The 115343-nt window shown below is 34.9% G+C and carries 110 protein-coding genes, 2 tRNA genes and 1 pseudogene (1 of these 113 running past the window's edge); 51 read left to right on the top strand and 62 right to left on the bottom strand.

Going from position 1 to position 115343, the window contains the following annotated elements; genetic code table 11:
- The 4 genes in view from O5640_RS00565 to O5640_RS00550 are tightly spaced (at most 55 nt apart) and all read right to left on the bottom strand, a layout consistent with a single transcriptional unit that may run on beyond the window.
- On the bottom strand, window positions 1–760 hold the 5' portion of the coding sequence (locus tag O5640_RS00565) for a S41 family peptidase (RefSeq protein WP_269612611.1). It extends 545 nt beyond the left edge of the window; 760 of the gene's 1305 nt are visible here — the first part of the coding sequence; its start codon is at window positions 758–760; its stop codon lies off the left edge, out of view.
- A 55-nt stretch (window positions 761–815) separates the two neighbouring features.
- Window positions 816–2039 carry a (E)-4-hydroxy-3-methylbut-2-enyl-diphosphate synthase gene (gene ispG, locus O5640_RS00560; RefSeq protein WP_269612610.1) on the bottom strand — a complete coding sequence of 408 codons (1224 nt, stop codon included), beginning with the start codon at window positions 2037–2039 and terminating at the stop codon, window positions 816–818.
- 52 nt (window positions 2040–2091) lie between these two features.
- Window positions 2092–2655 (bottom strand): uracil-DNA glycosylase, encoded by a 564-nt coding sequence (locus O5640_RS00555; protein WP_420063691.1) that lies wholly within the window; start codon window positions 2653–2655, stop codon window positions 2092–2094.
- Window positions 2652–3056: a VOC family protein gene (locus O5640_RS00550; RefSeq protein ID WP_269612609.1), complete on the bottom strand. Its 405-nt coding sequence runs from the start codon at window positions 3054–3056 to the stop codon at window positions 2652–2654. Before O5640_RS00550 ends, O5640_RS00555 begins: the two co-directional genes overlap by 4 nt.
- 100 nt (window positions 3057–3156) lie before the next feature.
- Here O5640_RS00550 and O5640_RS00545 point away from each other — a divergent pair, with 100 nt between their 5' ends.
- Genes O5640_RS00545 through O5640_RS00525 form a run of 5 tightly spaced genes read left to right on the top strand, consistent with a single transcriptional unit; the run spans window position 3157 to window position 8218 of the window.
- A complete protein-coding gene (locus O5640_RS00545; protein WP_269612608.1) occupies window positions 3157–4335 on the top strand; it encodes a pyridoxal phosphate-dependent aminotransferase in 1179 nt (392 codons plus the stop codon).
- Between the two features lie 11 nt (window positions 4336–4346).
- Window positions 4347–5258 (top strand): putative selenate ABC transporter substrate-binding protein, encoded by a 912-nt coding sequence (locus O5640_RS00540; protein ID WP_269612607.1) that lies wholly within the window; start codon window positions 4347–4349, stop codon window positions 5256–5258.
- Entirely contained in the window at window positions 5255–5989 is a 735-nt protein-coding gene (locus O5640_RS00535) for an ATP-binding cassette domain-containing protein (protein WP_269612606.1), read from the top strand. The genes O5640_RS00540 and O5640_RS00535 overlap by 4 nt, the downstream gene beginning before the upstream one ends.
- 6 nt (window positions 5990–5995) lie before the next feature.
- Window positions 5996–7546 carry a PhnE/PtxC family ABC transporter permease gene (locus O5640_RS00530; protein ID WP_269612605.1) on the top strand — a complete coding sequence of 517 codons (1551 nt, stop codon included), beginning with the start codon at window positions 5996–5998 and terminating at the stop codon, window positions 7544–7546.
- Window positions 7547–7570: 24 nt separating this feature from the next.
- Window positions 7571–8218 (top strand): GDSL-type esterase/lipase family protein, encoded by a 648-nt coding sequence (locus O5640_RS00525; protein WP_269612604.1) that lies wholly within the window; start codon window positions 7571–7573, stop codon window positions 8216–8218.
- Window positions 8219–8223: 5 nt separating this feature from the next.
- On the opposite strand, the gene O5640_RS00520 is transcribed toward O5640_RS00525, so the two are convergent.
- The 3 genes from O5640_RS00520 to O5640_RS00510 all read right to left on the bottom strand — a co-directional run bounded on the left by O5640_RS00520 (window position 8224) and on the right by O5640_RS00510 (window position 10251).
- Window positions 8224–8967, bottom strand: a complete 744-nt coding sequence (locus O5640_RS00520; protein WP_269612603.1) for a TIGR00297 family protein — start codon at window positions 8965–8967, stop codon at window positions 8224–8226.
- Between the two features lie 63 nt (window positions 8968–9030).
- A complete protein-coding gene (locus tag O5640_RS00515) occupies window positions 9031–9795 on the bottom strand; it encodes a 16S rRNA (uracil(1498)-N(3))-methyltransferase (RefSeq protein WP_269612602.1) in 765 nt (254 codons plus the stop codon).
- Window positions 9796–9801: 6 nt separating this feature from the next.
- Window positions 9802–10251: a DUF3531 family protein gene (locus O5640_RS00510; RefSeq protein ID WP_269612601.1), complete on the bottom strand. Its 450-nt coding sequence runs from the start codon at window positions 10249–10251 to the stop codon at window positions 9802–9804.
- A gap of 115 nt (window positions 10252–10366) precedes the next feature.
- Here O5640_RS00510 and O5640_RS00505 point away from each other — a divergent pair, with 115 nt between their 5' ends.
- Together O5640_RS00505 and hslO are read left to right on the top strand one after the other, a co-directional pair.
- Window positions 10367–10993 carry an ABC transporter ATP-binding protein gene (locus O5640_RS00505; protein ID WP_269612600.1) on the top strand — a complete coding sequence of 209 codons (627 nt, stop codon included), beginning with the start codon at window positions 10367–10369 and terminating at the stop codon, window positions 10991–10993.
- Window positions 10994–11009: 16 nt separating this feature from the next.
- Window positions 11010–11909 (top strand): Hsp33 family molecular chaperone HslO, encoded by a 900-nt coding sequence (gene hslO, locus O5640_RS00500; RefSeq protein ID WP_269612598.1) that lies wholly within the window; start codon window positions 11010–11012, stop codon window positions 11907–11909.
- A 4-nt stretch (window positions 11910–11913) separates the two neighbouring features.
- Here the strand turns inward: hslO and O5640_RS00495 are convergent, their stop codons facing one another.
- From O5640_RS00495 to O5640_RS00485, 3 genes are read right to left on the bottom strand one after another with little or no spacing between them, the layout of a single operon-like run.
- Complete coding sequence (locus tag O5640_RS00495) at window positions 11914–12603, bottom strand: CPP1-like family protein (protein ID WP_269612597.1); 690 nt, start codon at window positions 12601–12603, stop codon at window positions 11914–11916.
- A gap of 55 nt (window positions 12604–12658) precedes the next feature.
- Window positions 12659–14326: a peptide chain release factor 3 gene (locus O5640_RS00490; protein ID WP_269612595.1), complete on the bottom strand. Its 1668-nt coding sequence runs from the start codon at window positions 14324–14326 to the stop codon at window positions 12659–12661.
- Between the two features lie 36 nt (window positions 14327–14362).
- Window positions 14363–15046: a class I SAM-dependent methyltransferase gene (locus O5640_RS00485; protein WP_269612594.1), complete on the bottom strand. Its 684-nt coding sequence runs from the start codon at window positions 15044–15046 to the stop codon at window positions 14363–14365.
- Between the two features lie 113 nt (window positions 15047–15159).
- On the opposite strand from O5640_RS00485, the gene nrdJ reads away from it, so the two are divergent.
- Both nrdJ and O5640_RS00475 read left to right on the top strand, forming a co-directional pair.
- Window positions 15160–17496 carry a ribonucleoside-triphosphate reductase, adenosylcobalamin-dependent gene (gene nrdJ, locus O5640_RS00480; RefSeq protein ID WP_269612592.1) on the top strand — a complete coding sequence of 779 codons (2337 nt, stop codon included), beginning with the start codon at window positions 15160–15162 and terminating at the stop codon, window positions 17494–17496.
- Between the two features lie 163 nt (window positions 17497–17659).
- Window positions 17660–17923 (top strand): RNA recognition motif-containing protein, encoded by a 264-nt coding sequence (locus tag O5640_RS00475; RefSeq protein ID WP_269612591.1) that lies wholly within the window; start codon window positions 17660–17662, stop codon window positions 17921–17923.
- 50 nt (window positions 17924–17973) lie between these two features.
- Here O5640_RS00475 and O5640_RS00470 read toward each other — a convergent pair whose 3' ends face one another.
- Window positions 17974–18168, bottom strand: coding sequence for a hypothetical protein (locus tag O5640_RS00470; protein WP_011293625.1), 195 nt, complete (start codon window positions 18166–18168; stop codon window positions 17974–17976).
- 199 nt (window positions 18169–18367) lie between these two features.
- Here O5640_RS00470 and O5640_RS00465 point away from each other — a divergent pair.
- Both O5640_RS00465 and O5640_RS00460 read left to right on the top strand, forming a co-directional pair.
- Window positions 18368–18454, top strand: a tRNA-Ser gene (locus O5640_RS00465).
- 336 nt (window positions 18455–18790) lie between these two features.
- Window positions 18791–18961, top strand: coding sequence for a hypothetical protein (locus O5640_RS00460; RefSeq protein ID WP_269612590.1), 171 nt, complete (start codon window positions 18791–18793; stop codon window positions 18959–18961).
- Window positions 18962–18998: 37 nt separating this feature from the next.
- Here the strand turns inward: O5640_RS00460 and O5640_RS00455 are convergent, their stop codons facing one another.
- On the bottom strand, window positions 18999–21110 hold the full coding sequence (locus O5640_RS00455) for a hypothetical protein (protein WP_269612589.1): 2112 nt from the start codon (window positions 21108–21110) through the stop codon (window positions 18999–19001).
- Window positions 21104–21574 (bottom strand): pentapeptide repeat-containing protein, encoded by a 471-nt coding sequence (locus O5640_RS00450; RefSeq protein WP_269612587.1) that lies wholly within the window; start codon window positions 21572–21574, stop codon window positions 21104–21106. Before O5640_RS00450 ends, O5640_RS00455 begins: the two co-directional genes overlap by 7 nt.
- Before the next feature lie 386 nt (window positions 21575–21960).
- Between O5640_RS00450 and O5640_RS00445 the strand changes: the two genes are divergently transcribed.
- Window positions 21961–23604, top strand: coding sequence for a GMC oxidoreductase (locus tag O5640_RS00445; protein ID WP_269612585.1), 1644 nt, complete (start codon window positions 21961–21963; stop codon window positions 23602–23604).
- Here O5640_RS00445 and O5640_RS00440 read toward each other — a convergent pair.
- Together O5640_RS00440 and O5640_RS00435 are read right to left on the bottom strand one after the other, a co-directional pair.
- Window positions 23594–23863, bottom strand: a complete 270-nt coding sequence (locus tag O5640_RS00440) for a DUF2811 domain-containing protein (RefSeq protein WP_269612583.1) — start codon at window positions 23861–23863, stop codon at window positions 23594–23596. The two genes, O5640_RS00445 and O5640_RS00440, sit on opposite strands and share 11 nt — an antisense overlap.
- A 387-nt stretch (window positions 23864–24250) precedes the next feature.
- A complete protein-coding gene (locus O5640_RS00435) occupies window positions 24251–25264 on the bottom strand; it encodes a sirohydrochlorin chelatase (protein ID WP_269612582.1) in 1014 nt (337 codons plus the stop codon).
- Window positions 25265–25412: 148 nt separating this feature from the next.
- Here O5640_RS00435 and O5640_RS00430 point away from each other — a divergent pair, with 148 nt between their 5' ends.
- Complete coding sequence (locus O5640_RS00430; RefSeq protein WP_269612581.1) at window positions 25413–26618, top strand: FAD-binding protein; 1206 nt, start codon at window positions 25413–25415, stop codon at window positions 26616–26618.
- Window positions 26619–26655: 37 nt separating this feature from the next.
- On the opposite strand, the gene O5640_RS00425 is transcribed toward O5640_RS00430, so the two are convergent.
- Genes O5640_RS00425 through O5640_RS00405 form a run of 5 tightly spaced genes read right to left on the bottom strand, consistent with a single transcriptional unit; the run spans window position 26656 to window position 32425 of the window.
- On the bottom strand, window positions 26656–27549 hold the full coding sequence (locus O5640_RS00425) for a homoserine O-succinyltransferase (RefSeq protein WP_269612580.1): 894 nt from the start codon (window positions 27547–27549) through the stop codon (window positions 26656–26658).
- 31 nt (window positions 27550–27580) lie between these two features.
- Window positions 27581–28906: an O-acetylhomoserine aminocarboxypropyltransferase/cysteine synthase family protein gene (locus O5640_RS00420; RefSeq protein WP_269613859.1), complete on the bottom strand. Its 1326-nt coding sequence runs from the start codon at window positions 28904–28906 to the stop codon at window positions 27581–27583.
- A gap of 53 nt (window positions 28907–28959) precedes the next feature.
- Window positions 28960–29655, bottom strand: coding sequence for a hypothetical protein (locus tag O5640_RS00415; protein WP_269612579.1), 696 nt, complete (start codon window positions 29653–29655; stop codon window positions 28960–28962).
- 55 nt (window positions 29656–29710) lie between these two features.
- Window positions 29711–30874 carry an aminoglycoside phosphotransferase family protein gene (locus O5640_RS00410; protein ID WP_269612577.1) on the bottom strand — a complete coding sequence of 388 codons (1164 nt, stop codon included), beginning with the start codon at window positions 30872–30874 and terminating at the stop codon, window positions 29711–29713.
- A 9-nt stretch (window positions 30875–30883) separates the two neighbouring features.
- Window positions 30884–32425: a hypothetical protein gene (locus O5640_RS00405; protein ID WP_269612576.1), complete on the bottom strand. Its 1542-nt coding sequence runs from the start codon at window positions 32423–32425 to the stop codon at window positions 30884–30886.
- 168 nt (window positions 32426–32593) lie between these two features.
- Between O5640_RS00405 and stpA the strand changes: the two genes are divergently transcribed.
- Together stpA and arsS are read left to right on the top strand one after the other, a co-directional pair.
- A complete protein-coding gene (stpA, locus tag O5640_RS00400; RefSeq protein WP_269612574.1) occupies window positions 32594–33787 on the top strand; it encodes a glucosylglycerol 3-phosphatase in 1194 nt (397 codons plus the stop codon).
- An 88-nt stretch (window positions 33788–33875) separates the two neighbouring features.
- Entirely contained in the window at window positions 33876–34820 is a 945-nt protein-coding gene (arsS, locus tag O5640_RS00395; protein WP_269612572.1) for an arsenosugar biosynthesis radical SAM (seleno)protein ArsS, read from the top strand.
- A gap of 6 nt (window positions 34821–34826) precedes the next feature.
- On the opposite strand, the gene O5640_RS00390 is transcribed toward arsS, so the two are convergent.
- On the bottom strand, window positions 34827–35285 hold the full coding sequence (locus O5640_RS00390) for a Fur family transcriptional regulator (protein ID WP_269612571.1): 459 nt from the start codon (window positions 35283–35285) through the stop codon (window positions 34827–34829).
- Window positions 35286–35424: 139 nt separating this feature from the next.
- Here O5640_RS00390 and O5640_RS00385 point away from each other — a divergent pair, with 139 nt between their 5' ends.
- Window positions 35425–36024, top strand: coding sequence for an isochorismatase family protein (locus O5640_RS00385; protein ID WP_269612570.1), 600 nt, complete (start codon window positions 35425–35427; stop codon window positions 36022–36024).
- A 65-nt stretch (window positions 36025–36089) separates the two neighbouring features.
- On the top strand, window positions 36090–37106 hold the full coding sequence (locus tag O5640_RS00380) for a mechanosensitive ion channel family protein (protein ID WP_269612569.1): 1017 nt from the start codon (window positions 36090–36092) through the stop codon (window positions 37104–37106).
- Window positions 37107–37113: 7 nt separating this feature from the next.
- Here the strand turns inward: O5640_RS00380 and O5640_RS00375 are convergent, their stop codons facing one another.
- Window positions 37114–38136 carry an SDR family NAD(P)-dependent oxidoreductase gene (locus O5640_RS00375; protein WP_269612568.1) on the bottom strand — a complete coding sequence of 341 codons (1023 nt, stop codon included), beginning with the start codon at window positions 38134–38136 and terminating at the stop codon, window positions 37114–37116.
- Between the two features lie 293 nt (window positions 38137–38429).
- On the opposite strand from O5640_RS00375, the gene crtL reads away from it, so the two are divergent.
- Window positions 38430–39716 carry a lycopene beta cyclase gene (crtL, locus tag O5640_RS00370; protein ID WP_269612567.1) on the top strand — a complete coding sequence of 429 codons (1287 nt, stop codon included), beginning with the start codon at window positions 38430–38432 and terminating at the stop codon, window positions 39714–39716.
- Window positions 39713–40426: an SDR family NAD(P)-dependent oxidoreductase gene (locus O5640_RS00365; RefSeq protein ID WP_269612565.1), complete on the top strand. Its 714-nt coding sequence runs from the start codon at window positions 39713–39715 to the stop codon at window positions 40424–40426. The genes crtL and O5640_RS00365 overlap by 4 nt, the downstream gene beginning before the upstream one ends.
- A 19-nt stretch (window positions 40427–40445) precedes the next feature.
- Here O5640_RS00365 and O5640_RS00360 read toward each other — a convergent pair whose 3' ends face one another.
- Complete coding sequence (locus tag O5640_RS00360; protein ID WP_269612564.1) at window positions 40446–40700, bottom strand: hypothetical protein; 255 nt, start codon at window positions 40698–40700, stop codon at window positions 40446–40448.
- 104 nt (window positions 40701–40804) lie between these two features.
- Window positions 40805–41365: a GIY-YIG nuclease family protein gene (locus O5640_RS00355; RefSeq protein WP_269612563.1), complete on the bottom strand. Its 561-nt coding sequence runs from the start codon at window positions 41363–41365 to the stop codon at window positions 40805–40807.
- 186 nt (window positions 41366–41551) lie between these two features.
- Between O5640_RS00355 and O5640_RS00350 the strand changes: the two genes are divergently transcribed.
- Window positions 41552–42217, top strand: coding sequence for a glutathione S-transferase (locus tag O5640_RS00350; RefSeq protein ID WP_269612562.1), 666 nt, complete (start codon window positions 41552–41554; stop codon window positions 42215–42217).
- Window positions 42218–42226: 9 nt separating this feature from the next.
- Here the strand turns inward: O5640_RS00350 and O5640_RS00345 are convergent, their stop codons facing one another.
- The 10 genes from O5640_RS00345 to O5640_RS00300 form a co-directional block, all read right to left on the bottom strand.
- Entirely contained in the window at window positions 42227–42484 is a 258-nt protein-coding gene (locus O5640_RS00345) for a hypothetical protein (protein ID WP_269612561.1), read from the bottom strand.
- 71 nt (window positions 42485–42555) lie between these two features.
- The gene (locus O5640_RS00340) at window positions 42556–43941 is read right to left on the bottom strand and encodes a sodium/glutamate symporter (RefSeq protein WP_269612560.1); all 1386 of its coding nucleotides are present in this window, start codon (window positions 43939–43941) and stop codon (window positions 42556–42558) included.
- Window positions 43942–44242: 301 nt separating this feature from the next.
- Window positions 44243–45295, bottom strand: a complete 1053-nt coding sequence (locus tag O5640_RS00335; protein ID WP_269612559.1) for a chlorophyll a/b binding light-harvesting protein — start codon at window positions 45293–45295, stop codon at window positions 44243–44245.
- 590 nt (window positions 45296–45885) lie between these two features.
- Entirely contained in the window at window positions 45886–46128 is a 243-nt protein-coding gene (locus O5640_RS00330) for a hypothetical protein (RefSeq protein WP_269612558.1), read from the bottom strand.
- Window positions 46129–46251: 123 nt separating this feature from the next.
- Complete coding sequence (locus tag O5640_RS00325) at window positions 46252–46593, bottom strand: TIGR02450 family Trp-rich protein (protein WP_269612557.1); 342 nt, start codon at window positions 46591–46593, stop codon at window positions 46252–46254.
- 78 nt (window positions 46594–46671) lie between these two features.
- Window positions 46672–46899 carry a hypothetical protein gene (locus O5640_RS00320; RefSeq protein ID WP_269612556.1) on the bottom strand — a complete coding sequence of 76 codons (228 nt, stop codon included), beginning with the start codon at window positions 46897–46899 and terminating at the stop codon, window positions 46672–46674.
- Between the two features lie 71 nt (window positions 46900–46970).
- Window positions 46971–48374 carry a nucleotide sugar dehydrogenase gene (locus O5640_RS00315; RefSeq protein WP_269612555.1) on the bottom strand — a complete coding sequence of 468 codons (1404 nt, stop codon included), beginning with the start codon at window positions 48372–48374 and terminating at the stop codon, window positions 46971–46973.
- 21 nt (window positions 48375–48395) lie between these two features.
- Window positions 48396–49667, bottom strand: a complete 1272-nt coding sequence (gene hisS, locus O5640_RS00310) for a histidine--tRNA ligase (RefSeq protein ID WP_269612554.1) — start codon at window positions 49665–49667, stop codon at window positions 48396–48398.
- Between the two features lie 127 nt (window positions 49668–49794).
- A complete protein-coding gene (locus O5640_RS00305) occupies window positions 49795–50082 on the bottom strand; it encodes a hypothetical protein (protein ID WP_269612553.1) in 288 nt (95 codons plus the stop codon).
- A gap of 95 nt (window positions 50083–50177) precedes the next feature.
- Entirely contained in the window at window positions 50178–51023 is an 846-nt protein-coding gene (locus O5640_RS00300) for a 3'-5' exonuclease (protein ID WP_420063690.1), read from the bottom strand.
- A 140-nt stretch (window positions 51024–51163) separates the two neighbouring features.
- On the opposite strand from O5640_RS00300, the gene O5640_RS00295 reads away from it, so the two are divergent.
- The gene (locus O5640_RS00295; RefSeq protein WP_269612552.1) at window positions 51164–51898 is read left to right on the top strand and encodes a DUF1350 family protein; all 735 of its coding nucleotides are present in this window, start codon (window positions 51164–51166) and stop codon (window positions 51896–51898) included.
- Here the strand turns inward: O5640_RS00295 and acs are convergent.
- On the bottom strand, window positions 51887–53863 hold the full coding sequence (gene acs, locus O5640_RS00290; RefSeq protein ID WP_269612551.1) for an acetate--CoA ligase: 1977 nt from the start codon (window positions 53861–53863) through the stop codon (window positions 51887–51889). The two genes, O5640_RS00295 and acs, sit on opposite strands and share 12 nt — an antisense overlap.
- A gap of 93 nt (window positions 53864–53956) precedes the next feature.
- Between acs and O5640_RS00285 the strand changes: the two genes are divergently transcribed.
- Entirely contained in the window at window positions 53957–54637 is a 681-nt protein-coding gene (locus O5640_RS00285) for an HAD family hydrolase (RefSeq protein WP_269612550.1), read from the top strand.
- Window position 54638: 1 nt separating this feature from the next.
- Here the strand turns inward: O5640_RS00285 and sds are convergent, their stop codons facing one another.
- Genes sds through O5640_RS00260 form a run of 5 tightly spaced genes read right to left on the bottom strand, consistent with a single transcriptional unit; the run spans window position 54639 to window position 59099 of the window.
- A complete protein-coding gene (gene sds, locus O5640_RS00280; protein WP_269612549.1) occupies window positions 54639–55610 on the bottom strand; it encodes a solanesyl diphosphate synthase in 972 nt (323 codons plus the stop codon).
- Between the two features lie 22 nt (window positions 55611–55632).
- Window positions 55633–56430 carry a glutamate racemase gene (murI, locus tag O5640_RS00275; protein WP_269612547.1) on the bottom strand — a complete coding sequence of 266 codons (798 nt, stop codon included), beginning with the start codon at window positions 56428–56430 and terminating at the stop codon, window positions 55633–55635.
- 2 nt (window positions 56431–56432) lie between these two features.
- Window positions 56433–57518: an N-acetylmuramoyl-L-alanine amidase gene (locus tag O5640_RS00270; RefSeq protein WP_269612546.1), complete on the bottom strand. Its 1086-nt coding sequence runs from the start codon at window positions 57516–57518 to the stop codon at window positions 56433–56435.
- Window positions 57518–58342 (bottom strand): carbon-nitrogen hydrolase family protein, encoded by an 825-nt coding sequence (locus O5640_RS00265; RefSeq protein WP_269612545.1) that lies wholly within the window; start codon window positions 58340–58342, stop codon window positions 57518–57520. The genes O5640_RS00270 and O5640_RS00265 overlap by 1 nt, the downstream gene beginning before the upstream one ends.
- Before the next feature lie 28 nt (window positions 58343–58370).
- Entirely contained in the window at window positions 58371–59099 is a 729-nt protein-coding gene (locus O5640_RS00260; protein ID WP_269612544.1) for a 2-phosphosulfolactate phosphatase family protein, read from the bottom strand.
- A 64-nt stretch (window positions 59100–59163) separates the two neighbouring features.
- Between O5640_RS00260 and O5640_RS00255 the strand changes: the two genes are divergently transcribed.
- The 4 genes from O5640_RS00255 to glmU are packed head-to-tail and all read left to right on the top strand — an operon-like array spanning window position 59164 to window position 64404.
- Window positions 59164–60729, top strand: a complete 1566-nt coding sequence (locus O5640_RS00255) for a UbiD family decarboxylase (RefSeq protein WP_269612543.1) — start codon at window positions 59164–59166, stop codon at window positions 60727–60729.
- Window positions 60730–60782: 53 nt separating this feature from the next.
- Complete coding sequence (gene aroA, locus O5640_RS00250) at window positions 60783–62117, top strand: 3-phosphoshikimate 1-carboxyvinyltransferase (RefSeq protein WP_269612542.1); 1335 nt, start codon at window positions 60783–60785, stop codon at window positions 62115–62117.
- 12 nt (window positions 62118–62129) lie between these two features.
- Complete coding sequence (locus tag O5640_RS00245; RefSeq protein WP_269612541.1) at window positions 62130–63026, top strand: MnmC family methyltransferase; 897 nt, start codon at window positions 62130–62132, stop codon at window positions 63024–63026.
- A 37-nt stretch (window positions 63027–63063) separates the two neighbouring features.
- Window positions 63064–64404, top strand: a complete 1341-nt coding sequence (gene glmU, locus O5640_RS00240; protein WP_269612540.1) for a bifunctional UDP-N-acetylglucosamine diphosphorylase/glucosamine-1-phosphate N-acetyltransferase GlmU — start codon at window positions 63064–63066, stop codon at window positions 64402–64404.
- Between the two features lie 17 nt (window positions 64405–64421).
- Here glmU and O5640_RS00235 read toward each other — a convergent pair whose 3' ends face one another.
- From O5640_RS00235 to menD, 4 genes are read right to left on the bottom strand one after another with little or no spacing between them, the layout of a single operon-like run.
- On the bottom strand, window positions 64422–65816 hold the full coding sequence (locus tag O5640_RS00235) for a UDP-N-acetylmuramoyl-tripeptide--D-alanyl-D-alanine ligase (RefSeq protein ID WP_269612539.1): 1395 nt from the start codon (window positions 65814–65816) through the stop codon (window positions 64422–64424).
- A gap of 54 nt (window positions 65817–65870) precedes the next feature.
- Window positions 65871–67325: a glycogen synthase GlgA gene (gene glgA / locus O5640_RS00230; protein WP_269612538.1), complete on the bottom strand. Its 1455-nt coding sequence runs from the start codon at window positions 67323–67325 to the stop codon at window positions 65871–65873.
- Window positions 67326–67373: 48 nt separating this feature from the next.
- Window positions 67374–68267 (bottom strand): 1,4-dihydroxy-2-naphthoyl-CoA synthase, encoded by an 894-nt coding sequence (menB, locus tag O5640_RS00225; protein WP_269612537.1) that lies wholly within the window; start codon window positions 68265–68267, stop codon window positions 67374–67376.
- Window positions 68268–68281: 14 nt separating this feature from the next.
- Window positions 68282–70078 carry a 2-succinyl-5-enolpyruvyl-6-hydroxy-3-cyclohexene-1-carboxylic-acid synthase gene (menD, locus tag O5640_RS00220; RefSeq protein WP_269612536.1) on the bottom strand — a complete coding sequence of 599 codons (1797 nt, stop codon included), beginning with the start codon at window positions 70076–70078 and terminating at the stop codon, window positions 68282–68284.
- A 63-nt stretch (window positions 70079–70141) separates the two neighbouring features.
- Here menD and lepB point away from each other — a divergent pair, with 63 nt between their 5' ends.
- Window positions 70142–70708, top strand: coding sequence for a signal peptidase I (gene lepB / locus O5640_RS00215; protein ID WP_269612535.1), 567 nt, complete (start codon window positions 70142–70144; stop codon window positions 70706–70708).
- Window positions 70709–70770: 62 nt separating this feature from the next.
- Complete coding sequence (locus O5640_RS00210; RefSeq protein ID WP_269612534.1) at window positions 70771–71115, top strand: DUF760 domain-containing protein; 345 nt, start codon at window positions 70771–70773, stop codon at window positions 71113–71115.
- Here the strand turns inward: O5640_RS00210 and O5640_RS00205 are convergent.
- The 5 genes from O5640_RS00205 to O5640_RS00185 all read right to left on the bottom strand — a co-directional run bounded on the left by O5640_RS00205 (window position 71112) and on the right by O5640_RS00185 (window position 76360).
- A complete protein-coding gene (locus tag O5640_RS00205; protein ID WP_269612533.1) occupies window positions 71112–72290 on the bottom strand; it encodes a DUF4336 domain-containing protein in 1179 nt (392 codons plus the stop codon). The genes O5640_RS00210 and O5640_RS00205 overlap by 4 nt on opposite strands.
- Before the next feature lie 12 nt (window positions 72291–72302).
- A complete protein-coding gene (locus tag O5640_RS00200; RefSeq protein WP_269612532.1) occupies window positions 72303–73175 on the bottom strand; it encodes a metal ABC transporter permease in 873 nt (290 codons plus the stop codon).
- Window positions 73168–73965, bottom strand: a complete 798-nt coding sequence (locus tag O5640_RS00195; protein WP_269612531.1) for a metal ABC transporter ATP-binding protein — start codon at window positions 73963–73965, stop codon at window positions 73168–73170. Before O5640_RS00195 ends, O5640_RS00200 begins: the two co-directional genes overlap by 8 nt.
- Window positions 73965–74930, bottom strand: coding sequence for a metal ABC transporter substrate-binding protein (locus O5640_RS00190; protein ID WP_269612530.1), 966 nt, complete (start codon window positions 74928–74930; stop codon window positions 73965–73967). Before O5640_RS00190 ends, O5640_RS00195 begins: the two co-directional genes overlap by 1 nt.
- A gap of 74 nt (window positions 74931–75004) precedes the next feature.
- Window positions 75005–76360 (bottom strand): YcjF family protein, encoded by a 1356-nt coding sequence (locus tag O5640_RS00185; protein WP_269612529.1) that lies wholly within the window; start codon window positions 76358–76360, stop codon window positions 75005–75007.
- Between the two features lie 229 nt (window positions 76361–76589).
- Here O5640_RS00185 and O5640_RS00180 point away from each other — a divergent pair, with 229 nt between their 5' ends.
- Genes O5640_RS00180 through O5640_RS00150 form a run of 7 tightly spaced genes read left to right on the top strand, consistent with a single transcriptional unit; the run spans window position 76590 to window position 85830 of the window.
- Window positions 76590–77120: a hypothetical protein gene (locus O5640_RS00180; protein WP_269613856.1), complete on the top strand. Its 531-nt coding sequence runs from the start codon at window positions 76590–76592 to the stop codon at window positions 77118–77120.
- Window positions 77121–78134: a tryptophan--tRNA ligase gene (gene trpS / locus O5640_RS00175; protein ID WP_269612528.1), complete on the top strand. Its 1014-nt coding sequence runs from the start codon at window positions 77121–77123 to the stop codon at window positions 78132–78134.
- A 6-nt stretch (window positions 78135–78140) separates the two neighbouring features.
- The gene (gene thrS / locus O5640_RS00170) at window positions 78141–80066 is read left to right on the top strand and encodes a threonine--tRNA ligase (RefSeq protein WP_269612526.1); all 1926 of its coding nucleotides are present in this window, start codon (window positions 78141–78143) and stop codon (window positions 80064–80066) included.
- A 22-nt stretch (window positions 80067–80088) separates the two neighbouring features.
- Window positions 80089–81132 (top strand): glucokinase, encoded by a 1044-nt coding sequence (locus tag O5640_RS00165; protein ID WP_269612525.1) that lies wholly within the window; start codon window positions 80089–80091, stop codon window positions 81130–81132.
- Between the two features lie 11 nt (window positions 81133–81143).
- Complete coding sequence (gene thrB / locus O5640_RS00160; protein ID WP_269612524.1) at window positions 81144–82091, top strand: homoserine kinase; 948 nt, start codon at window positions 81144–81146, stop codon at window positions 82089–82091.
- Between the two features lie 57 nt (window positions 82092–82148).
- Window positions 82149–83702: an NAD(P)H-quinone oxidoreductase subunit 4 gene (locus O5640_RS00155; RefSeq protein ID WP_420063708.1), complete on the top strand. Its 1554-nt coding sequence runs from the start codon at window positions 82149–82151 to the stop codon at window positions 83700–83702.
- Between the two features lie 16 nt (window positions 83703–83718).
- Window positions 83719–85830: a M3 family metallopeptidase gene (locus tag O5640_RS00150; RefSeq protein WP_269612521.1), complete on the top strand. Its 2112-nt coding sequence runs from the start codon at window positions 83719–83721 to the stop codon at window positions 85828–85830.
- Here O5640_RS00150 and O5640_RS00145 read toward each other — a convergent pair.
- The 4 genes from O5640_RS00145 to O5640_RS00130 all read right to left on the bottom strand — a co-directional run bounded on the left by O5640_RS00145 (window position 85827) and on the right by O5640_RS00130 (window position 92237).
- Window positions 85827–86327 carry an esterase/lipase family protein gene (locus tag O5640_RS00145; protein ID WP_269612519.1) on the bottom strand — a complete coding sequence of 167 codons (501 nt, stop codon included), beginning with the start codon at window positions 86325–86327 and terminating at the stop codon, window positions 85827–85829. The genes O5640_RS00150 and O5640_RS00145 overlap by 4 nt on opposite strands.
- Before the next feature lie 101 nt (window positions 86328–86428).
- Complete coding sequence (locus O5640_RS00140) at window positions 86429–86818, bottom strand: dihydroneopterin aldolase (RefSeq protein ID WP_269612518.1); 390 nt, start codon at window positions 86816–86818, stop codon at window positions 86429–86431.
- Window positions 86815–88131, bottom strand: coding sequence for a glutamate-5-semialdehyde dehydrogenase (locus O5640_RS00135; RefSeq protein ID WP_269612516.1), 1317 nt, complete (start codon window positions 88129–88131; stop codon window positions 86815–86817). Before O5640_RS00135 ends, O5640_RS00140 begins: the two co-directional genes overlap by 4 nt.
- 146 nt (window positions 88132–88277) lie before the next feature.
- Entirely contained in the window at window positions 88278–92237 is a 3960-nt protein-coding gene (locus O5640_RS00130; RefSeq protein WP_269612514.1) for a translocation/assembly module TamB domain-containing protein, read from the bottom strand.
- A gap of 67 nt (window positions 92238–92304) precedes the next feature.
- Between O5640_RS00130 and O5640_RS00125 the strand changes: the two genes are divergently transcribed.
- The 9 genes from O5640_RS00125 (at window position 92305) to clpB (ending at window position 103067) form a co-directional block, all read left to right on the top strand.
- Window positions 92305–92844: a Ycf51 family protein gene (locus tag O5640_RS00125; protein ID WP_269612513.1), complete on the top strand. Its 540-nt coding sequence runs from the start codon at window positions 92305–92307 to the stop codon at window positions 92842–92844.
- Window positions 92837–93253: a DUF4332 domain-containing protein gene (locus tag O5640_RS00120; RefSeq protein WP_269612512.1), complete on the top strand. Its 417-nt coding sequence runs from the start codon at window positions 92837–92839 to the stop codon at window positions 93251–93253. Before O5640_RS00125 ends, O5640_RS00120 begins: the two co-directional genes overlap by 8 nt.
- A 46-nt stretch (window positions 93254–93299) precedes the next feature.
- The gene (locus tag O5640_RS00115) at window positions 93300–93569 is read left to right on the top strand and encodes a hypothetical protein (RefSeq protein WP_269612511.1); all 270 of its coding nucleotides are present in this window, start codon (window positions 93300–93302) and stop codon (window positions 93567–93569) included.
- 7 nt (window positions 93570–93576) lie between these two features.
- Window positions 93577–95154: a CocE/NonD family hydrolase gene (locus O5640_RS00110; protein ID WP_269612509.1), complete on the top strand. Its 1578-nt coding sequence runs from the start codon at window positions 93577–93579 to the stop codon at window positions 95152–95154.
- Between the two features lie 56 nt (window positions 95155–95210).
- Window positions 95211–97478, top strand: a complete 2268-nt coding sequence (gene glgB, locus O5640_RS00105; protein ID WP_269612508.1) for a 1,4-alpha-glucan branching protein GlgB — start codon at window positions 95211–95213, stop codon at window positions 97476–97478.
- 161 nt (window positions 97479–97639) lie between these two features.
- Window positions 97640–98698: a uroporphyrinogen decarboxylase gene (gene hemE / locus O5640_RS00100; protein ID WP_269612507.1), complete on the top strand. Its 1059-nt coding sequence runs from the start codon at window positions 97640–97642 to the stop codon at window positions 98696–98698.
- Window positions 98695–99681 (top strand): NAD-dependent epimerase/dehydratase family protein, encoded by a 987-nt coding sequence (locus O5640_RS00095; protein WP_269612506.1) that lies wholly within the window; start codon window positions 98695–98697, stop codon window positions 99679–99681. Before hemE ends, O5640_RS00095 begins: the two co-directional genes overlap by 4 nt.
- Before the next feature lie 54 nt (window positions 99682–99735).
- On the top strand, window positions 99736–100086 hold the full coding sequence (gene petE, locus O5640_RS00090; protein ID WP_269605036.1) for a plastocyanin: 351 nt from the start codon (window positions 99736–99738) through the stop codon (window positions 100084–100086).
- A gap of 389 nt (window positions 100087–100475) precedes the next feature.
- Window positions 100476–103067, top strand: a complete 2592-nt coding sequence (gene clpB, locus O5640_RS00085; RefSeq protein WP_269612505.1) for an ATP-dependent chaperone ClpB — start codon at window positions 100476–100478, stop codon at window positions 103065–103067.
- 45 nt (window positions 103068–103112) lie between these two features.
- Here clpB and O5640_RS00080 read toward each other — a convergent pair whose 3' ends face one another.
- The gene (locus O5640_RS00080; RefSeq protein WP_269612504.1) at window positions 103113–103583 is read right to left on the bottom strand and encodes a 6-carboxytetrahydropterin synthase; all 471 of its coding nucleotides are present in this window, start codon (window positions 103581–103583) and stop codon (window positions 103113–103115) included.
- A 77-nt stretch (window positions 103584–103660) separates the two neighbouring features.
- On the opposite strand from O5640_RS00080, the gene hisIE reads away from it, so the two are divergent.
- The 5 genes from hisIE to O5640_RS00055 all read left to right on the top strand — a co-directional run bounded on the left by hisIE (window position 103661) and on the right by O5640_RS00055 (window position 106749).
- Entirely contained in the window at window positions 103661–104305 is a 645-nt protein-coding gene (hisIE, locus tag O5640_RS00075; protein WP_269612503.1) for a bifunctional phosphoribosyl-AMP cyclohydrolase/phosphoribosyl-ATP diphosphatase HisIE, read from the top strand.
- Between the two features lie 459 nt (window positions 104306–104764).
- A complete protein-coding gene (locus tag O5640_RS00070) occupies window positions 104765–105688 on the top strand; it encodes a sigma-70 family RNA polymerase sigma factor (RefSeq protein WP_269612502.1) in 924 nt (307 codons plus the stop codon).
- Window positions 105689–105690: 2 nt separating this feature from the next.
- On the top strand, window positions 105691–106056 hold the full coding sequence (locus tag O5640_RS00065) for a YkvA family protein (RefSeq protein WP_269612501.1): 366 nt from the start codon (window positions 105691–105693) through the stop codon (window positions 106054–106056).
- Window positions 106053–106385: a hypothetical protein gene (locus O5640_RS00060; protein WP_269612500.1), complete on the top strand. Its 333-nt coding sequence runs from the start codon at window positions 106053–106055 to the stop codon at window positions 106383–106385. The genes O5640_RS00065 and O5640_RS00060 overlap by 4 nt, the downstream gene beginning before the upstream one ends.
- A gap of 13 nt (window positions 106386–106398) precedes the next feature.
- Entirely contained in the window at window positions 106399–106749 is a 351-nt protein-coding gene (locus O5640_RS00055) for a c-type cytochrome (RefSeq protein WP_269612499.1), read from the top strand.
- Here O5640_RS00055 and O5640_RS00050 read toward each other — a convergent pair.
- The 6 genes from O5640_RS00050 to pyrC all read right to left on the bottom strand — a co-directional run bounded on the left by O5640_RS00050 (window position 106725) and on the right by pyrC (window position 109870).
- Window positions 106725–106994 (bottom strand): YciI family protein, encoded by a 270-nt coding sequence (locus tag O5640_RS00050; RefSeq protein WP_269613854.1) that lies wholly within the window; start codon window positions 106992–106994, stop codon window positions 106725–106727. The genes O5640_RS00055 and O5640_RS00050 overlap by 25 nt on opposite strands.
- A 92-nt stretch (window positions 106995–107086) precedes the next feature.
- On the bottom strand, window positions 107087–107887 hold the full coding sequence (trpA, locus tag O5640_RS00045) for a tryptophan synthase subunit alpha (RefSeq protein WP_269612498.1): 801 nt from the start codon (window positions 107885–107887) through the stop codon (window positions 107087–107089).
- Between the two features lie 83 nt (window positions 107888–107970).
- On the bottom strand, window positions 107971–108303 hold the full coding sequence (locus tag O5640_RS00040; protein ID WP_269612497.1) for a DUF3007 family protein: 333 nt from the start codon (window positions 108301–108303) through the stop codon (window positions 107971–107973).
- Between the two features lie 3 nt (window positions 108304–108306).
- Entirely contained in the window at window positions 108307–108534 is a 228-nt protein-coding gene (gene ndhL / locus O5640_RS00035; protein WP_269612496.1) for an NAD(P)H-quinone oxidoreductase subunit L, read from the bottom strand.
- A 44-nt stretch (window positions 108535–108578) separates the two neighbouring features.
- Window positions 108579–108665 (bottom strand) — tRNA-Leu (locus tag O5640_RS00030).
- 125 nt (window positions 108666–108790) lie between these two features.
- The gene (pyrC, locus tag O5640_RS00025; protein WP_269612495.1) at window positions 108791–109870 is read right to left on the bottom strand and encodes a dihydroorotase; all 1080 of its coding nucleotides are present in this window, start codon (window positions 109868–109870) and stop codon (window positions 108791–108793) included.
- A gap of 147 nt (window positions 109871–110017) precedes the next feature.
- Here pyrC and O5640_RS00020 point away from each other — a divergent pair.
- A pseudogene (locus tag O5640_RS00020) lies at window positions 110018–111111 on the top strand (calcium/sodium antiporter).
- Window positions 111112–111125: 14 nt separating this feature from the next.
- Here the strand turns inward: O5640_RS00020 and gorA are convergent.
- Window positions 111126–112487 carry a glutathione-disulfide reductase gene (gene gorA / locus O5640_RS00015; RefSeq protein ID WP_269612494.1) on the bottom strand — a complete coding sequence of 454 codons (1362 nt, stop codon included), beginning with the start codon at window positions 112485–112487 and terminating at the stop codon, window positions 111126–111128.
- Window positions 112488–112528: 41 nt separating this feature from the next.
- Here gorA and O5640_RS00010 point away from each other — a divergent pair, with 41 nt between their 5' ends.
- Window positions 112529–113776: a glutathione S-transferase family protein gene (locus tag O5640_RS00010; protein WP_269612493.1), complete on the top strand. Its 1248-nt coding sequence runs from the start codon at window positions 112529–112531 to the stop codon at window positions 113774–113776.
- A gap of 27 nt (window positions 113777–113803) precedes the next feature.
- On the opposite strand, the gene dnaA is transcribed toward O5640_RS00010, so the two are convergent.
- A complete protein-coding gene (gene dnaA / locus O5640_RS00005; protein WP_269612492.1) occupies window positions 113804–115204 on the bottom strand; it encodes a chromosomal replication initiator protein DnaA in 1401 nt (466 codons plus the stop codon).
- Window positions 115205–115343: the final 139 nt, after the last annotated feature.

Below are 115343 nucleotides of genomic sequence, written 5' to 3'. Positions count from 1 at the left end.
TAAGGTCTAATACATAACCAAAAGGTTGTTGTTTTTCTAATTTATTAATCGATAAACTCATTTCTTTTGGAGATTTTGCATTGAATTGTTTCAACCTTAGATAACCAATTTTCGCACCTAGAACTGTATTATTTATTCGACTATCTACTACATTAATTTCAATTCTATCCCGTATTAATGAAACATTTAATAACTTATCGCCTCTAACAATACCTAGTTCAACCTTCGTTCCTTTTTTTCCTCGAATAAGTTTAACGGTACTATCTATACTCAGACCTTCAATAGGTTTACCATCTATGGATACAATTATATCTTTAGGTTTTATTCCTGCTAGAGAAGCTGGAGTTCCTTCTATTGGTGACACAACAACAATTTGATTAGTAACTTCATCTAGAGAAATTTGAATACCTACTCCCATTAATTCACCCGTTGTATCTATTCTCATCTCATTAAATTCTTTAGGGTCTAAAAATCTTGTATAAGGATCATCTAATCCTTTCAACATATCTTTTATGGCAATATATGCATCGCTAGTATCAAAATATTTGGTTGATAGTATTTCCTTTCTTAATTTAATCCAATTTTCTGCCTTATATTTTCCTGAATAATCCAAAAAGTCACGATATATAATTTGCCAGACCTGATCAATAATTTCCTTTGGATTATTGGTAATTAAAGTAGAAGAATTAGCCTGGAAGGAAAGAGATGGCGAAGGGAAAACAGCGATTAATAAAAATATTTTTAACAATCTTTTCAACATAATTATCAAATAATTTTCCTAATAATAAAACAATAAAATTTTGATTCTGTTTTTTTTAAGGGTCTACCCATTTACCATCATCTTTAATTAAATCAACTAAGGCCTGAACACCTTCTTCCTCAGGTACCCTCTTAATTTCATCTCTATTTCTATAAAGAGCAATGGTTCCAACACCTTTACCTACATAACCATAGTCTGCATCTGCCATTTCTCCTGGGCCATTAACGATGCAACCCATTACGGCTATATCTAGACCAGTTAAATGTTGAGTAGCCTCTCTAACTTTCGCTACTACTTCCTCTAAATTAAATAATGTTCTACCACAGCTAGGACAACTTATGTATTCAACCATAGTCTTTCTCAAACCAACAGCTTGTAAAATCGAATATGCGACTGGTATTTCCTTTTCAGGTGCCTCGGTTAAAGAAACTCTTATTGTATCTCCAATACCTTCGGATAATAAAGTACCTATACCGACCGTACTTTTAATTCTTCCATAATCCCCATCACCTGCTTCCGTTACTCCCAAATGCAAAGGATAATTAAATCCCTCTTTGTCCATTTTGTCAGCCATCATTCTATAAGCAGCAAGCATCACTGGAGCTCGAGAAGCCTTCATCGAAATTATAATATTGTGAAAATCTAATGAATGACATATTCGAATAAATTCCATAGCCGATTCAACCATTCCAAAAGGAGTATCTCCATAAGCAAATAACATTCTTTCTGACAAAGAGCCATGATTAACGCCTATTCTTAGAGCCTTATTTTGCTCTTTTAAAGTATTAACAATTGGTTCAAATTTTTGTATTATTTTCTGTTTAATTACATCAATTTCATCTTGAGTAAATTCAGTTCTATTTGGATCAGGTTTTTCAAAAACGAATAAACCAGGGTTTATTCGAACTTTATCTACATGCTTAGCAACTTCTAAAGCTATTTTCATCCCATTATGGTGAACATCCGCAACTAAAGGAACTGGCTTATAAGTGCTAGCTAAAAGTTTCTTAATTTCCCCCACAGCTTTTGCACTTGCAAGAGTTGGAACAGTTAATCTGACAATCTCACATCCAACTTCATGCAATCTCCTTATTGCGGCCGTTGAGCCCTCAATATCCATCGTATCCTCATTAATCATTGACTGGACACGCACTGGGTTATCACCACCGATGCCAATATCACCAACCATTACGGCTCTAGTATTTCTACGAATAATTCTGGTGCTATATCGCTGAGAGAGATTATTTCCTTCCATATTCTTTTCCAGGGTCGCAATCATGGGTTAACAATTGAGCCTCTTTAATAAATAAGAATGACATATTTAAGGGCTATTATAAAAAATCAATTTTTTCTTTAATTTTTAAAAAATCCGATTTAGTCAGGCTCAAGGGTTTTCCTTCCTCTTTAGATGGATTCCTAAGTAAATAAGATGGGTGGAAAACAGGCATCACAAGTTTGCCCTCCCAATCAATCCATTTGCCCCTGTAGATACTAATACGAGACTTGATTTTCAAAATTGCTTCTAATGCTGTTGCTCCAACTAAGACTATTACTCTAGGATTTAAAAGTTTTATTTGTTGAAATAACCATGGAAGATGTTCTTGTATTTCAGTCTTAGTTGGGCGTCTATTTTGCGGTGGTCTACATTTGACCACGTTGCAAAAATAAACATCCTGGTTGATATCAATCCCAGCATTTTGAAGTAATTTATCAAGTAATTTTCCAGACCTTCCTACAAAAGGCTCTCCTAACTCCTCCTCCTTTGCTCCTGGAGCTTCTCCAATAATCATCAATTTAGCGAAAGGTTTCCCCCTTGATACAACGATTTTGTTTATGGGATTGATTGAATCACAAACTTCAGAAACGTCATTATAAGGGGGGAGATCTTTGATCACATTAGAGCTTCCATATCTGATCCTTTATAAAGATAGGGCACCAAAATTAAGAATTTATTGCCTTCTGGATCAAGCACCCATTGCTCAGATCCAAACTCAGCCCGTTTTGGTAGCCCAATAGCCCTACCTCCAATTTCCAAAATTTCAGATATCCACCTTTCAAGAAACTTTGATGGATTTTCAGACGGCTCTGATTGAAAACACAATGATGTTGAGTTTCCTTTCCTTTGCCATTCATGATTTTCATTAGGTCGATAAAAATGTATTTTGGATTGATTACTTAATGAAATAAAATAATGAGTTGTATTAAAACCTTTATTTGCCTTGTCAGAGTTGATCTTTGCATAAAATTCTGACAATTCTTTAGGGTTTTCAGAAGCAATCACAAAGTTTATTTTCATCAAAGGCATGCAACTATCTGATTAAGTAGTAAGTTTGTAATTAGATCAATTCACTTTAAAAGTGAATCTTAGAAAAACATTTTGAAGTTATGCTTCGAAGATGACTGACAATTCACAGATATCTATAAGAGCTCTCTCCATAAAACCGTCTCTAACTCTTGAGATCAGTGCAAAAGCTAAAGCTTTAAAAGCCGAAGGAAAAAACATTTGTAGTTTAAGCGCTGGAGAACCTGATTTCGATACTCCAGAATTTATTATCGATGCCACTCTAAGAGCATTAAAAAATGGAAAAACTCGTTATGGACCTGCTGCTGGAGATCCAGAATTAAGAGAAGCCATTGCCCAAAAACAATCAATTATTAATAAAGTTCCCACAAAAACAGACAATGTTTTGGTAACAAATGGAGGAAAACAAGCAATATACAATTTATTTCAAGTGGTTTTAAATCCTGGAGATGAAGTCCTCATACCTGCACCATATTGGCTTAGTTATCCAGAGATAACCCTTTTAGCTGGTGCCAAGCCAATTAAAATTAAATCTTCAACTAAAGATAATTTCAAAATAGATATCAATTCTCTAGAAGAAAACGTAACTGAAAAAACAAGGTTACTAATTATCAACTCTCCAAGTAATCCAACAGGCTGCGTTTTAACCGAGCAAGAAATAAATACTATTTCTGAGTTTTTAAGAAGACATCCAAGAATTTTTTTAATGAGTGATGAAATTTATGAATTTCTTATTTCTCCAAATCAAGTTCATCACAGTTTCGCAAAAATAGCACCAGATTTAAAAAATAGAATCTTCACAGTCAACGGTTTTGCCAAAGCTTGGGCAATGACTGGCTGGAGGATTGGATACCTAACAGGAAATACAGAGGTAATAAAGAAAGCCATTGCTTTACAAAGTCAAAGTACAAGCAATGTATGTAGTTTTGCTCAAAAAGGAGCTATTGCCGCACTTCAGGGCTCAAAAGATTGTGTTCATGAAATGGCAGAAATTTATAACAAACGGAGGTTATTGATAACGGAAAGACTAAAAAAAATAAAAAATATTTCTTTTGTCCCTCCTACTGGAGCTTTCTATGTTTTCCCAGAAATTAATCTAGAGGATATCGATTCAATAAGTTTCTGTAAATTGGCACTAGAAAAGGTTGGCCTAGCAATAGTTCCAGGGATTGCTTTCGGAGATGACAAATGCATAAGAATCTCATATTCATCTTCAAATGAAATGATCAACGATGGAATTGATAGATTAGAAAGACTATTAAATGATTTTTAAATTAAAAAAGAATGAATCAACGGCCAAGACCAATCAAATTGACGAAAATTGCTATTGCTCTTTTATCAATATTTAATTTATCTAATATTGGTTCATTAAAAGCAGAGGAAATACTTCACATTGGGGCGATACCAGATCAAAACCCAGAGCACCTGAATCGTCTATATAAAGTATTATCCTCTGAATTAAGCGAGCAGCTCAATGTTCAAGTCCGTTATAAGCCAGTTACTAATTATGCTGCAGCCGTAACAGCTTTTAGGACCGGGAGTTTAGATTTAGTATGGTTCGGTGCGTTAACAGGTGTACAAGCAAGACTTCAAAGCAAAGGATCCAAGGTAATAGCACAAAGAGATATTGATGAAAAATTCCATAGTGTTTTTATTGCAAACAAGAAAAGTTCAATCCAAAAAATAAATAACATAAATGACTTAAAAATACTAAAAGGAAAGCGTTTTACTTTTGGCTCTGAAAGTTCAACATCAGGAAGATTGATGCCACAATATTTTTTAACCGAAGCAGGTGTTCAATTTAAAGATTTCAAAGGTGCAAGCCCAGGCTTTAGTGGTAGCCACGATTCAACATTAATGCTTGTGCAAAGTGGTTCATATGAGGCAGGTGCTCTTAGCGAAGAAGTATGGAAGAGAAATCTTGAGAGAGGACGAGTGGACCGCTCAAAAGTCTTTGTAATTTGGAAGACTCCTTCTTATCATAATTATCATTGGCTTGCTCAAGGAAACCTAGATAAAAAGTTCAAAAAAGGTTTTACGAAAGAGCTTACAAATGTATTTTTACGTTTCAATGAAGGTCAAAAAAAACAAAAACAAATTCTCGAATTATTTAGCGCAAATAAATTTATAATATCAAAAAACGAGAATTATAATAAAATAGAAAAGATAGGTAGAAAAATTGGAAAGATTAAGTGACTAAATTACTAGAATTAAAGAATATAAGCCATAGCAGCAAAGAAAGTATTAGAGTGAAAGATATTAATTTAACAATTAATAAAGGTGAGAAGATAGCGCTTATTGGCAAGAGTGGCTCTGGCAAAAGTACATTAATCTCGATCGCGAATGGATCACTAATCCCAAGCGAAGGAGATGTAATATGGAAAGGTTCTCACATTAACAATATTTCAAATATTGAGTCGTCAAAAATAGGAACTATATGGCAGGATTTATCTTTGATAGAAGAGTTAAATGTCGCTCAGAATATAAACTGCGGTGCACTAGGTAAACACAATTTCATATGGGCTTTAAAGAATCTCCTCGGAGTCTTAGATAAAGGTTTATGCCAAGAATGCCTAGCAGCAGTCTCTCTGCCTAAAAAAACTATTTATTCCTATATAAATAAACTTTCTGGTGGGCAAAAAAAAAGAATAGCAATTGCACGTCTTTTAAGACAAGAACCAGAGATTCTTCTTGGAGACGAACCTTTCTCAAATTTAGACCCTCTATTATCTAAAAATATCTTAAATTTATTTATTAATCATAAAAATTATCTTAGAATTAAAATCCCTGAGACCATACTTATCAGTCTTCACCAAATTAATTTAATAAATAATTTCAATAGAGTTATTGGGTTAAAAGATGGAGAGATTGTAATAGATAGAGAAATTCATAATATTAATCAATCAGAGTTTGATTGGCTATTTTAATTTATAATGAAATTAATAAAACCAGTATCAACTTTATTAACATTAATCCCATCAATAGCTTACATTCCCATTCTAATAGAAATTATCAAAGGATTTCATATGGGGGGGCTAGATATCATATTTCTATTCATAAGCTCAGCAATAAAACCATCGTTCAATCAAGAAGTAGTTAAAAGCGCATGGGAAGGACTTCAAATAACAATTGCTACTGCTTTAACTAGCTGGGTTATAAGTATGCTTATTGGAATTATTTTAGGTGTACTATCTACAGATTTATTTTGGAAAAGTATTCCTAAATTTTCTTATTTAGGTAAATTCATAAAATACTCATTAGCAATTCCAAGATCAATACATGAAGTAGTTTGGGGCCTGCTATTTATACAAATTTTAGGTTTGAATATTTGGGTGGCAATTATATCTATAGTCATCCCCTATTCAGCCTTAACAGCAAGAGTAATTTCAGAGCAACTAGATAGTTTTGACATACACCCTCTAATAGCAATTAAGAAAACTGGATCTAATATTATGAGCTCATTTATAACTATTCTACTACCAAAGTTAATACCTATCGTATCTATATATGGAAGTTACAGATTTGAATGTGCAATTAGAGGTGTAACATTACTTGGAATATTTGGATTAGGAGGGATAGGAACAGAACTATATTTAACTTTAAAATCCTTTGAGTTCAATGAAATGTGGACTTGTTTGTGGATGCTTTGGTTAGTTATGATTTTATTAGAGAAATTTATAAGATATTTAAGAATTTATTTATCTGAAAATATTAGTTTGAAAAATTCTTTCTTAATTTCAATCTCAATATTTTCATTATCTCTATCGTTAGGTATTAGTTGGCTTTATAATCTAAATTTTGAGATATTTACTCCATTAAGCTTTTCGTATTTAAATTTACCTTCATTCGTAGAGATAAGAAATGGATTTAATACCTTACCTCTTTTTAAACTAATCATTACAACAATTTTAATAACTTTCTTCGCGTCTGGTATTGCAATAGGGACACCTCCACTTTTACTAGTATTATTCCCAGGTAAATTCCCTCTAAAAGTTCAAAATCTTATTTGGATCTTCTTTAGATTGATACCTCCTCCATTGACCACTATACTTATTCTTCTTTTTACTAATCCTAATATATCTGTAGCCGCATTATCACTAGGAATTACACATATGGGTGTCATGGGAAGATTACTTACAGATAACATACTAAATCAAGAAAAAAGTATTTATCGAGCAATTAAAAGCAATGGTTCAAGCAATAAATCAGCAACACTTTATGGAATATTAGCCCCCCAAAGTAATAATTACTTAGCTTATGGTGCATATAGAAGTGACGTAATCCTAAAGGAAACAGCAATTATAGGTGCAGTCGGAGGAGTAGGATTAGGTTGGCAATTACAGGAATCACTAAGCTCATTCGATTGGGCACAAGTCATGATAATAACTGCTACTTTCTCTTTATTAACAATGTCAGGAGAATATTTATTTAACTCTTCTCAAAATTATTGGTTAAAGAGTTCAACCAACAATTTCATTAATTAGTTATTTTATTCAACTTATCGACTTATGAATAAATATCAGAAAAAATTAATCATAATTGGAGATAGTGGGGTTTATGGTTGGGGAGATCTAGAGGGAGGTGGATGGTCTGAGAGATTAAGACAAAAATGGTTGAATTTAGATGGTGCCCCTATTATTTATCCCCTTGGAGTAAGAGGAGATGGATTAGAGAAAGTTGCTATAAGATATAAGAATGAGTGGGCAACAAGGGGAGAGTTAAGGAGGAAAGTTCCTGAAGGTATTTTGCTATCAATTGGATTAAATGATACAGCTAGAATTGGAAGAAAAGATGGCAGGCCCCAACTTTCCGAAGATGCTTTTAAATTTGGTTTAAAACAATTAGTAAACGAAATTAAAAATGAAGTACATATAATGGTTCTTGGATTAACACCTGTTAATGAAGACTCAATGCCTTTTGCAGAATGTCTTTGGTATTCAAATCAAGCTTGTTCTAAGTATGAAAATAAAATTGAAGAAACTTGCTTAGAATTAAATGTCCCGTTTTTATCTTTCCATAAAAAAATGATCAACTTATTATCATTTAAAGAATTACTCTCATCAGATGGAATACATCTGAATACTAAGGGTCATAAATGGATTTATGAACAAATTAGTGAATGGACAGCACTAAAAAATTGGGCTGATTTAAATTAAATATTTTAAGCAAAATTCAAATATAAAAAGATAGAAATAATAGCAGCTATAGATGTTTGTATAGAGTTAACTAACTCATTAGTCATCCAATCAATCTGATTTTGCACCACTGCACCTATATAACTTTCCAAAAAAGTTGCTAAATAGCCAGAGAAGAAGACTATAAAAGCAACAGATAGTCCAGAGATGATCGATAGATTAAGCATAAACACAGTCATTATAAAACTACCTAACAAACCAGCCATCGAACCTTCGATACTTATTGCCCCCTCTGTTCCTGGTGATACTGGCTTTAAAGTCGTAATTAGAAAAGTTCTTTTACCAAATCTTTTGCCAATTTCACTTGAAAAAGTATCGGAAAGTTTTGCACTGAAACTAGAAGCAAAACCTACCATGAATAAATTTAAAAGATTTGGCCAAAGACAACTTAATAAGGCGAGTGAGCAACCTGTTGCTGCAGACCCCCATACATTTTCAGGGCCACGTTGACCACCTCTTGCTTCAGCAATCCCTCGGGAAGCCTTATTTTTGTATCCAATTTTTGTAACTAAAGTTCCCAACAAGAGATATACACAAACTGATATCCAACCATTCCAACCAATAGATCCTAATAAAAGTGTTCCAAGTATTCCAGCATGAATCCAACCTTTCTTAGTTAAAAATGGAAGCCTATGTCCCACAAATATCAACAAGAAATTAATCAAAAAAGCATGAATCCAAATACCGCTTATAGAAGAGAAGTTAGCCATCGTTCCTAATGATCATGCCTATTTCTACACAATAGACAGTTTTATGATCAAAAATATTCAATCTTAAAGGGATGATTTAAGTCTTCTCCATGAAGTCATTAACTGACAGGCACTTACGGCAGCTGTTGATGTCCTCAAAATAGTTTCTCCCATAGATACCCCAGATAAGCCAGCGTCAAAAGCTAATGCCTCTTCATCTTTATTCCAGCCTCCCTCTGGGCCAATTACCATCCAAACTTGATTGACTTTATTTGATGTTTCTTTTAACCAATACACACAATCTTGCAAATTTTGAATGCGAGTTGTGGCAAATCCGATTTGAGCATCGGAAGGCAAATCATTTATCCAATTGGGAAATGTCAATACCTGCATTAGTTCTGGACTCCAGAGTCTTTCAGATTGCTCAACGGCTTCATGAATGATTTTTTGAAATCTAATAATTTTTTCGTTATTGCATTCTTTAACTACTGATCGTTTTGAAAATAATGGTTGAATAATATCAACTCCTATCTCACAACTCATATGTAAAAAGTTTTCAAACCCCTTTTTAGGAATAACTACAGCAATACCTATTAATGGTCTCTTTCTGGAAACGACTTGAAGAGGTTTATCAAAACCATTGGTAAGTTTTATAGTTTTTTTTTGAACAATTTTTGCGTTCCAAAGATGACCTTTTCCATCAATAACATCTAAAAGATCTTCCGATCTCATCCTCATAACCCTAGATAAATAATGTGATTCATTAGAGGTCAATCTCAACTCTCCATTTGAATCGATTTCATCACTTAATCGATTTGGATTTATAAATAATCTTCTTTTCTCAGCCATAGAAAATTACTCTGTTGAAGAAAAAATTGCATCAGGATGTTCTTCTACTGGCCAATCTTGATTTACTCCTCCGATAATTAGTTCCTCTATTTTTACAACATCAACATCCATTTGTTTAAGTACATTTATCAAAACATCAATTGCGATGAGATCAGAAGTACCTAAATCGACCCAACATCTAGCCCAACACTCATTAAATTCAAATTCCCCAAGATTATGCATTAATGATGGAAGACTAGAGGAAGTTTCGTCATTTTCATAGCTCATCCAACTGACATCAGAACCCATTTCGTGAGTTTGCAAATTTTCAGAATTAAATCCTCCAAGTCTACCTAGCACATACCAAGAATCAAAAATACCATCGACATATTCTTTTTCTCCTTTGCTTGGGACATCTGAATATCTAAGCCATATCCAACAATTGAAAGGATCAACTTCACGAAATCGAACTTCCATAAACAATAGATCTTAAAAAAGAAAAACTAAAAGATATCAAACACAATCTAATGTAAATTGATTAAAGAAAATTGAAAAATCTTTATTTAATTGATCAAAGCCTCAATAAAAAATAATGCTTAGTTTAAAAAATATTTATTACCATCCCTCAACAGCAGAGAAACCAATTCTTCGAGATTTGTGTTTAAAATCAAATACTGGAAAAATCACAATAATTAGAGGACCCAGTGGAAGTGGAAAGACTACATTGGTAGAAATCATTAGCGGTCTATCGGGATATCAAAAAGGAGAGATAACATGGTTCGACAAAACTCTAAATGCCCGTCAGCGCAGGTGGTTATGTGGATTAGTTTTTCAATTTCCAGAAAGATATTTTCTTGGATTATCGGTAGCTCAAGAATTACGTCTTGGACATAAGAGGTTAACGACTGAAGAACAAATTTCAGCTCTAACAAAAGTGGGGTTGATCAATTTAGATTTAAAGAAGCCGCCAGAATCTCTTAGTGGCGGACAACAACGACGACTAGCTATTGCTGTTCAACTTTTAAGGAGTCCAAAAGTACTTTTATTGGATGAGCCAACAGCAGGTTTAGATTGGTCAGTGAGAAACGGAATTATAGAGTTACTCGCAAAGCTTCAAGACAAGCAAACTATTCTAATAGTTACACATGAACCCGAACTTTTTAGAAATTTGAATACCGACAATTATGAGTTGCACAATGGTCAACTTATCCCTGAGTAAACAATTCAACTAATCAATGACAGATTTACTAGTTAGAGCTACTGCTGCGAAAGGAGGGATCAGGCTAGTCGCCGTATCAACAACTGAATCAACAAAAGAAGCAAAAGAAAGACATTCTCTTTCATATCTAACTTCTGCAATTGTTGGTAGAGCCATGAGTGCAAGCCTCTTGCTTGCAAGCTCAATGAAGGTAAATCATGGAAGGGTGACTTTGAGGGTAAGCTCAAATGGTCCACTCAAAGGATTAACTATTGATGCGGGTAGAGATGGAAGTGTGAGAGGTTACGTTGGTGATCCAAGTCTTGAATTAGACCTAATTAAAAATAAAAGCAGTCACTATTCATTTGATTTTAAAAAAGCTACAGGTATTGGTTATCTTCACGTTATTAGAGACGATGGCAAAGGTGAGCCACACAACAGCACAGTTGAATTAATTAATGGAGGTATAGGAGAAGACATAGCTTCCTATTTATTACATTCTGAACAAACTCCATCAGCTGTGTTTGTTGGAGAAAAAATTAATCAGGATGGAATAGTTTGTAGCGGGGGACTTTTAGCACAAATACTACCCAAAGCTGAACGAGACTATTCATTGATAGCCCTACTTGAAGATCGATGTAAAGAAATCAACTCTTTTAGTGAATTATTAAACAAAAAAGGGAGCAACCTTATTTCTTTAATTGAAGAAATTTTTCCTGATCTTGATCAATCACATTCAGATATTATTAGCACATCTCAAGAAGTTCGTTTTAAATGTAGATGCTCAAGAGAAAGAAGCCTATCAGCATTAAAGATTTTGGGAAAAAAAGAGCTTCAGGCAATGATAAAGGAGGATGGGAAAGCAGAACTTACATGTCAATTCTGCAAAAATGTTTATCTTGTTAACGAGGACGAATTGATATCGTTAATCGATTAAAGGATTAATCAAGGAAAATCACTCCTAACCAAAGCAAAAATACTGCGGGAATCGCTTCAAATTTGTCTGAAGACAATGATCCAGAATTATCAATAAATGATTGAGCACCACCCAAAAGTAACGCACCCGATAGAAGTCCAACACTTAGAAGAAGAATGCACCAGAGGATAGAGGGAAAGAAAGGCCTCCCTCTACGAGACTGACTAATGAATAAGCCTATTGTTGAGAATGAAAGTATTAATTCAACACTTTCAGAAGGCACAATTAAAACGAGTAAAAAAGCCAATATGCCAAGAGAAATCCTTATGTTTAATTCTTGTCCAGAGGGCAACTCTAATCTTGGTAAAAAATTTGATTTTGATGCCTCGTATTTAGGAAGATTTAAATTTTTCAACCTAGTGAGAAGAGAACCAGGTCCTATGTCACCAACTTTCTTTGCTTCATTTTCTTTCTTTGATGCAGTTATTGCATCGTTACTTACATTACCAAGTTGTCTTGACTTAAGACTTACCATTAGCAACGAATCATAAGCAGCTTCTATTTTTGCTTTAGTGATTTGGTCTTCTCCTGCCTCAATTAACTTTTTGTCCCTTGCTTCTTGAATAGCATCAAAACTTGCACCCTCATTTATTCCAAGTATCAAATATGGATCTTGTGAGTTTGAATTTGATTGTGAATTAGTACCAAGATCCATAGATTTTCAAAAAAAGATTTATGAACTCTCTTTATTAATTAAATATTAATCTACTTTAAAGGGAAACAGGATCAACACCACTGACGACGGGAGCAACTGAGTTTAATTCCATTTCAGGATGATCTTCTTTTAACTGATTTAGATTCCATTCATTTTTAAAAAGCAGTACTGGTCTAAGCCAAGCATCCTGAACCGTTTTGCAATTAAAAATCCTCCCAACCTCCTCTAAAGCCGGCCATCCGCCTTTTACCCATCTAGCGACTTGAAAACCCATTGGTTCAAGCCTAGTTTCAACTCCATATTCACTAGCAAGTCGATGTTGTACTACCTCAAGCTGAAGCTGACCAACTGCGGCCAAGATTGGATCTCTTTTGCTTTGATCTTTATCGTAAAGAATTTGGACTGCTCCCTCCTCTCTTAATTCATTGACACCTTTTCTAAAGTTCTTAAAAGCGGAAGGATTTGGATTTCTTAACCAGCTAAAAATCTCGGGGCTAAAACATGGAATCCCCTCAAATTCAACTCTAGGTCCAATAAATAATGTATCTCCAATCGAAAACATACCTGGATTATTCAAACCAATAACATCCCCAGGGTAAGCATCATCAACAACGGCCCTATCTTGACCAAAAATCTTTTGGGGCCTTGAGAGCCTGATTTGTTTACCCGTCCTAGCATGTTGAACTGTCATATCTTTTTTAAACCTCCCACTACATACACGCACGAAGGCAACTCTATCTCTATGTTTTGGATCCATATTTGCTTGTAATTTAAATACAAATCCACTAAATGATTCTCTTGTAGGAACAATTGGTCCATTAAAGCTATTTCGAGCAACGGGTCCCTGAGATAGCTCAAGAAAATTATCTAAAAATGGCCTAACCCCAAAATTGGTCATTGCAGATCCAAAAAATACAGGAGTTAATTCACCAGATAATATTAATTCTTGATTCAAGTCACAACCAGCCTCATCAAGAATATCAATCTCTTCAAGTGCTTTGGTCAATAGTTCTTCTTCTACTAAATTTTTAAGTTCCGGATCATTAATTTTCAACCTTATTTCACTAGATTGCTTTCCTCTTTCCGCTCGAGAAAATAAAACAACTTCTTTGGTTGCACGCTCAACAACACCTCTAAAAAGCTCACCACTTCCTATTGGCCAATTAACTGCAAAGGTTAATAATCCTAATTCAGACTCAATCTCATCTAATAATTCCAGCGGTTCTTGACCTGGCCTATCCATCTTATTGATGAACGTAAAAATTGGTATTTGACGCATTCTGCAAACCTCAAAAAGCTTTCTTGTTTGAGGTTCAAGTCCTTTCGCTGCATCCTCGAGCATCACAGCATTATCAGCAGCGGCAAGTGTCCTATATGTATCTTCCGAAAAATCTTGGTGACCAGGGGTATCCAATAAATTAATGGTCTTATCTTTATAAGCAAATTGCAAAACAGTTGATGTGATTGATATACCTCTTTGTTTTTCAAGCTCCATCCAATCAGAAGTAACTTTTCTCTGCTCTCCTCGTGCTTTTACTGCTCCTGCTTGTTGAATAGCTCCGCCATAAAGTAAAAGTTTTTCAGTCAAAGTGGTTTTCCCTGCATCAGGGTGGGAAATAATCGCGAAATTTCTTCTTTTACCAACTTCCGTACTTAAAGATATAGTTAGTTCTTCTTCTGAATTTGGATCTAAATTAGTTTTGTCTTGAGAAGTTGATTTCATTATTGTTTTTGGTTGTTCAATTATTCAGGGAAAAGATTAAATGCATCCAATAATCTCAAAATAAAGCTCATCAACTTGAAAAACCTCTAATTGAGATAACCCTGCATCGACTAGCTGTTGAGATACTTCATCAACTGTAAATGATGCCTTGAGAGATGCATAAAAATCCTTTTTTAAAATTTCTGGAGAATTTGAAAGATGTTTTTCTTTTAGCTCAAATGCTTTTTCATCAGAAGCAGGTCTTATTAAATCACGATGAATATGAATACACTTTGTTTTACCAAGTTTTTTTAAGGCACCCCAAAAACAATAAGGATCGTGAAAATGATGCAAGGCACTATTACTGACTAGGAGATCAGCTTTAAAAGGGAAATGTATCTCACCTGAGGCTATCGAATTAATGTCAATCAATTCATAAGAGAGATTCTTCGTAAGATTTAGGGAAAGTCTGTTTTCTGCTTCATTCAACATTTCCTTTGAGCCATCAATTCCTACAACATTTACAAAAGGCCAATTCTTGGCAATTCTCTCTGCAATATTTCCTGGCCCACATGCCATATCAAAAATTAAATCATTTTTATTAAGAGTTCTTCCTGCTTTTTTTAAAAATTTTTCAAGTGACTTAACAACCATAGAATCACTCCTAGAGAAATCCGCATCCGCATAAGCCCTTACCTGCGAAGGGATTTGCATAAGTTCTGGTTCCGGTGTTCTTTTCATTAAGAAAGAAAAAATTTGTTTTTTTTCTTTGGAGCCCTGTAGATGGTGTTAAAAAAACTTGCTAACGCTATACATGGCGTTACCGTAGTACTTACCAAAGAGATACAAAGATTTTGACAATCGCAACAAGCCAGCCCGAAACCAATAATTCAGCATCGGGTAAAAAAAATGTTACAACTGATTTTCCAATAACTGCACCTGCTGCTAATCCTGTCTTTTACAGAACTTATAGCAGGAAACTTCCAGCAGGTCGTGAAAGCTGGGAACAAGTAAATATACGAAACCTCGATGGTCTTAAGAAGCTTGGAGGATTAAACGAAGCAGAAATAAATTTAATGCAAAGGATGCAACAGGAGAAAAAAGCTCTTCCTTCAGGTAGATGGCTTTGGATAGGCGGAACAAAATGGATTGAGAAAGAGAAGAATTTCTCTGGTGCCTACAATTGCACCTCAACAAATCTTGTTGATTGGCAAGCCTTCGGACTTATGATGGATCTAGCCATGATGGGTTGTGGGACGGGTGCAATAATTGAGCCTCACTTGATTGATCAACTGCCAGAGGTCAAAAATAAAATTATTATTGAACATGTTTCAGATATTGGGCTAACCCCTTCTGAAGAAAGAAATGAAAAGACTACATTCTCTATTCAAGATAATAACGTACTAATAAAAGTTGGGGATAGTAGACGTGGATGGGTTGATAGCTATCAAAAGATACTTGAACTAAGCAGTGACAATAGTTTCAATTCTAAATTTATTAATGTCTCTATTGATTTAAAAGATGTTAGGCCAGCGGGTGAATCACTCAAAGGTTTCGGAGGTATGGCGAACCCTGTAAAACTAAAAGATTTATATCCTCGCGTAGCTAATCTTTTAAACAAAGCAATAGGAAGAAAACTAACTTCAATTGAATGTTGTCTACTAATCGACGAAGCAGCTGTCACAATCGTTGCTGGCAATATTCGAAGAAGTGCAGGTATGCGCCAATTTTCTTCTCAAGATCTTGAAGCAGCTGGTGCTAAAGAAAATTTATGGAAGCAAGACTCTGATGGTAATTGGAGTATTGACCCAGAGAAGGATGCTTTAAGAATGGCAAACCATACTCGGGTTTACCACACCAAACCCGAACTAGAGGTTCTTGTTGATGCCGTTATTAAGCAATTTCATTCAGGGGAAGGAGCTATTCAATTTGCACCAGAAGCAATTGCTCGCTCAAATGCAGACATACTTTCAACAGTAGAACTCAGGAATGAATTTATAGATATATATTGTGACCAAGGGAAAGAAGAAGCCTCCAAATGGATTCAATCAAATTACGGTCCCTTTGATGAGAAAGAACTTTTTCATAGACTCAGTAGATATGGTCTTAATCCTTGCGGAGAAATTCTAGGTTCAGATTTTCACTGTAATCTTGCAGAAATCCATCTTAATCAAATTGATCCATTAGACATAAATCAGCAAAAAGATGCTTTCAAAGCAGCAGCTTTGTCAGTTGCCTGTCTCCTTAATCATCGATTCGAAGTAGAGCGATACAGAAAAAGTCGTGAATGGGATCCCATCGTTGGTGTCAGTTTCACAGGACTGTTTGACTTTTTTGTTCATGCCTTTGGGACACCATGGCTAAAATGGTGGGAAGCCGGACGACCTGAGACAAAAGAAGGAAAAGATTTCAAACTAAAAGAAGCTACCTTTTTGAGTCGATGGAGAAAAGTCGTCAACGATACAGTATTTGATTATTGTGATAGACATAATATTCGCCGTCCAAGTCGTTGTACAACAGTACAACCTGCAGGTACAAAAAGTCTTCTGACAGGGGCTTCACCAGGTTGGCATCCTCCCAAAGCTCAACGTTTTATTAGAAGAATAACTTTTAGGAAGAACGATCCAGTTGCATTAGCTTGCATGGATTATGGATACACAATCGTTCCTTCTCAATCAGATAAGGATGAAAATGGAAAATTGCTAGACAATCCATTTGATCCAAAGTGTACTGAGTGGCTAGTTGAAATACCGACTGAGGTCAGTTGGGCAAACATACCCGGTGCGGATGAAATTGATATTAATAACTTCTCAGCTCTTGCTCAATTTGATTTTTATATGCAAGTTCAAACAAACTATACGGACCACAACACCTCTGCCACAATTGAATTCAGGGAAAATGAAATAGAGGGTTTAGCTAAAGCCCTCCATAGTTCAATCAATGAAAACAAAGGTTATATTTCAGCTGCATTGCTGGCAAGGTTTGATGCAAATGCAACCTTCCCCAGACTTCCTTTTGAACCTATTGACGAAGAATGTTACACAAAACTGCAAGAGGAGGTCATAAAAAGACGAGACAATTGTGATTTCTTTGATGCTCTTAGTCGATATGATCAAGGGGAACTTACGGAAGCCGGGCCAGCAGGTTGCGATTCTGATAAATGCTTACTTCCGCTTGCTAAACCATCTTAAGACTAGTCATTCAATCTTGAATGGGTGGTTGTATTTTGTATCAACAGAAAAAAGCAACTGAACTAATAAAACAAGTTTATTTTTCAAAGAAGTTTTAAAGATAATTGTCCAAATGAGAAAAAGTAGCTAACTATTAAATAGGTCTTGTGTTCCTTAAATTTAAATGACTACGACTGATAAACCATTAAGTATAAATGGCACAAGTACTAATGATGCACTTATCGATCAACTTAGGGCTTGTAAAAACCCTGATGAAATTCTGAAATTCGAAAAATGGTTCAATTCGAATATTGAATCAGACAAACTCTACAAAAGAATTTGTCAACTACTTAAAAACAGAAGTATTTCTAGAGCTTTAGGGTCAAAATGGCTCCTAACACTTATTGAAGATAGAGAAAATACTATAAATAAGTTGTCTGTTCAATAATTTTTATATTAGGTCTATCAATTCAAAATCAACTGTATATTCCTCTCAATTTAGAAAGGGAATGGTCCTGATGCCCCGCTTGAAGCAGTAAAGCCGGAAAGAGCCCAAATCCCAAAGGAAAACAGTGCGCATCCAATAAAAAACATCAAATGAGCTACATAACGATATTTCTCTTTTTGACTAATACCACCCTCCATAGGAAGGTCTCCAAGGAAACGAGATTGTGGGCTCTTGTTGCTTGCCATGAATGTGATTTACCAATGAGTGAAATTATTGCACAAATAAGCTCATTGACATTTATGCATACCGAGAATCTATAGGTTCTGAAATTTTTACAGCTCTAGAAGTATCCTCTTTGAAAATGAGTCAGTAGAAATAGGAAAGAAATTGTTGTTTGAGCAATTTTTTTAAGATTTCAGAAGCTAATAAGGTAAAATTTTAAATGGAGAGTTGGTCGAGTGGTTTATGGCTCTAGTCTTGAAAACTAGCATGGGGGCAACTCCATCGGGGGTTCGAATCCCCCACTCTCCGTTCCCTATCGGAGAGTATGGAAGTATTTAATTTAATAATTGTCCCTTCAATGTGATAAATAAGTCCGAATATTAGGTAAATCAATCAAAGAACCTTAAAAATGAATTATTGTAGTGACTACAAATATAAGTAAAACAAATATTTAACACCTATAAGAATGCCATAATTCTCATGATTTTTTTTTTTTTTCGTTAAGGTATTTTCGAAAATAGGTTTTTTAGATTTTTAAGATACTGATCAGATATCAATCTAAGCAACTAAGTAAATCTCTAAGATTTGTATAGGTTGCTTTCCTTAAAAAGCTGAGGAACCCATAACTTACATAATTAAACCAAAATGAAAGAAGAGCGTTACTTAAAAGACAGAGAAGCAATTGTAAGGGCTGACATTTGGAAAGAGATTACATCTTCATGCAAAGGGCTTAGAACCGAGCTTGGGTATACAAATATCCAAATAGTTGACTTTCTAAAAGAAATAACAAAAACATTTGAAAGAGACCAACTCTGAATCCTGCCACTAGAAATGGAGATTTTATCTTAAACTTCTATTTTGCTGTTGGTTTTAAAGCTTCTTCAATACTTGCTACTGCATTCGGAACACTATTTGAAGCAGACTTTAAGCGCCAAAAGGCTCCTCGAAAGAGTGCACTAGTATCACCCAAACTTTTTAGTAAGTAATTTGGATTTCTCCTATAAGCTCTATCCGCTATTAAGGATGCCTTCCAAGGATTCCAAGTAGCAAGAGTAACGATAGCTCTGTAAGTACTTGGCCAGGGATTATTAGGCAACAAGACTTCTAAATTTCTTAGATAAATATCTGCTTCAGAAGGTCTATTCGATAATATCTTGAGAAGAGATAAGGACCATAAATATTCAACATTTTCGGGGTCTGAACTTATTTTGGATAAAGCCTTATCTCTAACTATACTTTGATATTTAAAATGCCCATCTAGCATATGTTCTATTTCTATTTCATCAAAAATTAATTTAATGCCTAATGGACCTTTTCCCATTCCACTTGCTAGTTCAATAAATCTATTATGAAATTCATTTTGCCTAAATAAACTTGAACTTCTCTTCCATAAAGAATAGCTACCTTCTTTATCTCTAGGAAATTCTCGAACTTTTATGAAAATAGAACTATCTCTAATCGCTTTATCTAGAGCTATTGAATTACTTGAAACTGAACCTTGATCTCCCTCAGCCAAAATAATCCAATTAGAATATTTAAGAACAGGTTCTATATGCAAAAGAGATTGACCTAATTGTCTACCTAAAATATTTCCACCTTTCATTCTCCCAAAATAACTTACATTATGCTGATTAACATCTGGCGTACTTGGAACAACAATAACTGTTTCTTTTTCATCAAAAGTCTGATCTGATTTAACTATAGATATAATTTCTTTAACAGGATAATATTTACTTGAAATTTTTTCTAAAGTGTTAAACTTATTAACATAATTGGAAAAGAAAACACTTATAGGAGGGATCAATAATAAAGCATAATATTTAAATTTAAAATAAGTAACTAACCAATCACTCCACTTAGAGAATCCAAGGGCTAACAGTAAAATAATTAACGGTACAGTACATGCAATATATCTTTCATCCTTGTTAGGAATAAAAGTTGTAAAAGTCCAACATGCTATTAAATTAAAATAGATCCATGTCCATTTATAATTGTTATTATCAAAAATTTCTACTAACTTTGATGAAGGTCTCAAAGATCTTATATAGGATAGAAAGACAAATATTATTCCAGACAAGCCAGTAAAAAAAATAATACCTCCAAATTGATTATCTAAATAAGGGAAGTACCAGAAAATACTTTTTAAACCAAAAATAGATGGATCACCTTCTATCGCTGCCGACTCAAAAATAGCTCTGTAAGTTCCACTTAATATCATTATCCAATTATGATAAAACCAAGGCAAAATTGCTAGAAGATTGATAAGAAATAAGAATAGAAATTGTAATTTAAACTTTTTATCTCTTTTAAAAGAAAGAATAAAAATAAATAAGAAAGAAGGTATTATAACTAATAATGAACTCTGCTTAATCAATAAAGAGGAAGCGCATGCAAAAGAAGAGATTATTAATTGAATCCATTTTCCTCCAATTGATTTATCACTCCACCTTCCTAGATGAAACAAATAAAATGTAATAGCAGAGATTAAAGGTAACTCCAATACATAATCAGTTCTTAGTTCAAATAAGAAAGGAGAAAATGCACTAATAAGTACACAAAAAAGCGCAAATTTTTTTCCTCTCAAATAAAGCCCCCATGAAGCAATATTAAAGATAAAAAATGCATTCCAAAGACTTAAGGACCAGGCAGCCTTATCAGGAGAATCGCCAGCAAAGGCAATTACGGCTCCATTAATTATTGAGGCCAAAGGAGGAATCTTTGGAGATTTATCCAGAAAAGAACTAACGTCTGAAGCCCCATCTCCATCCAAGAAATAAAGTGCACGAGCATGGTCAAGGGCACTATTGAGATAATCAGCCTGATCCCAGGAAGGCGTATTGCTATAAAAATTCCACCAAATCCGATCAGCTAGGGTGGATATAATCCATATGAATAAAACTGAAACCCAAAAAATATATTTAGAGTGATTAATATTTTTCTTATAAAGCATCCTATTTATTAACAATCTAATGTCTCACTAGTCTTTTTATTGGTGACACTGTTTATCCCATCTGCGATACTACATAGCTTGTTTTTAACATCATTCGCAATTAATACATCAGTAAAATCGGCACCTTCAATAATAACATTTTCAAATTTAGCATTATAAGCAAAAGCACCTTCTAATATGCTATTTGAGAGGTTTGCACCGTTAAGTATGGCTGCATCCATTGTTACATCTCTCATATTTGTATTACTTAGATTAGCGTTTTCAAGTTTTGCATCAAAAAAGCTAGCTCCTTGAAGATCACTACCTGAAAAATCAGCATCTTGGAGATCACTTAAATAGAAAGTCGCCCCTTTCAAATCAATGTTAGAGAAATCCGAGCCTATCAAGGTTTGCTTCCCATAATCTAGCGCTGCATAAGCTGGCAGAGTAGACAAGAAAAATAAAACCGAGACTAGAAAGAAAAGAAGACGTTTAAACATAACTTTCTAATTCCTAACAATGATTATATTTTAATTCAAAAGGGTCTAACAGTTGAATATTGAATTAATATATATATTAGAATTAAAAGATTCATACTGTAATCTCTCCACAATCATAAAAACCAAATCAAAGTAAATATATTATTTATTTACTTGCAAATTATTAAGATCAATACAATGCTCTTAATAATTACATAAAAATGATTTAACAATCATCAAATAGAAAATATTCCATGATAAAGAATTATTAGAAAAAAAAAAAAAACGAGATAAATAAATCAAATTTTCTAAATAGCTAAAAACTAACCCTATGATTTAATATATTTTATGTATCAAAAAAACAAACCTCTAAATCTACCAAATTAAAAATATACAAGTTCCAGGAAATGATTAACAAGCCATATGAAGTCATAATTGTTGGTTCCGGCGCAACGGGAGGCATGGCTGCCTTAACGATGGCGAAGGCAGGCGTAAGAGTATTAGTAATTGAAAGAGGTCCTGAGCTAGAAATCAAGCAGGCAAACGGGACTGAGCCTTGCAATATGATTCGGAGACTGATAGGAGTATCAACTGGAAATTATCAAAATCAACCTCAACATCCAGGTTTCTGGAAATCAAATCCCTTATTATACGCAAATAAAAAAGCAAATCCATATACATTCCCAGCCAAATCTCCATTCATGTGGACGCAAGGAAATCAAGTTGGTGGAAGGAGCCTTACGTGGGGAGGAATAACCTTAAGATTAGCCGATGAAGATTTTGAAGCCTCAAAAGATAAACAATACAATCTTGAATGGCCTATTAGTTATAAAGATCTTGAGTCACATTATTCAGAAATAGAGAGATTTTTAAGAGTACATGGCAACAAAGATGACCTCGATCAACTACCTAATGGAGAATATATTGGCAACCTTCCATTCACAGAAAGCGAAGCAAGATTCGCTTCCAATATAAAAGAAAAATTAAATCTTCCATTTATACATTCCAGAGGATTTGGAGCCAATACAGATAAAACCAAATGGCCCAGATTTAGTAGTTTAGGCAGTACATTAAAAGAAGCAGTTAGGTTAGGAAAAGTAGAGATACTTTCAAATCAAATTGTAGATAAAATAGTATTAAACAAGGATAGGAAGGCGGCAAAAAGTATTATTGTAGTAAATCAAAAAAATGGAGAGAGAAGTGAGTTAGAAAGTAAATTAATCATCTTATGTTCATCAACCATACAAACAATTAGGATTCTATTAAGTTCCGAAGAAAGTAATAATTCAAATGGTCTAATTGACCCCTCCAATTCATTGGGTAAGAACTTAATGGATCATATATCAACCTGTAGGTTTTTCACTGTCCCAATTGAAAAGAATTTGACTAATTATTCAGATAAAAATAACAATCATCTTTTAACAGGAGCAGGTAGCTTCTTTATCCCAATTGGAAGAAACCGCTCCACTAAAAACAACTATGTTGGAGGATATGGAATTTGGGGAGGAATCGATAGATTTGAGCCTCCAGATATTTTAAAAAAATATAAAAATACAAAAACAGGATTCCTTATTGGTCATGGAGAAGTATTACCTAATCATAAAAACACTGTTTCTCTTTCAAAGAGCAAAGATGCATATGATATTTCCATCCCACACATATCAATAGTTTGGCGTGAAAATGAGAAACGAATAGTCTCGGAAATGAACAAAATGATTGAACTTATTATCAATTCTGGAAAAGGTAGAATTATTCCCGTGAATGAAATCCTAAATATTCCATTTACCAAACAAATTCTAAGTAAATCTGTTGCCACTAAAAATGATGCTCCACCTCCCGGTTATTACATACATGAAGTAGGAGGAGCACCAATGGGAAATGACAAAGGAAAGAGCGTTTTAGACAATTGGAATCGGCTATGGGAATGCAGAAATGTATTGGTAGTTGATGGGGCTTGCTGGCCAACATCATCTTGGCAAAGCCCAACATTAACAATGATGGCTATAACTAAAAGAGCTTGCGAAAAGGCAATTATCGACTTTAAAGATTAAAAATATCATTTAAATACTTCTCAGTAACAGCCCTATCATCAGAGCCATTTTGAAATAAAAAATTTGCGATAGCTGAGCTAATAAGCTTGGATTGATCCCAATTCTGGTTTCCACTTATAAAATCCTTCATGCCTACATATAGAGCTTCAGGGACCTCAGCTTCAAGACTTATAGACATTAGGTCCAAGTCATTTTCACAGAGCCTAACCTCATCACTTTTTAATTCATCAATACGAGTCTCAATTTGATTAAACTCCATTTCCTTTTTTAAAAGTTCGACATCTATGAGATAAGGATCTTAAATTTTCAATAAAACGTCAAAGATAAAGAAAAGCTATACCAGAAATACGAGACAGTGGTAGACTCATTTAATACCAAGCCTTTTCGATGAGAGGGCGCAAATAGAATACACTTACCCACCTAAGATGTCTAAGTGTAAATTACTATTAAAATATCTACTAAATCCCACAAGTCCTTCACGAAAACTAGAGTTTTAGTCTTTTGCAGTGGAAAACTGTTCACTTGTTGTGGAAATCAGTTGGGGAAAAGAGCCAAAACCAAACATTAAAAAAATGTATAAATAACGAGTCCATTGTGTCCCAAGCAAGAAAGAGACAAATGATTCATTAATTTAAACCTATTTTTTTTAGATTTTGCTTTGATTTAAAGAGCGAAGCGTGACAGGTCCTAAAGGATGTTCTGCGTTTGGATAAGGAAAATGTTCATGAGCGTGTTGATGCTCTTTGTTTTCTGGGGAAATGTCTAGACAGCCCTCTACATGATCATGGTGACTGATCTGCTCATATCCAACCTCGCTTTCAAAGCCTAATAAATTAGAGCGATATTTACATAAAGCACAATTCATAAAATTTTCTCCATTAAATACCTCTTGAAGTCTTTCCATAAAAGTATCAATAACTAAATCTTGGTCTGATAAATAACTTGCGTTTAAAAATTGCACATCAGGATTATCTTTTGCAACTCTAATCGAATGATTTCTAACACGACTTACTAAAACACCAGAAAAAAGAAAATAAGGTAAAAGAATTACTCTTTTAAAACCTAATCTAAGAGCATGTCTCAAGCCAGGATCAACAAGGGGGAATGTTACTCCTGAAAAAACGGTTTCTCCCCATCCAAAACCAAATCCCTCAACAAGCATCCTTGTAATTTTACAAACATTTGAATTAGCATCTGGGTCTGATGAGCCTCTCCCTGCTACTACAAGTAATGTTTCAGAAATAGGAAATATTTGATTAATATCAATTATCTCTTGAATTCTTGCACCTGCTGCTCCAATCATCATAGAGTTTAGTCCAAGTTCTCTACCATATTGAATGGGCAGTCCATTCTCAGCAGAGTACATATTCAAAACCGCAGGGATATCATTTTTAGTATGTCCCGCAGCAAATAACATAGCGGGTAACGCAATTACTCTCTCCACTCCCAGATTTCTAAGTTGATCTAAGGCCTCACTTATTATTGGCCGGTTAAATTCTAGGAATCCAAATACAACTGGAATATCAGGTATCCTGGATTTTAGTTTATTAACTACTTTAATAAACTCCTCTACTGCTTGAGGATCTCTACTCCCATGTCCGCATAAAATAATTCCAATATTAGGTGGATATTTATACTTGGTTGATGCCAAAGAAATCAAACCGCTTTTAACTAATAATCTACCTTAATTGAATATAGTTCTATAAAATATCAACTTAAGTAATTCACTATAGAAAAAGGAGCAGCTTATTAAAAATTCAATATCATTTCATAATCAAAACGCCAAGGACAGTGATGTCCTTGGCGTTTTGGAAACTGTCAACTCAGATTTTCTCCAATCACTAAAATCATCGAAACCAACTTATAGACCATTTTTAGTATCTAGTGGAGGTACTACAAGCAGAGCCGCCGCAGATAAACATTGGATTTTAGACCTAAGAAAACAATACAAAAACATATCTTTTGATTTAAAAAAAAAGCATGTAGAAATTGAGGCTGGGGTAACGATGGGAGAGTTGTCTTCTTTCTTACAAAAACACAAAAGAAGTTTTCCAATTGGTTTATCTGGAAAGACAGGAATTGGTTATATCTTGACCGGTGGAATAAGTCCACTTAGTAGAAGCAAAGGATTAGCAATAGATCAAATCATGGAGGTTAAAGGTTTTTGGGGAAATGGAAAAGAATTTCACTTTTTACGACCACAGACAAAAAGCGAATCCACTTTTGAATGGAAAGCCCTTTGTGGAGCAGCTATATTTCTTGGCATAATCACAAAAGTAAAGTTAAAAACCCAGCCATTAAAACCAATATTAAGTTGGACAGCAAATCTTTCTTTTTCTCAGCTATCTGAATGTATTAATCAAGCAGAAAGTTGGCCTAACTCACTTAGCTTTCAGTGGATATATGGAGAAGATATCTTTGCTCATGCAATTGGTGAAGTTAAAAGCACCAGTGATGAATCTATCTTGATTAATTTATTAGAAAAATTACCATTCTTGCGAAATCGAGTCATAGATAAATTTTCCAATCTGAACTCTTTACCAAGCTTAAGCTTAGGAAATATTAAAAATAATAATTCAAACCATTCAGAAGTTCTTGGTTTGCTTGGTCCTGCTTGGCAAGAGAATAATCCAAAAGTATTAAAAATCCTCAAAGAGTTAATTAATAAAAGGCCTAACAAAAGTTGTTATATAGCTTCTCAACAACTAGGGGGTTTAACACATTTAAATGATCTTGATACATCATTTGTTCATCGTTCTGCGATCTGGAAACCTTGGATTAATGGGGCTTGGGGAGCCTACGATCAATCAAAGAGAAAAAGATCCCTTGAATGGATGAAAGAGTGTTGGAATAATCTTGAATTTATATGCCCTGGTATTCATCTTGCACAAATACACCCACATTTAGAATGGCATGAAAAAGAATTATCATCGGCATTTAAAGATTGGCTACCAAAATTACAAGAAATCAAAGCCATTTATGATCCAGGGAATGTAATGCCTCCTTTAAAATAGTCAAAAATTATTAACCAGAAAATCTAATTTCTGATAGTTAAACACTTAGGCTTACTCGTTGATAACAGAACCACAACCATTGTTGAAATAATAAGTTTCTATGTGATCGCCATGAGGTATTTGATTTAGTCGAATCAAAATTTTCTGGAGGAGGTACGTCGCCTCTTTCCTTATCTCTTTCCATTTCAGATCTCAATCGATCAACATTATATTCTGGATGTCCTAGGTGCATTAATTGCCTTTGATCAGGTGTTTCAAAAATTGTATAACCTACTTTTTCCCCATGGGCCAATAATCTTAGATTGCCTTTTCTTTCAGCTTTTTCCATTTCAGTATCAGGCAAACCAGCATACCTACTTTGGGGGCAGAGAAACTCATCATCTTGTGTTCCCATTAAAGAATGACCAGGCACAAGACTCCTCATTGGGTATACACCAAAAAGCTTTTTATTGAAATTATTTTTCTCAACTCCAGCCATATATGCCATTGCAAAACCAGCCCAACATAATCCTAAGGTACTAGCACATTTTAATTTTGCTTCCTCAATTAAATTTACTAATTCTTTCCAATAATTAACTTCTTCAAATGGGAGATGCTCCACAGGCGCACCAGTAATAATCAACCCATCTAGAGGAGTTGGAGACATTGCTTCCTCCCAATGAACATATAAATTTTTTAAATGTTCTAGATCCCAAGTTTTATATGAATGAGATTTTAATCTTATCCATATAGGTTCTATTTGTAGGGGAGAAAGCCCTAAAGGGTGCAATAAATTAAATTCATATTGTTTTCCCAAAGGCATGATATTTAATATCCCAATTCTAAGAGGTCTAATATCCTGTCTTTCTGCTAGTTCGGGCTCAATCCATGATATATGATTTTTTTCAATTGATGAAATTTTATGATAATTACGAGGAAGTATTAAAGCCATATCTATCTAAACACCTCTTGGGAAAATTAAATTAAATTAAATTTAGGGCCTGCTCAAAATCCTCCAAAATATCATCAATATGTTCTATACCAACAGACACTCTTACCATAGTCGGAGTAACGCCTGCGGACAACTGTTCTTCAGGAGATAGTTGTTGATGAGTTGTTGAAGCAGGGTGAATTACCAATGTCTTTGCATCACCTACATTTGCTAGATGACTGGAAAGTTTCAAAGAGTTTATAAACGTTACTGCATCATCAAAACCACCTTTGAGAGAGAAAATCAACATGGAGCCTTTCCCTCTATTGGTCATATAAGAAGAAGCTCTTGAATGGTATTTATCCGATGGCAATCCTGGATAACTAACATTCTCAACTTTTGAATGATCGTCTAACCACTTAGCCAATGAAAGGGAATTAGAGCAATGTCGTTCTATTCTTAAACTTAAAGTTTCTAATCCTTGAAGCAATAAAAATGAATTAAATGGACTAATTGCAGGCCCCCAATCTCGTAATCCCTCTAGCCTAGCTCTTAAAGCAAAAGCAATATTTCGATCTGCAGGAACTCCAAGCATTCCACAAATATCACTCCCAAATCCAAAAGCATCCCAATGAACCAAACCATGATAAGCAGCACTGGGTTGACTCATTAAAGGATATTTTCCATTTCCCCAATCAAAAGTTCCTGCATCAACAATTACCCCTCCAAGACTAGTTCCATGACCTCCTATCCATTTTGTAGCGCTTTGTACAACCACATCTGCCCCATGTTCAATAGGCCGAATTAAAGCTCCAGCAGCACCAAGAGTGTTATCAACTATTAAAGGAATATTTTTCGATTTAGCTAATTTCGAGAGCCCCTCAAAATCAGGAATATTAAACCTAGGATTACCCATGGACTCTACATAAATTGCTTTTGTAGATGAATCAATTTGTTTTTCAAAGCTTTCTGCATCATCACCATCAGCGAACTTGACATTGATTCCTAAGCGTGGAAATTGAACTTTAAACTGGTTGTAGCTACCACCATACAAAAACGAGGTTGATACAAAGCTATCTCCTGCCGTAAGGAAGTTTGAAATAGCTATGAATTGTGCAGACTGTCCTGATGCTGTAGCTAAAGCAGCTACTCCTCCTTCAAGTGCTGCAATTCTTTTTTCAAAAACATCCGTTGTAGGATTCATTAAGCGTGTATAGATATTTCCAAATTCCTTTAAACCAAATAAGTTCGCTCCATGATCTACATCGTTAAAAACATATGAACTTGTCTGATAAATAGGAACCGCCCTAGAATTGGTAACAGGGTCTGGTACTTGGCCTGCATGCAATTGAAGAGTTTCAAATCGTTGGGAAGTCAAAGAATTAATTATCTCTAATTTCTTTTTAGCCACATAAGTTGAGAATTGGCTACTTAATTTACCCAATCATTAGGAGGTAAAGATTTATCTGACTCAGAGAGAGATGGTAAATTTTCTTTTATAAATGATAAAAGTTTTTGATTGACTTTTTTACGGAATTCTAGAACGTTTGATTTATCAATAATTTGATAGTCTTGATTATTTTCATAATCACTATCCCTAAGCGATCGCCAGCTAGAGTTCTCGCCACTTGATTTGGCATTTTCCAAAGCCCCTTGGAAATCAAATTGCTTTGTAATAACTGATTCTTTATAGTTTTCCAAAGCTGTTTTGACTAAATCCTCTCTAATAGGACCAATTAATTTGGCTTTAATCGTATCCGGTAAGCCTAAGACTGGTTCAAAGTAATCAATTACTCTCAATTCCTCCTCTAGAAAAATAGGCCAAATTCCTCTCATACCATCGTCCAATTTTTCATTAGACTCAAATTCATTCATTTCATTCAGAAAAAACTGAATCCAGCAATAATATGACTTTTCTTTGAGAGGTTTTTTAACTGAAACTTTGTTTTTAGAAATTTCAGGCAATAAAGATTCAGCTTTTCTTAGAAACAACCTATCTTCTCTCTCTAAATTTATGGAGCCCCACCTTTGCCTGTAATCCCATAATTCAATATATTTGTACAAATCTTCCTGATTCCAACCTAATTGTTTAAGTTCATCAGCCCTATGGGTTAATTCCTTTGCCACAAGAAAAAATAAATATCAATTTTACTTTAGTGACAAGTTGGGCTTTATGAAAACCCTAAACAATTTTTTGTACATCTGAGACAAAAGTTGGGTTTGAAGAAATCCCAATTTCATGCAGTGATTTTGACAAAGTAGGAAGTTGAGTAACGAAACTAGAAAGTAATCGGTATTGAACCTCAGCTCTGTAAAGATTATGAGTTTGATATTTTATTTTGAAATACCTATTTGATTGTAAAAAGTCGTTAAGAAATCTAATAGTTAATTCAACTATTAGCAAATAAATAAATTCGGGAAGGAGATCAAATCTGTAATCACCATTTTTATTAGTTATTGAGAAATAACCTGAAAGAAAATATTTAAAACAATTAATATCAAAATATACATTCTCTATATTATCTGGATCCTCACCGGCCTTGTTACAAATCGAACGAATACAATCAGCTAAATCAGTAAGTAAATAACCAGAAGATACCGTATCAAGGTCAATCAATGAAACAACATATTTATATTGAATATCAAAAAGAAAATTACTTAACTTAGGATCACCATGTATTAAACTAGGTTGTATTAACTTTCTCTTCAAATATCCTAATAAAGATTCAACATATAAAATATGATTAGATAAGCTAAAAATTAAATATTGAACTCTTTTTTTTACATTAACATCTAATTTAATGAAATTATAATCTTTAATAATCATATTAAATTGTTCTAGATAGTAGTTTGTATTATGAAAATCTTTAATAGTATTTTCTAATTTTTTAAGATCGATATCGGAGCATATTCTATGAAACTTAGCCAGACCTAGACCTGTTTGATATGCCATTCGATTATTATCTAAAATATCAAAGCTAATAGTATGGTCTATATATTCCATAGCTCGCCAAATATCTGAACAAAAAGGGAGCGCAAAAAGATTATTAGAATTGCACTTAATTAAACATGGAGTCTCCCATCTATGGTTATCAGATTTAAGATGTTTTTTTTTTGTTTTATTTTTAATATGATCAGTTATTAATTTATGATTAATATTAATTCTCTCATAGGATTCAAATATATTACTAATACACTGCAAAATAAATTTAGACTTTTTCCCATTAATTAAATGTTCAATAAGAAACGTTTTATTTATAAGGCCAGATTCTATAAATTCTATCTTTAAAACTTTACTACGCTCAAAAAAATTCTTAGTAATTAAATTTATTTTTTCAAAATCCATAGAGTTTTTTTATAGATTAGATTTTATTAAATAAGTTTCCATATAATCAATAACTCTATCATAAATCGGTTTATCTTCAATTCCTAGAGGATTATCAAAGCCAGTCCCAGTTAACTCAAAAAGTAATTTATCTTCATCAATTAGTGCCTTTGTTAGAAAATCTATAGAAGTTTTTAAATGGAAATTATTTAGCGCATCAGATATTTTCTTGCTCTGGAAAGACTTGACAGATTCTTGACAATAATTAGCCAATTCACGGCTACTTGTCATAACATTATAAATATATTTTTTAATTTCATTAGGACCCATTATACACATATATAAAAGATTAATCATTGAGGAATTATTCAAGGGTATTGCATATTTTCTTAAGATATCTGGCCAATAATTTAAAGAATTTATTCCTTCTAAAGCTCCACGCTTAAGACCTGATTGCTCGCACCATTCTATAAACTCATCTACACCTTTTGGACATCTTTTATACTCAATCATTTTTTCAGCTAGAACTTCACCAGCTTGAAAATTTCTAGTTGGCTTCCCGCTTACAGGCAACATCATGCTGCCTCTCACATCGGCAACCATAGCTGTCAATTGAGTAAATGTATGATCTCGTACCTGAACTAAATCTCCATCCTTCAGATAGGACGCCTCTATTCGTTGAACACTATATCCAAGTTCAGTAATAGGAAAAGGTTGTTTTCTATATAAATCCTCTCTATCTGCTCGACTCATGGAAACGTAGGCAGCCTGATCTAGGCATTGATCTAATAATAGAGTTAATAAAGTTGGCAGCAATCCAGGATTATTCTTATGAAAAGTATGCCCAAAACCCGCCAATATTGAAGATATATTTTTAGCAGCTTTTATGTATTGCCCCTCAACATTATGTATACCTGCGGAAACTTGAATATTTGGTGAAATTTTATTTAATAATTTCGCACCTAATATTGCATTCATAGCATCTGGATGACAGAAATTAGCCGTAAAACTATCTAATGGATTTCGAAGAGCTCCGTGTCGATGAAACCCTGAAAAGAAAGCGAGATTATTTAATTTCTCACACAATACGAAAGATTCATTCAAATTATCATCATGGCAAAATGAGCCGACCAAGCATGCAATTAAAACATTATCTCGATTAAGTTCTTTTCTGAGTTTAAATGCTAAATTAACGTCGTTTATTATATGTTTACTGTTTGAACTCAAAACAACTAATTCACAGTTAATTATTAAATCATTAAGAGTATTATATCTTCCTGATTTATCACTATTTGAAATTGCCATAGATTCAATCTTATTTTTTATGTCATTATCCATTTCAGAGAGATCAATATCAGAAAAAGCCCCGAAAAGTTCTCTACCTTCTCTAGGGGCCAATAGAATGTTTAAGCCTTCATTTTGCAACGCACAGTTATAAGCAAGAGAAGCTGGATACAAGCCGACACTGTAAAATCCAACTTTTCCGTTCAAAACCTCTCTAATTCTTATAGCAATAGGCTCACTTGAATAAGGCTCAGCAAAGAAGCTATTACTTAAATTCTTATTAAACACAGTTTATTTGCATTCTATTACATTATATACAGTAATAAGAAACTTTTAGAATAGTTTTTATTATACTGAATATATATCTATATACTTATTTAAGAATAATACTTACCAAGAAAGTGTATATTCATTTGAACTGGAGTAAACTAATATTTAAAAGCTTCTTTTATGAAAATGTTTAAGACTAAAGAAGAAGTTATTGACACTATAATAAATGAAAAAAATATCCTAATAGTTCAGGATCTTGACGGCGTTTGTATTCCACTAGTACAGGACCCACTCAAAAGGGAAATCAACAAAGAATATGTGAAGGACGTTTCAAGATTAAAAGAGAAGTTTGCAGTACTAACCTGCGGGGAGCATGAAGGCAGAAGAGGAGTTAATCGTTTAGTAGAGAAGGCACTTAATTCAAAAACAATAGCGAAAGAAAGTGGTTTTTACTTACCTGGACTTGCGGCGTGCGGAGTTGAATATCAAGATAGGTTTAGTAATTTATCCTATCCAGGTCTCAAAAATAGTGAGATTAACTTTTTAGCAGAAGTTCCAAAGATGATGCGATCAATGTTAACTCATGAATTAAAAGAATTCTTACCAAACCTTTCAGATGAATTAAGAAATAAATTAATTGATGTAGCTGTATGTGACACACGCTTTACTCCCACTTTAAACTTTAATGAAATTTTTAGCTTCGTTAAAAATGATTTTCAAAAAGTAAAAGATTTGCAATTGATTATGCAAAAAATAATGAATAATTTACTAGAAAATTCTAAACATTTTGAATTAGATAACTCTTTTTACCTGCATTTGATGCCAAACCTAGGAATAAGGGATGGTAAAGAAATAATAAAATATTCCACTCAAAATGAATTCGGGACAACAGATATTCAGTTCATTATCAAGGGTGCAATAAAAGAAGCAGGTCTTTTATTGCTATTAAATAAATACATAGCAAACAAAACTGGCCTTTATCCTTTCGGTGAAAACTTCAACGTCAGGAATGCCCCAAAGACACATAATAAATTAATAGAGCTATGCAGAGATAAAATTCCTAGTGATCAAATGCCAATGCTAATAGGTGTTGGCGATACAGTAACCTCGGTTAAAGATAATAAAGATAATTCTTGGTTAAGAGGTGGAAGTGATAGAGGATTCTTAACTTTGATCCAAAGGCTGGGGAAATCATATAAGAAAGATAATCAGGTTTTATTCGTTAACAGCTGTAACGATCAGGTATTAAGACCAAGAATTACTGGGACTGATATGAGAGGTATTAGTGATCCTCATGATAATTTAAAATTCAATATGGTTATTAACGATGGTCCAAAAGAATATATAAAGTGGTTTAAACAATTAGCTAGTAACTTTTAGCTTATTATTTAAAAAAGTTATAAAATATTCGCACTTTAATAAATGTTTTAACTATAATGAATATTATGCTCGACATATGTAGATCTTTATGGAGATAACTAAAACAAAATTCCCAAAAATCAATAGAGAAAATCTTGATACTTTGCAAATAAATATAGGTTATAAATGTAATCAAGCTTGCAGTCATTGTCACGTTGATTCAAGTCCAAGTAGAACAGAAATGATGAGCGATGATGTTATAAATCTTATACCTAAAGTTATAAAAGCTAACAACATTAATTTACTAGATATTACTGGAGGAGCCCCAGAACTTCATCCTAAATTTAAACAACTAGTAGAAGAAGTACGTAGTCTTAATGTTGAAGTAATGGACAGATGTAATCTAACAATACTTACTGAGCCAGGTTATGAAGATTTAGCAAGTTTTTTAGCATCAAATAAAGTACAAATAACAGCATCACTCCCTTGTTATCTCGAGGGAAATGTAGACAAACAAAGAGGTAAAGGTGTTTTTGAAAAAAGTATATTAGCTCTTAAGCAGCTTAACACTTTTGGTTACGGCATCAAAGATAATGATCTACTTTTGAATCTAGTCTATAATCCAAGCGGTCCGCAACTTCCACCATCACAAAAAGAATTAGAAAATATTTATAGACGAGAACTAAAAGAAAGGTATGGTATTTTTTTCTCGAATTTATTTGTTTTAGCTAATATGCCAATTAATAGATATGAAAACTACTTAAAGATAATTGGGAAATTAGAAGAGTATAATAAATTACTAAAAGATAATCATAATCCAGGAAATCTTAACTCAGTTATGTGTAGAACAACTCTTAGTGTTGATTGGAAAGGTTATCTATATGATTGTGATTTTAATCAACAGCTTGGAATGAAGAAAAATGGTAACGTTAAGCACTTGAATGATCTATTGATTCCTCTTGTCTCTTTAAAGAATAATCCTATTTCAATAGGGAATCATTGTTTTGGCTGTACTGCTGGAGCTGGTTCAAGTTGTGGTGGAGAATTAAGCTAAAAAAGTTTATTGGTTAAGACAAATCGGACATAGTGCTCTTACATTTAACGAGGACTCCAATAATTTAAATCCGAAATTTTTAGCTGCTGATTTGCCAGCATTAATAACTTCATTATTTTCAAACTCTTCTGTTCTTCCACAGCGAATACAAATCAAATGATGATGATCTGGATGATCGTGACTAAGCAATTCAAATCTATTTCCTCCTTCACTTAAATCAAGTTCATTAAGAAAAGTCATCTTGACCAAGAGTCTCAAAGTTCTATAAATTGTCGCAAGAGAAACTTTGTCTCCAGAAGCTGTCAATTTGGAATGCACCTCCTCCGCACTGAGATGTATTCCTGAACCAATCTCCTCAAATAACGAAAGAACCTTTTTCCTTTGTGGGGTCATTCTTTTACCATCTGAACGAAGTCCAGATTCAAAAGGAGAAGGATGAGTACGATAAGAAGAGGGGGAAACCAATATAAGCTTGTTTTCTCAATAGTTTAGCGTAATGAGAACAGCTTGCAACAGGGTTTGGATTACTCAACGTATTTTAGTTATAAAAAGCTCTAAATTATTTAAATGATTTATATTTAATTAAAATAAAAGAAATTCTGAAATGGAGAAATTTTTAAAAAATAATCCCACCACAAAAACTAATAATCAAATATTAGAAGAGGATGAAACATTACTACTTATAGTAGATGTTCAACAAAAGCTTATAAACAATATTAAAGACAATCAACTATTGATATTTAATATAAAAAAGCTTATCGATACTTGTAATTTACTTAATGTACGCATTGCTATTACGGAACAAAATCCATTAAAACTTGGGAGGACTATAGAATCAATTATAGATAATAATGAATATCCTAGATTTGAAAAAATGGAATTTAGTTGTAGTAAGAATAATAACTTTATAAATTATATAAATGAATATAATTATAAAAATATAATAGTTTGCGGAATTGAAAGTCATATATGTATTCTTCAGACATCAATTGATCTTTTACAAAAAGGTTTAAACATACTCATCCCAAGAGATGGTATTGGAAGTAGAAATGAAATAGATAATGATACTGCTTTTTTAAGGCTTATATTATCTGGTGCTGTTGCATCTACGACTGAAAGTCTTATATGTGAATTATGTAAGACCTCTGATAGAAAAGAATTTAGGGGGGTTAGTAAAATTTTAAAAAAATCATTTTCAAATTAAATAATTAGAAAATATCTAGACAAATCATTTTTTTCAGGCAATCTGAAGAAAAGTAATCTGAAATCATGGATGATTTTTATAAAAACATAATTATTTCATTACTTACTTTTAGCATAGGTTGCATTATTTCCCTGGTAAGCCCAAAAATCCTAAAAAAGGCATTAAGGAGAATAACCTCAGCAACACAAAGCAAAACTGATGACTACATAGCTAGTCTTTTAATCGAGACTATTAAACCTTTAGGTTTAATTTTAAGTTTCATAGTTGCATGGAAAGTCTTACTAATTGGTGGAATATTAGATAAGACATTAATTGGTATTAGTAAGTTCCTATGCCTTATTTATATTGTCAGATTTGTAAATAGAGTATTTTTGAAAATAATACAAAGATGGGCAAGCAAAATCGATGATAAATCTATCAGTGAAATGATTCGTTCACTTAGTCCAATGGTTGGGGCATCTGTTTGGAGTCTGGGAGTTATTTTTTATCTTCAAAACATGGGTGTCCAAATGGCAGCCATTTGGGCTCTTTTAAGTGCAGGAGGTATAGGAGCTGGACTCGCTTTAAAAGAACCAGTTCAAGAGTTCTTCGAATACATAACGATCCTCCTAGACAAACCATTTCAAAGTGGACAATTTATTCATATTGATGGCATCTGGGCAAAAGTTGAGAGCGTGGGTGTCAGATCCACACGCCTAAGAAGTATTAACGGAGAAGCAATAGTAATGAGCAATAGCAGACTCACAAATGGAGTAATCTCAAATTATGCTGAGATGAAGAGAAGAAGACTTGTTCATAAATTAGGTGTGGTCTATGAAACTACATATGAACAAACAAAAAGCATACCCATGATGATAAAACATATCGTTGATAAAACTGAAAATGCAATCTTCGACCGATGTCATTTTATCGAATTTGCAAATAGCAGTCTTGATTTTGAACTTGTTTATTACATTCCTACAAGTGATTATCTTCAAGCAATGTCAGCTCAACAAGAAATTAATCTAGAAATAATGAAGAAGTTCCAAAATGAAAATATTATCTTCGCATATCCAACCCAAACAATTCATGTAAATAAATAAGAGATATTTATCTAAGTATCTTATCTATTAGAGATTTAGATAGATCCCATAAATCATCTGATAAATCTCCTCTTTGTGCATCATTACTAATTTCCGTTTCTTCAAAAATAAATTTGCCTGATGAAATAATTTTATTACTATAATAATTGAAACCAGGTTTTCTATATTTACATAAACAAGCTAGATTGCTTAGAAGTAAACCTGCATTTTTATTTGATGTTGTTATTCTTAAAACATCTCGAGCTAAAAAAGCAAATAACTTTTGTCCTAATTGATTGTATTTTCTGCTGTACCTAAAAAATCCTTGGTTATCTCTAGAGATAACCAAGCCTGGAGCCCATGCAATAACTGGAATTGATAATTTCATGCTCATCAAATTATTACTTAACTTTCTAGCAAAAAGAATATTACATAATTTACTATCTTTATATGCTTTATCAGCATTAAATTTATTTCCATCAATCATTTCAAACCCTGCACCAGATTCTAATCCTTTTAAGTTTCCCAAGCTTGCCTTAGCTCCTACTTTACCTCCACCACTGTTAGGATTATGAACTTCTGAAGAAGTAATAATTATTTTCGGATCATTGTTCTTATCAATTAAAGGTAAAATCTTTTCTGTGAGATAAAAATGTGATAAATGATTGACTGCAAAAGTTAATTCAATGCCCTGAGTTGACATCCTAGGTGTTTTTGATCCTGTATATTGAAGACCGGCATTCAAAATTAAAATATCGATATTCACGCGTCTATTCTTAAGTTCAGCACAAAGAGAATCAATGCTTTTCAAATCAGAAAGATCCATTATAGGAGTAACAATCTTACCTTCCTTAGATAATTCAACTGAAGATTGATTAAGTATATTAGTCAATACTTCATTGGCTCTAGATATATTTTTACAAGGTAAGATTATATTATGACCAAGGGAAATTAAATTTAAGACTGCTTGATAACCAATACCTGATGAACCACCAGTTATAAAAATAGATAAAGGTTTATCTTTTTTGGAGATATTTGATTTTTCATTCATAAATTTTTAATTATACTATTAATTGATTTTGGAATTAAATTGTTTATTATTTCAATTTTCAATCAAAAAAACTTCAGATATACTTAAAAACAAAATAAAATCATTAGGTTGATAAAAAACATTAATACAATTCATTGATAATGCCATCACGAGCTATTCTTGATTCTATAGGCATAGGTGTTTAAAGTGGTAATCCAGAGAGGCAATCAAATAACTAAATTCTATTCTAAGAAATTAAATCCTATTTTTCTAAACCAATTAAAAGGAAATATGTATGTTCCTCAAGGGCAACCATGACTACTAGTGCATTAAAAGATGCTCTAGTACTCGGATCAGGTCCAGGGGCTTTATCAATAGCGGCAGCATTAGCGAGTGAAAATTTAAATGTTGAAATCTTATCGGAGCAATCGCCGGACGAACCTTGGCCCTTTACTTATGGGATTTGGGGTGAAGAGGTTGACGAGCTTGGTCTAAGTCATTTACTTGAACATAGATGGGTGAACACCATTAGTTATTTTGGTGAGGGAGACAAGGATCCAAATTCTAAAAAGAATGCCGTTACGAAACATAATAGAGATTATGGACTTTTTGATAAAAACAAATTACAAGCTTATTGGTTGGAGCAATGCAATAAGGCTGAAATAGAATGGCATAAAGGATCAGCAATCAACTTAGAAACGCATCAATTAACTAGCACAGTCAAAACATCTAATGGAAATGAACTTAATGCTCGAGTGGTAATTGACGCTACTGGCTATAAACCTGTTTTTATTAAGTCTCCTAATCAAGGGCCAGTAGCCGTTCAAACTTGTTACGGGATAGTAGGAGAGTTCAACGCACCTCCTGTCGACAAAGACCAATTTGTTCTAATGGATTATCGTTGTGACCACTTGGATCCAGAGGAGAGAAAAGAAGCTCCAACGTTTTTATACGCTATGGATATGGGTAATGGAAAGTTTTTCTTAGAAGAAACATCTTTAGGGTTATTTCCTCCAGTCTCTCTTAATGAGTTAAAAAGAAGACTGGAAAAAAGATTAGAGACTCGGGGTTTAGAAATAAAAAGTCTTGAGCATGAAGAGCATGGTTCATATTTGCCAATGAACATGCCTATCCCTGATCTAACTCAGCCTGTCCTTGGATTTGGCGGTTCTGCTGGAATGGTACATCCCGCATCGGGATACATGGTTGGCAGCCTTTTAAGAAGAGCTCCTAAAGTTGCTAAAGCGCTTTCATTAGCAATGAAAGACCCAAAAGCATCGTCAGCTTCATTGGCAAAGAAAGGTTGGGAAACATTATGGCCATCAGAACTTAGAAGAAAACAAGCTATTTATAAATTTGGGTTAGAAAAGTTGATGAGATTCGAAGAGAAGTTACTAAGAGGTTTTTTTGTAGAATTTTTTAGTTTACCGAATAAACAATGGTATGGATTCCTTACAAATACACTTAGTCTTAAAGAACTGATATCGGCAATGTGGAAGATGTTTAGAAAATCACCATGGACTATCAAACAAGGATTAATGAATATGCATGGTAGAGAATTAAATTTATTATTGAAAGCATTAATAATTAAAAATAAATGAGAAAAATACTTATTAGTGGAGCAACTAGAGGTATAGGTAAAGCGATAGCATTAAAATTACTTAAAGAAGGACATTCAATAAGCTTAGGAGTTAGAGAAAGAGAAGACTTATTAAATACACCCTTAGATCCAAAATTAAATACTTCGAATAGTTTTTTGGTACACACCTATGATGCAACTGATCAAAATTCATCAAAGAAATGGGTAGAGAAAACCATCGAAACTTTTAAAGGTATTGATACAATTATTCATTGCGCTGGTATATTCAAAAGGACAAATTTATTATTTAATGATAATGAAATTAAAGATATTGAAGATATATGGAAAGTTAATGTGATGGGGCCATGGATATTAACAAAAGATGCCTGGAAGTATTTATGCCTTAGTAATAAACCACGAATTATTGTATTGGTATCAATGAGTGGAAAACGATCAAAAGGTAATTTAGCTAGTTATTCAATGAGTAAATTCGCTTTAATGAGCTTATGCCAAACAATGAGAAATGAAGGATGGGAAAAAGGTATTAGAGTTACAGCTATTTGCCCAGGCTGGGTAAATACAGACATGGCAAAAGAAATAAATCATTTTCCCAAAAAAGATATGATACAGACAAATGATATTGCAAGTATTTGTTCAAATTTACTTAATTTACCAAATAGTTCTGTTCCTTTTGAACTTGCACTCAATTGTCAACTTGAAACAACCATTTAAAAGAAAAGGCATATTCTTGTTAAATAGGGTTAGTGGTTTTCTTAAATGTATTTAATACTCCCAGAAATGCCTTACGAAGATACTTATGAAAATAATTCCTATAAAAACCACCTATAGCCTTTCCTACTGAATACGTTCTTTGTATTAGACCTACTATAAAATTAAACAACCACAAACAAACCAAAACTGTAAGAGCCAAAGAAGCGATTGAGTAAACCTTATTAAGCTGTTCTTGTATCGGTTCTAAAAATTGAAGATAGTCAGAAATGTTCATACTCGCTAAAGGTCATTACCTATTAAATATCTTTATAGCTATGATTTGATAATCAAGCAATAATTTATAAATTATTGTATAGAGATAAAAAATAATTATTTAGATTAAAAAGCAATTGAAAAGCGTGAAAAAGTATATAAAACATATGCAATTGAGATCATAGAAATAGCTATCAAAAGTCCTTTAAACCTGTTGGAGACTGTCGAAAAAAGTGTAAGATCATCGGTGTCGTATCCTCCGAAACTACCAAGAATTGCAAGTGTCCACATAGGGAGAGAGGCAAATACTATTGAAAGAAAAAGACTAAATATAAACAACTTGTTAATAAGGAATGAAATCAGAAAAGTTATAGATGCGAAAAAGAAAGAACCATTTAATCCTATTCTTAACTCGTCATTTAAGCTTTTTGGAAAATTACTTTTACCTTCTAAATGTTTCTTACAGTTATTAACTTCTGATTCAGACAAACGAAAATAGTTCGTATCCGGAATTCTTTTTTTCTTATATAGCCTTAACAACCTTACCTCAAAAGATTTGGGATCATTAGTTTTGAAAGAAGAAATTATTTCACCCGGTTTCATTTTACTAGCTTCACTTGTCAAATCAGTGGTACAACCAAGTTTATATAAATCACCATTTTTCATTAAATAGACAAATCCTGACATAATCTAAATTTCTTGATAAATGAAGGGTTTGGATTATAAAAATAATGGATTATATTTTTATAGTAAAATATAATTTCCAAAGAAAATCATAAAAGATATACTTATAAGGTATGTTCTATTTACGACTTATAGGATTGAAAAATCATATCTAGGCATAGGGTTCAAAATGATTTTAACAGGAAAATTATGAAGCACAATATTCTATATAGCTTTAGACGATGTCCTTACGCAATTAGAGCTAGATGGGCTTTAATAAATACAAATCAAGTAGTGGAGTTAAGAGAAGTCGACCTAAAGAACAAGCCTCATGAATTAATTCAAATTTCTAAAAAAGCAACTGTACCCGTATTAAAGACTAGTTTAAATAAAGTAATTGATGAGAGTTTAGACATTATGGTCTGGAGTATTGAAAGATCAAATATGCATGCATTATTTGGTAATAATAAAAACTTAAAAGAAATATTTAATCTTATAGAAACAAATGATCAAGTATTTAAATATCATTTGGATCGTTTTAAATATGCATCTAGATTCAATCTTGAAGAATCAGAAACTCATCGTGCTGCGGGCATGAAAATACTTGTATCTTTAAATAACAGGTTAAAAGAATTTTCAAGCAAAGGGAAACCGCTATTTCTTGTTGATGCAAAAGAGACCTTAGCTGATTGGGCTATCTGGCCATTTGTCAGGCAATTTAGAATAGCGGACATAAAAAAGTTTGATCAAAACCAAGAAATCCAATTTTTACGTAACTGGTTAAGTTATTTTTTTACCCATGAAAAATATCCATTAGTTATGAAGAAAAATGAACCATGGAGAAAGCAAAATAAGCCTCTAATTTTTGGACAATAAAGTAGGGAACTATTCTGAACTCCTTCTTTTATCAATGATTCTTGATAACTCTAAAAAATAACCAGCTGTACAAAATTTACCTAAGTTTCTATCTCTATTTCCTATATCACTCCTAAACTCTGCAGTCTCTGCCATGACTAAATCCAACTGATCCTGAGGCAACTCATATAGTTCTCTTAATTCAACCTCTTTTCCAAGTAGATGACTTTTAAACCATTTTTCTTTTAATTCTTGAGGGGGGATTTCTTTGTAAATTTGTCGGTTCATATAAAGAAGGGTAATCGTTTATTAAAACTAATACTTATATAAATTATAACTTTAAAAAAGTCTATTAATTTTTATGCTGAGACTTTTGTATATTTTGACTGCAAGGATATTGCTACTAAGCATAAAGACAATGAAATTAATCCACAAAATTCTGTCCATCCTTTAAGCCCAAAATTACTAATAAACAAAGGTGCTATTACAGTAATTAGGCCTCCAGAAAGAAGTGGTTGAAGAAATAATTGCTTAATAGAAAATACAGGTAAGGTATTAGTAGAATTTCTAGGATCAGCCAATCTCAAAAGTAATAGTCCACTAGCTGCAACTCCTGTTGAATTTCCAAACTCTGCTATTGCTCTTGCAAACCATTCTTCTCTAAAAAATAATCTAGAAAAAATCAACATCCCTGCAAGATTCCAAATCAATCCACCAATAGCTAAAATCGTTATTGGAATCCAGTAGTTAACCAATAAAGGTAAATTCAAACCGGCCATGGCGGTAATTATTAGTAAATCTGTGGAAAGTATGCCAATCTCACGTTGAAAAAGTGATGAGACTAATTTAGTATTTCCAGTTTTTTCTAATAAAAATCTTGTAAAAAATGAACCCAACAAAGCCAGTGGAAATACTGGGAAAGCTAATATCACCTGCTTACTTATATCACTCAAATAAGTAGAAGATAGCCTTAAACAATAGAGTAAAAATATTCCAACCAGTACAGCTAATCCTGCTAAAGCAAAATTATATAAAAGCAACTTAAGTTGTTCAATTGGTTTAAATTCCAATTCAATGTCATTTAAATCATTTGTTATCTCTTGTTCAGCTGGTACTAGCCATCCCAAAAATCTACCTAGGACAACTAAACCGCTCCCTAGCAAAGTAGAAGCAAGTAAACCAACAGTTGCCATTGCGAATCCCAGATCTAACCCCTCAGGGAAGCCTAACTTCATAAAACTATCCCCCATTATTGCCGCAGCTCCATGTCCTCCTTCAAAACCAATTTCAATAATGCATCCCATCAGTGGATCTACCCCTAAATAAGGAAGCAGAAATGACAAAACAATTATCCCACCAACAACATATTGTCCGAAGCCTAGTAAAAGTCCAAGCAATGCCTGCGAAGCAACTGGTTTCCATAAAGCACTAATTCTTGGAATAGGTCTTCCTAGCATTAATGTTGCAAAGACCAAAGTAAGCAGTGGTGTTGGTAATTGCATCCAAGTATTCAGAACCCTCTCTGGCAATAATGAAAAAGGTCCATAAGGACCAATTAAGAAACCTAATGCTCCAACTAAAAGGGCTATGGGGATACCAAATCTTTCCAACTTCATCGCAGTATCCAATCTTCTACCAAGGGTTATAAGAATACCTATAATTCCAAGCAAACCTAAGGAAAGGACTAATGTTGGGATTGCATTAGTTTTATATAGGTCTTCCAAACCTAAAAACGACAGACTCATCTATTAACAAGGTTACGGAAGTAAATCAAAACCCCAAAAAAATAATATCCCATATGTATATTTAACATCGAAAGTAAATTTGATTCTTATCATATCTCAATTAAATCATTTAGTTAGCTCTAATTATTAGTAAATATTAGAACAATCTATAATCAGAAATTAATTAGATAAATATTTTAGAAATATTTATCTAATAAGAAACTTCATTAATTATCATTGTTATTACTGACTTATTGATAAATAGAAACCATTAAAAAAGCCCCAAGGATTTGGGGCTTTTTTATTAGTTAAATTTATTTAACTATTTCAATGATACTGAAGCAGTATCAAGATTACTTAAAGCACCAGTTACTCGCTTGAAATCGAATCCCATTGCCCTAAGAGCATGCCATAGATGACCTTGAATAAAGAAGAATCCAAAGTAATAATGAACATTGGCTAGCCAAGCACGAGATGTATGAGCACCATTTGGAAGATCTACAGTATCAATCCAATAAGGAGAGATTCCAAATTTAAGTGCTAATGGTTCTCCAAACCATTCAACAGGGTAAACAGTGGTATTTGTTGCACTCCAGAATGCTGCGACAACTGCCATCCAGCCAATACCTGCTAGTGACCAAGAAAGAATAGCTTCTGCAGAAAGAAGCCCAGCTCCTTTGAACTTCGTATATTCTCCAACTTGCTTAGTAGCAATATGGAAAGCACCACCAGTAATTTCTAAGAAAGCCAAGAAAGCATGACCACCCATAACATCTTCCAAACTATCAATAGTTAGGAAGTCAAACTGATGATCCCAGATATGACTCAAGTTAAGGTCGTATTCAACCTGACGAATAGCACCAATAGCAGGATCATAGATTCCATGAATTCGCGCCCATTCAACAAACCAAATACATGCAACACCGAAGAAAATCAAATGATGTCCAAGGATGAAAGTCTGGTTATCTGGGTTGTCCCATTCAAGCTTGAATTTTCTGGCCTGTGGCACAGAAGATTCCTGCATGTCACTGGAGAAAAGAAGAGAGTGCATCAATCCACCTGCTCCATAAGCCATGGATCCAACTAGATGACACACAGCAACGGCAACAACCGCACTTCCACCAACAAAGGCTCCAGTTTCATCGAAACCTATACCCAAAGCTGCTAAATGAGGAAGCGCAATTAAAGGCTGATGACCCATTGGTACGGAAGGGTCAAATCGAGCCAATTCAAATAACGTGAAGGCACCAGCCCAGAAAGCAATCAAACCGGTATGAGCGGCATGTGCTGCAATAAATTTGCCTGAACGGTTGGTGACCCCTGAGTTACCAGCCCACCACCCGTAGGTGACTGCTGAATTTCCATAGGTCTGCATTAGAAGTTCTATTTTTCAAAACCGAACAGAGAATACTGCAATTTCATCGAATACTCATGTAAGAGAAAGAATATGTAAATTTTTTTATTATTTAATTTAACTCTGCTATGCAAATAAAAAAATATCAAAAAGAGCGGGTTTTAAACATTAAGAAAAAGGCAGCCAAGGACATACAAAAACAAAATCAAGAAAATTGACTAACAATGGGTTTCTAATTAAAGAATTAATTGATACATAAAAAGAATTTATATCAGGCATTCCAGACCAATTGATTCTCAGAATCCATATAAATACATGCAAATATGTAATTAATATAAAAGATTAATTTGTTCTGTTTATTTATAACTAATAAATAATTAAATCCTTTTGGATAAAAATCATGAACTTCAACCGACTTCATAGTCTAGAGATGGAGACAGAAGACCACTATAGAAAAAAAGCGAATGTTTATAGAACATCGCCCGAATACGGAAAAATGATTTCTCTTTATCCAATTCTCGAGACGTCTATCAAAGATTGTAAAGGTGAAAATTTAGTGGCTTAGAAAAATATTTATAAAAACAAAAAAAATTACAGCTTTTTGTTTTTCTTTAAGCTGCTATTTGATCAACAGAGGCACTATTAGCTTTCCAGGAATCAATAACTTCTTTACATCCGCTTATAAAATAGAAAACTTTTGGCTTCCATGGTAACTGAGTAGGATCATTTGAACTTCTCCAGTGAGATCCTGGCTTTAAATACCCCCTCTCTCTCAATACCTCTAAAGATTGTTCATCAACTCTTAAAATCTCACTAGCTTCTTTCTCTGATAACCACATTGATTGTTCTATCATGCTTTAACTTGTTAGTATCTTTTTTTAACGTAAAAAGCCAAGCAAAGGAAGCCACTAAGCAAGCTCAAGAAATCAACTTCTTAAACAAGTAATAATTAAATTATACTTAATTCCGTTAATAAATTATTTAGGATTGTCAAACCAAGGCCTTATGGCATTTTTATCTATAGGCATTGTTAAACCGGAATCTAAAGATGGACAAGAAAAATCAGTAGTTGTAAACTTACTTTTATTATTATCTAATTTAGAATATTCCAGATGAGTTATTTCATCCCATCCAGACTTCCAATTAGATGAGTCAATCAATTTAGACCAAGAGACTTTTAATACTACACTAGAATCTAAAACGGACATCAAAACAACCCATTCCTTTGGTGATTCGCCACCATAATTTATTGCAACAAAATGCACTTGACCATCAATAGGAAGCTTGCTAGTCCATGCTTTTACTGGAGGCCAAATCATAAAATTAAAATGTCAGGCCTCTGAACAAATAGAACACATTTTTTTATCATCTTTTATATTAATTTTCAGAACAGGTTGTTAACTATTTTTCTTTGTTATTTTAATATATTCTTCTCTGATTGATTTCAGCAATTCCTTTTTCTTTCTCATGATTTTATTCTTTTCTTTAAAATCTATTTGAAGTCTTTCTTCCTTTGTTAAACTCATCCATTTTTTCATATCTAGTTTTTGGTCAGATTTTTCCTGAATTTTTTTTTTCTTCTTTTTGAAAATAAATTTAAAGAACATTATGTTTTGTAAAATCAAATAAATAAAACCTTGATTAAATTTAGCTTATTTAGAGTCAATAATAGTCATATGATTTTTTTTTGGTTATTTCAGCTCCCCTCACCTAACTTCCACAGATTTATTCCTGTTTTCTGGATTTCTTGTCGATTGACAACAGATCTTGTATCAAAAACCCAAGATGGTGATCTCATCAAAGAAGCTAAATAATTCCAATCAAGTCCAAAGAATTCATCCCATGCAGTAAGAATTAAAACTGCATCAACATTTTTCAATGCCTCTGGAATGGATTTAGCCATTTTCCATATTCCTTGATTATTAGATGAGAATTTTTCTAAATCTTCCTCTATTCTCTCAGATGAAACCTTAGGGTCATAAATTGATAAGATAGCTCCTTCTTCGAGCAAGTCTGAGGAAATTCTTATTGCAGGAGATTCTCTAGTATCATTTGTATTTGCCTTAAAGGAAAAGCCGAGGATCGCTATATTTTTTCCATTAACAGTACCAAAAAGCTTCTCAAGAACAATTTTATAGATTCTATCTTGTTGCCAAGTGTTCAGTACGACAACTTGATTCCAGTAATTTGCAACCTCTGGCAAACCAAAATATCCACTTAAATAAACTAAATTCAAAATATCCTTTTTAAAGCAGCTACCGCCAAAGCCAGGGCCAGCACTAAGGAATTGATTACCTATCCTTTTATCTGTTCCTATTGCTGTTGCAACTTCCTGAACATCAGCTCCAGTAGCTTCGCAAAAGGCTGAAATAGAGTTTATTGAACTGATTCTTTGAGCTAGGAATGCATTAGCAGCTAATTTTGAAAGCTCGCTACTCCATAAATTAGTACAAATTATCTTTTCACTCGGGACCCAATTCAAATAAATATTAACCAGTGCATCTACAGCATCAAGATCCTCTCCACCAATTAAAACCCTATCAGGTTTTTCCAAGTCATTAATTGCGGTCCCTTCAGCCAAGAATTCAGGATTCGATAAAACAGAAAAAGCTTTTTCAATTTTATTCTTTTGATTAACTCTATTTGTTGTCTTAAGTATCTCTTTTATTGCTTGTGCAGTACGAACTGGAAGAGTACTTTTTTCTATTACTATCGTGTGTCCTTTCGCATATTTAGCTACTTGCCTTGCACTAGCTTCAACCCAACTAAGATCGCTTGCTTGTCCGGCCCCAAGACCTTTTGTTTTTGTTGGAGTATTTACTGAAATAAAAATCATATCAGCATCAGATATTGACTTTTCCATTTCTGTGCTAAAGAAAAGGTTGCGCCCTCTTGTTCTTGAAATTATCCGATCTAATCCTGGTTCAAATATTGGTAATTTATTGAGATCTGAATCATTCCATGCATCAATTCGTTCTTTATTTATATCAACGACCCTAACTTCTAAATCGGGACATTTATCTGCGATAACAGACATGGTTGGGCCACCAACATAACCAGCACCAATACAACATATTTTTTGGATTTTAATAGAGCTCATTTAAAATAATCCATCATTTTCTTAGTCAATCAACTTTTTAATTAACTCATCTAGATCCTCCTTTGAGAAAATATATTCCCTACTCACCTCATCCTTTTGTTTATCCCTTAATTTCTTCATCAACAACTGACCTTTAGAAGCCTCATCCTCACCAATAACTAAGGCCCATTTGGCCCTACTTTTATCTGCTCGCTTAAATTGTTTTGAAAAAGATGAACCTGAGTAGTCCAATTCAATGATTAAGTTTGATAACCGTAACTGACAAGTAACTTCCAAAGCAAGTTTCTCAGCTTTTTCACCTTTATGAATCACATAAACATCTGGAGACTTTGATTGTAAAATTTTATTTCCAGCTAAAATTATCAGCCTTTCCATTCCAATAGCCCAACCAATAGAGGGAGTTTGAGGACCCCCCAGTTCACTTATCAAGCCATCGTAACGTCCTCCACCACATACAGTTGCTTGGGAACCCAAGTGATCACTTGTTATTTCGAAAGCTGTATGAGAATAATAATCAAGTCCCCTTACCAAATTAAAATTAATTTCATATGGAATCTTTAGATTAACAAGTAACTCCTGTAAATAATCAAATCTAGTTTTACTCTCATTAGATAAAAAGTCGTTTAAAGAAGGAGCATCAGATAAAAGTTCTCTTGTAGATTTATTTTTACTATCTAATATTCTCAAGGGATTAACATTAATTCTTTTCTGAGAATCTTCATCCAATAAATCAAATCTCTGATTAAGCCAATCTTTCAATTCTTCTTTGAAAATATTTCGATCTTCATTACTTCCAAGACTATTAATTTCTAAAGTCAAATCATTTAGACCAACATCCTTTAAAAAGTTCCAAGCTATTGAAATAACCTCAGCATCACTCATAACAGAAGCTAATCCAACAAATTCAACTCCTATTTGATGGAACTGTCTTTGTCTTCCTGCTTGAGGGCGTTCATATCTAAACATTGGTCCTCTATACCAGAGTCTTTGAGGGCCATTATTTAATAATCCATGCTGGACAATTGACCTCGCGACAGAAGCTGTGCCTTCAGGTCTCAAAGTGCATGAACGACCACCTCTATCGTCGAAACTGTACATTTCTTTGCCCACAACATCAGTATTTTCTCCAATCACCCTTGAAAACAATTCTGTTTGTTCAATAATTGGTGTTCTAATTTCTTGAAGCCCAGCTCGTCTAAAATGTTCAAGTGCAATTGATTCAACCTTCTGCCAGCCCTGAGTATGAGCAGGTAAAAGATCTACCATTCCTCTTAAATTCTTGAGATTGATCAAAGTAGCTTCAGAAAATTATTTGTTGTTTGTTTAATAGTAATTGTTTACGTAAACTGAAAAATCATATTTAATCAATGAGTTTTGTTAAACCAACTTGGGGAGACTCAATTTAGGAAGGGCAATAAGCCTAATCCTCTAGACGAGTAGCGCCCGAATATTTAACCAACCAACAATTAACTCTTCTTCTCACATTAAAAGGCATTTCGTTTTGGAGTTGAATTAATTCCATAGCTCCAAGTCTCTTTAGTTCTCTTGATTCAAGACTCCACATTTTTTCAGCTTCACAAATTAAACGAGCCCAACTTCTTGAATGCTGCCATTGCCTGAGACGCTTTTTTAATTCATTACCGTCAGGTTTACTTTTAACAAGGGGAAACTGACAAACTATATTTTTCTTAGTGAAATATTTTCTCATAAATCAATCATGGAAAAACTCTAGAAAAACTTCTTAATCAATACATTAAACATATAGCAAAGATTTGAAATGAGTACTTTATGAAAAAATCTACTTCAACCATGAAAGTCAACCTCCTGAACAGGGAACTCTAATTTCTCCTTTTCCCGACGACTCATTTTCCTAGACCAAGCTCCCTTAATTGCATCATTCCACCTAAAACCAGCGTTTTTAGCTAAATACCTTTCATCATAGGAAATCTCAGCGCGAACCAGAATTTTTGGCTCTAAAGCTCTTATCAATAGTTTTTCAAGTTCGCTACATCTTATAAAAACCTCTGCCAAATATATGCAATCGGTCAAAGCTCTATGTGCATTCCAAACAGGAACACCATAAGCCAATGCAAGATCTCTCACTGAAGGACGAGTCTTCAATTGTCTATCAGTTGGCCAAGTTATATCGTCCATAGAACAAATCCATGGTTTTTCAATCTGAGGCAATTTATTTAGACCAAACCATTTCATATCAAATTCTGCATTATGAGCAACGATCACATCTGATACTCGAACTAAAGATTCAAAATATTTAATTGCTTCAGAAAGAGGTTGAGGAAATCTAGTTATTTCAGCAGGAATATTGTTTATTTTTTCTGCGTTATTGATTTCAACTGGCAAAAGGAAAGATTGCTGCGCTAGTACCGATCTACTTTTTACATTGAAAAGGATCGAACCTACCTCAAGACAATCATCTTTTTCATTGTCAAGACCTGTGGTTTCAGTATCTAAAATCAAGATATTCTCAGGAAAATGTTCTTTACTTAAAATTTCAGCCTGTTCTTCTTTTGATTTAAAAGATTTTTTTTCTCTAAGATCTTTCTTTTTTTCATTGGCAATTTCTTTAGTTGTTTCATATAGAAAGCCAAGCTGTTCGCTATCTTTCTGGTGATTCTGCTCTTCTTTCACTTCAAAATTAATTAGTCATACTTCTATTATCATCAAAAAAACATAGTTGAATAAAAACTTAGTAGAACATTAGAAATAAAAGATACTTATTTTTAATTTATAATCGTTCTCTAGTTCTGTTGAAGAGTGATTATCATCTAATGAGCACTTTTAGGCGTATAAGCGATGTTTCTTGTCAATGGCCCTCAAGACCAATAGGTCTTGTAGAACTAATTGGTGGTAGCTATATCTCAATCAAGCCAGAAATTACATACAAAAGACTTATTTCTAGTTTTTTACGAAGAGATTTTGCAGTTCATTCATGGAGCTATATTCCTAACTTTGATCATCAACTTCAAGCAAATCATGCGTGGAAACAATTCCGTCAATCTCGAAAAATTCTTGAAAAAAGAGTTGGTTTAATACAAAAATCAATAAGACTGGGTCATAGTCTTGGATGCAAATTACATTTGCTGGCACCGGATGGAGGAAGAAATTGCGATGGTTTAGTAGCTATAAGCTTTAATAATTTTAAGGCAGATAAATCAATACCTTTGCTTAGAAAAATGTCTCAAAAGCTTAACTTTCAGACTGAATTCAGTCCAAGTCCTAGCGAAACATTAAATCTTGTTAGAGAACACTATGAGCAAATAAATAATCTATTAATTAAATTTAAAAACGATAACCTAGATCAAAATGATCTTTTACTTCAATCATTAAAGGAAAGATCCGCTGATAAATCTAAAATCATGAACCTAGACGGTAATCATCTAACCCCAGTCAGCGTGGGACTAAGAGAAAAGTTACTAAAATCTAATCTCGAAAACTCTTTAAAATACGAAAATATTGATTTAATAGTCAATCAAATAACTCATTGGGAAATCTTAACTTCTTAATTTATCTAAAACAGATCGATCTTCAAGAGTACTTGTATCTCCACTTATTTCATCGCCTGAAGCCAGTGCTCTTAAAATTCTGCGCATTATTTTTCCACTTCTAGTTTTAGGAAGAGAATCAGTAAATTTAATTTCATCAGGCTTGGCAATAGGTCCTATTTCATTCACTACATGTTTTTTTAATTGTGCCTCTATATTTTCGTTTACTTTTGCACCAGCTTTCAAAGTGATAAAGGCTACTATTGATTCACCTTTTAAATCATCAGGCCTACCAACTACTGCAGCTTCTGAAATAAGCTCATGACTAACTAAAGCTGATTCTATTTCCATTGTTCCAAGCCTATGACCAGAGACATTTATAACATCATCAACTCGCCCCATGACCCAAAAATAACCTTCTTCGTCTCTTCGAGCCCCATCTCCAGCAAAATATATATAGCTATTGTCTGAGGGTTTTAAATACTCCCAATAACTCTCTCTAAATCTTTTTTCATCTCCATAAACATTTCTCATCATTCCAGGCCATGGTCTTTTAACTACCAAATATCCACCCTCATTACTGGCGACAGACTCCCCATATGAATTGACCACATCGGCTTCAATCCCAGGCAAAGGGAAAGTTGCTGATCCAGGTTTGGTTGGGGTCGCTCCGGGAAGGGGACTAATCATTACTCCACCAGTTTCTGTTTGCCACCATGTATCAACTATTGGACATCTCCCCCCTCCAATAACATCTCTATACCACATCCAAGCCTCAGGATTAATTGGCTCTCCAACAGTTCCTAAAAGCCTCAAACTAGATAAATCATATTGCTGGGGAATCTTTTCCCCAGCTTTCATAAAGGCCCTTATGGCTGTTGGAGCAGTATAAAAAATCGAAATTTTATGCTTTTGAATTACATCCCAAAAAGCACCTGGATTTGATGGCCTAGGAACACCTTCGTACATAACAGTAGTTGCGCCATTAGATAGTGGGCCATAGACGATATAACTATGCCCAGTTATCCAACCAACATCAGCGGTGCACCAATAAACATCATTTTCACGAATATCAAAAATCCATTTAAAAGTTAAATGAGACCAAAGGTTATACCCAGCAGTTGAATGAACTACTCCCTTTGGTTTCCCTGTAGAGCCAGAAGTATATAAAACAAATAAGCAATCCTCACTATCCATTTGTTCCGGCAAACATTCTGCTGATTGACTATCTACAATTTCATGCCACCAATAATCTCTACCATCAACCATGGCAATATTTTTTTTAGTCCTTTGAACAACTAAAACTGATTCGACCTTTGGACAACTACCACCTTCCAATGCTGAGTCAACAGCATCTTTGAGAGGAATTACTTTATCTTTTCTAAAACCACCATCAGCTGTAATTATTGCTTTCGCTTCACCATTAATTAATCTGTCTCTGAGCGCCTCAGAGGAAAAGCCTCCAAATACCACTGAATGTGGTGCTCCTATCCTTGCACAAGCAAGCATTGCAATTGCAGCTTCAGGCACCATCGGCATATACAAAGCGACAAGATCACCTTTCCCTATGCCTATAGACTTGAGTGCATTAGCTGCTTTGCAAACTTCTTTATGTAGTTCTTTGTAGGTATATTTTTTTTGATCACCTGGCTCACCTTCCCAAATCAAGGCGACTTTGTTAGCTGTTGAACTATTTAAATGACGATCTAAACAGTTAAAGGAAATATTAGTTTTCCCTCCATCGAACCATTTAGCGAATGGAGGATTGGACCAATCAAGTACTTTATCAAAAGATTTAAACCAATGTAATTCTTCTCTAGCTGCATCACCCCAAAACTTATTTGGATCTGATTTAGCTATCTCCGACAGTTTCAAATACTTAGAGAAAGATGAGATTCTACTTTTACTGGAAAAGTCATCAGAGGGGGGGAAAATTCTCTGCTCCTGAAGAACAGACTCAATAGAGTTAGAATTGTCGGAGTTCATGAAAGATAAAAACAACTTTTTCATTTATTGCATTCAAGCTATTTCTGACCAAAAGGCTTGAATAGTGAAACTCTTATTTAAAACAAATTCATAATGAAGAAAAATTGTAATTTTCCTAAAGCATTATTATTTGATCTTGATGGAGTTCTAATTGATTCAGAACCCCTACATGGAAAAGCATGGAAAGAAACCGCCGCAATTTTCGATCTAAATCTAACTTATAGTCAATTAAGACTCTTAAGAGGTAAAAGGAGAATTGATTGTGCCAATGAACTGGTTAAATTAATTCCAAAGGCAGTGGAGGCGAAACACTTACTAAACATACATAAACCCATCTCAAGACAACTCATCCTTAAAGCAAAAGTTATGGAAGGTGGAGAGAATTTGGTCAAAAGGTGTCATAAAGACAATATCCCAATGGCCTTAGTAACCAGTAGCAGCTTTGAATCTTTCCAAATAAAAACAGCTCCACATAAATGGATAAATCTTTTTTCTGTAATAGTCCTAGGGGATGACAAATTACTAGTTCAAGGGAAACCAGCTCCAGATCCATATTTATTAGCTGCTGAAAAATTAAATCTAGCTCCTCAGGATTGTTGGGCTGTTGAAGATTCAATTGCTGGAGTATCTTCTGCCTTAGCGGCAGGTTGTTTTGTTTTCTTTTTAAAAGAAAAACATGATCAAATTAAGAAAAAAGAAATTCTTGATCAACCAATTAATTTAAAACAAATCAGCCATTTAAAAGAAATTGAACAAATTTTGAGTGAGTATTGAATTAATAAAGTCTGCTAATTACAAATTCAGGCAATTCAAGTAATGCTTTTTTGGATGGGGAATCTGGCAACCAAGAAATTGAATCTTTTGATTCAGACGCAAATTTTTCGGCTAATTCTCTTGATTTTTTGATCGCACTTGAATCTCTTACTAGAGACAAAGCCTTATCAAGATCATCTTTTTTAGAGAATTTACCATTGATAAGTTCACTCAGAGTTGGATTTTCTTCCAAAGCATAGAAAACTGGGGCAGTAAGATAACCACTTTGAAGATCACTAGCGGCTGGTTTGCCTAATTGTTTATCATTTCCAGTAAAATCTAGGATATCATCAACCACTTGAAACGCTAATCCTAATTGTCTTCCAAAAAAATAAAGTGAATTTAAACTCTCTTCATCTACATCAGATAAAACACCAATAGCTTTGGAGCTATTAGCAATTAGTGAAGCTGTTTTACAATAACTTTTTTCTAAATAACTCTCAAAGGATTGACTTGAATCAAATCTGTTGAGCCCCTGCTTTATCTCGCCTTCCGCTAGATCCATAATCACCCTACTTAACAATTTAACAACATCTAAATTTTCAAGATTTGCTAGATGCCAACTTGCTTGTGCAAATAGGAAATCTCCTGCTAAAACAGCTATCCTGGGATCAAATCGACTGTGAACAGTTTCAACACCTCTTCTAGTATCAGCTTCATCAACGACATCATCATGCACAAGAGAAGCTGTATGAATCATCTCAGTAATTTGGGCCAACTTTCTATGCTTCAAAGGAAGATCCTTTTCAGACGTCAAAGCTCTTGAAATCAATAAAACTATCCCAGGCCTTAAACGTTTACCCCCTGCACTAAAAAGATGTTCTGCAGCTGCCTGCAAAATAGGGTGTCCAGCACCTATGAGGCTGCGAAGATCTAGTAGCAATGCTTCTAGATCAAGTTCTACAGGTTGAAGAATTTCCGTGGCTGTGGTCATAAAACCGCTCTACTTTTTGATATTAAGAGACACAACCCTTCTTCTGCAGTGAAACGAGATTAACTTCAGGAAACACGTTCAACCAATAATTAGCTTTATTGGGAAAGTTTTTAAGATTAGAGGTTACATAAAACTTTAAATCAACTAAATTTTTTTTCTTTGAATAATTGCTCACTTTTGAATCCAAAAACAACTTTAATTTCAAAGAAAGAGCTTCAGCTGGGTCAATCAATTTAACATTAGAAGGTAACATTTTTGTCAGCAATGGAGTTATGAGAGGATAGTGACTACAGCCAAGAATTAAAGAGTAAATATTTTCTTTTAAAAGAGGTTGTAAATACCTAATTGCAGCATTAGTAATCTCATCCGAATCAATATTACCCATTTCAATCATTGGAACAAATTCAGGGCATGGTTGTTCGATTACAAACGTTTTTGGTTGGCATTCTAAAATCGAATTTGTATAAGCCTTTGTTTTAACAGTAGAGGGAGTTGCTAAGACACCTACTCTAGGTTCCTTGATGATTGAGGCCGCAGACCCAATCAAGTCAAAAACAGGGACATCTAAATTTTTTTTAATTACATCCAAGGCAATGGCATTTGTTGTGTTACATGAAACCAAAAAAGCGTCAATTTTTTGATAACTAAACCAAGTTGATATTTCTTCAGCAATTTGAACAATCTCATTATTTGACTTGACTCCATATGGAAGTCTTGCTGTATCAGCTAAATACATAATTGAATTATTGGGACATAGTTCCATTACTTTTTTTAAAACAGTAAAGCCTCCTATACCACTATCAAACAATCCAAGTCGCATATCTAATTTGAGACTTTTAGATAATTCAGTATTCCCTTAGCGATAGCAAAAGATATTTTATCTCTGTAACCTTTTTGTCGTAATAAATCTGCATCATACATACCAGTAACAAATCCAATCTCTACTAAAGCTGCAGGCATGGATGTTTTTCTAATTACATAAAATCTAGATCTCCTAACCCCCCTATCTGGGCTTTGAGGAGAGAAAATTAAAATTTGTTTTTGAATATTTTTTGCTAAAGAATAACCTTTATAACCAGAGTAATAATAGGTCTCTAAACCATTTACATCTTTTTGCTTTCCTCTTGTTGCATTTGCATGAATACTAACAAAAACATCAGCTTTTGAATTATTAGCTTTAGTAACTCTCGGTTGTAAGTCTAATGTTCTCTCATGATTCCGAGTTAAAATAGTTTTCACCCCTTTATTTGTTAGAAATCCTGAAACACTTTTTGACACTTCCAAAACAATATCAGTCTCTCTTAATCCATTAATTCCGACAGCACCAGGATCCGAACCACCATGGCCTGGATCAATAACAACTTTATACTTTCCATAAGGAACATTGGGTAAAGAAGAAATATCTAAATCTTGAATCTTTATTTTTTCAAAAGTTCTTTTTATTGAATTTCTTAAAATATTACCTTCTTCAATAGAACGAAAAGAATTATTTTCTAAACCAATAAATTTCAATTCCCATGTGTTTGGTGTGATACCAATTAATTGTAATTTTGATGGTTCTAATTCAACTGATGGAAGAAACTCAATAACAAGCCTTGTCTTACCCTTCGCAGGTTTACCTAATCTTATTTCCTTAACTGATCCATTACCTTTAATAGTTCTAGGACGGCTTAATTCTCCAGGGAAATCAATCCATACCCTTTCACCTTTATCACTGTTTGAGGATTGATAAAAAGCATCTAATTTAGCCCCAGTGGAAGTTCGTAATCTAAGGGTACCGTTACTAGTTAAGGCCCATGCAGCAAGAGCGCTAGCAGATCTGAGCGGTAAAGAAATAAAAAGATTTAAACAAAAAAAAGATCCCGCAATAAATGCAAGTTTTGACTTTAAAGATTGAACTTCAAACATCAAATAAAAAGCTCTGTTTTTCGATGTTTTAGGCTGGGCATTTGTCCTCTGATCCTCTCGACTCTTTCTTTATCAGCAGGAGCTATTGCTGCTCCTTGAAGAACCCCTGCATCTGCCAAAACTGTCCCCCAAGGATCAATAACCATCGCATGGCCATGACTTTGTCTTCTGCCATAGTGGCGACCCGTTTGAGCTGGAGCAACAACATAAGCAGTATTTTCAATAGCTCTTGCTTGAAGCAAGACTTGCCAATGATCCTTTCCCGTAAAAGCAGTAAAAGCAGCTGGAATCATTAATAAATCTGCTCCTCTATTGACCAAATCCCTATAAAGTTCAGGAAACCGCACGTCATAACAGATAGATAACCCTATTTTGCAAAGTCCTGGCACCTCAACAACAGGTGGAGATTCACTTCCGGAAACTATTGTTTCAGACTCTCTATAGGTATTACCTTCAGGAAGATCAACGTCGAAAAGGTGGATTTTGTCATATTTTGCTAGAGATTGACCGTCCTTTCCAAACAACTCCGCTCTATTTAAAGTTCTTACTCCATCGCCAGCGGGGACAGGGAAACCACCTCCAAGCAAAACAACTTGATATCTTCTTGCCATTGTTACTAAAAAACTATTGCATTTTTCATAAATTGAAGATGCAATTTTTAATTTTTTTTGATCCTCACCCAAAAATGCAAAGTTTTCAGGAAGTCCAACAAGATCAGCCCCTCGCCTGGAAGCCAACTCAATTTGTTCTTCTGCGGCATTGAGATTTGCATCTATATCTGAGGTACTGGTTAGCTGTAAGGCCGCAGCCAAAAAATCTGACACTGAGTTAAAAGAAAAATAATTTAAAAGTTTAGTTTGAGCGAAGTACGCCCATCTCAATCTGTTTTGGAACAATAGAAAGGTTGTCCAAAGAAGAGCAACAAGCAAAATCATCATCATGATTGCCTATCCCTGCAAGTCTTTGTCCATGACTTGCAACACGTAAACATCCTTCAACATCATTCTCCCAATTTTTCCAAAGTGCTATTGAGGACATCAATTCATCGTTTAATATCTGAACCGACTCTAATTGATCCATCAGAAGAGAGGCTAAAGCCCCAGCAGCTAAAGAATCTTCTAAAGAGTAGGAACCTTCCCACCCACTACCAACAATCCAAACTTCTCTAGGATTATCACTTTTCAATCTTTCAGCAATAGCTTTCCTGTTTGGGAGTGCCATTGTGTACAAACTTTTGGATTCTCTAACTCGATGTAATGACCTTGTTCCATTTGTAGTACTCATAAAAACTCTTTTCCCTTTTACTCGATCAGTTGAGACTCCCAATGGAGAATTTCCCAAGTCAAATCCATCTAATTTTTTCCCTCCTCTCTCTCCAACAAGAATTTTATCTTTAGCGTCAAATGTCTTTGCCTGATTTTTAAGTTCATCAACATCTGCAAACACTTGCACTGAATCAGCTCCATTTTCAAGAGCCCAGGCAATAGTTGTTGTAGCTCTTAGAACATCAATTACCACTGAGGATTCAGGAATAATCCCAATAGGAACATCTGCTGCTACATAAAAATAAGAAAGTTTCATTTCCACAAAGGCTGACAACTTGCGTCACAGTAACTAGATAAATAGGTTAATCGTGCAGACCTTCATGAAATTATTTCGTAAAGAACCTCTTACACGGGACATTAGAGATTTTCTTGCTCTTCTAGAAAAAAAAGGTCAATTAAAGAGAATTAGCAGTCCTGTTGATAGTGATCTAGAAATCGCAGCAATAAGCGATCGAGTCCTTGGGATGGGAGGACCTGCTCTACTTTTTGAAAATGTAAAAGGATCATCAATACCTGTTGCAGTCAATTTACTTGGCACAATGGATCGCGTGGTTTGGAGTATGGGCTTAGAGAAGCAAGAACAATTGGAAGATTTAGGGAAAAAATTAGCCCTTCTTCAGCAACCAAGGCCTCCGAAAGGATTTAAAGAAACCAAAGCTTTTGCTTCAGTTGCTTGGGATCTACTCAAAGCCCGTCCCGATATTGATCTATTACCACCGTGCCATCAAAAAGTAATTAGTGAAAAGGAATTAGATCTAAATCAGTTGCCACTTTTAAGACCCTGGCCAGAGGATGCTGGCGGTGCCGTCACTCTAGGTCTAGTAATAACAAAAGATCCTGAAACTGGCGTGCCAAATGTTGGTGTTTATCGACTTCAAAAACAATCTGCAAAGAGCATGACAGTTCATTGGTTAAGTGTCAGAGGAGGAGCTAGGCATCTTCGAAAAGCAGCTGCCATGAATAAAAAGTTAGAAGTTGCTGTTGCAATTGGAGTTCACCCACTTCTTGTTATGGCTGCAGCAACTCCCATTCCAGTACAACTCAGCGAATGGCTATTTGCAGGTTTATATGCAGGAGAAGGTGTTCGATTAACTAAATGCAAAACCATCGATCTTCAGGTACCAAGTCACAGTGAAATTATTCTGGAAGGATCTATATCTCCGGGTGAAGAGATGATGGATGGTCCATTTGGAGACCATATGGGGTTCTATGGAGCTGCTGAATCCTCACCTTTAATTAGATTCCACTGTATGACTCAAAGGAAAAACCCGATATTTTTAACCACTTTCAGCGGTAGACCTCCAAAAGAAGAGGCCATGCTTGCAATAGCATTAAATAGAATTTATACACCCATACTTAAACAACAAATTCCTGAAGTTATTGATTTTTTCCTTCCAATGGAAGCTTTGAGTTATAAGTTAGCAGTCATATCTATTGATAAAGCATATCCAGGTCAGGCAAAAAGAGCTGCAATGGCTTTTTGGAGTGCTTTACCACAATTTACCTATACAAAATTTGTTGTTGTCGTCGACTCGACCATTAATGTAAGAGATCCTAGACAAGTGGTTTGGGTTTTATCCAGTCAAGTTGACCCTCAAAGAGATTTATTCATATTAGAAAACACTCCTTTTGATACCCTTGACTTCGCTAGTGAGAACATAGGACTGGGAGGCAGATTAGCTATTGATGCAACAACAAAAATTGGCCCAGAGAAAAATCATGATTGGGGAAAACCATTAACAAGGCCTAAAGAGCTTGAAGACAAAGTCGATGAAAGATGGGCAGAGCTAGGGTTATCTGAGTTGGAAAACAACCAACCAAGTCCAGAATTATTTGGGTACGTCATCGATGAACTAATGCGTCAAAAAAAAATAAACAATTCATAAATCAAGAATAAAGCTAATCGATAAATAAAATAAGAAAATATATTGTTTTTTCATTGAAAGTTCCTACTAAAGAGCAGTCTTTAAAAGACCTTCAAAAGGGAGGAGCACTCTGTGGGAAAGTGAAAGTACCTGGAGATAAATCAATATCACATCGAGCACTACTGTTTGGGGCTATAGCCAAAGGGAAAACAATCATTGAAGGTCTTTTACCTGCTGAAGATCCTTTGAGCACTGCTGAATGTTTGAGATTAATGGGCGTAAAGATTAGTCCAATTAAAAAAGGAAGCATCGTTGAAGTTGATGGCGTTGGATTAAATGGTCTCCAAGAGCCTCAAGACATTTTGAATTGCGGAAATTCAGGAACAACTATGAGATTAATAATGGGGTTATTAGCCGGTCAAGAAGGTCATCATTTCATCCTTACAGGAGACAAATCACTAAGGAACAGACCAATGAAAAGAGTAGGACAGCCATTAAAGATGATGGGGGCTAAAGTTTCTGGGAGATGTGGTGGAGACTTTGCCCCCCTCTCGATCATGGGGAATAAATTAAGAGGGGCCGTAATTGGTACACCAGTCGCAAGTGCTCAGATAAAATCTGCAATCCTTCTTGCTGCTCTTAAGGCAGAAAGTTCAACGACTGTTATTGAACCTGCCAGATCAAGAGACCATAGCGAGAGAATGTTAAAAGCTTTCGGAGCCAATATAGAGGTAGGTGGTGAAATGGGTAGACATATAACTGTTTTCCCTGGAAAAGACCTAAAAGGTCAATCAATTATAGTTCCTGGTGATATTAGTTCCGCTGCTTTTTGGCTAGTTGCAGGTAGCATAATACCAGGATCTGAAATAATCATTGAAAATGTTGGTTTAAATCCGACAAGGACTGGAATACTTGACGTATTAGAGATGATGGAGGCAAGTATCAATGTAACAAACGAAAGAGATGTAGCAGGTGAACCTGTTGGTGACATAGAAGTTCTCTACAAAGAAAACTTGAAACCTTTTAAGATTGATGAAGATATTATGCCTCGACTAGTAGACGAGATACCCATATTATCTGTAGCCGCATGTTTTTGTAATGGTATCAGTCAAATAAAGGGAGCAAGTGAATTGAGAGTTAAAGAAACTGATCGTTTAGCCGTAATGACCAGGCAATTAAAAAGGATGGGAGCCAAAGTAGATGAACATCAAGATGGTCTAACCATTTATGGAGGAAATAATTTAAAAGGATGCGAGCTTGATAGCGAGGATGATCACAGGGTGGCAATGAGTTTAGCTATTGCATCAATCTTGGCTAATTCAAATTCGACATTACGTCGTAGTGAAGCTGCAGCAATCTCATATCCTGAATTTTGGAGTGATCTTAAGAGACTTCAACAAAAGAATTAGCTTCTTTTAGAATTGAATAGTTTCAAAAAACATACAACAAAAGATGGGAGTTTAAGTCTTTATAGCTTTAGCTATAAAGAGGGATTTCATGATAAGGACGGAGCACTTAAAGAATCAATTGATAAATATCTATTACCCGCTCAATTAGAACAATTTTCTAACACTGAAAAAATAGTTGTTTTAGATGTTTGCATGGGATTGGGCTATAATACAGGATGTATTTTCGAAAAATTACTTCAAAGCAATATAAAAATTGAATGGCATGGGCTTGAGATTGATCAAAGGCCTCTAAATCTTGCTCTTAAAGAAAAGATATTTCAAGAGATATGGTCTCCAAAAGTATTGCATTTTTTTAATTGCTTAAACAAATCAGGTAAGTGGACTGATGGTTTTAATGAAGGTATTATTCACTGGGGAGATGCAAGAAAAAAAATATACGAAATACAAAGTTCACTAAGATTTGATTTAATTCTTCTCGATCCTTTTTCTCCACAAAAGTGTCCTGAGCTTTGGAGTGAGGAATTCATCTATTTATTAACCGGAAGGCTATCCGCCAAAGGCCGCTTGATTACATATTCAACTGCTGCCTCAATTAGAGCGAGTTTCAAAAGAGCAGGTTTAAAAATCTATTCAATAGTTCCATCAATCGTTGATCAAAAAAAATGGAGTTTAGGGACAGTTGCTATGAAAAAAAGATCAGAACAAGATTTGATTTCAAAAGAATGTCAGCTTAAAGACTTAAGCACTAGAGAAGTAGAACACCTTAATACGCGTTCATCAATTCCTTACAGAGATCCAACAGGAAAAGGGAGCTCTCAAGAAATTATTTCAACAAGAGAAATAGAGCAATCTAAAAGTCAATTAATAAACACTTCATCCTGGAGAAAAAGATGGAATACTGCGCGATAGCAATAAAGCAATTAGATTTCGTCAAAAAAGTACTCTAATGCTTGCCATAGCAATTTTAGCGGCTGGGAAAGGTACGCGAATGAAAAGCAACCTGCCTAAGGTTCTTCACCCTTTGGCAGGAAAATCACTTATTGATAGGGTTTTGTCTTCCACTCAGGGACTCAGTCCAAGCCGTAGATTAATAGTTGTAGGACATCAAGCTAACCTTGTAGAGGACTCTCTAAAAAATCATCAAGACTTAGATTTTGTTCTTCAGCGACCTCAAAATGGTACTGGACATGCGATCCAGCAATTAATACCAAAGTTAAAAGGGTTTAAAGGAGAGCTTTTAGTATTAAATGGCGATGTACCTCTGCTAAGAGAAGAAACTCTAAGTTCACTTTTAAAATTCCACAAAGGATCCAACGCGAGTGTAACTTTTTTATCAGCAAATTTATCCTCTCCAACAGGATATGGACGAGTTTTCACAGATAAGTCTGGACTAGTAAAGAAAATCATCGAAGAGAAGGATTGCACTAATGAACAGAAAAAAAATAAATTAATAAATGCAGGCATATATTGTTTTAATTGGCAACAATTATTAGACGTTTTAAACTTATTGTCTAATAAAAATAGTCAGCATGAAATATATCTAACAGATACTATAAGTTTGCTCAAAAAAGCATTACATTTCCAGGTGGATAATCCATTTGAGATCAAGGGCATTAATGATAGGTTTCAATTATCTGAATGCGAACATTATATCCAAGAAAAGCTTAAATCTTTATGGATGAGAAAGGGAGTTTCATTTGTTGATCCTATTAGTTGTTCTCTGAGTGAGGATTCAAGCTTCGGTACAGATGTAATTGTTGAGCCACAAACACATTTTCGTGGTAAATGCGATATTGGTAATGGATGTCATTTAGGGCCAGGTAGTGTTATCACAAATTCAACACTTGCGGAAAATGTATTAGCTATTCAGTCATACATCAATGAAGCAGAGATTGGGACTAATACATCAATTGGTCCATTCGCTCACATAAGGCCCGAATCAAACATAAGTAAAAATTCTAAAATAGGGAACTTTGTAGAAATTAAAAAAAGTTTTATTGGTGAAGGAACAAAAATTAATCATTTAAGCTATGTGGGAGATTCAGATCTAGGGAAGAATATTAATATTGGAGCAGGGACTATTACAGCTAATTTTGATGGCAAAAATAAACATAGAACAATTATTGATGATCATTCAAAAACCGGTGCCAATTCAGTCCTAGTTGCACCCATCAAAATTGGGGCACATGTCACAATTGGTGCGGGGTCAACAGTATGTAAAGATATTCCCGATAAAAGTTTAGTAGTTGAAAGATCAAAAGCAATTATTAGAACTAAGATTGATTAACTATAACTGCCAAGTTATTACTGTAAATATGGTAATACTTTTTCCAATTCCAACTTACGACTACCTTTAATTAAAATATTGTCTCCAGGTGAAAGCCATGATAGTAGTGATGTAGCTGCAGCTCTTGGTGTTCTTACTACGTCATAATTAGGTAATTCTTTGATTATCTTTTTTATGATATGAAACTCCTCCCCACAAGAGACAAAAACAATTCCAGCGAGACCTAATTCAACGGCTCTTTTAAGAACTTTTTGATGAAGTGAAATACTCTCAGAACCCAACTCAAGCATCGTACCTAAAACTGCAAAGTGTCTGCCAGGCTTGCTTACTAATAACTCTAAAGATGCAATAACAGATTCGGGAGATGCATTATAGGTCTCATCTAAAACTAAATATTGTCCACATTCAACCAATCGATTTCTTCCCATTGGCAAATTTATTTTTAATTGATCAAGATTCTTAATTGATAGTCCTAATTCTGTTGCGACGGTCAATGCCATAAGAAAATTCATAGCATTATGTCTTCCTTCAAGAGGCAATTTAAATTTACTACCCTCAAAAAATATTAAATTATTTTGCTTGTCAATTTGAGAAATATAATCTGGTTCAATATCTTGAGAAGCTAAATGTTCGTCATTACAACCTAAACAATTCAGTGAATTGTCCTCTATCTCTACTCGAACAATACGTCCTGACCATTTTTCTAATAAAGCTTTTTCTAATAGATTGTCACCAAAAGGAATTATCACAACGCCATCAGATTTAAGATATGAGGTGATTTCCGACTTAGCTTTTGCAATATTTTCTCTATTCCCAAGAATACCGATATGAGCTTGTCCTACATTTGTAATTACAGCAATATCGGGTTCAGCAGCTCGAGAGAGACGTTCAATTTGACCTAAGCCACGCATACCCATTTCAAGAACAAATGCAGCATCTGTTTCCGACCCTCTAAGCAGCGTTTTGGGAACACCAAAATCATTATTTTCATTCCCACTGCTTGCAACAATTTCACCAAGAGGAGACAGTACTGCCCGAATCAATTCTCTTGTAGTTGTTTTACCAACTGAACCAGTAACAGCAACTACAGGAAGATTTAATTTTCTCCTATGAAGTAATGCGATCTGTTGATAGGCGTATAGAGTGTCTGGAACCACCCAGTGAGGAATGGAAGTAGGTACCAAACCATTAAATTGTTCAGAAACTATTGCTGCCTGTATACCAATATCAAAAGCCCTGTCTAAGTAATCATGTCCATTAAATGTATTGCCTACTAAAGGGACAAAGAAATCGCCTTTTTCAATTGTCCTCGAATCAGTAGATATATGAGCGATAGGTAAATCAAGGTCTATTCCCTTTTGATTGCATGGCTCCCCCCATAGCTTAATTAAATCTTTAAAAGTAATATTCATACAAATATTTGAACAGAAGCAAAGTAATCAAAAAAACTCAAAAATCCTATGATTTTATTTTTTTCCTTTCCGTGAAGGATCTGCTTCTTGGCCGAAAGAAAACTTTTCGACCTCAGCGGCATCAGGAGAAGGCTCTTTAATTCCACAAACATCTTTATACATTAATTCATATTCCCTCGCGGATCTATCCCAACTAAATTTATTCGACATTGCTCTTACTTGTAACTCCTTCCAACTTTTTTGATGTCTATATGCTTCCCAAGAACGTACTAAGGCTGTATAAAAGTCAATTGCTTCATACCTATCAAAGCAAAATCCGGAACCTGTTTCATTCATGGGGTTATAAGGCTCTACTGTATCAACTAAACCGCCTACTTTTCTAACTATCGGAATAGAACCATAACGCATAGCTAATAATTGACTAATTCCACATGGCTCAAACCTACTAGGCATAAGGAATGCATCAGCGCCTCCATAAATGAGCCTAGATAACGCATCATCATAAGTAAGAAAAACAGAAAAACGACCAGGATACTCAATTGCAAGTTGCCATAAAGATGACTCTAAATAGCGATCTCCGGTACCAAGAACCACAACCTGAGAGTCAGTATAGGAAAGAAGTCTATTAGCTACTTGTAGTAAAAGGTCAATACCTTTTTGATCAACAAGCCTACCAACCATTCCCATTAGATATTTATCTGGATTCACTTCAAGTCCCATTCTTTCTTGAAGGACTCTTTTATTAATTGCTCTAGCAGAAATATTATCTACACTAAATTTAGCTGGCAATGAATTATCCGTTTCCGGATTCCACTCATCTAGATCAACTCCATTTAATATTCCACGTAATTTCCCAGAAACATAATTTAAAAGTCCTTCTAATTTTTCTCCATATTCAGATGTTCGAATTTCCCTTGAATAAGTAGGAGATACTGCATTCACTCTATCGGCATACAACATTGCTGATGCCATAGTGTGATCACCATGCATGTACCATGGGCACCAAGTTATTTGATCAAGTTTCCATCTCCATGGGCCTTGATATTTGAGATTATGAATAGTAAATACCGTGCTGATTTCGGGGTCTTGATGCATCCAAACTGGGATCATTCCAGTATGCCAATCATGACAATGTAGAACTTGTGGTTTCCATGAGTTCCATGCAAATTCAGAGACTGCACTAGCAAAAAAAGTAAATCTCCAATCTTCATCCTCTCCTCCGTAAATACGCTCAGAATCAAAACATGGATGTCCAACTAAATAAATTGGCAACCCATTGGAGGGATGTCTTGTTTCAAAAACAGAAAAGTCAACACCCATTGTGTTGGCACGAAAAATAGGTTCAGGGGAAATATCCATCAAGGTCCATAGTTTTCCATACCCCGGAATTATTAATCGAACGTCATGTCCAAGTTTTTTAAGCGCAGGAGGTAAAGAACCAACAACATCACCCATACCTCCAACCTTTATCATTGGGGCGCATTCAGCAGCAGCAAAAAGTATTCGCATTTAATTCATGAAAAAGAAAGATTTATCTTTTGGATAAACCAAATAAAATCATGGAAGCCATTTTGATTCGGAGAAATCAGGATCCCTTTTCTCCATGAAAGCATTTCTTCCCTCCTTTGACTCATCAGTCGTATAAAAAAGATGTGTTGCCTGACCAGCAAGCTCTTGGATACCTGCTAATCCATCAGTATCAGCATTAAAAGAAAATTTCAAACACTTTATAGCAGTCGGACTGTTTTGAAGTATTTCTCTAGCCCATTTAACACCCTCTGATTCGAGCAAATTAATTGGTGTTATGGCATTTACTAGTCCCATATCTAATGCATCCTTTGCTCCATATTTCCTGCATAGGAACCAAATTTCTCTGGCTTTCTTTTGACCTACAACCCTTGCTAAATAACTTGAGCCAAATCCTGCATCAAAGCTCCCAACTCTAGGTCCTGTTTGTCCAAAGATTGCATTATCTGCAGCCAAACTCAAATCACAAATCAGATGTAAAACATGTCCTCCTCCGATTGCGAAACCAGGAACAAGCGCAATAACTACTTTTGGAAGACTCCTAATTATACGTTGCAAATCAAGAACATTTAAACGCGGGATTCCATCATCACCAAGGTATCCTCCACTTCCACGTATAGCCTGATCTCCGCCAGAACAAAAAGAGAATTTTCCATCTTTGGAAGGTCCTACTCCTGTAAATAGAACAACTCCAATTTTAGGATCTTCTCTTATTCTTATAAATGCATCACAAAGTTCTGAAATTGTTTGAGGTCGAAAAGCATTTCTTTTCTCAGGACGATTTATAGCAACTCGAGCGATTCCTTCAGGACTTATGTCAAGCATAATATCTTTGTATTCACCAACAGCAACCCATGAAGTATTAATTTCTCCCGGGAGAACTCTTCTAGGGATATTTTTAGGGGAAACAGGTTTTAAAGTCATTGTTTAAATTAAATCTAGTCAAGACTTGATAAACTCTCAGATAATGTTTTTTTTAGGTCTTCACGTAAACTTACTCTCAATGTATGATCTTCAACAGAGTTAGTACAAACTCTTATTAATACATTTGTTGATAAAGAAAAACTCCATTCAATTGCTTGTTCCAAATCATCCAAGCATGCAACTTGCTTATATTTCAAGCCATAGGCTTTAGCAAGTGTAAGATGACAAACTTGCTGTGGCATCAAAAAAATCTCTTCAAAATCTCCTTCTTGAATTCTATCTATATTTAATTGATTAAATATACCCCCTCCTCCATTATCAATCATGATTACGATAAGACTAATATTTTTATCCTTTGAAAATAGCCAGCCATTTGTATCATGAAGAAGTGCTAAATCACCTGTGACCAAAACCATTCTACCCATAATCACTGATAATCCCATACCCATTGAGAGCGTCCCATCAATTCCTGACGCCCCCCTAAAGCCAAAGCACCTCCTTAAGAAAGCACCCTCTCCCGAATAACTTAACCAATCTCTTATGGGACTACTTGAAGCAAGCATCACAGGGCAACAATTTGGTAACAAGCGAGGAAGCAATCTGGCTAAAGCAGGTTCAGTAATCAACCCATTTCTGAATAACTTTTTATCAAGCCAATCATGGATGAATAAATCATATTTTATAAGCTCTTTCGTCAACTTTTGACTAACAATTTTTTGTTCTAATGCTGGCTCTTTGGGGATAGCCTCCAGCAATTTATTAACCCAACAAGAAAACCCTTCACTAAATTGAGTTGCGCCACCTATTGGATCAAGATTTCTAAAATCTCCCTCGGTAATAAGTAATTGAACTTTCCCAGGTTTTTCAAGCCAAGTTTGTAATTCTCTACTTGGTGGAATTGGACCCAAACGTAAAACTTGAATCTCTTTAATTTTTTCAAATAAACCTGTTGAGAAAAAAAGATCCCAGTGATTGATTAAACCCTCTTGATTATTTTCAACGCCAGAAAGTGGATCAGCAAGAATTGGCCATCCGGTTAATTTTTGCCATTTCTTTAATGCTCCCCTAAAAGAAACTAGTTGTTTTGCTTTTCCTCTCCATGGCCCAACAATAATTATTCCCAAAGAGAATGGATCTAATTTTGGTAGTTTTAAAGATGGAAAATTTCCAACAATTTCAATATTTTTTGAAGTAATGTTGTCTTTGAAGAATCCTTCAAGCCCCCATCCATCAAGAACTTTTTTCTGGTCAATTTCGCAAGGGTGCAAAGGCTCCTCATAAGCGAGGTTAATATGAACTGGACCAGGACTTTTAGAAGCCATTTCAAATGATTTCCCAACTAAAGATGTCAGTCTCTCTTTAGAGATCAAATGGATTCCTTCTTTTGGAGATTCATCAAAATGTCTACAAACAGACTTCAGAAAATCCTGTTGATTAACTGCTTGATTCGCTCCACATTCTTTTAATCTCAAAGGTCTATCTGCAGTTAAAAACAAGAGAGGATGACATGACCTATCTGCTTCAACAGCCGCTGGCAAAAGATTTGCGACAGCACTTCCAGAAGTTGTAATAACACAACTTATTTGTCCACTTGCTGCACTTATTCCTAAAGCAAGGAATGCAGCCGACCTTTCATCAATGGATGTTATTAGAGTTAATTCTTTTCTTTTAGAGAGACTTGCTGCTGCCAATGCAAGAGGTCCTGATCTGCTACCCGGGCAAAGGACAAAATATTTCACTCCCTTTGCTACTAGGGTTTTAAGTAGCTCTAAGCTAATAAAGAAGTTGTAACGTGCTAGTGAAATTGCCAAAAGAACAACTACTTCGATTTTTGTAAAAAACTTTCCAACAAGAAACTAAAACAAAGAAAATTCATGACATCCACTGGATCAAAAAAGAATCAAAACCAAAATAGTTGGAAAGGATTGTTGGTTTGGATACTAATTGCGCTTTTATTAAGATGGCAAGCAGTTGAACCTAGATGGATTCCATCTGGATCAATGATTCCTACTTTGCAAATTCAAGACCGAATATTGATAGAAAAAATAACTCCAAGACTAAATCAGAAGTTAAATAAACATTTAAATTTAAATACGATTGTTATTTTTAAACCTCCAAAAATTCTTACAGAAGCTGGATACAGTAATGGATCAGCGTTAATAAAAAGAGTTGTAGGATTACCTGGAGACAAAATAGAAATCACTAATGGAAAATTATATAGAAATGAAAAAGAAATAAATGAACCTTGGATTAAAGAACCTATTGAATACGAAATGAAAGCAATTAATGTACCTGACTATTCACTTTGGGTGTTAGGAGACAACCGAAATAACAGTTTAGACTCTCACATATGGGGAGCTCTCCCAGAAAGAAATCTTATAGGTACAGCACTTGCAAGGTACTGGCCATTAAAAAAAATAGGTCCTATTCGGTTCCCATAACCTAAATTAAATTTTATTAGAGTACATTTTGCGATATTGTGTAATTACATGGAAAAAACTGGATGTTTAATCCTGAATTTTTAGCTACAGACAATAATGAGGGTCATGAGGCAAATGCTCTAATTCAGTACTTACAAGATCAACCTGCAGACGTTTTGCAAAGAGTTGCAAAATCTGCCAGTCCCGAAATTCAAGAAATAATCCGACACAATGTCCAAGGTTTACTTGGAATGCTACCTGGAGAGCAATTTGAGGTAAAAGTAACCTCTAGCAAGGATAATTTGGCTAGTTTATTAGCTTCTGCAATGATGACAGGTTATTTCTTAAGACAAATGGAGCAAAGAAAACAGTTAGAGGAAACACTTTTATGTGATGAAGAAATGTCAGTTGACCCTGATAAAATTTAATCACTAAATTTTTTTAAAGGGTCTTTCGGTACTACACCGATATCCAATAATTTTTGATCTAGCCAACCTAAAAATCCAAAATCACCTTGGTTATTTGCCCAATCAACTTTATTAATTTTATTTTTTAGCTTTTTTATTTCATATTTTGAAAGTTTAACCTTACCGCTGTAATGAGCAGAAATTAGCCATGAAATACTTTGTAAGGATTCAACTTTATTCAACCATTTTATTAAAGCTTTTTGGCCCCTAGGGAAAACAAGCCTTTCTATTACAGGAGCAATTTGTATTAGAGGGGAGTTTTTTCCAACTAGTTTTTTAGCAGACAATTCCCAGCCTTTTTGCCAAGCAAAAGGATATATTCCAAAATGTGCTCTTTTATTTCTTAATTTTGGTTTAAAAGAGTTTCTAAAAATTTCTTTTATTTTTGGTATCACCAACTTTTCAGGTCTTAGGTAGGAAGCAAAAAGAACCAAACGAAGCCAACCTTTTCTTCTTGAAATTGGTGTATCAATAAGCTCTTCAGACCCCTTCTCTCTTGAATGAAACAATAAAGGGGTAGGGTCGAAATCAAAAAGCTCTGGAGGAGTTTCTTCAATAGCCACAAGTGCATCAGTAACCAACAAAGATTTTGATGGTTTATGAAAACAAGATATTTCCTGAAAACGTCCTAGTCCAATATCAATTGGCCCCAATGGAATCCAGTCACAATATTCATTATGAGGAAATCCATCAGCCAATAAAATATTTGTTCTTTTAGATGGAATTCCCAACCAATCAAGAGGCAGTTTAAACGGGAAACTCCATTGCCCCGGGCAAACCCATATTCTTGAATCAGGGAAAGCTCTAGCGAGAGCAGGAAGAGCAATTTTATGTTCCAAGCCAGAGGCTGTTGGTAAAACAATAGTTTTCACTGGACCAATTTTTTTCTCAAGCACATATATTTCTCTGAGCAATTCATCAGTTGGAGGAAGAGGATTAATTATCATCAATTCATTCTTTACTCTTACAACTAACAACCTCACTGGAACAGCAACATAATAAATTCCTTGAAGTTGTTCGAAACTCCAAATCTGATTAGGAACTAATTCACGGAAAATTGTTTTTTTTCTGCCATAAGGATAGAGCGGGAAAAGTGGCCACCAACTCCATTTTTGCTCAGAAAAAAGATTACTCATTGTTTAATTAGTTTAATTATTATTTATAAAAGTTTGGTTTTTAAATATTCCATATCTTGGGGCAAATAAAAATGCTATCAGAAAAATTACTGTTTGAACTAAAACAATAGATCCACCTGTTTCAATATCTGACCAATAACTTATATAAACACCTAAAATGCTAGAGAATGAACTGCTAATGACTGCTAAAAAAGTCATCTTATCAAAACGATCAGTGAGCAAGTATGCAGTCGCTCCAGGAGTGATAAGCATTGCTACTACTAGAATAATACCAACAGTTTGCAAACCTACTACTGCGGATAGAGATAATAAAGTTAGTAATAAATAATGAAGTATACCTGTATTTATTCCTATAGATCTAGCATGTTTAGCATCAAAACAATAAAGCATTAAATCTTTTCTAAATATAAGCAAAATAGATATAACAATAAATGAAATTATCAAAGTCTGGTTAACATCTGAACGAGAAATCCCTAGAGGACTTCCAAAAAGAATTTGCATCAGATCAATATTACTTTTAATTTTTGAAACTAATACAAGACCTAATGCAAAAAAACCGGTAAAAACTAGTCCTATTACTGTATCTTCTTTGATTCTAGATTTCTGTTTAACAAATCCAATCAAAGCAACCGAACCAACTCCAAATACAAAAGCACCTAAGGAAAAAGGGAGCCCTAGTGCATAAGCAACAACTACTCCTGGCATGACAGCATGAGAAACAGCATCACCCATTAATGCCCAACCTTTTAATGTCATGTAACAAGATAAAAGCCCACAAACCCCTCCCACTAATGCGCTAACCATTAAAGCTCTTCTCATGAAGTCATGAGTTAATGGATCCAACAGCCAATCAATTGGCGTAATGGAAATTAGGAATTCACTCATTTACAAAATTTTTACTTGACGTCGGACCTGATAAAGGATTTGGTGGAATTCCTCCAAATGTTTTATTTAGATTTTCCGAAGTAAAAACTTCCGAGGTTTCACCATACGCAAGAACCGTCTTATTGATAAGGACAACAAAATCACAAAAATCTCTAACATGGTTCAAATCATGAGTAGATATCAAAATAGTGTGTCCTTCCTGTCGAAATTGAAGAAATAGCTCAGCCATGAGCTTTTCAGTGGGTACATCAACTCCAGAGAAAGGCTCGTCTAAAAGAAGCACTGATGCACGTTGTGCAATTGCTCTTGCAAGAAAAGCTCTTTTGCGTTGCCCTCCAGATAAAGATCCTATTGGTCTTTCTCTAAGATCCAAAAGATCAACTCTTTCAAGGGCATGAACAACTGCTCTTCTATCGGATTCTCTTGGTATTCGTAAAATATTCATAGCTCCATATCTTCCCATCATTACGACATCCCAAACACTCACGGGAAATGAATAATCTATTCCTTCGTTTTGTGGAACATATGCAACCGATTGCTCCTTCTGGGCTTGATTAACCTTAATACCATTGATCCTTATTTTCCCCCTTGATGGTCTAACGAAGCCCATTAGAGCTTTGAAAAAAGTTGACTTTCCTGCACCATTCATCCCCACAAGTCCACAGATAGATCCCGCTTTTAAATTTAAACTTGCGTCGTAGAGAGCAACTGTGCCGTTGTAGTCAACACAAACTTGATCTGCCTCAATCCGCATAAAATCTTTCTCGTGACTTTTATAAATTGGGTTCATTATTTTTTCACTGCTGAATTGGATAGACCCTCAGTAATTAATCGAACATTATGCCTTAGTAAATCTATGTAGGTAGAAGCTGGACCATTTAGATCTGATAGTGAATCAACGTAGAAGGTACCTCCAAAAGCAGCTCCGCTTGATTTCGCAACTTCCATTTGTGCTTCTGCACTCACAGTACTTTCACAAAAAATTGTCGGGACGTCATTCTCTTTAATTTTTTTTATTAGATTCACCATTCTCCTTGGGGTTACCTGACTTTCAGCATTAACTGGCCACAAATATGCCTCTTTCATTCCGTAATCACGGGCCAGATAAGTAAAGGCTCCTTCGCATGTCACCAAAAATCTTCTTTCTTTAGGAATAGAGGATAAAGAATCTCTTAGCTCTTTATCAAGCGATTCAAGTTTAGCTTTATAGGTTGAAGCGTTAGATGTGTATTCAAGAGCTCCATCAGGATCAATTTTGATAAAAGCATCGACTATTTTGTCTACATAACTCATAGCTCTTTTGGGCGACATCCAGGCATGAGGATTTGGCTTCCCTGAATAAGCATCACCTTCTATCAATAATGGCTGAATCCCCTCGGTTAATTTCACATTGGGAATATCACCTGTGCTAGTCATAAATTTTGAAAACCATGCCTCAAGACCTAAGCCATTTTCAATAATCAGTTTTGCTCCTTTCGTTTTCACAATATCACTGGGTGTAAATTGATAACTATGGATTTCTGCCCCTGGTTTAGTAATTGATTCGACTAGAAGTCGATCCCCAGCAACATTTCTAGCAAGATCTGCCAAAATTGTAAAAGTAGTTAAGACAAAAGACCTTTCATTATTTGGTTTGTAAGTATTTTTATTTGCACATCCTGTAAAAAGTAAAATATTGAAAGCAATAAAAATAGATAAACTAGTTATCTTGTTTTTCTTAGAAATAAACTCATCAAAAATCTTTTTATTGAACATAAATTTGAAATTAGAAAATATTTATGTTTTATCTAAATATAGGTAAAAAATATACTAGAGAGAAAGTTATAAAATCAAACTGATTTAACTTTGTAATTATTAGATTGAGACTGAATCCACTCTTTTGATTGCTTTAAAAAAGCTACCCAATCAACTCTCTCTAGCTCAGCAGCTTTTGATACTAGTTGAGGAGCTTGTTGCTTAATAAGTTCTAAATCAGGCTGAGTGACTCCATTATTAAGAGCCATCCAATCGGCCATCGACCTTCCAACTACTCTTGTTAAGTAAGCAGCACTCAAGGCCTGAATTGTTCCAGCTGCCACCCAAGAGGAACCATCAAGCTTTGCTAAGCTCAACAAGGATTGTCCACTCCATTCGACAACACCTTGACCAATTGCAGCCATTGCTAGCTGTCGCGAGACGGCTTCAAGTAATTCTGGCTTCATTTTGGAAGACCATATTTTCGACATTTCTTTGATCATTAAGCCATTAACCACTGCAACTGCAAGCAAATCAGTTGAGGCGACAGGGGAGGCGAAAACGATACCAGCAACTATCCATTGAGATCTTGTTTGAATAACCTTGAATTTTTCTCTTCTTAATTTTTCTAAATCTTTTTGCCAAGAAGTATGCAATCGAGACAAAAGTCTTTGCTTAGTAATATCAGTATTTTTCTTTGGATTTTCAAGAAGTTTCTTAATTGGAGAAAGAACCGTTGCCATTTCTGTTTGAGATCCATCCCATTTCAATACTCTGTTAGTCCATCTATCTGGTAATTGAGCCTCTAATGCATTTCGCTCATCGGACCAATCAATAGATTCTTTACTGGCAACCATTAGCCAGGCTGGTTGATCTGTAGGGATATTTTTAATCCACAAAAGATCAGCTGCGCTCATTGGAAGTGCCAAAGAGTAAACAATAAAATCTTGCTCTTGGATTAAATCTGGCAAAATCCAATTTCGATCTCTTACAGGAAGAGCTGGTGGAAAAGAAACTTTTATTTGATTGTTTATTCCTAAAACTTTTTCCAATTGCTCTTTATCAGGTAATTTTACGCCTTTTGTTTTCAAGAAACCAATGCTTTGATCTTCGCTTCTATCAATGATTTTTTGCAAGGAATTAATTCTTTCTTTTTTTCTTTCACTTTGCTCTCCATCCTCAAGTAAGTACTCGAAATTCTCTAAAACGTCATGACATCTTCTTACCCAACCTTGAACAGTAGAGGGAGCATCAAATGAAACCTTTCCTGGTTTTAAAAAATAAAAAATACAACCAAGTCCTAATAGCAATCCAAGTCCACCCCCAGGGATATGGGCCACATCACTTAAAACCCATTGACCGGTAATTGTTAGCCCAATAAAAAGACTAATTTTGGGAATAGAAAAAGAAGGCAGGGAAAGAGATGATTTTGTTAATGAATGATTTTCCATATTTCAATAATTACAGTTTCTTCTTAGCTAACTTTCATTTTAAAGCAAACTTTCCCTTAATAACCGCAAAGAAAGAAGGTTTTACGTTTTTAAAAAAAGAAATTTATACCTAAATAAAATCGAGTTATTCCGCTGGTATCGATTTATTAGATGTGAAAGTGCTAATCAAGATATTCAAATTTGTCGCAAAAGTACCGGCTATGCGTCACACTTGCCCCTATTGGCAAATATGTTCATGGGTGACTCTTACACCAATAATCAGTCAGGTGGTGGCGATTTCCAAAACCAAAGACAAAATGGTCGCAATAATTTCAGAGGTGGCCGAGGTCCTAACAATAGAGAGGGAGGCTTTCGCATTCGCTTAAGTGATAATGAAATGAGAGCAGCCAGATCATTACAAGAAGCCTTCAATCTTCGTTCTACTGTCGCAGTGCTTGGTTTCGCAGTACGAACTCTTGCGCAAATGCTTGAAGATGGAAGTCTTGAAAATTTAGTCAACGAATATAGGTCTCAAGCGCCCGCCAACGACCAAAGAAAAGGCAGGAGTAATAGGGGAAGATATAACGGTGAAAATAACAGCTCAATCAACTCAAAGCCCAACCCTTTTGCAAGACCAGAAAAACCAGTTAAAGAACAAGAGGTCGCTGATACTGATCAGGCAAACAATGTTGCTCAAGATCCTGAAGAAAAAGATAATGATCAAGCAAAAGAAGGAAGTTCAAATGAAGATGATTCCACAATTTCAAGCGAGCAAGGATAAGTGAATCAAAAGCGAGTCTTATCTGGTGTTCAACCCACCGGAGATGTTCATATTGGTAATTGGCTTGGAGCAATAAGAAATTGGGTTGAATTACAAGAAAATTACGAAACTTTTGTCTGCGTTGTTGATCTTCATGCGATAACGACTCCGCATGACCCAAAATCTCTTTATCAAAATTCTTTATCTACAGCGGCTTTGTATATCGCTTGTGGGATGAATCCTGATAAATGCTCAATATTCATTCAAAGTCAGATAAGCGCCCATAGCGAGCTTTGCTGGATACTAAATTGCTTAACTCCTTTAAACTGGATGGAGAGAATGATTCAGTTCAAGGAAAAGTCAATTAAACAAGGAGACAATGTATCTATTGGATTATTAGATTATCCAGTCCTTATGGCAGCGGATATTCTTCTCTATGACGCTGATTTGGTTCCTGTTGGAGAAGATCAAAAGCAGCATCTAGAGCTTGCGAGAGATATTGCTTCTCAAAGAGTTAATTCAAAATTCGGAACAAAAGAAAATCCAATACTAAAAGTTCCAAATCCCTTAATTTTGAAAGAGTGTTCCAAGGTCATGAGCCTGACTGACGGAACAAAGAAAATGAGTAAAAGCGACCCAAACGAAAATAGTAGGATTACTTTATTAGACAGTCCAGATATCATTACTAAAAAAATAAAACGTGCAAAAACCGACTCAGAATTAGGATTAGAATTCGGTAATACTGCAAGACCTGAAGCTGACAATCTTTTAACAATTTATTCTATAATTTCTGGCCTAGGTAGAGAAAAAGCAGCTGAGTATTGCGCAGAAATGGGCTGGGGTAAATTCAAACCAGAGTTTACAGAGGCAATGATTAACGTTCTCAAACCTATTCAAGAAAAATATAAAGAACTAATGAATGATCCAGAAGAGTTAAAAAGAATACTAAATAAAGGCAAACTTACTGCCGAGGAGGTTTCTAAGTTAACATTAAATAGAGTTAAAGAAGCTCTAGGATTTTATTCAAATTTGTAGAAAATTATGCCAATAATTACATTACCGGATGGAACTGAAAAAAAATATAATTCTGCTGTCACAATTGACCAAATAGCATCAGAAATTGGTCCTGGTTTAGCAAAAGCAGCGCTAGCGGGGAGAGTGAATGGAGAATTAATTGATACTTGTATTCCTATAACTCAAAATTCTCATATACAGATTATTACATCTAAAGATGATGAGGGACTAGAAATTATTAGACATTCATTCGCTCATCTTCTTGGACATGCTGTAAAGCAATTATACCCCGAAGCAAAAATGGCAATAGGACCAGTTATTGAAGATGGTTTTTATTATGATATTTCTTATAAAGATACCTTTACTCCTGATGATCTTCTCAAAATTGAGAAAAGAATGAAAGAGTTAGTTAACAGAGATTATAATGTAGATGTTGAAATAGTAAGTCCAGAGAAAGCAAAGGAAGTTTTTACTAATAGAGGTGAAACTTTCAAGCTAGACATAGTTAAAAATATCCCTGAAAATGAAATCATAAAGTTATACAAACATCAAGAATATATTGATATGTGCAGAGGTCCTCATGTGCCAAATACAAGGCATCTAAGAGTATTTAAGCTAATGAAAGTATCCGGGGCTTATTGGCGCGGAGACTCTAACAATGAAATGCTACAAAGAATATATGGAACAGCTTGGAAAAGCTCGAAAGAATTAAAAGAATATATCACTAGAATTGAAGAAGCTGAGAAAAGAGATCATAGAAAGCTAGGGAAAAAGTATTCACTTTTTCACTCGCAAGAAGAAGCACCCGGTATGGTTTTTTGGCACCCTAAAGGGTGGACTATTTATAGAATTTTAGAAGATTTTATTCGGGAAACCATTACAAAATATGATTATCAAGAAGTTAAATCTCCTCAAGTAGTTGATAGGAGTCTTTGGGAGAAATCAGGCCATTGGGATAAATTTAAAGAAGATATGTTTACTACGACTTCAGAGAACAGGGAATATGCAATAAAACCTATGAATTGCCCTTGCCATATACAAATATTCAATCAAGGTTTAAAAAGCTATCGAGATCTTCCTATTAGACTTTCTGAATTTGGTTCTTGTCATCGCAATGAGCCTTCTGGTGCACTTCATGGCTTAATGAGGGTAAGAAATTTTGTTCAAGATGATGCACATATATTTTGTACCGATGAACAAATCCAAGAAGAAGTCCAAAATTTTATTGATTTGGTATTTGAGGTTTATAAAACCTTTGGCTTTGATTCAATTCTTATTAAGCTCTCAACAAGACCAGAGAAAAGGGTTGGGAGTGATGATATCTGGGACAAATCAGAAAAAGCCTTATCTGAGGCACTTGATTCAAAAGGGTTAGATTGGTCGCTACTCCCTGGAGAAGGTGCATTCTATGGTCCAAAAATAGAATTCTCCCTAAAAGATTGTCTCAACAGAGTATGGCAGTGCGGAACAATTCAAGTGGATTTCTCAATGCCTCAAAGGCTCAATGCAAGTTATATAGATATTACAGGAAGAAAACAAACACCTGTAATGCTTCACAGAGCTATTTTAGGTTCTTTTGAAAGATTTATTGGGATTTTAATTGAGAATTATTCAGGAAATTTTCCTACATGGTTATCACCTGTTCAAATAATGATTATGGGCATAACTGATAGAAATAATGAAGCATGTTTTAGTGCTAAAGATAAATTAGTTAATTTTGGGTTCAGAGCTGAAATTGATATCAGAAATGAAAAAGTTGGTTTTAAAATACGAGAACATACTATGCAAAGAATACCTTTCTTGATAATTATTGGAGATAAGGAAGAAGAGAATAATGAAATCTCAGTAAGAACAAGAGAAGGTAAAGATCTTGGAAATATGAGTATAGACAAGTTTAAATTAATAATTGACGAATCAATTAGCAAAAAAGGTATGCAAGTTAATCAATCCTAAATCAAAACGATTTTAATAACTAATGAATTTACTTGCTGGAGATCTTGGAGGGACTAAAACAATATTAGCTGTTTATTCAAACGAGAACTATCCAAAAAAATTATTTGAAAAGTACTATATTTCGTCAGAATGGAAATCTTTTTACTTAATATTTAAAGATTTTATTAAACATTTACCAGATCATATATCACTCCCTGAATATATGTGTATTGGAGTAGCAGGACCAATAAAAGGCCAGAAAGTTAAGATCACAAATCTAGAATGGGATATCGCAACAGAAAAATTATCTCAGCTTTCAAAAATAAATAATATTGAATTAATAAATGATTTCTCAGTTTTAATATATGGAATACCATTTTTCAAAAAATCCCAATATGAAGTAATCCAAGGAACATTAAATTCTGAGTACAAAACTAATCAAAAATTAGTTGCCATTATCGGAGCTGGTACTGGCTTAGGAATGTCCAGAGGATTAATTACACCTAAAAACATTTTTATATTTCCAAGTGAAGGGGGGCATCGGGAATTTTCCCCAAGAACAGAAAACGAATGGGAATTAGTCAAATGGCTAAAAAACAAGCTAAATATTCAAAGAGTATCCATTGAAAGAATAGTTAGTGGGACAGGCCTTGGAATGATTGCCAGATGGAAATTGGATAATCCATTAAATGAAAACCACCCACTTCAGGAAACTTTAAAAAAAATGGATAATGACAAATCAGCTTTCACAGATTTACCCGCATTTGTTTGGGAGAGAGCAAATAACGGAGACAAATTAATGTCTGAAGCTTTGAAATTATGGCTAAATGTTTATGGATCAGCAGCTGGAGACCTTGCTTTACAAGAACTTTGCTCTTCAGGCTTATGGATTTCAGGAGGAACAGCCGCAAAAAACCTCGATGGAATAAACTCTTCTAACTTCCTTAATGCTTTTAGTAATAAGGGTCGCTTTCAATCTTATTTAAAGGAAATCCCATTGATTGTTCTTAAAGATCCAGAGGCGACATTATTCAGTTCAGCTTGCAGGGCACGCTTAAGTGCCGAATCAAATGGGAGACTTAGTTAAAGGATAAAAACATGGGGCCGCCAAAAATAGGACAAACTGTCGTAGTAGAGGTTCCTTCTACTACAGCCAATATTGGTCCAGGGTTTGATTGCCTTGGTGCAGCATTAGATCTTTCCAATCAGTTCACTATTAAAAGAATTGAGGGTAATGCTGAAAGATTTGAATTGATAATGGAGAGTACTGAAGGCAATCATTTAAGAGGCGGCCCCGAAAACCTTTTTTATCGAGCCGCGCAGAGAGTTTGGAGAACTGCAGGTGTTGAGCCAGTCGCTCTTGAAGCAAGAGTAAAATTAGCGGTGCCTCCTGCAAGAGGGCTTGGTAGCAGTGCTACAGCAATCGTGGCAGGACTGGTTGGAGCTAATGCACTTGCTGGTTATCCATTGCCTAAAGAAAAATTATTGGAGTTGGCAATAGATATAGAAGGTCACCCTGACAATGTTGTTCCATCGCTAATAGGGGGTCTTTGCGTAACAGCTAAAACCGCAAACGACAGATGGCGTGTAGTCCGCTGTGACTGGGATCAATCAATAAAAGCGGTAGTCGCAATTCCATCCATTCGCCTTAGTACAAGCGAAGCAAGGCGTGTCATGCCAGAAAACATTCCAGTTAATGATGCAGTAATCAATTTAGGTGCGCTTACTCTTCTTCTTCAAGGACTAAGAACCGGAAATGAGGATCTAATTGCAGATGGCATGCATGACAAGCTTCATGAACCTTATAGGTGGGGATTGATTAAAGGAGGATTGGAGGTAAGAGAAGCAGCAAAGGCTGCCGGAGCTTTAGGATGTGCAATAAGTGGAGCAGGACCAAGCATTCTTGCCTTGTGCAAAGCGACTAAAGGCCGAGAAGTCAGTGTCGCAATGGTCAAAGCCTGGGAAGCTGCTGGTGTAGCAAGTCGTGCTCCTTTAATGAGCCTCCAACTCAGAGGAAGCGAATGCATTTCAAACACCTTTGGGTAGTTCTACTCATGAAAACGAACAAAAACTGATAGCTTTATGGCTGACTTGCCCCAAATCATGGATGCCAATCTGCCTATGAGTATTGATTCTCAAACAGTATTTCCATGGCTTTCACTCATTGTGCTCCTACCCATAGTGGGAGCATTGATAATGCCTTTCCTCCCAACGCAAGAGAGTAAAAATTCTAATCTGCCAAGAAATATTGCCTTAGTTATTTTATTAGCTGATTTTCTAATAATCATATTGGCTTTTGCCAATTTGTTTGACCCCAGCAGCGAAAGTCTGCAGTTGATTGAAAGACTTCAGTGGCTTCCTTCAATAGGACTCGAATGGTCATTAGGAGTTGATGGAATATCTGCACCGCTAGTAGTTCTAAGCGGGCTAATAACATTTTTGTCCGCAGCTGCAAGTTGGAAAATAAAACAAAAAACAAGGCTTTACTTTGCTTTGTTACTCATTCAAGCTTCAGCCCAAGCTTTAGTTTTCCTATCACAAGATTTTTTACTATTTTTCTTAGCTTGGGAACTTGAACTTGTTCCTGTCTATCTATTGATTGCTATTTGGGGAGGGAAAAGAAAACTATATGCTGCAACAAAATTCATCCTTTATACAGCGCTAGCTTCCCTTTTAATATTAATTAGTGGGCTTGCTTTAGCTCTTTCTGGAGATCAATTTACCTTTAATTTAAGTGAAATAGCAGCCAAATCTTTTACTGGTAATTTTGGGATATTTTGTTATTTAGGTTTTTTAATTGGTTTTGGAGTCAAGCTCCCTATCTTTCCACTTCATACCTGGCTGCCAGATGCTCATGGGGAGGCAAATGCACCAGTTTCGATGTTATTAGCTGGTGTTTTATTAAAAATGGGAGGTTACGCTCTCATAAGATTTAACGTCCAAATTTTACCGGATACTCATTTAATACTTGCTCCAGCGCTGATTATCATTGGGATAGTAAATATTATTTATGGTGCTCTAAATGCTTTTGCTCAAGATAATGTAAAAAGACGCATAGCTTGCAGTTCAGTAAGTCATATGGGTTTTGTTCTTGTAGGGATTGGTGCAATTAATGCTCTTGGAATCAGTGGAGCGATGCTACAAATGATTAGCCATGGACTGATTGCTGCCGCAATGTTTTTTGTTACTGGAAGTTTTTATGAAAGAACCAATACTCTTTCAATCCCCAATATGGGAGGTCTAGCAAAAGCTTTGCCAATTACTTTTGCATTCTTCTTGGCCAGTTCGCTAGCTTCACTAGCCTTACCAGGAATGAGTGGGTTTATAAGTGAAATCACAGTTTTTCTAGGAATAACTAGTCAAGAAGGATTCACTTCTTTATTTAGAGCAATAACAATCCTTTTAGCAGCTATTGGACTGGTTTTAACTCCTATCTACCTTCTTTCAATGTGTAGAAGGGTATTTTTTGGGCCTAGGATACCAGCTTTGTCCATAGTAAAAGAAATGGATGCAAGAGAGCTTTCTATAGGTTTAAGTCTCTTAGTTCCTACATTAGTAATAGGTTTTTGGCCAAGAATAGCTATTGATTTATATGAGGTATCAACAAATGCTCTCGCACAATCATTAATTACCAATAACCTTGTACCAATAAGTTAGTTTTTGAATCTAAAAAATGACTTCAATTAAGCAAACAGCATTATTAAAAGGTGAAGGTCTTCCTAATTATGATGAAATCACCCCTAACGAGATCACTGAAAATATACCCTTACTAATAAAAAAACTAAATGAAAAATTAAATAAACTAGAAGAACAGCTCGAAAAACAATTACACACAAAAAGCTCACTGAGTTGGGAAGATGTAATGCCTCAGCTTTATGAAATAGGTGAAAAGCTTAGGTGGAGTTGGGGGGTGGTAAGTCATCTGAATGCTGTATGCAATTCCGCTGAACTACGTGAGGTTTATTCAAATCAGCAACCTACTATAGTTAGATTTAGTAATCAGCTTGCTCAAAACGAAGTCATTTTCAAGGCGCTCTCAAATTTAAAAGAGCATGGAAAGATAAAGGATGAAACACAAATAAGAATAATTGAGACAGAACTAATAACCATGAAAAACAAAGGAATTGGTCTAGAGGCCAACGAAAAAGCTCTCTTTAATTCTCGCAGTGAGCGATTAGCTGAATTATCAACTACATTCAGTAACAATGTATTAGATGCGACTAAGAATTGGAGTCTTTTATTGAAAAACAAATCAGAAGTCGAGGGTCTTCCTGAAAGAGCGCTTGAGACATTAGCTCTTGCTGCAAAGGAAGCTGGTGACAAAGATGAAGAAGATAATGATCCATCAGCATCAAATGGCCCATGGAGAGTTGGCTTAGATATGCCTAGGTACATTCCTTTTCAAACTTATGCAAAAGATAGACATGTCAGAGAGAAAGTTTATAGAGCCTTTGTGAGTAGAGCTAGCGATGGAAATATTAATAACAAAAAAATAATTGAAGAAATTCTAGATCTCAGAAATAAACAGGCAAAACTATTGGGATATAAAAACTGGTGTGAAATTAGCTTGGCCACAAAGATGGCAGATAATGAAAAAGCTGTTGATATGTTACTCGAAGAATTACGATTAGCAGCAATGCCTCATGCTAAAAAAGAAGTTGTTCATCTTCGTGAGTGTGCCAAAAGAAATGGGGAAAACGAAGATTTTGAGCTATCTCCATGGGATGTAAGTTTTTGGGCTGAAGTTCTACGCAAAGAGAAATTCGACCTTGACCAGGAGAAACTCAGACCATGGTTTCCTTTAAATCAAGTTCTTAATGGTCTATTCAATTTATGCAAAAGACTTTTTGAAATTGACATTGAAGAAGCAAGTAATACAGCTCCTTTGTGGCATGAAGATGTCCGTTTCTTCAATGTTAAGAATTTAGATGGCCAGAAAATTGCATCTTTCTATCTAGATCCCTTCAGTCGTCCTGCGACAAAAAGAGGAGGTGCCTGGATGGATGAATGTTTGTGCCGAAATCAAAAAACGAAAGATGATATTGTTCTCCCAGTAGCCTATTTAGTCTGCAATCAAACGCCTCCTATTGCAGACAAGCCAAGTTTAATGAGTTTCGAAGAAGTAGAAACTCTCTTCCATGAATTTGGTCATGGACTACAACATATGTTGACAACTGTAAATTACCCTCAAGCAGCCGGTATTAATAACGTTGAATGGGATGCTGTCGAATTAGCAAGCCAATTTATGGAAAATTGGTGCTTAGAAGATCAAACAATTTCTGAAATAGCAATACATTGGAAGACGAAAGAACCACTACCAGAATCGGAAATTAATAAATTGAGGCTAAGCAGAACATTTAATTCTGGGCTTTCGACTTTAAGACAAATACATTTTGCTCTTACTGATCTAAAACTCCATAGTCAATGGAATGAAGATTTAGGAATTTCCCCAGATGAATTGCGACGAGAAATCGCAAAAAATACAACAGTGATGGATCCTATTCCAGAAGATCAATTTCTCTGTGCCTTCAGTCATATTTTTGCTGGTGGCTATGCTGCTGGATACTACTCTTATAAATGGGCTGAGGTACTTAGCTCTGATGCCTTTGCCGCATTTGAAGAGGCAGGCCTTTCTAATCAGGACCAAGTCCGAAAGATTGGTAAAAAATATCGCGATTCAATTCTTAGTCTTGGTGGTAGTCGTTCACCCAATAAGGTTTTCAAACAATTCAGAGGAAGACTTCCCTCTACTGAAGCTTTAATTAGACATAGCGGTCTTAACTAGCTACTATTGAAAATCTTTTTGGCTAAGATGTCTAGGGAATTAGAATTTGTTATCAATTCTTTATGTGTCAACACAGGTAAGTGATAGGAATCACCAATAGGAAGTTTTGCTTGCCACCCTGGGAATGACATCAAATCCCATTTTGTAAAAAAGCTAGTGCATTCAACCTTTTCTAGAGAAGTCAAATCATTGTTTAATTGAGATAGTAAACTACTTCCTCTTTTCATCTCTGCAATACCTGGCATCAAAAATGAAGGGATCATTTGAGCTGTGAAAGTACCAAAATGAGGACTACCAATACTAAAAAAACGTTTAGTTCTTAAAAAACCATCATAATTTTGCATCCAAAACCTACTAATTAATCCACCCATAGAAAAACCAACAATATCAATTTCGATTTCAGAACCCACTAATTCCTCAATCTTAGAATCAAGATCATGAGCTAAATGCCTAATAGATGTTTTTCCATATTTGTGTGGTAAATGTGGTCTGTACAATTGATAGTCATCTTTTTTATTTTTTTAATTAATTTTTCAAATAATTTAGGATTGTTCCACAAACCATGAACAAGAAAAATTGGTCTATTGTTTGTATCCAATTAATTAATGGGATATAAGAAATTTCTTTTTTTTTCGATTAGGACACTTCCCGTAAATCCATGTATTGGTGGCGAGCATTTTGTCAGCAAGATATGAATTGGAACTGGACCATATAGAGACTCAAGAAGATTCAAAATTTGATCACTAAAATATTCAATCGTTAAACATTTGATTTCAAATGAAAGTTTTTTAACTGCTTTAATTGCTTCGCTATAGTCTATTGATTTATCTAATTGATCAAACTTTGATGACTCATCCAAATCCAACCAGAAACTGATGTCAAGAAGGAAACTTTGACCATGTATTCGCTCACTTTCTAAAACACCTACATGGGCCCATAGATTTAAATCTTTTATATGAATTGCGCTTAAATTATTTAATTGACTCATAACGGTAAATCAATATGAGAAAAACTTCTATCTCCAGAAGCGAAATCCTTAACAAGATCAGCATCACCTCTGAGATAATAGCGATAGGTAACTAAGCCTTCCAATCCAACTGGTCCTCTCGGTGGAAGAGTTTGAGTACTTATCCCAACTTCAGCTCCAAACCCATATCGGAAACCATCAGCAAAACGAGTAGAGCAATTATGGTAAACACCTGCACTATCTATCGAACTTAAAAATTTCTCAGCAACTCCCTTGTCATCACTAACTATCGCCTCAGTATGACGAGAGCTATATTTACGAATATGTTCAATAGCTTCGTCAACATTGCGAACAATTTTTATTGAAAGAATTAAATCAAGATATTCTGTAGACCAGTCTGCTTCATTAGCCTTGTTTTTCACCCCTAAAGATTGGCTCTTTGCATCTCCCTTAAGAGTAACTCCTGCACTAGAAAAACTTGGCAAGCCTTTTTTCAAAAACATCTCGGCAACATCTTCATGAATTAATAATGTCTCAATTGCATTGCAAGCAGCAGGGTATTGAATCTTACTATCCAAAGCTATGCTTATAGCTTTATCAATATCTACAGAATTATCAACATATAGATGACATATTCCATCAGCGTGCCCTAAAACAGGGATACGTGTATTTTCTTGAATAAACTGGACTAACTGATTACTACCCCTAGGTATTATCAAATTCACAAACCGATCTAAACGAAGTAAACCTAAACTTTCTTGACGTGTAGTGAGCAAAGACAACGCTCCAGAGCCCACAGTTGATTTACTTAAACCTTTATCAAGAGAATCCATTATTGCTTGATTTGTGGCTTTTGCTTCACTTCCTCCTTTTAATAAAGCTCCATTCCCAGAACGAACAGCAAGCGAGGCTATTTGAATTAATGCATCAGGTCTGGATTCAAATATCACTCCTAAGACTCCTAATGGAACTGTCACTCTTTCAAGAATAAGGTTTTCATACAATTCCCGATGAAGTTGTCTATTACCTATTGGATCTGCAAGATTTGAAACTTTAAGAACTCCATCAATGCATCCTTTGAGTTTAGTTTTTGTTAACTGAAGTCTTGATAAAAGTGATTTATTCAACCCTTCTTTTTCTGATCTTTCAAGATCTTGAACATTTGCTTTTAATATTTCATCAGCATTATCATTCAAAGCATTTGCCATTTCAGTCAAAGCCTCACACCTTTGTTCATTAGTGGATTGACCAAGCAAAATAGAAGCCTCTTTTGCACTCTCTGCTACTTTTATTAGCTGGGGCGTAGGATCAGGAACTGAAAAGTTTGTACTCATTTGATTTGGATCAACTGTTTAATCAAAGATAATTTCACCGTCTTTAAAATATTCCTTTAATGGTGAATCAAGCAATAAAAGAAGATAAAAATCTATCGAACTGAGCATTTTTTAATTAAATTATTCTTAATAAACTAGTCATTTATTTAATATCTAAAAAAGAGTTGGAGCTGACTTTGCCAATTTCCACTCTTATCAAACGAGCCTAGTACTCCTACATTAGGGTTCATTTGAAAAGTAATATTTCCTTTCGGTGGAATATCTTGTCGATTAGGAGCAGCCTGAACTGAGAAATTAATTTTATCGTTAAAGTCAACTCCTATTTCAGTCACCCATGCCTGTTGCTCTTGCAAATTAGCACCCTCCTGATCACTACTTGAAGAACCACTATCACTCCCATCATCCTCTGAATCTGATCCAGTTATATATGCAGGATACAAAGAAATTTGAAGCCTATCACTTAAAAATCCATTGATATTGCCTTGGAGGTATGAAGCAAAAGATCTATTCAAAAAGCTAGCAAGTACATCACTATTACCTCCACTACTTATTAAATTTGCAAGAGAATTACCTCCTATAAGTCCTAACAACTCAGTTCTTCCCAAAGATGGAGTACTTCTCAATTGAAAATTTTCACTAATGCGATCTGCAGGTCCAGAGGCTGTCACTTCGACATTTACAAAACGAGATCCTCCAATACCAAATGATGCCATGCCATTAGAGGAAAAATTACTTACGTCTCTAACATTATCTGGGACACGACTTTTAAGAGTCACGTCAACATATGGAACCAAACCCATAGACGGTACAAATACTGCGACATTAGGTTCACTTTGGTCTAGATTAAAAGTAGTCGTAAAGAGATTAACGTAGCCACTAACAAGTTTAATAACTCCGCTAACATCAAGAGTCTCGTCAAAAGCGCCATTTAAGAGAAGGAAGCCATTTGTTTCGAAGCTTGCCAATGGTTGAGAGACTAATCGCAATGAAGGGCCAAGTACAAGCTTTAAATTGTCAAACATTATTGATTCAAATCCATTAGGCAAGCCAGCACTAACTATTCGACTTGCAGGTGCATCTTCATTTTGTATAAATAACACTAGAGGTTCTCTCTGGTTCCAGTTTTGTTCTGGTACTCTACGACTTATTTTCGCCTTAGAATCTTCATAACGGTTCGATTTGTCAGATGTAGTCTTATCTGGATTATTAGCTCTTTTAGCAAAAATTGAACCTTCAGAGATAAAAACTTCACCTGCCAATTGAGGTTTCAAAATAGATCCCTTAATAACAATGTTAGATGAAGCACTGACATCAGAAAATGCCGTTTTAATACGTGTTTTTTCTATGGAAAGAGCCAATGGCTCGTTTTCACTTGATTGAGCATCAAATAACGAAATTCCACCTTGACTGCTAATGAAACCGTTTGCTCCTATATTTGCTTTGAGATTACGGACTTCAAGTCGATTGAAATCAAAAACTATTGTGCTATTCAAATTATTAATTTCTTTATCTTGAAAAAGTAACTCACTGTCTTTTAAAACCAAAAAACCATTCGCGACCGGTTTTGGAGGGGTTCCACTAATTAAGACGCTTAGATCAGCTGTCCCTGAGGTCCAAGATACATTCCCTTTCGTTAGCCCCGTCAAAAAAGCCAACCCATCTCCATGACTTTCGACCTTTAGATCAATAGGGTAAGAACTTATTAGTGGGTAGGTTCCGACTAACTTAACAGGATTTGCCGAAGATTTATCCCTTATAGCGATATCAAACTCTAGATAGTTATCTTTAATAAAAATATTTCCATTATCTAATATAATATTTCTATTATAAATTATTGTATCCTTAATAATTAAATCTGCTGTAACGCGTGGGGATAGATTACCTAAATTGTATTTACCCTTTAAACCAAAATAACCGTCAACTGCTGAAGGTATCGGTGCAACTAAAGATAATAATGAAAAATTAAAATTAAGTAATGAGAAATCTCCCATTCCTGAAGCTAGATTTCCATTAAAAGTTGCTTTAAAAGGTCTAATATTATTAGAATTTATAATCTTCAATTTATTTGTCCAAACCTTACCAGAGGCTTTAGCTTCTAAATTTAAATCAGAAAGGCTTGGTCCACTTAATTTAATATCAGCATTAATTTTCCCATTAAGATCATAAGGATTAATTATGCTCTGATTATTTATCTTAGCAATTTCTTCTCTATATGAATTCTGAGACTTAATTAAGGCTACTAACTGACTATCTATAGAACTATTAGGATAACCAATTATAAATTTTTCTATATCTTCAGCCTTACCCATTGCATCAGAATACTTCAATCCTAATTTAGGAAACTCTAAAGCCGTTGCGGCAATCCAATTAGAGCTTACATCCTTTACTTGAGCTAACAAAGAAAATTCGGACACATTATTAATATCAAATTTAATCTTTCCATTTTCCGATGGAATTAATTCACCTGTTAAATTAGTTTCTGAATTTTTAATTTGACCTTTAATACTTGCTTTTTTTAATTTGAAACCTAACAATCTAAAATAATCTAAATTCAAATCACCATTAAAAAATAATGGGTCAAGAGAAAGTATTCCATTACCTGAAACTTCCCCAAAGATTCGTTTAAAACTTTTCTCAGGCGGGAAAGCAACCTCAACTCGATCTAATCTAAACTTATTAGCGTCCCATTCAAAGGCATTTAATTTTGGTTTTAAACTTATTTCACCACCTAATCTATTTAGATTTAAACTATTAAAATTACCATACTTATTCAAGTTGATTTGAAGATTCCCGGGGATAGAAGCACCCTCCGATTCCATTCTCAAACTACCCCATTTCTTTTCACTTGGAATACGAGTAAAAGAACCTCTCCATTTTTCCCTCAATCGAATACCGTTGATTTGTGGATTTTCTAAAGAAAGGTTAATGGTAGAGTTCAGAGAAGTTAATGGTCCATAAAAACCACCTTTTGTATTTAATTTTCCTGATAGTGATGCATTTAGTATTTGATTTAAAGCACCTAAAGGGAAAGATTCTAAATTAAAATCTGCATTTAACTCTCCAGGGATAAATTGTCTATTAACTACTGAAATTGGTAATTCTAATTTCAAAGAAAGTGGTTTATGTTCGAAATCTTTAATTTTAACTTTGGTTACAGAATTTATATAAGTTTTATCCTTTTTGTAAAACGGAATCTCAACCGAATTAGATATATTCCAATATCCATAATTCCAATTTGAGTCTTTTAACTGAAGCTTATTATTATCACATTTTATTGTTGATTTATTTGCAGATAAGGTATCACTTAGACCTCCCCCATTTAGAGTTAAATTGTTAAAGATCAAACCACCTTTACACCTTATTAAACCTTTCTTGACTCCCAAGTTTAGATTTCCATTTATATTTCCTCTAGCAATAATGTTAGAATTATCTCCTAAAATCCCTTCAAAGATACCAAGACTAAGTTTATTAACTTTTACTTTAGTTTGGAATTCTATTCCATCCCAATAACCCTTTCCTGAAAGGAATAGACTTCCTTGTTTTTTGGAGTCTATGTTAATCGCACCATAAATCTTTTTCTTACCAAGATCAAGAGATAGGTTACCTTTCGCTAGTAATGTCGTATCCCCACGATTTAATAAAATTTTGGTTGGTTCTTTTAAATTAAATTTTAATTGAAGGTTGATTTTTTTTGGATTTTCATTCTGTGGAACGATCCAAAACGAACCAGTATCATTTTTGCTTAATAAAATTTCTGTTCCTTTTGGATTAAATATTGCAACTGGTTGCCAATTAAATAAACTCGCAAAAGGAGCAAATTTAATTGTTAAAGTTGAAATATTAACTGAGGAAGAATCTTTAATCCCTGGAAGTAGTCTTGTTGGCCCTAACTCAATTCCCCATAGCCTGAGCCCCCTATAGGAACCTATTTTCAAAGGATGACCTAATGAATTAGATAATGTTTTTTCTATTTGTGGAGAAAAGCGGCTTATAGTCCTACCTACCAGCAGATCTGCGCCACTCCAAATCAAAACACCGCTCAACGCAGCAAAGGTTCCAGCAAGTCCCCACTGCTTTAATCTTTTAGAGCTCCACTCATCTCCCATGAAACATTATTCTCAAACTTGGGGGAGCTAACAAACTATAAAGAATCAATTCAGGAGAAACCAGCCTATGTCTATGAGTGAAGTTATCCAAGATGTTACGAAATGGCTAGCCTGGGGAGGCTCAGGACTTGGCGTCTTGACTATTTTGGCTTATTTATTCAACTGGGGAATTAAATTCAGATTAACTGGGACAACAATTTTCACACTTTTACTATCTTTTAGTTGCTGGGCCTTTGAGCAAAGTTATACTCCTCCTTTTAATGTCGAAGGTTACAAATATGCTCCTATTGTTTATGACAATGGATTTGATTTAGTTGTTGCTCAAGCATCAAATGACTTTCCTAAAGAAGCTATCAAACCAACATTGTTACAAATAGCTGGTAATTTGAAAGGGGGGGGGAGGAATGGTGCTCAGGTCAAAGTCAGGCTAAGAAAGATAGAATCAGCTGGTGATGGAATAAGTAAACCAATTATTCTAGGTGAATTAATCAATGATTTAAAAGAATCAAAGATAATAGAATTACCCGATAGGAATTACTCTTCAAGTGAATATTTATCGAATAACGCTGCTATTGAAGAAATCACATCAATAGAGACTGATGAATAATAAGTCATTATTGAAAGATCTTCCTAAAGCCTTTTATCAAGAAGAAAAAATACTCTTATCAAATAATATAAAAACGTGGGACTCTTTATTATCTATTAGTGATGAAGAAATCAATCATCTAATCTATGGAAGTCTGGGTAGTGTTCGCAATCTAAAAAGACTTAAATGCATAGCGTATTTTATCTGTACTTTAGATATTCAACTTAACGAAGCAGCCTTGCTTATGCACTCAGGATTAATTTCAAACAAGGCCATTTCAAGACTTACTCCTCAAGAGCTAGTTCAAAAAACAGGACGCTTTGAAAGAATTCTTCGAACAGGAAGAATTCCAATAATAGATCTAAAAAAAGCTCACTTTTTAATAGAGAAAGCGAAAAAAACATTATTTAATTTACCCAAGAAGAATTAAGTAATAGAATATAAATAATTGAAAATAAACTAGGTAAATAAGAAAAATGAATAGTTTACTAATCACTTTAATATTTACATCACTTGGACTCAGTCAAGATGCAATAGCTCAATCAAGACTTCTTGAGGGTGTAAAAAGGAATCCTGATGAAGCAAAATCTATTTGTAAAACTTTCCGAGAACTAAATAAAGAAAACATTTCAGCTGGTTCATCAAAATCTATTCAACAAATCTCAATTCAAAAGAACATAAGCGAAGTTGATGCTGAGATCCTTTCTATGTACGTAAGAGGTCTTTATTGCCCAGAAACTTTTTAAAAAAATAATGAATTCAATAAAATATAGAGACGAAGACTTTCAACTTAAAGACGGAACATTACTAAAATCTAGAATCTGGTTTCCTCAGGGAAATGGGCCATGGCCTACCTTGCTTATGCGCCAGCCTTATAAAAGAGAAATTGCTTCTACAGTCACCTATGCCCATCCCTCTTGGTGGGCTAGCAATGGCTATTTAGTTGTCATTCAAGATGTGCGAGGGCAAGGTGGATCTGAAGGTGTATTTTCAGGTTTTAGTCAAGAAGCTTCAGACACCAGTCAAACGCATAATTGGGTTAGATCTTTACCTGAATGCAATGGTCTCCTAGGCACATATGGTTTTTCATATCAAGGATTAACGCAGCTCATCGCAGAAGAAGGGACACCTCCTCCTGATTGCATTATTCCTGCGATGACAGGCCTTTCGGAGGATGCTCATTGGAGTTGTGAAGGAGGGGCTTTTTGGTGGCACTTGGGCATTGGATGGGGTTTGCAATTAGCTGCCCAAAAAGCACAAAGAGAAAAGAATTGGACAGCTTGGCACGAAATTCGTGAAAACCTTGAATCAAAAAAATATTTATTTAATGGACATGAATTACTTAAAAAGAATGACCCAGAGGGAATGGCCTATAAGTGGCTAAATCTTTCCTCCAGAAAAAATCTTCAATGGAAAACTCATAAGCCATTAGATAGCTGGTTAATAAAACCTTTGCTTCTAATTGGGGGGTGGTGGGATCCCCATTTAAGAGGAATTATAGATATTTTTGAGAAAGCTAAAAAAGCAGGAGGGAATCCTAAATTACTAATTGGTCCTGCAACTCATCTTCAATGGTGGGAGGGTGCACAACTTACACAGTTAAATTTTTTTGATTCTCATTTAAAAGAAAAAAACAAAGAAATTCTTTCCAAAAAAATCAGTCTTTGGAATCTAACCACGAAGAATTGGGAGCTTTCAGTTAAAAGTAAAACTCCTGCATGGAATCTTCGTAGCAAAGGTTTAGCCTCCATAAGTCATCTTGAAGGAGGCCTAGTCCCTAATTCTGATTCACAAGAAAACGGTGAAGTGAATTTAGTTCATGACCCATGGAGACCTATACCAGCGATCGGAGGGCATCTTAGTGATACGCCAGGTGAAGCAAACAGATTTAATCTTGATATTCGCCCTGACGTCGCAGTATTTACATCAATTCCTTTTTTAAACGATCTTAGGCTGGAGGGTATCCCAACTCTTTTTTTAGAAACCAAGTGTGACAGGGAAAGTTTTGATCTATTCGTTGCATTATCAATAATTCCCAATGAACTTGAAAATACAGCCAATCAACTTTCTACTGGTGTACTCAGAATTGTCAATTGTGATAAAGGTATAAAAAGCCCAAGAAAGATCACACTTCAACCAGTTCTCGCCACATTTAAACAAGGAGATCGTTTAAGAATTTCAATCTCAGGGTCTGGATGGCCAGCAATTGGAATCAATCCTGGACAGAGTCAATATTTATGTGAAGGGCCCAGTCCTCACTGCTTAGTGACTACAATTTCACTTTTGCTTTCAAAGTCAAAACTTAAATTTGAATCACTTATTTCCTCTTAGGGGTTCAATATTTACTTGCATAGCATTAAGCTAACTAGCTATTTCAGCAATAAGTCATGTCTGTCTCTATTCTTCTAGATTCTTTGAGAGATGACGGGCAAAGACTTTCTGAATGTAGACATGAAAGTCCATTTTCCATTCTTGGTCCTCAACAGTTTAAAGATAAATGGATAATTCGAATATGGATGCCTGAGGCAAGTGAAGTTGAACTAATAACACAAGGAAAGACAGTTCAGCTACAAAATCCCAACCATGAATGGATATTTGAGGGGGTTTTAGAAAAAGATCCTGGTACTGATTATCAAATAAAAGTAAATCGAGGAGGAATTGAACATGTGCAACATGATCCATGGAGCTTCCGAAAAGAGTGGATGGGTGAAATTGATAGACACCTTTTCGCGGAGGGAAATCACCACCACATATGGCGAAAAATGGGTGCTCACCTTACTGAAATAGATAAAAAGCAAGGAGTTATGTTTTGCTTATGGGCGCCTAATGCAAAAAGCGTTTCTGTTATTGGTGATCTCAATTCATGGGATGGTCGACATCACCCTATGCAGAAACGTCTGGGAGGGATTTGGGAACTATTCATACCTGGTCTAAATGAAGGAGATTTATATAAATATGAAATCAGGACTGAAAAAGGACATTGCTACGAGAAAGCTGACCCTTATGGTTTTCAACATGAAGTAAGACCAGCAAAAAGCTCAGTCATAGCAAAAATCGACTCATTTAAATGGAATGATCAGTCTTGGATATCCAGTCGTGACAATAAAGATCCTTTAGAGCAACCAATATCGGTTTATGAAATGCATTTAGGAAGCTGGATGCATGCTTCCTCAGATGATCCATTTATCAATTCAAACGGAGAACATAGGCCCCCTGTCCCAGCAGCAGATATGAAGCCTGGCTCACGATTGCTTACATACAAAGAGCTGGCAAATAAGGTCATTCCCTATGTCAAAGAGAGAGGCTTCACTCATATCGAGCTTATGCCAATTTCAGAACACCCTTTTGATGGGTCATGGGGATATCAAGTTACTGGTTGGTATGCGCCTACAAGTAGATATGGATCACCAGATGAGTTTCGAGCCTTCGTTGATTCATGCCATAAAGAGGGAATAGGAATCATTCTCGATTGGGTTCCAGGCCACTTCCCTAAAGATCAGCATGGACTTGCTTATTTTGATGGTAGCCATCTATATGAGCATTCAGATCCCAGAATTGGAGAGCACAAAGAATGGGGAACATTAATTTTCAATTACAGTCGAAATGAAGTTCGTAATTTTCTTGTTGCAAATTTGATTTTCTGGTTTGATCAATTTCATATAGATGGAATACGTGTTGATGCAGTTGCCTCAATGCTTTACAAAGACTATCTTCGTCCGGAGGGTGAATGGATACCTAATGATGATGGAGGAAATGAAAATTTTGAAGCAGTCAGATTTTTACAACAGGCTAATCACGTTCTTTTTCAACATTTTCCAGGTGCACTTTCTATTGCCGAAGAGTCAACCACATGGACTGGTGTAACCAAACCAACTGATATGGATGGACTCGGTTTCAATCTAAAGTGGAACATGGGTTGGATGCACGACATGCTCGATTATTTTGAAATTGACCCATGGTTTAGACAATTTAATCAAAACAACATTACTTTCTCCATTTGTTATAACTTTACCGAAAACTTTATGCTTGCTTTAAGCCATGATGAAGTTGTTCACGGAAAAAGTCATCTCCTACATAAGATGCCAGGTGATGACTGGCAAAAGTATGCTAATACGCGAGCCTTACTTGCATATATGTGGACACATCCAGGTAAAAAAACAATATTTATGGGAATGGAATTTGGGCAGCGTCAAGAATGGAATGTTTGGGATGATTTGCAATGGGATCTGCTAAATTATGAACCTCACAAAGGCATACAGAAATTAGTAGATGATTTGAATACTTTATACAAAAAAGAACCTGCTTTATGGAGAAATGATTTTGAAGAATACGGATTCCAATGGATTGATTGCGACGATAATAGAAATTCAGTAATTAGTTTTATGAGAAGAGAAAAAACTGATGGTCAATGGTTAGTTATAGTTGCCAACTTTACCCCTCAAAATCACTCTAATTACAGAATAGGTGTACCTATAGATGGGTTCTATGAAGAAATTTTCAACACAGATGCGAGTCAATATGGAGGCTCAAATTTAGGAAATATGGGAGGGAAATCAACAGATTCACACAACATACATGGCTATGAAAATTCTATAGATCTATGTCTTCCTCCTCTTAGCGTTCTAGTCTTCAAGCATAAATCCAACAAGAATTAACCCTCCGCGAATAGAAATGTTTCAACCTTGCCTCATAACCTAATTTCACCTGTCGTCTAGATGTAAAAATTCAAAAGGTATGACGAACTTTTGCAGAGAACGTATTTCATGTTTTTCAAGTTACTGCTTCATGTAAATTTTTCTCTTAAAAGGACAAAATAATGAACGAAACTACTCCTCTACTACTTCGTGCAGCTCGCGGAGAAAATGTTGAAAGGCCCCCGGTTTGGATGATGCGACAAGCAGGAAGATACATGAAGGTATATCGCGACCTGCGTGATAACCACCCAAGTTTCAGGGAAAGATCAGAAAACCCCGATCTTTCTTATGAAATTTCAATGCAACCTTTTAAGGCTTTTCAACCAGATGGAGTAATACTTTTTTCTGATATCTTAACTCCTCTCCCTGGAATGGGAATTAACTTTGACATCGTTGAAAGTAAAGGGCCCTTGATAAATGACCCAATAAGAACTCTCAAACAAGTTAAAGATCTAAAGCCCCTTCAACCTGAAGAAAGCATGTCTTTTGTTGGTGAAGTCCTTGGGAGGCTAAGGGAAAGCGTTGGGAACAAGGCTGCGGTTTTAGGATTTGTAGGTGCTCCTTGGACTCTTGCTGCATATGTTGTAGAGGGGAAAAGCAGCAAAAATTATGCAGTTATTAAGGCGATGGCATTTCAAGAGCCAGAACTACTGCATCAACTTTTAAATCACTTTGCAGAATCAATTGCGAACTATTTGTCCTACCAAATTGAATCTGGAGCCCAAGTAGTTCAAATGTTTGATTCATGGGCAGGACAATTAAGTCCACAAGATTATGACGTGTTTGCTGCACCTTATCAACAAAAAGTAGTCAATCTAGTAAAAGAGAAACATCCAGATACCCCTATGATTTTATATATCTCTGGCAGTGCTGGAGTTCTTGAAAGGATGGGACAAACTGGAGTAGATATAGTCTCTCTAGATTGGACTGTTGACATGGAAGATGGACTAAACAGACTGCCTCAATCAGTGGGGGTTCAAGGGAATGTTGACCCAGGACTTTTGTTTGGTACTCCAGATGCGATCAGATCAAGAATTGTTGATGTAGTAAAAAAAGCAAAAGGTAGAAAACATATTCTTAACCTTGGTCATGGAATACTTCCTGGAACGCCCGAAGAAAACGCAAGAGTATTTTTCGAGGCTGGTAAAAATGTCAATGAGCTTATAAAAGTTTCATCTTGAAAAACGAAATAATTCTGATCACAGGAGCAAGTGGATGTGTAGGACAATACATAGCAAATTGGCTAATCGAAAACTCAAGTTCAGAATTACTTTTATGGGTTAGAGATCCAAAAAAAATAACTTCAATAAGTTTAGAAAATCCAAGGATTAAAGTTTTAGTAGGTGATTTAAGACAATCAAATAAGTTCAAGAAAGAAATTTCAGAAGTTAACAGAGTTATTCATACAGCAACTGCTTGGGGTGATCCTAAAAGAGCGAAAGAAGTAAATATTGATGCAGTAAAAAATTTGCTCAATTTACTAAATCCTTCGAATATCAAACAAATTATTTATTTCTCAACTGCAAGTGTTCTTGATAGAAACTTAAATTTGTTACCTGAAGCTTTTACCTATGGAACAGAGTATATACAAACGAAAGCACAATGCCTCAGAGAGCTTGAGTCTCATGAGCTTGCAACCAAGATCATAGCTGTTTTCCCAACACTAGTTTTTAGCGGACGTTTAGATGGTAAAAGTAAATTCCCAACTAGTTATCTTACCGAAGGACTTAGAGATGCATTGAAATGGATTTGGCTGGCAAGATGGATAAAATTATTCTCAAGATTTCATTTTATTCACGCAGCAGATATCGCTTTCATTTGCGGACATCTAGCCACCTCTGCTTACGAGCCTACACCAAGCATTTCTGGTACTAAAATAAGAAAATTCGTCTTAGGGCAACCCTATATAAGTATTGATGTGGCAGTTCAGACGCTTCTAAAATGGAAAGGAATGAGTAGAGTTCCTCAAATCCCTCTTTGGACTTGGCTTCTTGAACTTTTAACGATATTACTACCAATTCAAATTACAAACTGGGATAGATTTAGTCTTAGACAAAAAAACTTTATACATGAACCAGTAACCTCTCCTGAAACCTTTGGAGGTATTAGTTATGCTAAAACTTTAAGTCAAGTTTTACATAATTCTGGTTTAAATAAACACTAAAATGGCAAACAGAGGCTAAAGTAGTAAAATTAAAAAAAGAAAAGAATTAATTTCATGATTCGTTCTATTTCAACAGCTTTATTTGCTTTCTTTGCATTCCTAGTAATTGGCGTATCCAATGTGAATGCTTCAACTGTTGAAGTTAAGCTTGGCACCGATGCAGGAATGCTTGCTTTCGAACCAAGCACCCTAAACATAAGCGCCGGTGACACCGTAAAGTTTGTAAATAACAAACTAGCTCCTCATAATGCTGTTTTTGACGGAAATGATGATCTAAGCCATCCAGATTTAGCATTCGCTCCAGGAGAGTCTTGGGAGAGAACTTTCAGCACTGCTGGAACATACGACTTTTATTGCGAGCCTCACAGGGGTGCGGGCATGGTTGGAAAAATCGTAGTTAATTAAATCTCCTAATAGAATTTGTTAAAGATGGGGGGTCACCCCCATCTTTTTTTATGAAAAAATATATTTAGAAATTTAATCAAAAACAATAATGAGCACAATTTTTTTTAAGAAGAAAAAACCATTACAATTTAAAACATAAAATATTTCTTCTTAGCTTAGAAAAAGTGTTATTTCGCTATAAAATGGGAAAATTTTTATCATAATAAAATTCTGATCAACATGAATAATGGTCTAATTAGATAAAACTAATATATTAAAAGTTCAACTAATTAGTTCCAAAACATAAAGTGATCTAACAAATTATTCTACAAATAAAAAAAGGTCGGTTTTCTTATATTTATACAATCAAAAGACTTGAATATTATAAATATGGCTCTTAATTTTAAGGGATGAAGGTAAATCCGGATGATTTTACAGACATTGCTTGGCAAGGGATCATTGATGCAAAAGATCTAGCCTTAAATGAAAAACATCAGACTTTAGAAACAGAACATCTTCTTTGGTCTCTTCTAAAGAAAAATGAAATCGCAATAAAAGCAATAGAAAGATCGGGCGGATCAGTAAAAAATCTACTCATAGAAATAGAAGAATTTATAAAGAACCAACCAAAAATGCTGAAGGAACAAGAATCAATTTTCTTTGGTAAAAATATATCTTTTTCAATTTCAAGAGCAAAAATTATTAAACAATCTTTCAAAGATGGTTTTATTTCAAGCGAACATTTAGTGATTTCCCTATTTGATGACGAGAGAGTTTGTCATAGGTTACTAAAACAAAATCAAATCAACAAAAACAGTCTGCTAGAGGCTATCAATTCTATTAGAGGTGACACAAAAGTGACCCAGAAAAATGCTGAAAATAGCTACGAAGCTCTGCAAAAGTACGGACTAGACCTTACTTCTGCCGCCAGAGATGGAAAATTAGATCCTGTAATTGGAAGAGATGAGGAAATCCGAAGAACTATTCAAATACTTAGCCGTAGAACTAAAAATAATCCCGTTTTAATTGGGGAAGCTGGCGTAGGTAAAACAGCAATTATTGAAGGTTTAGCACAAAGAATTATCAACGGAGATGTTCCTACAGCCCTTGAAGACCGTCAACTAATTTCCTTAGACATGGGAGCATTAATAGCAGGAGCAAAATTCCGTGGTGAATTTGAAGAAAGACTTAAGTCAGTTCTTAAAAATGTCACAGATTCAGAAGGAAAAATAATTTTGTTCATTGATGAAATACATACTGTCGTCGGAGCAGGAGCGAGTGGTGGTGCAATGGATGCTAGTAATCTCCTAAAGCCAATGCTTGCCAGAGGTGAACTGAGATGTATTGGAGCAACAACAATCAATGAACATAAAGAAAATTTTGAGAAAGACCCTGCTCTGGAAAGAAGATTTCAGCAAATACTTGTAAAACAACCCTCTGTTCAAGATACGATCTCGATCTTACGTGGACTAAAAGAAAGATATGAAGTCCATCATGGTGTTCGTATCTCTGATAACGCTCTAATAGCCGCGGCGATATTGAGTGATAGGTATATACCCGAAAGGTTTTTACCTGATAAAGCTATAGATCTAATCGATGAATCAGCCTCACGTTTAAAGATGGAAATAACATCAAAACCAGAAGAAATTGATGAGATTGATAGAAAAATCATCCAACTTGAGATGGAGAAATTGTCTTTGGAAGGTGAGTCAGATAATTCAAGTAAAGAGAGACTCGAATTAATTACTACAGAACTAGCTTTATTAACTAAAAATCAAATGGATGTAAACAAGAAATGGAAAAAAGAGAAAGAATCAATCAAAGAAATTTCAACACTTAAAGAAGAAATAGAGAAAGTACAACTAGAAATAGAAAAAGCAAAAAGGAATTATGATCTCAATAGGGCTGCTGAACTTGAATACGGCACCCTTGTGAATTATCAACAAAATTTAAAATCTAAAGAACTTAATTTAAAAAACTCCTCTCAAAATGCCGAGAAATCTCTCTTGAGAGAAGAGGTCGTAGCCGATGATGTAGCTGAAATAATTGCAAAGTGGACATCTATCCCAGTTAAAAGACTTGCTCAAACTGAAATTGAAAAATTACTCAATCTTGAATCTAAGCTTCAAAAAAAAGTTATTGGTCAAAATAAAGCCGTTCAATCAATATCATCTGCAATACAAAGATCTAGAACAGGACTTAGTGATCCAAGCAGACCAATCGCAAGTTTTTTATTTTTAGGACCAACAGGCGTGGGGAAAACAGAATTGTCTAAAGCTTTGGCTTCTCAACTTTTTGATAGTGAAAATGCCTTAATTAGAATAGACATGTCTGAATATATGGAAAAGCACTCTATAAGTCGCTTAATTGGCGCTCCTCCTGGTTATGTTGGCTACGAAGCAGGTGGACAATTAACAGAAGCAATCAGAAGAAAACCTTACTGCGTTTTGCTCTTCGATGAAATTGAAAAAGCACATAAAGATGTTTTCAATGTATTGCTACAGATTCTTGACGAAGGCCGAGTAACTGATGGCCAAGGAAGAACAACAAATTTCAAAAACACTATTATTATTCTCACCAGTAATTTGGGAAGCGAATTAATCTCTGAAAATGATGTAACCAATAATCCGTCGACAAATATAGATGAACTTATTAATCAAGAACTGAAATCATATTTCAGGCCTGAGTTCCTAAACAGGCTTGATGAAATAATTAATTTTGATCCGCTTAAAAAAGAAACTCTACTTAAAGTAGTCGATTTACAATTAAACCGTTTGAGAGAAAGGTTGGAAGCCAAAGGAATCGAGCTTGAAATTGATGATAATGTCCTATCTTTGATTACTGAAATTGGATACAACCCAAGCTATGGTGCTAGGCCCTTAAAAAGAGTTATTCAAAAAGAATTAGAAAGTGAAATAGCAAAATATATTCTTAAAGGCAAATATAAAGAAGGAAGCACTATAAAGATAGAGATTAAAGAATCAAAATTAATTTTCAACTAAAAAACTGAAAACGATAATTCTATTTCAACAAGAAGTCTTACTGCATTAAGGATTGAACCACTCAGGGAGGAGGGTATAACTAGCAGAATTAAAATCATTTTCATGTGCTATTGCTTTCCAACAACAAGATCTACCTTTCTCTCTTGAAAATAATAAATCATTAGCCCATCCCCACACTAATTCAGCAGTTGATTCCATACCAACATTGTTCATAACTCTAAGATCAAGTACTTCTTTAGAGTGAAGCTCTTTCCATGTTTCAAGAAGAGGATCATCAAAATTGACTAGGAAAGTATGATCAAAATGATCTTTCAACTGCTCTTCCAAAGATCTCAGACTTGAGAAATCGACAACGAAGCCATTTTCATCAAGTTTTTTTGAGGCAAAGAAAAAGGTAAAGCTTCGACTGTATCCATGAACATAATGACAGTGTCCTTTATGTTTCCATTGACGGTGAGAACATGGATAGTCTTTAAAATGCTTTGAGCAATTAAATGGAATATCTTTAATCGTCATAAAAAGATGAATAAAAAAGCAATAGAGGATTAAATTTAAATAATTACAGTTAAAAAGCCTAATTGGCTTAATTAAAAATGCTTTTTATAGATAATCTTCATTTTGATCAAAACGGCTTGATCCCAGCCATAGCCCAAGATTGGGTCGATGGCTCAATTTTAATGATGGCATGGATGAATAAAGAATCCATTACAAAAACATTAGAGTCTGGTGAAGTTCACTATTGGAGTCGTTCAAGGAAAGAGCTTTGGCACAAAGGAAAAACGAGCGGACATTTTCAAAAATTGAAAGGAATTAGGACTGATTGCGATTCAGATACAATACTTTTATCAATTGAGCAAATTGGTTCAATCGCATGCCATACAGGAAAAAGAAGTTGTTTCTTTAAAGATTTAGAAACAAATGAAGACGTTCTTTACCCTCCATCTGATGCTTGTAGTGAATTATTCAAAGTCATAGAGAGTCGTAAGAGTAATCCTGAGGAGGGAAGCTATACAAATACTCTTCTTAAGGAAGGCGATAATAAGATCCTAAAAAAGATTGGCGAAGAAACAGCCGAATTTATTATGGCTTGTAAAGATAAAAATCCTATTTCAGTTGCTAATGAGGCTGCAGATCTACTTTTCCATATGCAAGTTTCTTTAGCCCATCAAAACGTTTCTTGGGAAGACGTTCTGAAAGTTTTAGTAAAAAGAAGAGGTGCTCCCAGAAGAAATCAATAACAAATGAACCAACCCTTATATTATTTTCTTGCTTATAAAAGAGTTTCTTTGGTACAAAGACAAAAGATTAAATTAATAAAAAGTCTTGAAAGAGAAAAAAAACAAATCAACCGATTTTCTTAAATCTTTGGTATTTTATCGTTTAATAAAAACAGGAGTGGTACTTAAAGATAATTTTTCGAGACTAAAAAATCTTTCAAGAATTTTATAGATCAAAATTCTACTTTAAATATTTCATTAACATCAGTGGGTTTTGAGATATTTTTATTAAAAAATAATTTATTGAAACGCATTTTTAAGGTGCCAAGTGAAAAATATAAAAAACTTCCTTTGGCTTAATTGACCTAGTGAAGGCATTAAGAATAGATAAAGGATAAATAATAAATTCCGAACACTTTATTACGCCTATTGAAAGTAAACAATTTTTCTCTAGGTTGTTAAAATAAGGAGGAATAAATCGTGAGTTCATTAAGCGACTTTCTTGGAGAAATAGGAAGACACGAATTGCTCACACCAGAGCAAGAGCTCACGATGGGTAGAGAAGTTCAAGCCATGGTTGCACTTAATGAGCGCTGCCAACAAGCTGGAGGTAATGGGCCAGCGTGCAAATATTCAAACGCAGAGAAGAAAACTCTTAAGGCAGGCGAGCGTGCCAAGAATCAAATGATCACTGCAAATTTGAGGCTTGTTGTAAATTTAGCGAAGCGATATCAAGGGAAAGGTCTGGACCTTCTTGATTTGATTCAGGAAGGCACCTTAGGGTTAACAAGAGCTGTTGAGAAATACGATCCAAAAAGGGGGCATCGATTTTCAACTTACGCTTACTGGTGGATTAGGCAAGGATTAAATAGAGCACTGTCAACTCAAAGTAGAACTATAAGAATCCCTGTAAACATAAATGAAAAGCTAACGAAGCTTCGTTCCGCAAAGTCTCGACTAATGCAAGAACTTGGGGTTCATCCTTCAACCAACCAAATAGCCACACAAATGAAAATTCCTTTAGAGGAAGTAGAAGAATTACTTGCATGCGAGCTGAGAAGTATCACAGTAAGTTTGCAAGGTGCAGTAAAGTCCAAAGCAGATCCTTCGGAGCTTGTCGATATTCTTCCAAGTGAGGAAGTTCCTCCTATGGAACTAGCCGAATTAGCCGAGAGAAGTGCCTCAGCTTGGTCGTTATTGGATAAATCAAATCTCACACCCAAAGAGAGAACCATACTAAGTCTTCGATTTGGCCTAGATGGATCTAATGAATGGAGGACGCTAGCGGAAGTAGCCAGACAAATGAATTGCAGCAGGGAATATTGCAGACAAGTAGTTCAACGTGCATTAAGGAAACTAAGGAAGACAGGTATTCAAAGTGGTCTTTTAGAGACTCGTATTTAATTGTGGTTAGTTCAAGAAACTCAAATAAAGAAGTATTTGAAGCAGAAGTACTTGAAAGTTCTGTTGTCGACGAGGGCGTACTAAAAAAGATCCTATTAAAAGCAGGCAGAGCGATTGCACAGCCCGCCTTAGAAGGGTTTGAACTTATCATGGATAATTCAACTCCTCCCCAAGTGAGATTATCCATAATGGGAGCACTTACTTATTTAATTGTTCCTGTTGATTTAATTCCCGACTTTATTCCTGCCTCAGGTTTTAGCGATGATTTTGTCGCCCTAACAGCTGTAATTGGTCTTTGGCAACATCACATTACTCCAGAAATAAAATTCAGAGCCAAATCTAAGCTGGATAAGTGGTTCCCACTATGATCAAACATCTTTGGTCAAAAGATATCGAAGAAAATTTAATACTCCTTATCAAAGATTGGTTGAAGCAGACGGGCAGAACCCAATCAGAACTTTGCCAAAGTCTTAATCTCCCTTCAGCAAGAATGTCAATTTTAATTGAATCTTTAAAAAAAGATTATAACTCTGGTGGAATTCCAAAAATTGCAAATCGACTTTGTGAAGTTGAAGAGTTATGGAGAAAAGGGGGGAGTGGGAAAATGAAGAAGAGTTTTGATATAAATTCTTCTGGACAACTTGATCTTCTTGACGAAATTTGTGAGGACCTTTCAAAAATTAATTTCGACAAATAAGCTTTACAAGACTATGAAAAGAAAATTAATAGTTTTTTTTCTAATCAGTTTTTCTTGCATATTTTTTTATTTAAGTCTGCCGAAAGCGCTAAATGCTTTTGAGGAAGATTTAGGGAAAAATCTTTTCAAAAACAACTGTGCTGGATGTCACACTAATGGCGGGAACATAATTAGAAGATCAAAGAATTTGAAGATGTCATCCTTAAAGCGTAATGGAATTGACAATCCAGAAGCCATAGCGAAGATAGCAAGACAAGGGTTAGGAATAATGAGTGGTTATGAAAATGAACTAGGAGAAAATGGCGATCAAATTGTAGCCAATTGGGTCTGGAAACAATCTCAAAAAGCTTGGATCCATGAGTAAATTTCAAAATCAGTCCATATTCCTTCTCTCCAGTAAACGTCCTCTTTGATAAGACGTCTGATATTTTCAATGTCCTCAGATTTAAATATACCAAACACATATTTATTACATTTCGTCGGTCCTAATGTTATTAATATACCTTTTTCCTTAAGTAATGAGAGCCTTTGAAGATGCTCATCCCTAAAAGGTGTTCTCTTTATTAGAGCATCTTCACAATAAGATCCCCAAAGGACAAATTGATCCATGATTTTAATAGTAAAAGAAGACAATATCACTCAAGATAAAACATAAAAAAGAATTCAAAATTCAGCTTGATCTGTTGATATTTAAAAAAATATTAATTAGTTGCGGCTCTTAGTTCTTTACAAAAAGAACCAGCTTCTTCCACTTTCATTCCGATAGAGGCATTAGCAATTCTTTTAACTAAAGCACTACCAACAATTGCTCCATCAGCGCCCCATTCTCGAACTTGTTGAATATGCTTCACCTCCGAGATCCCAAAACCCACAGCAATTGGGCTAGATGAAGAGTGTTTTAGTTGTTTAACAAGAGAGCCAACATTATCTTTTAGTGACGACCTTTCTCCTGTTACCCCAGTAACACTAACAAGATAAGTAAATCCATTAGATGTCGCGGCAATTTTTTTCATACGATCCTTGGGTGTTGTAGGCGCGACAAGTAAAACCAAATCCATTTCTTTAGATTCAGCTATGTCAGAAAGTTTTTCTGCTTCCTCTAATGGAAGATCCGGTACAACAAGTCCTGAAACACCTACTTTTGAAGCTTGTAAGCAAAATTCTTCCAGACCTTTATTAATAAGTGGATTTGAATAAGTAAATAAAATTATTGGTATTGTCAATTGATCTCTCAATTCAGACAACATTTTGAAAACCCTGTCAGGAGAAGTTCCCGCAGAGAGAGCTCGGGAAGCCGCTAATTGAATAATCGGTCCATCTGCTAAGGGATCACTATATGGAATGCCTAGCTCAATCATGTCAGCACCATTTTTCTGAAGTTCTAACAGAATCTTTGCTGTGGTTTCCAAATCAGGGTCACCTGCCATAAGGAAAGGCATTAATGCAATTCTTTTCTCCTTTTTTATTTTGGAAAAAGACCTACTAATATTTGTACTTTTCAATGTTTTAAGCCTTGGGTATCTATCTTTTTTATCATTTTTATATCCCTAAGAGTAAAAAATTATTGAGATTTCGTAATTAAAACTTAAGTTTGTTCAATACTTTCTTCCTCAACGGTTTTTAGTAATTCAGTTTTTTCTTCTTCTGTCATAGCCTCAAACTTTTCTCTAATTTTTTCATCAGTCAATTTTTCATAAGCCTCTCTGTATCTTTTCCTTTGCTCCATAAAAGTCATATTCCCAGAAAAAACCCTGAATAGGTAAGAGGCGGTCCATGCAAAAATAATTAAAATTAATATTGACTGCGCTGCAATACCAGCTGATATTGATTCAAATCCAAGTAACTGAAACACTTCATATCCCAAGCCGCCTAAAACAAAAACAAGCAAACCTATTTGAAAAACCTGTGCTCTTGTCAAAGTTCAAGACTCCTCTTTTCCATTCATTCTTAAATTAAGAAACGGTGCAAACAAAACCATTCCAGGAAAGAAAAGAAACACAAGTCCATATATAAAAAGGCGTTCTAACTTTCCCATAACATTCCAACGATTATTCATCCAATAAAAAAGAAATAAAGGAACTACCAATAAATACACCCCTCCCAATACCACATAAGCAGATAATGTAATTATCGGATTAACCGCTCCCATTAAGCCAAAAGGGACTAAACACACAATCGAGATAGAAAAGATCATGGGAGTGGGGGGACTTGAACCCCCACGGCCAAAAAGCGGCCAACAGATTTTAAGTCTGGTGCGTCTACCAATTCCGCCACACTCCCCAGTGATAGCAAGGGTTATCACAATGCTAGAGATTCAACTCTAAGCCATTCACATATTAGCGTAAACGTATGTGCTTAAATCAGTACTCTTAAGAATATCTAGAGTTAAATAATTATTGGAAGACTCATTCACCAATCTCACTAACATCCTTTACTACCCAGCCAAGAGTTTCTCCTGAATGAAATGGTTTTACAAAATCATTGGGATCACCATCTAGTCCAACGTCAATCATTTGAGGTACGGAAATATTTTTTTTAACTAATGTTATTCTCTCTGTGTTTAAAGGTAATCCATAAAAAGTTGCTCCATTGATACTTGAAAAAGCTTCAAACCTATCTAGGGCATTTTCTTCTTCGAAAACTTTTAAATAGCTTTCCAAAGCGAAAGGGGCATTAAAGATCCCCGCACATCCACATGAGCTTTCCTTAAATCTACGGGTATGAGGTGCTGAATCAGTTCCGAGGAAAAAGCAAGGTTTACCGCTAGTAGCCGCTTGTCTTAGAGCAATACGATGAATTTCACGTTTGGCTGTGGGTAAGCAATAAAAATCACTCCTTAACCCACCATTGAACATTGCATTTCGATTGATATGTAGATGATGAGGTGTGATTGTAGCGGCTATATCAAACTCACTGTTTTCTACAAAGTCAATTGCATCAATGGTCGTGATATGTTCTAAAACCACTTTAAGTGAAGAAAATCTTCGTAATAATGGTTCAAGGTGACGCTCAATAAAAACAGCTTCTCTATCAAATACATCAACATTGAAATCGGTCACTTCTCCATGAATCAATAATGGCATACCAATTCTTTCCATCGTCTCAAATAAATTGACGACTTTACTTATATCTGTAACCCCATACGAGGAATTAGTTGTCACATTAGCTGGATAGAGCTTTGCTCCATGGAAGACACCTTCTCTAAATCCTCTCTCTAAGACCTCCGCAGGCATATCATCTGTAAGATACGCTGTCATTAATGGGGTAAAAGAAATACCTTCAGGGATAGACTGGATAATTCTTTTTTTATACTCTTGTGCTTGGCTTAAAGTAGTTATTGGCGGATCAAGATTAGGCATGATGATTGCACGACAAAACACATCTGCTGTATGACTTAAAACACCTTTAAGAATCTTTCCATCTCTCAAATGCAGATGCCAATCATCCGGCTTTAATAATGAGATTTGATTAACAGAAGCAATCACAGGATTAAAGCTTTTTCAATGTATATCTTATGCAACCTTGATCTATAAGTCTTCAAGTATCAATAAAGGGCTAAGATATTAAGATAATACCAAATGAAAATAATATAAATTAATTCACTAATTTAGTTTCTCCATAAATTACTCAATATGCCATTAACATTATTGTCATTTTTAGAGCTTATTACTGGGATACTTTTACTTTTTAGCGGTGGGGAGTTCTTTATTCAAGGATCTGTCGCTTTAGCCTTAATCCTTGGGATCCCTCAACTAGTTATTGGTTTAACAATAGTATCTCTCGGTACAAGTGCACCTGAACTATTTGTGAGTGTTAACTCCTCCCTCACTGGATCAGATAGTCTGGCTTTGAGCAACATTGTTGGCAGCAATATTTTCAATGTGATGGTAGTTCTAGGAGGAAGTGCTCTTTTACGACCTTTAAGAGTTGAAAGTCGTCTTGTAAGGAGAGACATTCCTCTTCTTTTAGCAGTCTCAACTGCCGTTTGGGGTATGGCCGCATCAGAGCTGATAACTTGGCAATTTGGAGTAGCTTTGATAGTTGCGCTGATAATAAATACCACTTGGGAAATTCGCACAGCAAGAGAGGAGCCTCAAAAACCCAAGAAGCAGAGCCAGAAATCAATATAGAAAAAGACTCAACAAGTTTATTAAATGCAGGCATGAAATTATTAGGTGGTATTTTCTTGCTAACTCTTGGATCAAGGCTGTTAATAGAAGGCGCATCTACAATTGCAGGATTATTAGGTGTAAGCGAAGCCATAATTGGGTTAACGATAGTGTCGCTGGGCACCTCTTTACCTGAGTTGATTACGTCACTAGTGGCTGCTATTCGTGGTCAAACTGATCTAGCAATAGGCAACGTAATTGGAAGTTGTTTATTAAATCAATTACTAGTTTTAGGTAGCTGTTCTGTATTATCTGGAGGCAGTGGTTTAGTGGTTGAGAATTTACTTATAACTAAGGATATTCCTATCATGGTAATTACTACATTTGCGTGCATGCCAATTTTTTGGACAAAAGGAATAATAAGTAGAGGAGAAGGTGGTGTTTTATTAGGATTATATATGCTTTACATTGCAGACAAAATAATACCTCTAACTCTACCAACTTTACATTCAGCATTCAAAGAATTAGTTTTTATAGCCATATCATTATCAATAGTAATGATTATATATAAGACAATTGCTTACTGGTTAAGGATAAGAAAAAGTTCTAATAACTAATGCCTTTATATAAATCATCTCATTGTCACGAATTCCTCGGCTATTGTAGGATGCAATGCCATTGTATTATCAAAATCAGATTTTTTAGCTCCTAGCATTAGTGAGATTGATGCCATCTGAATAATCTCTGATGCATTGTCACCAATCATATGACATCCCAAAACTTTATTATTATTTTTATCAACTATTAGCTTTAAAATACATTTAGGACCAGTCTTTGGCAATGATTTAGATAAGGGTCTAAATATTGATTTATATACTTCCATATTATCTTTTCCCAACGACTGGATAGCCTTCTCTTCAGTTATGCCAACAGAAGCTATTTCAGGCTGACTAAATACAGCATAAGGAACAAAATCATAGTTAACCTTTTGAGCTGATTTGCCATAATTTCTATCAGCAAACTTTCTACCCTCATCAATTGCTACAGGTGTCAAGTTGATCCTGTCAGTTACATCTCCAATAGCAAAGATATTAGAAATATTTGTTTTACTTTCACTATCAACTTTAATTTTATTTTCAAGAGTTTCTATACCCGCTTGTTCTAACTTCAACCCCTCTAAAAATGGCTTTCTACCAGTAGCGAAAAGCAATCCATTCGAGTCAAACTCTTTACCTGTATTTGTTTTTATAATTAAAGCTCCAGGAGTTCCTTTTAGTGAAGAAATATTCTCACCAAAGTTTATGTTAACTCCTTTATTTTTCATTGCCTCGGTTAGTGCTGAAGAAAGTTCAAAGTCAAATCCTCTTAAAATCTGATCACCTCTAACTAATTGAGTAACCTCAACACCTAAACCGTGCAATATGCATGCAAATTCGCAAGCAATATAGCCTGCACCAACAATTGTAATTTTTTTCGGAAAGCTTTTGAGAAGAAACATATCATCACTTGTCCAACCTAAAGAGGCACCCTCGATATTTGGTTTTTGAGGTCTGCCTCCCACTGCAATCAAAATTCTTTCTCCATCAAGTTCATTTAAAGTCTCTCCATTTATTCGATTTTTAATTGCGATACAATTTGAATTTTTAAACTCACCCCAACCTTTAAAAAGCTCAACATTAGCCTTATTTAAAAAATTCTCGTGTAATTCATTCAGCCTTTGCACTTCCTTTCGAACATTAGCTAATAAAGTCTCTGACTTGATCTTTAAACTATTAAAATCAAAACCATAAGATGGTGCAGACAAAAAGCTCTCTAGGAGAGAAGAGCCACAAACTAATAATTTTTTAGGAACACAACCTCTTATTACACACGTCCCTCCGACAAGATCGCCCTCGACGATCGCTACAGATGCTCCATAACTGGCTGCTTTCTTTGCAGCAGCTAATCCACCGGATCCTGCACCAATGACAATCAAATCAAAAGATCTTTTCAATTTTGCAACCTAGTATTATTTCTCTATTCTCGTTGAAATAAATGAATCCAACCAGAAATGCAATGAGTTGGGAAGAATTAGCAATATATGCAGCCGAACCCATTGATCAAATCAATGGGTTCAACAACCCATATTCCTCACTTCGTCTTTTTAATAAAGATGAGTCCGAAGCAATTGTTACTCTTTACAGAGACAATCATGCTTGGTGTCCTTATTGCCAAAAAGTTTGGATTTGGTTAGAGCTTAAAAAAATTCCTTACCGGATTAAAAAAGTAACCATGCGTTGCTACGGAGAAAAGGAAAGATGGTATTTAAAAAAAGTGCCCTCAGGAATGCTCCCCGCAATAGAAATTGAAAATCATGTATTCACAGAAAGTGATGAGATCCTATTTGTGTTAGAAGAAATTTATGGGCCTCTAGGTCAATCGCTTAACGAGAAGAAAGTCTTAGAGAATAGAAGACTTGAAAGAGAATTATTCTCATCTTGGTGTAATTGGTTGTGTCGCAACTCTCTTTTTCAAGCCCAAGAAGTACAAAAGAAAGAGAATTTCAAAAATATTGCAAAAAAATTTGAAAAAGAACTACAAAAAAATGCTTCAGGATGGCTAACACCAATCTCAACAGTAAATGGTGAAACGCCTGGATCAGCAGATGTTATTTTTATTCCATACGTTGAAAGAATGAATGCCTCATTGGCGTACTACAAAGGGTATTCATTAAGAGAAGAACACCCTTTTATAAATACATGGCTTGAAAATCTTGAAAAACTTGAGGAATATAGAGGAACTCAAGGAGATTTTCACACTCATGCTCATGATTTACCTCCTCAAATGGGAGGTTGCTTTACTTATTCCAATGCGAAACAACAATTATATAGCCACGAAATTGATATTGGTTCTGGACTAGGACATTTAGAACTAGTAGATTTCAAAATTCATCAAAAGTCAGAACAACAATTTGAGGCATTAGCTTTAGAAAGAGTTATAAAACACAAAGAAAAAATCATTGCTGTTAACCCAATGAAAGATAAATTATTCGATCAGCCATTGAGAGCAGCCTTAACTTCAATGATTTCAAAAAAAGATTGCACTCCAGAGAAAAATAGTGCCTCTGCATTACGTTACCTCCGAGATAGAATTTCAGTCCCAAGAGATATGCCTTTATTATCGGGAAGATTGTTGAGACAAGCTCTTGAACGCACAGCAAATATTGATGGTAGTGATCTAGGTCCAGAAATACCTACAAGAAATAGACTTGATCAAAACCCTACTCAGTTTTTGTATAAATAAATTCCCTCTAACTATAAAATCTTAAATTCAACGACGTTTTCGTGAATCAATCTGAAGAAGATCCTTTACTTTTTGAACTTGACTTGCTAATTGAGGCTCACTTGATAATTTCTTTTCTACTTGTTCAATGGCATACATGACTGTTGTATGATCTTTCCCACCAAAAGACTCTCCAATACGCGGAAGACTTAAATCTGTTCCATGACGCATGAGATACATACCTACCTGTCTTGCCTGACTAACAGGCCTACGTCTACTTGGACTACGCATCTCCTCCTCAGTGACTCCGAAAACCTCAGCCACTTTCTCAAGTACTTGTTTAGGCTTAACTTCTACTCCTTGTCCAGTAGGGTCAAGCATAGGTGCTACTGATTCCACTGTCATTGGCAACCCAGTTATCGAGGCAAATGCAACAGCACGAGTAAAAGCCCCCTCGAGTTCTCTTATATTAGAAGTGAATCGTCCAGCGATAAACTGAATCAAATCTCTTGGTAAACGCATTCTTTCATGCTCAGCTTTTTTTTGTAATATTGCCATTCTCGTCTCCAAGTCTGGCGCCTGAATATCTGCGATTAGTCCCATTGAGAATCTTGAAATCAATCGCTCTTGCAAACGAGGTATTTGACTTGGAGGCCTATCACTTGTAAGAACAATTTGTCTACCAGCCTCGTGCAGAGCATTAAAAGTATGAAAGAATTCTTCCTGAGTATATTCCTTACCCTCTATAAATTGAATATCGTCAACCAATATCAAATCCGCTTCTCTATATCGATTTCTAAAAGCTTGCATTCCATCTTTTCTAATTGCAACTATTAAATCATTGGTAAAAGTCTCCGTAGAAACGTATGCAACCTTTGCTTGTGGATCGATTTCCAATCGGTAATGACCAATTGATTGCATTAGATGGGTCTTGCCTAAGCCAACTCCTCCACAAATAAATAATGGATTAAATTCTCGACCCGGGGCCTCCGCTACTGCCATTGCTGCAGCATGAGCCATTCGACTATTGGGACCGACGACAAATCTATTAAAAACATATCGAAGATTCAAACCCGGTAAAAATTTCTTGATTGGGGCTTGCTTCGAATTAACGTCTGAATTCTCACGTGAATTAATTGAATTATTCTCTACATTAGAAAAAGTCTTTTTTTTATCGTTTTTATTTGATGCAAATCCTTCTTTAACTTTTATGTAAACTTTAACTTCATGACCATATATCTCTGTTGCAATCTCTTCAATTGTATGTGAATAATTTTTCCTTAACCAATCACTTGAGAAGCTATTTGGAGCAAGCAAAGTCAAGCAGCCATCTTTGAACTCAGAGAATTCGGCTGGACGTATCCATGTTTCGTATGAAGGCTTACTTAAATTCTTTTGCAGTAATTGCTGCACCTTCGTCCATAGCTCATTCCGAGTTGGCACATGCATTACCTAATGGAATATGAGTGTAGCCAAAAACTATAATCAATCATTATTAAATTTGGGAATCCAGTTGTAAAATCTGAATTGAATTATCAAAAGATCAACTATCGCAATGGATTAGGAAGAGAAAGGCAATTATATATAC

The sequence above is a fragment of the Prochlorococcus marinus str. MIT 0912 genome (assembly GCF_027359595.1).
In the GTDB taxonomy this organism is placed as follows: domain Bacteria; phylum Cyanobacteriota; class Cyanobacteriia; order PCC-6307; family Cyanobiaceae; genus Prochlorococcus_B; species Prochlorococcus_B marinus_C.
This window is presented reverse-complemented; position numbering and strand designations above follow the sequence as displayed.

Coding starts and splice junctions, on each gene's coding strand:
- ispG (WP_269612610.1), bottom strand. CDS start 2,039: ATGATTGCGACCCTGGAAAAGAATATGGAAGGAAATAATCTCTCTCAG.
- O5640_RS00550 (WP_269612609.1), bottom strand. CDS start 3,056: ATGAAAATAAACTTTGTGATTGCTTCTGAAAACCCTAAAGAATTGTCA.
- O5640_RS00545 (WP_269612608.1), top strand. CDS start 3,157: ATGACTGACAATTCACAGATATCTATAAGAGCTCTCTCCATAAAACCG.
- O5640_RS00540 (WP_269612607.1), top strand. CDS start 4,347: ATGAATCAACGGCCAAGACCAATCAAATTGACGAAAATTGCTATTGCT.
- O5640_RS00530 (WP_269612605.1), top strand. CDS start 5,996: ATGAAATTAATAAAACCAGTATCAACTTTATTAACATTAATCCCATCA.
- O5640_RS00525 (WP_269612604.1), top strand. CDS start 7,571: ATGAATAAATATCAGAAAAAATTAATCATAATTGGAGATAGTGGGGTT.
- O5640_RS00520 (WP_269612603.1), bottom strand. CDS start 8,967: ATGGCTAACTTCTCTTCTATAAGCGGTATTTGGATTCATGCTTTTTTG.
- O5640_RS00515 (WP_269612602.1), bottom strand. CDS start 9,795: ATGGCTGAGAAAAGAAGATTATTTATAAATCCAAATCGATTAAGTGAT.
- O5640_RS00510 (WP_269612601.1), bottom strand. CDS start 10,251: ATGGAAGTTCGATTTCGTGAAGTTGATCCTTTCAATTGTTGGATATGG.
- O5640_RS00505 (WP_269612600.1), top strand. CDS start 10,367: ATGCTTAGTTTAAAAAATATTTATTACCATCCCTCAACAGCAGAGAAA.
- hslO (WP_269612598.1), top strand. CDS start 11,010: ATGACAGATTTACTAGTTAGAGCTACTGCTGCGAAAGGAGGGATCAGG.
- O5640_RS00495 (WP_269612597.1), bottom strand. CDS start 12,603: ATGGATCTTGGTACTAATTCACAATCAAATTCAAACTCACAAGATCCA.
- O5640_RS00490 (WP_269612595.1), bottom strand. CDS start 14,326: ATGAAATCAACTTCTCAAGACAAAACTAATTTAGATCCAAATTCAGAA.
- O5640_RS00485 (WP_269612594.1), bottom strand. CDS start 15,046: ATGAAAAGAACACCGGAACCAGAACTTATGCAAATCCCTTCGCAGGTA.
- O5640_RS00475 (WP_269612591.1), top strand. CDS start 17,660: ATGACTACGACTGATAAACCATTAAGTATAAATGGCACAAGTACTAAT.
- O5640_RS00470 (WP_011293625.1), bottom strand. CDS start 18,168: ATGGCAAGCAACAAGAGCCCACAATCTCGTTTCCTTGGAGACCTTCCT.
- O5640_RS00460 (WP_269612590.1), top strand. CDS start 18,791: ATGAAAGAAGAGCGTTACTTAAAAGACAGAGAAGCAATTGTAAGGGCT.
- O5640_RS00450 (WP_269612587.1), bottom strand. CDS start 21,574: ATGTTTAAACGTCTTCTTTTCTTTCTAGTCTCGGTTTTATTTTTCTTG.
- O5640_RS00445 (WP_269612585.1), top strand. CDS start 21,961: ATGATTAACAAGCCATATGAAGTCATAATTGTTGGTTCCGGCGCAACG.
- O5640_RS00440 (WP_269612583.1), bottom strand. CDS start 23,863: ATGGAGTTTAATCAAATTGAGACTCGTATTGATGAATTAAAAAGTGAT.
- O5640_RS00425 (WP_269612580.1), bottom strand. CDS start 27,549: ATGGCTTTAATACTTCCTCGTAATTATCATAAAATTTCATCAATTGAA.
- O5640_RS00410 (WP_269612577.1), bottom strand. CDS start 30,874: ATGGATTTTGAAAAAATAAATTTAATTACTAAGAATTTTTTTGAGCGT.
- stpA (WP_269612574.1), top strand. CDS start 32,594: ATGTTTAAGACTAAAGAAGAAGTTATTGACACTATAATAAATGAAAAA.
- arsS (WP_269612572.1), top strand. CDS start 33,876: ATGGAGATAACTAAAACAAAATTCCCAAAAATCAATAGAGAAAATCTT.
- O5640_RS00385 (WP_269612570.1), top strand. CDS start 35,425: ATGGAGAAATTTTTAAAAAATAATCCCACCACAAAAACTAATAATCAA.
- O5640_RS00380 (WP_269612569.1), top strand. CDS start 36,090: ATGGATGATTTTTATAAAAACATAATTATTTCATTACTTACTTTTAGC.
- O5640_RS00375 (WP_269612568.1), bottom strand. CDS start 38,136: ATGAATGAAAAATCAAATATCTCCAAAAAAGATAAACCTTTATCTATT.
- crtL (WP_269612567.1), top strand. CDS start 38,430: ATGACTACTAGTGCATTAAAAGATGCTCTAGTACTCGGATCAGGTCCA.
- O5640_RS00365 (WP_269612565.1), top strand. CDS start 39,713: ATGAGAAAAATACTTATTAGTGGAGCAACTAGAGGTATAGGTAAAGCG.
- O5640_RS00360 (WP_269612564.1), bottom strand. CDS start 40,700: ATGAACATTTCTGACTATCTTCAATTTTTAGAACCGATACAAGAACAG.
- O5640_RS00355 (WP_269612563.1), bottom strand. CDS start 41,365: ATGTCAGGATTTGTCTATTTAATGAAAAATGGTGATTTATATAAACTT.
- O5640_RS00350 (WP_269612562.1), top strand. CDS start 41,552: ATGAAGCACAATATTCTATATAGCTTTAGACGATGTCCTTACGCAATT.
- O5640_RS00345 (WP_269612561.1), bottom strand. CDS start 42,484: ATGAACCGACAAATTTACAAAGAAATCCCCCCTCAAGAATTAAAAGAA.
- O5640_RS00340 (WP_269612560.1), bottom strand. CDS start 43,941: ATGAGTCTGTCGTTTTTAGGTTTGGAAGACCTATATAAAACTAATGCA.
- O5640_RS00335 (WP_269612559.1), bottom strand. CDS start 45,295: ATGCAGACCTATGGAAATTCAGCAGTCACCTACGGGTGGTGGGCTGGT.
- O5640_RS00330 (WP_269612558.1), bottom strand. CDS start 46,128: ATGATAGAACAATCAATGTGGTTATCAGAGAAAGAAGCTAGTGAGATT.
- O5640_RS00325 (WP_269612557.1), bottom strand. CDS start 46,593: ATGATTTGGCCTCCAGTAAAAGCATGGACTAGCAAGCTTCCTATTGAT.
- O5640_RS00315 (WP_269612555.1), bottom strand. CDS start 48,374: ATGAGCTCTATTAAAATCCAAAAAATATGTTGTATTGGTGCTGGTTAT.
- O5640_RS00305 (WP_269612553.1), bottom strand. CDS start 50,082: ATGAGAAAATATTTCACTAAGAAAAATATAGTTTGTCAGTTTCCCCTT.
- O5640_RS00295 (WP_269612552.1), top strand. CDS start 51,164: ATGAGCACTTTTAGGCGTATAAGCGATGTTTCTTGTCAATGGCCCTCA.
- acs (WP_269612551.1), bottom strand. CDS start 53,863: ATGAACTCCGACAATTCTAACTCTATTGAGTCTGTTCTTCAGGAGCAG.
- O5640_RS00285 (WP_269612550.1), top strand. CDS start 53,957: ATGAAGAAAAATTGTAATTTTCCTAAAGCATTATTATTTGATCTTGAT.
- sds (WP_269612549.1), bottom strand. CDS start 55,610: ATGACCACAGCCACGGAAATTCTTCAACCTGTAGAACTTGATCTAGAA.
- murI (WP_269612547.1), bottom strand. CDS start 56,430: ATGCGACTTGGATTGTTTGATAGTGGTATAGGAGGCTTTACTGTTTTA.
- O5640_RS00270 (WP_269612546.1), bottom strand. CDS start 57,518: ATGTTTGAAGTTCAATCTTTAAAGTCAAAACTTGCATTTATTGCGGGA.
- O5640_RS00260 (WP_269612544.1), bottom strand. CDS start 59,099: ATGAAACTTTCTTATTTTTATGTAGCAGCAGATGTTCCTATTGGGATT.
- O5640_RS00255 (WP_269612543.1), top strand. CDS start 59,164: ATGAAATTATTTCGTAAAGAACCTCTTACACGGGACATTAGAGATTTT.
- glmU (WP_269612540.1), top strand. CDS start 63,064: ATGCTTGCCATAGCAATTTTAGCGGCTGGGAAAGGTACGCGAATGAAA.
- O5640_RS00235 (WP_269612539.1), bottom strand. CDS start 65,816: ATGAATATTACTTTTAAAGATTTAATTAAGCTATGGGGGGAGCCATGC.
- glgA (WP_269612538.1), bottom strand. CDS start 67,325: ATGCGAATACTTTTTGCTGCTGCTGAATGCGCCCCAATGATAAAGGTT.
- menB (WP_269612537.1), bottom strand. CDS start 68,267: ATGACTTTAAAACCTGTTTCCCCTAAAAATATCCCTAGAAGAGTTCTC.
- lepB (WP_269612535.1), top strand. CDS start 70,142: ATGACATCCACTGGATCAAAAAAGAATCAAAACCAAAATAGTTGGAAA.
- O5640_RS00210 (WP_269612534.1), top strand. CDS start 70,771: ATGTTTAATCCTGAATTTTTAGCTACAGACAATAATGAGGGTCATGAG.
- O5640_RS00205 (WP_269612533.1), bottom strand. CDS start 72,290: ATGAGTAATCTTTTTTCTGAGCAAAAATGGAGTTGGTGGCCACTTTTC.
- O5640_RS00200 (WP_269612532.1), bottom strand. CDS start 73,175: ATGAGTGAATTCCTAATTTCCATTACGCCAATTGATTGGCTGTTGGAT.
- O5640_RS00195 (WP_269612531.1), bottom strand. CDS start 73,965: ATGAACCCAATTTATAAAAGTCACGAGAAAGATTTTATGCGGATTGAG.
- O5640_RS00190 (WP_269612530.1), bottom strand. CDS start 74,930: ATGTTCAATAAAAAGATTTTTGATGAGTTTATTTCTAAGAAAAACAAG.
- O5640_RS00185 (WP_269612529.1), bottom strand. CDS start 76,360: ATGGAAAATCATTCATTAACAAAATCATCTCTTTCCCTGCCTTCTTTT.
- O5640_RS00180 (WP_269613856.1), top strand. CDS start 76,590: ATGTTCATGGGTGACTCTTACACCAATAATCAGTCAGGTGGTGGCGAT.
- thrS (WP_269612526.1), top strand. CDS start 78,141: ATGCCAATAATTACATTACCGGATGGAACTGAAAAAAAATATAATTCT.
- O5640_RS00165 (WP_269612525.1), top strand. CDS start 80,089: ATGAATTTACTTGCTGGAGATCTTGGAGGGACTAAAACAATATTAGCT.
- thrB (WP_269612524.1), top strand. CDS start 81,144: ATGGGGCCGCCAAAAATAGGACAAACTGTCGTAGTAGAGGTTCCTTCT.
- O5640_RS00155 (WP_420063708.1), top strand. CDS start 82,149: ATGGATGCCAATCTGCCTATGAGTATTGATTCTCAAACAGTATTTCCA.
- O5640_RS00150 (WP_269612521.1), top strand. CDS start 83,719: ATGACTTCAATTAAGCAAACAGCATTATTAAAAGGTGAAGGTCTTCCT.
- O5640_RS00140 (WP_269612518.1), bottom strand. CDS start 86,818: ATGAGTCAATTAAATAATTTAAGCGCAATTCATATAAAAGATTTAAAT.
- O5640_RS00135 (WP_269612516.1), bottom strand. CDS start 88,131: ATGAGTACAAACTTTTCAGTTCCTGATCCTACGCCCCAGCTAATAAAA.
- O5640_RS00130 (WP_269612514.1), bottom strand. CDS start 92,237: ATGGGAGATGAGTGGAGCTCTAAAAGATTAAAGCAGTGGGGACTTGCT.
- O5640_RS00125 (WP_269612513.1), top strand. CDS start 92,305: ATGTCTATGAGTGAAGTTATCCAAGATGTTACGAAATGGCTAGCCTGG.
- O5640_RS00120 (WP_269612512.1), top strand. CDS start 92,837: ATGAATAATAAGTCATTATTGAAAGATCTTCCTAAAGCCTTTTATCAA.
- O5640_RS00115 (WP_269612511.1), top strand. CDS start 93,300: ATGAATAGTTTACTAATCACTTTAATATTTACATCACTTGGACTCAGT.
- O5640_RS00110 (WP_269612509.1), top strand. CDS start 93,577: ATGAATTCAATAAAATATAGAGACGAAGACTTTCAACTTAAAGACGGA.
- glgB (WP_269612508.1), top strand. CDS start 95,211: ATGTCTGTCTCTATTCTTCTAGATTCTTTGAGAGATGACGGGCAAAGA.
- hemE (WP_269612507.1), top strand. CDS start 97,640: ATGAACGAAACTACTCCTCTACTACTTCGTGCAGCTCGCGGAGAAAAT.
- petE (WP_269605036.1), top strand. CDS start 99,736: ATGATTCGTTCTATTTCAACAGCTTTATTTGCTTTCTTTGCATTCCTA.
- clpB (WP_269612505.1), top strand. CDS start 100,476: ATGAAGGTAAATCCGGATGATTTTACAGACATTGCTTGGCAAGGGATC.
- O5640_RS00080 (WP_269612504.1), bottom strand. CDS start 103,583: ATGACGATTAAAGATATTCCATTTAATTGCTCAAAGCATTTTAAAGAC.
- hisIE (WP_269612503.1), top strand. CDS start 103,661: ATGCTTTTTATAGATAATCTTCATTTTGATCAAAACGGCTTGATCCCA.
- O5640_RS00060 (WP_269612500.1), top strand. CDS start 106,053: ATGATCAAACATCTTTGGTCAAAAGATATCGAAGAAAATTTAATACTC.
- O5640_RS00055 (WP_269612499.1), top strand. CDS start 106,399: ATGAAAAGAAAATTAATAGTTTTTTTTCTAATCAGTTTTTCTTGCATA.
- O5640_RS00050 (WP_269613854.1), bottom strand. CDS start 106,994: ATGGATCAATTTGTCCTTTGGGGATCTTATTGTGAAGATGCTCTAATA.
- ndhL (WP_269612496.1), bottom strand. CDS start 108,534: ATGGGAGCGGTTAATCCGATAATTACATTATCTGCTTATGTGGTATTG.
- O5640_RS00010 (WP_269612493.1), top strand. CDS start 112,529: ATGAATCCAACCAGAAATGCAATGAGTTGGGAAGAATTAGCAATATAT.
- dnaA (WP_269612492.1), bottom strand. CDS start 115,204: ATGCATGTGCCAACTCGGAATGAGCTATGGACGAAGGTGCAGCAATTA.